At 57.9% G+C, this 113298-nt stretch carries 111 protein-coding genes (2 of these 111 running past the window's edge); 69 read left to right on the top strand and 42 right to left on the bottom strand.

Annotation, left to right across the window (positions count from 1 at the left end; all coding sequences use genetic code 11):
* The 7 genes in view from lepA to pdxJ are tightly spaced (at most 26 nt apart) and all read left to right on the top strand, a layout consistent with a single transcriptional unit that may run on beyond the window.
* Positions 1-1310, top strand: the 3' portion of a protein-coding gene (lepA, locus tag WA411_RS14435) for a translation elongation factor 4 (RefSeq protein WP_069184275.1). The gene continues 493 nt to the left of window position 1, outside the view; 1310 of the gene's 1803 nt are visible here — the last part of the coding sequence; the start codon falls outside the window, past its left edge; its stop codon occupies positions 1308-1310.
* Positions 1311-1322: 12 nt separating this feature from the next.
* Positions 1323-2129: a signal peptidase I gene (lepB, locus tag WA411_RS14430; RefSeq protein WP_291910002.1), complete on the top strand. Its 807-nt coding sequence runs from the start codon at positions 1323-1325 to the stop codon at positions 2127-2129.
* Positions 2130-2155: 26 nt separating this feature from the next.
* Positions 2156-2545 (top strand): DUF4845 domain-containing protein, encoded by a 390-nt coding sequence (locus WA411_RS14425; protein WP_069184119.1) that lies wholly within the window; start codon positions 2156-2158, stop codon positions 2543-2545.
* Positions 2542-3231, top strand: a complete 690-nt coding sequence (rnc, locus tag WA411_RS14420; protein WP_153634528.1) for a ribonuclease III — start codon at positions 2542-2544, stop codon at positions 3229-3231. The genes WA411_RS14425 and rnc overlap by 4 nt, the downstream gene beginning before the upstream one ends.
* Complete coding sequence (gene era, locus WA411_RS14415) at positions 3231-4148, top strand: GTPase Era (RefSeq protein WP_069184121.1); 918 nt, start codon at positions 3231-3233, stop codon at positions 4146-4148. The genes rnc and era overlap by 1 nt, the downstream gene beginning before the upstream one ends.
* 7 nt (positions 4149-4155) lie before the next feature.
* Positions 4156-4884, top strand: a complete 729-nt coding sequence (recO, locus tag WA411_RS14410) for a DNA repair protein RecO (protein WP_136629321.1) — start codon at positions 4156-4158, stop codon at positions 4882-4884.
* Complete coding sequence (gene pdxJ, locus WA411_RS14405; RefSeq protein WP_153634525.1) at positions 4874-5614, top strand: pyridoxine 5'-phosphate synthase; 741 nt, start codon at positions 4874-4876, stop codon at positions 5612-5614. Before recO ends, pdxJ begins: the two co-directional genes overlap by 11 nt.
* Before the next feature lie 12 nt (positions 5615-5626).
* Here the strand turns inward: pdxJ and WA411_RS14400 are convergent, their stop codons facing one another.
* A complete protein-coding gene (locus WA411_RS14400) occupies positions 5627-8500 on the bottom strand; it encodes an ATP-binding protein (RefSeq protein WP_291911173.1) in 2874 nt (957 codons plus the stop codon).
* Positions 8501-8725: 225 nt separating this feature from the next.
* Between WA411_RS14400 and cysM the strand changes: the two genes are divergently transcribed.
* The 5 genes from cysM to WA411_RS14375 all read left to right on the top strand — a co-directional run bounded on the left by cysM (position 8726) and on the right by WA411_RS14375 (position 14625).
* Entirely contained in the window at positions 8726-9619 is an 894-nt protein-coding gene (gene cysM / locus WA411_RS14395) for a cysteine synthase CysM (RefSeq protein ID WP_069184125.1), read from the top strand.
* 26 nt (positions 9620-9645) lie between these two features.
* Complete coding sequence (rlmD, locus tag WA411_RS14390) at positions 9646-10995, top strand: 23S rRNA (uracil(1939)-C(5))-methyltransferase RlmD (RefSeq protein WP_291909791.1); 1350 nt, start codon at positions 9646-9648, stop codon at positions 10993-10995.
* Positions 10996-11052: 57 nt separating this feature from the next.
* Positions 11053-13290 carry a GTP diphosphokinase gene (gene relA, locus WA411_RS14385; protein ID WP_136631306.1) on the top strand — a complete coding sequence of 746 codons (2238 nt, stop codon included), beginning with the start codon at positions 11053-11055 and terminating at the stop codon, positions 13288-13290.
* A complete protein-coding gene (mazG, locus tag WA411_RS14380) occupies positions 13287-14144 on the top strand; it encodes a nucleoside triphosphate pyrophosphohydrolase (RefSeq protein WP_291909789.1) in 858 nt (285 codons plus the stop codon). The genes relA and mazG overlap by 4 nt, the downstream gene beginning before the upstream one ends.
* Positions 14145-14280: 136 nt before the next feature.
* Positions 14281-14625, top strand: a complete 345-nt coding sequence (locus tag WA411_RS14375) for a hypothetical protein (RefSeq protein WP_008176163.1) — start codon at positions 14281-14283, stop codon at positions 14623-14625.
* 31 nt (positions 14626-14656) lie between these two features.
* On the opposite strand, the gene WA411_RS14370 is transcribed toward WA411_RS14375, so the two are convergent.
* Complete coding sequence (locus WA411_RS14370; protein WP_091991508.1) at positions 14657-14890, bottom strand: hypothetical protein; 234 nt, start codon at positions 14888-14890, stop codon at positions 14657-14659.
* Positions 14891-14994: 104 nt separating this feature from the next.
* Between WA411_RS14370 and ppc the strand changes: the two genes are divergently transcribed.
* The 6 genes from ppc (at position 14995) to WA411_RS14340 (ending at position 21995) form a co-directional block, all read left to right on the top strand.
* On the top strand, positions 14995-17640 hold the full coding sequence (ppc, locus tag WA411_RS14365) for a phosphoenolpyruvate carboxylase (RefSeq protein WP_291909779.1): 2646 nt from the start codon (positions 14995-14997) through the stop codon (positions 17638-17640).
* Between the two features lie 76 nt (positions 17641-17716).
* Entirely contained in the window at positions 17717-19087 is a 1371-nt protein-coding gene (locus WA411_RS14360) for an HDOD domain-containing protein (RefSeq protein ID WP_291909777.1), read from the top strand.
* Between the two features lie 201 nt (positions 19088-19288).
* Complete coding sequence (adk, locus tag WA411_RS14355) at positions 19289-19942, top strand: adenylate kinase (protein WP_069184132.1); 654 nt, start codon at positions 19289-19291, stop codon at positions 19940-19942.
* Between the two features lie 34 nt (positions 19943-19976).
* Positions 19977-20672: a tRNA (adenosine(37)-N6)-threonylcarbamoyltransferase complex dimerization subunit type 1 TsaB gene (gene tsaB, locus WA411_RS14350; protein WP_291909775.1), complete on the top strand. Its 696-nt coding sequence runs from the start codon at positions 19977-19979 to the stop codon at positions 20670-20672.
* Positions 20673-20805: 133 nt separating this feature from the next.
* A complete protein-coding gene (locus WA411_RS14345; RefSeq protein WP_069184134.1) occupies positions 20806-21168 on the top strand; it encodes a UDP pyrophosphate phosphatase in 363 nt (120 codons plus the stop codon).
* Complete coding sequence (locus WA411_RS14340) at positions 21168-21995, top strand: class I SAM-dependent methyltransferase (RefSeq protein ID WP_136629313.1); 828 nt, start codon at positions 21168-21170, stop codon at positions 21993-21995. The genes WA411_RS14345 and WA411_RS14340 overlap by 1 nt, the downstream gene beginning before the upstream one ends.
* Before the next feature lie 6 nt (positions 21996-22001).
* Here WA411_RS14340 and plsB read toward each other — a convergent pair whose 3' ends face one another.
* Positions 22002-24470: a glycerol-3-phosphate 1-O-acyltransferase PlsB gene (plsB, locus tag WA411_RS14335; protein ID WP_136631305.1), complete on the bottom strand. Its 2469-nt coding sequence runs from the start codon at positions 24468-24470 to the stop codon at positions 22002-22004.
* A 152-nt stretch (positions 24471-24622) separates the two neighbouring features.
* Between plsB and nudC the strand changes: the two genes are divergently transcribed.
* On the top strand, positions 24623-25438 hold the full coding sequence (nudC, locus tag WA411_RS14330; protein ID WP_209398696.1) for an NAD(+) diphosphatase: 816 nt from the start codon (positions 24623-24625) through the stop codon (positions 25436-25438).
* Positions 25435-26298: a glutamate racemase gene (murI, locus tag WA411_RS14325; RefSeq protein WP_291909771.1), complete on the top strand. Its 864-nt coding sequence runs from the start codon at positions 25435-25437 to the stop codon at positions 26296-26298. Before nudC ends, murI begins: the two co-directional genes overlap by 4 nt.
* Here the strand turns inward: murI and WA411_RS14320 are convergent.
* From WA411_RS14320 to WA411_RS14305, 4 genes are all read right to left on the bottom strand, one after another.
* Positions 26276-27283 (bottom strand): DUF2156 domain-containing protein, encoded by a 1008-nt coding sequence (locus WA411_RS14320; RefSeq protein WP_136629310.1) that lies wholly within the window; start codon positions 27281-27283, stop codon positions 26276-26278. The two genes, murI and WA411_RS14320, sit on opposite strands and share 23 nt — an antisense overlap.
* A gap of 49 nt (positions 27284-27332) precedes the next feature.
* On the bottom strand, positions 27333-27986 hold the full coding sequence (locus WA411_RS14315) for a class I SAM-dependent methyltransferase (protein WP_136629338.1): 654 nt from the start codon (positions 27984-27986) through the stop codon (positions 27333-27335).
* A gap of 233 nt (positions 27987-28219) precedes the next feature.
* Positions 28220-30394 (bottom strand): EAL domain-containing response regulator, encoded by a 2175-nt coding sequence (locus tag WA411_RS14310; protein WP_291909769.1) that lies wholly within the window; start codon positions 30392-30394, stop codon positions 28220-28222.
* 24 nt (positions 30395-30418) lie between these two features.
* Complete coding sequence (locus WA411_RS14305; protein WP_291909798.1) at positions 30419-32404, bottom strand: HDOD domain-containing protein; 1986 nt, start codon at positions 32402-32404, stop codon at positions 30419-30421.
* Positions 32405-32608: 204 nt separating this feature from the next.
* Here WA411_RS14305 and WA411_RS14300 point away from each other — a divergent pair, with 204 nt between their 5' ends.
* The 5 genes from WA411_RS14300 (at position 32609) to WA411_RS14280 (ending at position 40206) form a co-directional block, all read left to right on the top strand.
* The gene (locus tag WA411_RS14300) at positions 32609-33931 is read left to right on the top strand and encodes a MinD/ParA family protein (protein ID WP_136631805.1); all 1323 of its coding nucleotides are present in this window, start codon (positions 32609-32611) and stop codon (positions 33929-33931) included.
* 222 nt (positions 33932-34153) lie between these two features.
* Positions 34154-35689 (top strand): fatty acyl-CoA reductase, encoded by a 1536-nt coding sequence (locus WA411_RS14295; RefSeq protein ID WP_291909768.1) that lies wholly within the window; start codon positions 34154-34156, stop codon positions 35687-35689.
* 303 nt (positions 35690-35992) lie between these two features.
* Positions 35993-37942 (top strand): acetate--CoA ligase, encoded by a 1950-nt coding sequence (gene acs, locus WA411_RS14290; protein ID WP_136631807.1) that lies wholly within the window; start codon positions 35993-35995, stop codon positions 37940-37942.
* Between the two features lie 44 nt (positions 37943-37986).
* A complete protein-coding gene (locus WA411_RS14285) occupies positions 37987-38652 on the top strand; it encodes a LuxR C-terminal-related transcriptional regulator (RefSeq protein WP_069184146.1) in 666 nt (221 codons plus the stop codon).
* 465 nt (positions 38653-39117) lie between these two features.
* The gene (locus tag WA411_RS14280) at positions 39118-40206 is read left to right on the top strand and encodes a fatty acid desaturase family protein (protein WP_291909767.1); all 1089 of its coding nucleotides are present in this window, start codon (positions 39118-39120) and stop codon (positions 40204-40206) included.
* Between the two features lie 71 nt (positions 40207-40277).
* Here the strand turns inward: WA411_RS14280 and WA411_RS14275 are convergent, their stop codons facing one another.
* A complete protein-coding gene (locus tag WA411_RS14275; RefSeq protein ID WP_291909765.1) occupies positions 40278-41261 on the bottom strand; it encodes a D-2-hydroxyacid dehydrogenase in 984 nt (327 codons plus the stop codon).
* A 239-nt stretch (positions 41262-41500) separates the two neighbouring features.
* Here WA411_RS14275 and WA411_RS14270 point away from each other — a divergent pair, with 239 nt between their 5' ends.
* The 3 genes from WA411_RS14270 to WA411_RS14260 are packed head-to-tail and all read left to right on the top strand — an operon-like array spanning position 41501 to position 43493.
* A complete protein-coding gene (locus WA411_RS14270; RefSeq protein ID WP_136629632.1) occupies positions 41501-42727 on the top strand; it encodes a pyridoxal phosphate-dependent aminotransferase in 1227 nt (408 codons plus the stop codon).
* A 9-nt stretch (positions 42728-42736) separates the two neighbouring features.
* Entirely contained in the window at positions 42737-42928 is a 192-nt protein-coding gene (locus WA411_RS14265) for a CPXCG motif-containing cysteine-rich protein (RefSeq protein ID WP_069184151.1), read from the top strand.
* Positions 42921-43493, top strand: a complete 573-nt coding sequence (locus WA411_RS14260) for a DUF1439 domain-containing protein (RefSeq protein WP_069184152.1) — start codon at positions 42921-42923, stop codon at positions 43491-43493. The genes WA411_RS14265 and WA411_RS14260 overlap by 8 nt, the downstream gene beginning before the upstream one ends.
* Positions 43494-43500: 7 nt before the next feature.
* Here the strand turns inward: WA411_RS14260 and WA411_RS14255 are convergent, their stop codons facing one another.
* The gene (locus tag WA411_RS14255) at positions 43501-44655 is read right to left on the bottom strand and encodes an isocitrate/isopropylmalate dehydrogenase family protein (protein WP_291909761.1); all 1155 of its coding nucleotides are present in this window, start codon (positions 44653-44655) and stop codon (positions 43501-43503) included.
* A 189-nt stretch (positions 44656-44844) separates the two neighbouring features.
* On the opposite strand from WA411_RS14255, the gene WA411_RS14250 reads away from it, so the two are divergent.
* Positions 44845-45615: an EAL domain-containing protein gene (locus WA411_RS14250; RefSeq protein WP_291909759.1), complete on the top strand. Its 771-nt coding sequence runs from the start codon at positions 44845-44847 to the stop codon at positions 45613-45615.
* A gap of 29 nt (positions 45616-45644) precedes the next feature.
* The gene (locus WA411_RS14245) at positions 45645-46001 is read left to right on the top strand and encodes a hypothetical protein (protein ID WP_291909757.1); all 357 of its coding nucleotides are present in this window, start codon (positions 45645-45647) and stop codon (positions 45999-46001) included.
* Between the two features lie 3 nt (positions 46002-46004).
* Here the strand turns inward: WA411_RS14245 and WA411_RS14240 are convergent, their stop codons facing one another.
* Positions 46005-46898, bottom strand: a complete 894-nt coding sequence (locus WA411_RS14240; RefSeq protein ID WP_222466279.1) for a LysR family transcriptional regulator — start codon at positions 46896-46898, stop codon at positions 46005-46007.
* Between the two features lie 153 nt (positions 46899-47051).
* Here WA411_RS14240 and WA411_RS14235 point away from each other — a divergent pair, with 153 nt between their 5' ends.
* The 5 genes from WA411_RS14235 to WA411_RS14215 all read left to right on the top strand — a co-directional run bounded on the left by WA411_RS14235 (position 47052) and on the right by WA411_RS14215 (position 51933).
* Positions 47052-48263, top strand: a complete 1212-nt coding sequence (locus WA411_RS14235) for an acyl-CoA dehydrogenase family protein (protein ID WP_291909755.1) — start codon at positions 47052-47054, stop codon at positions 48261-48263.
* Positions 48264-48521: 258 nt separating this feature from the next.
* Positions 48522-49340 (top strand): SDR family oxidoreductase, encoded by an 819-nt coding sequence (locus WA411_RS14230; protein WP_291909753.1) that lies wholly within the window; start codon positions 48522-48524, stop codon positions 49338-49340.
* Positions 49341-49391: 51 nt separating this feature from the next.
* A complete protein-coding gene (locus WA411_RS14225) occupies positions 49392-50456 on the top strand; it encodes a phosphotransferase family protein (RefSeq protein WP_291909751.1) in 1065 nt (354 codons plus the stop codon).
* Positions 50456-51145 carry a histidine phosphatase family protein gene (locus WA411_RS14220; RefSeq protein ID WP_291909749.1) on the top strand — a complete coding sequence of 230 codons (690 nt, stop codon included), beginning with the start codon at positions 50456-50458 and terminating at the stop codon, positions 51143-51145. Before WA411_RS14225 ends, WA411_RS14220 begins: the two co-directional genes overlap by 1 nt.
* Before the next feature lie 17 nt (positions 51146-51162).
* Positions 51163-51933, top strand: coding sequence for an SDR family oxidoreductase (locus WA411_RS14215; protein WP_069184160.1), 771 nt, complete (start codon positions 51163-51165; stop codon positions 51931-51933).
* A gap of 70 nt (positions 51934-52003) precedes the next feature.
* Here WA411_RS14215 and WA411_RS14210 read toward each other — a convergent pair whose 3' ends face one another.
* Positions 52004-52882: a DUF6279 family lipoprotein gene (locus WA411_RS14210; protein ID WP_291909745.1), complete on the bottom strand. Its 879-nt coding sequence runs from the start codon at positions 52880-52882 to the stop codon at positions 52004-52006.
* Between the two features lie 144 nt (positions 52883-53026).
* Between WA411_RS14210 and WA411_RS14205 the strand changes: the two genes are divergently transcribed.
* A complete protein-coding gene (locus WA411_RS14205) occupies positions 53027-53266 on the top strand; it encodes a DUF2798 domain-containing protein (RefSeq protein ID WP_041645013.1) in 240 nt (79 codons plus the stop codon).
* A gap of 154 nt (positions 53267-53420) precedes the next feature.
* The gene (locus WA411_RS14200; RefSeq protein ID WP_291909739.1) at positions 53421-54800 is read left to right on the top strand and encodes a DUF4397 domain-containing protein; all 1380 of its coding nucleotides are present in this window, start codon (positions 53421-53423) and stop codon (positions 54798-54800) included.
* Positions 54801-54846: 46 nt separating this feature from the next.
* Here WA411_RS14200 and dacB read toward each other — a convergent pair whose 3' ends face one another.
* On the bottom strand, positions 54847-56352 hold the full coding sequence (gene dacB, locus WA411_RS14195) for a D-alanyl-D-alanine carboxypeptidase/D-alanyl-D-alanine endopeptidase (protein WP_291909736.1): 1506 nt from the start codon (positions 56350-56352) through the stop codon (positions 54847-54849).
* Between the two features lie 386 nt (positions 56353-56738).
* On the opposite strand from dacB, the gene WA411_RS14190 reads away from it, so the two are divergent.
* From WA411_RS14190 to WA411_RS14175, 4 genes are all read left to right on the top strand, one after another.
* Positions 56739-57212: a hypothetical protein gene (locus WA411_RS14190; RefSeq protein WP_291909734.1), complete on the top strand. Its 474-nt coding sequence runs from the start codon at positions 56739-56741 to the stop codon at positions 57210-57212.
* A gap of 32 nt (positions 57213-57244) precedes the next feature.
* Positions 57245-58015, top strand: coding sequence for a glutathione S-transferase N-terminal domain-containing protein (locus WA411_RS14185; protein WP_291909732.1), 771 nt, complete (start codon positions 57245-57247; stop codon positions 58013-58015).
* Between the two features lie 195 nt (positions 58016-58210).
* Complete coding sequence (locus tag WA411_RS14180; protein WP_291909730.1) at positions 58211-59146, top strand: aldo/keto reductase; 936 nt, start codon at positions 58211-58213, stop codon at positions 59144-59146.
* On the top strand, positions 59143-59820 hold the full coding sequence (locus WA411_RS14175) for a DUF6064 family protein (protein ID WP_291909728.1): 678 nt from the start codon (positions 59143-59145) through the stop codon (positions 59818-59820). The genes WA411_RS14180 and WA411_RS14175 overlap by 4 nt, the downstream gene beginning before the upstream one ends.
* Here WA411_RS14175 and dkgB read toward each other — a convergent pair.
* The gene (gene dkgB, locus WA411_RS14170; RefSeq protein ID WP_153634517.1) at positions 59789-60598 is read right to left on the bottom strand and encodes a 2,5-didehydrogluconate reductase DkgB; all 810 of its coding nucleotides are present in this window, start codon (positions 60596-60598) and stop codon (positions 59789-59791) included. The genes WA411_RS14175 and dkgB overlap by 32 nt on opposite strands.
* A gap of 121 nt (positions 60599-60719) precedes the next feature.
* Here dkgB and WA411_RS14165 point away from each other — a divergent pair, with 121 nt between their 5' ends.
* Positions 60720-61133, top strand: a complete 414-nt coding sequence (locus WA411_RS14165) for a GFA family protein (RefSeq protein WP_069184169.1) — start codon at positions 60720-60722, stop codon at positions 61131-61133.
* On the opposite strand, the gene WA411_RS14160 is transcribed toward WA411_RS14165, so the two are convergent.
* From WA411_RS14160 to WA411_RS14130, 7 genes are all read right to left on the bottom strand, one after another.
* Positions 61127-62248: a PQQ-dependent sugar dehydrogenase gene (locus WA411_RS14160; RefSeq protein ID WP_291909724.1), complete on the bottom strand. Its 1122-nt coding sequence runs from the start codon at positions 62246-62248 to the stop codon at positions 61127-61129. The two genes, WA411_RS14165 and WA411_RS14160, sit on opposite strands and share 7 nt — an antisense overlap.
* A 253-nt stretch (positions 62249-62501) precedes the next feature.
* Positions 62502-63323, bottom strand: a complete 822-nt coding sequence (locus WA411_RS14155; protein ID WP_291909722.1) for a (2Fe-2S)-binding protein — start codon at positions 63321-63323, stop codon at positions 62502-62504.
* The gene (fhuB, locus tag WA411_RS14150; protein ID WP_291909720.1) at positions 63310-65340 is read right to left on the bottom strand and encodes a Fe(3+)-hydroxamate ABC transporter permease FhuB; all 2031 of its coding nucleotides are present in this window, start codon (positions 65338-65340) and stop codon (positions 63310-63312) included. Before fhuB ends, WA411_RS14155 begins: the two co-directional genes overlap by 14 nt.
* Positions 65330-66265 (bottom strand): ABC transporter substrate-binding protein, encoded by a 936-nt coding sequence (locus WA411_RS14145; RefSeq protein WP_291909718.1) that lies wholly within the window; start codon positions 66263-66265, stop codon positions 65330-65332. Before WA411_RS14145 ends, fhuB begins: the two co-directional genes overlap by 11 nt.
* Positions 66255-67028, bottom strand: coding sequence for an ABC transporter ATP-binding protein (locus WA411_RS14140; RefSeq protein ID WP_209398639.1), 774 nt, complete (start codon positions 67026-67028; stop codon positions 66255-66257). The genes WA411_RS14145 and WA411_RS14140 overlap by 11 nt, the downstream gene beginning before the upstream one ends.
* A 68-nt stretch (positions 67029-67096) precedes the next feature.
* On the bottom strand, positions 67097-68899 hold the full coding sequence (locus WA411_RS14135) for an ABC transporter ATP-binding protein (RefSeq protein ID WP_291909715.1): 1803 nt from the start codon (positions 68897-68899) through the stop codon (positions 67097-67099).
* A gap of 102 nt (positions 68900-69001) precedes the next feature.
* Positions 69002-69454, bottom strand: coding sequence for a YaiI/YqxD family protein (locus WA411_RS14130; RefSeq protein WP_069184176.1), 453 nt, complete (start codon positions 69452-69454; stop codon positions 69002-69004).
* A 283-nt stretch (positions 69455-69737) separates the two neighbouring features.
* On the opposite strand from WA411_RS14130, the gene WA411_RS14125 reads away from it, so the two are divergent.
* The 3 genes from WA411_RS14125 (at position 69738) to WA411_RS14115 (ending at position 71345) form a co-directional block, all read left to right on the top strand.
* Entirely contained in the window at positions 69738-70310 is a 573-nt protein-coding gene (locus WA411_RS14125) for a histidine phosphatase family protein (RefSeq protein ID WP_291909712.1), read from the top strand.
* A 40-nt stretch (positions 70311-70350) separates the two neighbouring features.
* Positions 70351-70689: a zinc ribbon domain-containing protein YjdM gene (locus tag WA411_RS14120; protein WP_291909710.1), complete on the top strand. Its 339-nt coding sequence runs from the start codon at positions 70351-70353 to the stop codon at positions 70687-70689.
* A gap of 146 nt (positions 70690-70835) precedes the next feature.
* On the top strand, positions 70836-71345 hold the full coding sequence (locus tag WA411_RS14115; protein WP_291909708.1) for a copper chaperone PCu(A)C: 510 nt from the start codon (positions 70836-70838) through the stop codon (positions 71343-71345).
* Between the two features lie 36 nt (positions 71346-71381).
* Here the strand turns inward: WA411_RS14115 and WA411_RS14110 are convergent, their stop codons facing one another.
* Positions 71382-71558, bottom strand: a complete 177-nt coding sequence (locus tag WA411_RS14110; protein WP_136629612.1) for a DUF2897 family protein — start codon at positions 71556-71558, stop codon at positions 71382-71384.
* A 64-nt stretch (positions 71559-71622) separates the two neighbouring features.
* Entirely contained in the window at positions 71623-72453 is an 831-nt protein-coding gene (locus WA411_RS14105; RefSeq protein ID WP_291909706.1) for a zinc-dependent peptidase, read from the bottom strand.
* A 144-nt stretch (positions 72454-72597) separates the two neighbouring features.
* Between WA411_RS14105 and WA411_RS14100 the strand changes: the two genes are divergently transcribed.
* From WA411_RS14100 to WA411_RS14090, 3 genes are read left to right on the top strand one after another with little or no spacing between them, the layout of a single operon-like run.
* Complete coding sequence (locus WA411_RS14100) at positions 72598-73269, top strand: SDR family oxidoreductase (RefSeq protein ID WP_291909703.1); 672 nt, start codon at positions 72598-72600, stop codon at positions 73267-73269.
* Between the two features lie 35 nt (positions 73270-73304).
* Complete coding sequence (locus WA411_RS14095; protein ID WP_209398618.1) at positions 73305-73760, top strand: CopD family protein; 456 nt, start codon at positions 73305-73307, stop codon at positions 73758-73760.
* A 27-nt stretch (positions 73761-73787) separates the two neighbouring features.
* Entirely contained in the window at positions 73788-74258 is a 471-nt protein-coding gene (locus WA411_RS14090) for a MaoC family dehydratase (RefSeq protein WP_136629607.1), read from the top strand.
* Positions 74259-74276: 18 nt separating this feature from the next.
* Here WA411_RS14090 and WA411_RS14085 read toward each other — a convergent pair whose 3' ends face one another.
* Positions 74277-75131: a PA4780 family RIO1-like protein kinase gene (locus tag WA411_RS14085; protein WP_291909699.1), complete on the bottom strand. Its 855-nt coding sequence runs from the start codon at positions 75129-75131 to the stop codon at positions 74277-74279.
* A gap of 106 nt (positions 75132-75237) precedes the next feature.
* On the opposite strand from WA411_RS14085, the gene WA411_RS14080 reads away from it, so the two are divergent.
* The gene (locus WA411_RS14080) at positions 75238-76098 is read left to right on the top strand and encodes a DUF6544 family protein (RefSeq protein ID WP_291909697.1); all 861 of its coding nucleotides are present in this window, start codon (positions 75238-75240) and stop codon (positions 76096-76098) included.
* A 22-nt stretch (positions 76099-76120) separates the two neighbouring features.
* On the opposite strand, the gene WA411_RS14075 is transcribed toward WA411_RS14080, so the two are convergent.
* The 4 genes from WA411_RS14075 to WA411_RS14060 all read right to left on the bottom strand — a co-directional run bounded on the left by WA411_RS14075 (position 76121) and on the right by WA411_RS14060 (position 82816).
* On the bottom strand, positions 76121-76540 hold the full coding sequence (locus WA411_RS14075) for a universal stress protein (RefSeq protein WP_069184187.1): 420 nt from the start codon (positions 76538-76540) through the stop codon (positions 76121-76123).
* A gap of 139 nt (positions 76541-76679) precedes the next feature.
* Positions 76680-78062 carry a sodium-dependent transporter gene (locus WA411_RS14070; RefSeq protein WP_291909693.1) on the bottom strand — a complete coding sequence of 461 codons (1383 nt, stop codon included), beginning with the start codon at positions 78060-78062 and terminating at the stop codon, positions 76680-76682.
* 55 nt (positions 78063-78117) lie between these two features.
* Positions 78118-79305 carry an amino acid aminotransferase gene (locus WA411_RS14065; protein ID WP_291909691.1) on the bottom strand — a complete coding sequence of 396 codons (1188 nt, stop codon included), beginning with the start codon at positions 79303-79305 and terminating at the stop codon, positions 78118-78120.
* Entirely contained in the window at positions 79298-82816 is a 3519-nt protein-coding gene (locus tag WA411_RS14060) for an indolepyruvate ferredoxin oxidoreductase family protein (protein WP_291909690.1), read from the bottom strand. Before WA411_RS14060 ends, WA411_RS14065 begins: the two co-directional genes overlap by 8 nt.
* 157 nt (positions 82817-82973) lie before the next feature.
* On the opposite strand from WA411_RS14060, the gene WA411_RS14055 reads away from it, so the two are divergent.
* The gene (locus WA411_RS14055) at positions 82974-83453 is read left to right on the top strand and encodes an Lrp/AsnC family transcriptional regulator (protein WP_064227189.1); all 480 of its coding nucleotides are present in this window, start codon (positions 82974-82976) and stop codon (positions 83451-83453) included.
* Positions 83454-83548: 95 nt separating this feature from the next.
* Here WA411_RS14055 and WA411_RS14050 read toward each other — a convergent pair whose 3' ends face one another.
* From WA411_RS14050 to WA411_RS14040, 3 genes are all read right to left on the bottom strand, one after another.
* Entirely contained in the window at positions 83549-83755 is a 207-nt protein-coding gene (locus WA411_RS14050; protein ID WP_069184192.1) for a cold-shock protein, read from the bottom strand.
* Positions 83756-83960: 205 nt separating this feature from the next.
* Positions 83961-87716 (bottom strand): DUF1631 family protein, encoded by a 3756-nt coding sequence (locus tag WA411_RS14045; RefSeq protein ID WP_291909684.1) that lies wholly within the window; start codon positions 87714-87716, stop codon positions 83961-83963.
* Positions 87717-87858: 142 nt separating this feature from the next.
* The gene (locus WA411_RS14040) at positions 87859-88830 is read right to left on the bottom strand and encodes a ribonuclease Z (protein ID WP_291909681.1); all 972 of its coding nucleotides are present in this window, start codon (positions 88828-88830) and stop codon (positions 87859-87861) included.
* 139 nt (positions 88831-88969) lie between these two features.
* Here WA411_RS14040 and WA411_RS14035 point away from each other — a divergent pair, with 139 nt between their 5' ends.
* Entirely contained in the window at positions 88970-89815 is an 846-nt protein-coding gene (locus WA411_RS14035; protein WP_291909796.1) for a crotonase/enoyl-CoA hydratase family protein, read from the top strand.
* A complete protein-coding gene (locus tag WA411_RS14030; RefSeq protein ID WP_291909678.1) occupies positions 89816-90436 on the top strand; it encodes a CPBP family intramembrane glutamic endopeptidase in 621 nt (206 codons plus the stop codon).
* On the opposite strand, the gene WA411_RS14025 is transcribed toward WA411_RS14030, so the two are convergent.
* Genes WA411_RS14025 through WA411_RS14015 form a run of 3 tightly spaced genes read right to left on the bottom strand, consistent with a single transcriptional unit; the run spans position 90427 to position 92141 of the window.
* The gene (locus WA411_RS14025) at positions 90427-90846 is read right to left on the bottom strand and encodes a DUF2721 domain-containing protein (RefSeq protein ID WP_069184196.1); all 420 of its coding nucleotides are present in this window, start codon (positions 90844-90846) and stop codon (positions 90427-90429) included. The genes WA411_RS14030 and WA411_RS14025 overlap by 10 nt on opposite strands.
* Before the next feature lie 36 nt (positions 90847-90882).
* The gene (locus WA411_RS14020; RefSeq protein ID WP_153634506.1) at positions 90883-91263 is read right to left on the bottom strand and encodes a gamma-glutamylcyclotransferase family protein; all 381 of its coding nucleotides are present in this window, start codon (positions 91261-91263) and stop codon (positions 90883-90885) included.
* Positions 91260-92141 carry a LysR family transcriptional regulator ArgP gene (locus WA411_RS14015; protein ID WP_291909671.1) on the bottom strand — a complete coding sequence of 294 codons (882 nt, stop codon included), beginning with the start codon at positions 92139-92141 and terminating at the stop codon, positions 91260-91262. The genes WA411_RS14020 and WA411_RS14015 overlap by 4 nt, the downstream gene beginning before the upstream one ends.
* 88 nt (positions 92142-92229) lie before the next feature.
* Here WA411_RS14015 and WA411_RS14010 point away from each other — a divergent pair, with 88 nt between their 5' ends.
* Together WA411_RS14010 and WA411_RS14005 are read left to right on the top strand one after the other, a co-directional pair.
* The gene (locus WA411_RS14010; protein ID WP_069184198.1) at positions 92230-92835 is read left to right on the top strand and encodes a LysE/ArgO family amino acid transporter; all 606 of its coding nucleotides are present in this window, start codon (positions 92230-92232) and stop codon (positions 92833-92835) included.
* A gap of 115 nt (positions 92836-92950) precedes the next feature.
* The gene (locus WA411_RS14005) at positions 92951-93424 is read left to right on the top strand and encodes a DUF4442 domain-containing protein (protein WP_222466314.1); all 474 of its coding nucleotides are present in this window, start codon (positions 92951-92953) and stop codon (positions 93422-93424) included.
* A 20-nt stretch (positions 93425-93444) separates the two neighbouring features.
* On the opposite strand, the gene WA411_RS14000 is transcribed toward WA411_RS14005, so the two are convergent.
* Positions 93445-93945 (bottom strand): C40 family peptidase, encoded by a 501-nt coding sequence (locus tag WA411_RS14000; RefSeq protein WP_153634503.1) that lies wholly within the window; start codon positions 93943-93945, stop codon positions 93445-93447.
* 149 nt (positions 93946-94094) lie between these two features.
* Positions 94095-94763 (bottom strand): SOS response-associated peptidase, encoded by a 669-nt coding sequence (locus WA411_RS13995; RefSeq protein WP_153634502.1) that lies wholly within the window; start codon positions 94761-94763, stop codon positions 94095-94097.
* An 84-nt stretch (positions 94764-94847) separates the two neighbouring features.
* Here WA411_RS13995 and arfB point away from each other — a divergent pair, with 84 nt between their 5' ends.
* The gene (arfB, locus tag WA411_RS13990) at positions 94848-95261 is read left to right on the top strand and encodes an alternative ribosome rescue aminoacyl-tRNA hydrolase ArfB (RefSeq protein ID WP_153634501.1); all 414 of its coding nucleotides are present in this window, start codon (positions 94848-94850) and stop codon (positions 95259-95261) included.
* A 25-nt stretch (positions 95262-95286) separates the two neighbouring features.
* Here arfB and WA411_RS13985 read toward each other — a convergent pair whose 3' ends face one another.
* Positions 95287-96357 carry an alpha/beta hydrolase gene (locus WA411_RS13985; RefSeq protein WP_291909660.1) on the bottom strand — a complete coding sequence of 357 codons (1071 nt, stop codon included), beginning with the start codon at positions 96355-96357 and terminating at the stop codon, positions 95287-95289.
* A 106-nt stretch (positions 96358-96463) separates the two neighbouring features.
* Between WA411_RS13985 and WA411_RS13980 the strand changes: the two genes are divergently transcribed.
* From WA411_RS13980 to WA411_RS13945, 8 genes are all read left to right on the top strand, one after another.
* Complete coding sequence (locus WA411_RS13980) at positions 96464-96790, top strand: putative signal transducing protein (protein ID WP_228289982.1); 327 nt, start codon at positions 96464-96466, stop codon at positions 96788-96790.
* Positions 96791-96856: 66 nt separating this feature from the next.
* Positions 96857-97549 carry an SDR family oxidoreductase gene (locus tag WA411_RS13975; protein WP_291909655.1) on the top strand — a complete coding sequence of 231 codons (693 nt, stop codon included), beginning with the start codon at positions 96857-96859 and terminating at the stop codon, positions 97547-97549.
* A gap of 30 nt (positions 97550-97579) precedes the next feature.
* A complete protein-coding gene (locus WA411_RS13970; RefSeq protein ID WP_291909652.1) occupies positions 97580-98338 on the top strand; it encodes an SDR family oxidoreductase in 759 nt (252 codons plus the stop codon).
* 4 nt (positions 98339-98342) lie between these two features.
* Complete coding sequence (gene thpR, locus WA411_RS13965; protein WP_291909649.1) at positions 98343-98894, top strand: RNA 2',3'-cyclic phosphodiesterase; 552 nt, start codon at positions 98343-98345, stop codon at positions 98892-98894.
* Positions 98895-98957: 63 nt separating this feature from the next.
* On the top strand, positions 98958-100526 hold the full coding sequence (locus WA411_RS13960) for a bifunctional GNAT family N-acetyltransferase/carbon-nitrogen hydrolase family protein (protein ID WP_153634496.1): 1569 nt from the start codon (positions 98958-98960) through the stop codon (positions 100524-100526).
* A gap of 23 nt (positions 100527-100549) precedes the next feature.
* Positions 100550-102070 (top strand): YdbH domain-containing protein, encoded by a 1521-nt coding sequence (locus WA411_RS13955; RefSeq protein ID WP_291909646.1) that lies wholly within the window; start codon positions 100550-100552, stop codon positions 102068-102070.
* A gap of 41 nt (positions 102071-102111) precedes the next feature.
* Complete coding sequence (locus tag WA411_RS13950) at positions 102112-102282, top strand: YnbE family lipoprotein (protein ID WP_227514567.1); 171 nt, start codon at positions 102112-102114, stop codon at positions 102280-102282.
* Between the two features lie 29 nt (positions 102283-102311).
* Entirely contained in the window at positions 102312-102656 is a 345-nt protein-coding gene (locus tag WA411_RS13945) for a YdbL family protein (protein WP_136631634.1), read from the top strand.
* 27 nt (positions 102657-102683) lie between these two features.
* On the opposite strand, the gene rluF is transcribed toward WA411_RS13945, so the two are convergent.
* On the bottom strand, positions 102684-103622 hold the full coding sequence (rluF, locus tag WA411_RS13940; protein ID WP_291909643.1) for a 23S rRNA pseudouridine(2604) synthase RluF: 939 nt from the start codon (positions 103620-103622) through the stop codon (positions 102684-102686).
* A 134-nt stretch (positions 103623-103756) separates the two neighbouring features.
* Between rluF and WA411_RS13935 the strand changes: the two genes are divergently transcribed.
* The 3 genes from WA411_RS13935 to WA411_RS13925 all read left to right on the top strand — a co-directional run bounded on the left by WA411_RS13935 (position 103757) and on the right by WA411_RS13925 (position 105830).
* Positions 103757-104152, top strand: coding sequence for a hypothetical protein (locus WA411_RS13935; protein WP_069184212.1), 396 nt, complete (start codon positions 103757-103759; stop codon positions 104150-104152).
* A gap of 48 nt (positions 104153-104200) precedes the next feature.
* Positions 104201-105187, top strand: coding sequence for a CobW family GTP-binding protein (locus WA411_RS13930; RefSeq protein WP_291909640.1), 987 nt, complete (start codon positions 104201-104203; stop codon positions 105185-105187).
* 103 nt (positions 105188-105290) lie between these two features.
* Positions 105291-105830, top strand: a complete 540-nt coding sequence (locus WA411_RS13925; protein WP_370686086.1) for a class I SAM-dependent methyltransferase — start codon at positions 105291-105293, stop codon at positions 105828-105830.
* Here the strand turns inward: WA411_RS13925 and WA411_RS13920 are convergent.
* The 4 genes from WA411_RS13920 to WA411_RS13905 all read right to left on the bottom strand — a co-directional run bounded on the left by WA411_RS13920 (position 105827) and on the right by WA411_RS13905 (position 109878).
* Complete coding sequence (locus tag WA411_RS13920) at positions 105827-106828, bottom strand: PA2778 family cysteine peptidase (protein ID WP_291909633.1); 1002 nt, start codon at positions 106826-106828, stop codon at positions 105827-105829. The two genes, WA411_RS13925 and WA411_RS13920, sit on opposite strands and share 4 nt — an antisense overlap.
* Positions 106829-106837: 9 nt before the next feature.
* Positions 106838-107239: a PA2779 family protein gene (locus WA411_RS13915; protein ID WP_291909629.1), complete on the bottom strand. Its 402-nt coding sequence runs from the start codon at positions 107237-107239 to the stop codon at positions 106838-106840.
* Between the two features lie 107 nt (positions 107240-107346).
* Positions 107347-108411, bottom strand: coding sequence for a carboxysome shell carbonic anhydrase domain-containg protein (locus tag WA411_RS13910; protein ID WP_069184216.1), 1065 nt, complete (start codon positions 108409-108411; stop codon positions 107347-107349).
* Positions 108412-108429: 18 nt separating this feature from the next.
* Complete coding sequence (locus WA411_RS13905; RefSeq protein ID WP_291909626.1) at positions 108430-109878, bottom strand: phospholipase D family protein; 1449 nt, start codon at positions 109876-109878, stop codon at positions 108430-108432.
* Positions 109879-110037: 159 nt separating this feature from the next.
* Between WA411_RS13905 and WA411_RS13900 the strand changes: the two genes are divergently transcribed.
* The 3 genes from WA411_RS13900 to WA411_RS13890 are packed head-to-tail and all read left to right on the top strand — an operon-like array spanning position 110038 to position 112803.
* Entirely contained in the window at positions 110038-111687 is a 1650-nt protein-coding gene (locus tag WA411_RS13900; RefSeq protein ID WP_291909622.1) for a serine/threonine-protein kinase, read from the top strand.
* Complete coding sequence (locus tag WA411_RS13895) at positions 111687-112442, top strand: protein phosphatase 2C domain-containing protein (RefSeq protein WP_291909620.1); 756 nt, start codon at positions 111687-111689, stop codon at positions 112440-112442. The genes WA411_RS13900 and WA411_RS13895 overlap by 1 nt, the downstream gene beginning before the upstream one ends.
* Positions 112443-112452: 10 nt before the next feature.
* Positions 112453-112803 carry an FHA domain-containing protein gene (locus WA411_RS13890; RefSeq protein WP_069184220.1) on the top strand — a complete coding sequence of 117 codons (351 nt, stop codon included), beginning with the start codon at positions 112453-112455 and terminating at the stop codon, positions 112801-112803.
* A 21-nt stretch (positions 112804-112824) separates the two neighbouring features.
* Here the strand turns inward: WA411_RS13890 and WA411_RS13885 are convergent, their stop codons facing one another.
* Positions 112825-113298: the 3' portion of a glutamine amidotransferase gene (locus tag WA411_RS13885; protein ID WP_291909616.1), read on the bottom strand. Its footprint extends 273 nt past the window's final position; 474 of the gene's 747 nt are visible here — the last part of the coding sequence; its start codon lies beyond the right edge, outside the window; its stop codon occupies positions 112825-112827.

Here is a 113298-nt window from a genome sequence, read left to right as displayed (position 1 = left end):
GCGCCAAAAGCGGCATGGGTGTTGAAGACGTGCTTGAGGATTTGATCAAGAAGATCCCGCCGCCCAAGGGTGACCGGGATGCGCCGCTGCAGGCTCTGATCATCGATTCCTGGTTCGACAACTATCTCGGCGTGGTATCTCTGGTGCGGGTGACCGAGGGTACCCTGAAAAAGGGTGACAAGATCGTTATCAAGTCTACCGGCAAGGCCTGGAACGCCGACAAGGTCGGTATATTCAATCCCAAGCCGAAAGACACTGACGTACTCGAATCCGGTGACGTTGGCTTTGTTGTGGCCGGTATCAAGGATATCCACGGTGCGCCGGTGGGTGACACCATCGTGCATCAGAAGTTTGCCGAACAGACCCCCATGCTTCCCGGGTTCAAGAAGGTCAAACCCCAGGTTTATGCCGGGCTGTTCCCGGTCAGTGCCGATGACTACAACGATTTCCGGGATGCCCTGGAAAAGCTCACCCTGAACGATGCCTCCCTGTTTTTCGAGCCGGAAAACTCCGATGCCCTCGGTTTCGGTTTCCGCTGTGGTTTCCTGGGCATGCTGCACATGGAGATTATCCAGGAGCGGCTGGAGCGGGAATACGACATCGACCTGATTACCACCGCACCAACGGTGATCTATGAGGTGGTTACCAAGCAGGGTGAGACTCTGTCGGTAGACAACCCGTCGCGGCTTCCGGATATTGGTTCCATTGAGGAAATGCGTGAGCCGATTGTGGAAGCGAATATCCTGGTGCCCCAGGAACATATCGGCAACGTCATCGCCCTGTGCGAGGAAAAGCGTGGCGTTCAGAAGAACATGCACTTCATGACCACCCAGGTTCAGCTTACCTATGAGCTGCCCATGGCGGAGGTGGTGATGGACTTCTTCGACCGGATCAAGTCTGCCAGCCGCGGCTTTGCCTCACTGGACTATCACTTTACCCGATTCCAGACCGCCAACCTGGTGCGGCTGGATGTACTGATCAATGGCGAACGAGTTGATGCCCTGGCCTTGATCGTGCACAAAGAACAGGCTCATCACAAAGGTCGGCAGCTGATCGAAAAGATGAAGGAACTGATTCCTCGGCAGATGTTCGATATTGCCATTCAGGCCGCCATCGGCAACCAGGTGGTGTCGCGGGTCACGGTCAAGGCGCTGCGCAAGAACGTAACCGCCAAGTGTTACGGTGGTGACGTCAGCCGGAAGAAGAAACTGCTGCAGAAGCAGAAAGAAGGTAAAAAGCGTATGAAGCAGCTGGGTAATGTCGAGGTGCCTCAGGAAGCGTTTCTTGCCGTATTGAAAGTAGATAAATAAAAGGCTTCCCGGATGGATATTGATTTTCCCCTGGTACTGGTGGTGCTGACCTTTGCGACAGGTCTGATCTGGCTGGCGGACAAGCTGTTTCTTCGTGAGCGCCGGCTTTCTGCCTACCGTGCCAGTGGTGCTTCCGGAGAGGTCGGTGAGGGCTCATCGGAGGAATCGGAGGAGCCGAAAGAGCCCTACCTGGTCGACCTGAGCCGATCGTTTTTTCCGGTACTGGCGATTGTCTTGGTGCTGCGCTCCTTCCTGGTGGAGCCCTTTCAGATTCCATCGGGATCCATGCTGCCGACCCTTGAGGTGGGCGACTTCATTCTGGTGAACAAATACGCCTACGGCCTAAGGCTGCCTGTTGCCGGAACCAAAGTGGTTCCCGTCGGCGATCCCCAGCGCGGCGATGTCATGGTGTTCCGCTATCCGGAAGATGGCCAGACCAACTACATCAAACGAGTGATTGGCCTGCCCGGCGATCATGTTCGCTATCGTGACAAGCAGCTGTACATCAACGGGGAGAAGGTCGAAACCCGATTTATCGCCAGACTCCCGCCGATGGAGCTGCGTCGTGAGGACCTGGGTGAAGTCGAACACGACATTTTCCTGACCATGGGCCGGCCCGGTGGCAGTGGTGAGGGCGAGTGGGTGGTGCCCGAAGGCCATTATTTTGTCATGGGTGACAATCGCGATAACAGTAATGACAGCCGCTACTGGGGCACGGTCCCGGACGAGCTGGTAGTGGGCAAGGCCTTCGCTATCTGGATGCACTGGAAATCCCTAACCAGTCTGCCATCCTTTGATCGTGTAGGCGGAATCGAGTAATTCGGACTATCTGGAGCGCAGTCATAATGCAGAAAAACAATCTTTCCGGCATGGGCCGTCAGCGGGGTGCCTCGGCATTGACCATGATGGTTATGGTGCTGTTTTTTGGTGGCTTGCTGACGCTGGTGATCAAGCTGGGTCCCGCCTACCTTGATGACATCACCATTCAGGAAGCGCTGGAAAGCCTGGATGGTACAGAAGGCCTCTCTCAGATGGGGCCAGCCCAGGTTCGCACACTGATTAACAAGCGGCTCAGTGTGAACAATGTCCGGGGCTTTGATGCCAAGAACATTTCAGTCGATAAGGATGGCGACCTGGTCGTCATCAACGTTGATTACGAAGTGCGTAACAACCTGTTCAGCAATGTGGATACGGTGGTTCACTTCAAACACACCTATGAGATGAAGGGCAAGTGAGTTCACAACCGGACCTGGATCAGTTACAGCGACGCATCGGCTATCAGTTCAAATCGCCGGAGCGACTTCTGCTGGCACTTACTCACCGGAGCTACGGAAACCAGAATAACGAGCGTCTGGAATTTCTCGGCGACTCCATCGTGAACATGGTGATTGCCGAGTATCTGTTTCTGCACTTCGAAAAAGCCCGAGAAGGCCAGCTGAGCCGCCTGCGGGCCAGGATGGTCAAGGGCGTGACCCTGGCTGAGATTGGCCGGGAATTCCAGCTTGGAGGTTACCTCCGGCTGGGCTCCGGAGAGTTGAAAAGCGGAGGCTACCGTCGGGAATCCATCCTGGCCGATGCCGTGGAATCGATCATCGGCGCCATCTACCTGGACAGCGATTTTCACACCTGCCGGGAGCAGGTCCTGCGTTGGTTTGAACACCGGTTGGAGAAGCTTGATCTCCAGGATACCCAGAAAGATCCCAAGACCCGTTTGCAGGAATACCTCCAGTCCCGCCAGTTTCCATTGCCACGCTATGACGTCATTTCCGTAGACGGCGAGGCTCACAACCAGACATTTCACGTATCCTGTGCGCTGCCTTCGCTGGACCGAAAGACCACCGGGACTGGTAGCAGCCGCCGGGTGGCCGAGCAGCAGGCAGCCCGTAACGCCCTGAAAGAACTGGGCGTGGAGAATCAGTAATGAACGATATCACCCGTCCGGAAAACCCGGACAGTCGTTGCGGTTTCGTGGCCATCGTCGGTCGTCCGAACGTCGGGAAGTCCACGCTGCTCAATCACATCCTCGGGCAGAAACTGAGCATTACCTCCCGCAAGCCTCAGACCACCCGTCATCAGGTGCTTGGTATCAAGACCGTCGGTCCGGTCCAGGCGATCTATGTGGACACACCGGGCATGCACGAGGAAGAGCCACGGGCCATCAACCGTTATATGAACAAGGCCGCCACCTCTGCGCTCATTGATGTCGATGTGGTGGTTTTCGTGGTGGACCAGCTGGCCTGGACCACCGCGGATGAGATGGTGCTGGAGAAGCTCAGCCGGCTGAAATGCCCGGTGATTCTGGCGGTAAACAAGGTCGATAAGATCGAAAAGCGGGAAAGCCTGCTACCGCATCTGGATATGCTCTCGAAAAAGCGTGAATTTGCCGAGATCATTCCGCTTTCGGCACTGAAAGAGACCAATCTCGAGCCTTTGGAAGAGGCGGTCGGGCGCTACCTGCCTGAGAGTATCCACTTCTACCCGGACGATCAGATCACCGATCGCAGTGAACGTTTCCTGGCATCGGAGATTGTCCGGGAAAAGATTACCCGCCAGTTGGGGGCCGAATTGCCATACTCCGTGGCCGTGGAGATCGAGGAGTTCAAGCGGGAGGGCAAGACCCTGCACATTTCCGCCCTGATCCTGGTCGAGCGCGAAGGTCAGAAGAAGATCATCATCGGCGAGAAGGGCGAGCGGATGCGTCGGATTGGTCAGGAGGCTCGCACGGACATGGAGCGACTGTTCGACAGCAAAATCATGCTCAGACTTTGGGTCAAGGTGAAGCGCGGCTGGGCAGACAGCGACCGGGCCCTGAAGAGCCTGGGCATGAACGACCTCTGAGGCGGTTATGAAGGGGCCTGAGCTGCAGGAGCCGGCTTATGTCCTTCATCGCCGCCCCTGGCGGGAAACCAGCCTTATGGTGGATCTGTTTTCCCTGAACCATGGCCGGATGACCGTCATCGCCCGGGGCGCGAACAGCGCGAAAAGCCCCCTGAAAGCCCAGCTACAACCTTTTCAGCCCCTGATCGTGGACTGGGCCGGCCGGGGCGACCTGAAAACCCTTACCCAGGTAGATGTCCGAACCGGCCCGACCCTGAGTCGGACAGTTTCACTATACAGCGGCCTTTACCTGAATGAACTCTTGCAACGGGTTCTGCCCGCAGCTGACCCCCATCCGACCCTCTTTGCAGCCTATATAGATGCCATCCGGCAGCTGTCCGACACCACGGATGTTGAGCCGGTGCTGCGGAGGTTCGAACGGGCCTTTGCCGCCGCCCTGGGCTTCGACTTCGCCTGGGACCTCGCCACTGATAGCGGGCAATCCGTCGAGCCCGGCCGGGAGTATTGTTATGATCCGGAGCAGGGCATTGTTTTCGGGCTGTCACCGGGTGTGCGCCTGCGGAATCTCCCGGGTGATGTTTTACTGGATTTGGCCCGCGATGATCTGCAATCGGACAGCGCCCGGCGGTTGGCGAAACGGGTCATGCGGGTACTGATTGACTATCTTCTGCAGGGTCGCCCCCTGAACAGTCGCAGCCTTTTCACTCACCTTCGGGGAGAATCCCATGAATCCTAGAGTACTGCTTGGCGTCAACATTGATCACGTAGCCACCCTCCGCCAGGCGAGGGGAACCCGGTATCCCGACCCGGTGCAGGCAGCACTGATGGCCGAGGAAGCCGGGGCGGACGGCATCACGATCCATCCCAGGGAAGACCGGCGTCATATCCAGGATCGGGATGTGCTGTTACTCAAGGAAGTGCTCCAGACCAAGATGAACCTGGAAATGGCCGTTACCGATGCCATGCTGGCGTTCGCCGAGCAGGTGCGGCCGGAATGTGTCTGCCTGGTGCCGGAAAAGCGTGAGGAATTGACCACCGAAGGCGGTCTGGATGTCGAGGGTCAGGAATCCCGCGTGGCCAAAGCCTGTGAGCGTCTCGCCCGCATTGGCTCCGAAGTGTCATTGTTTATTGACCCGGACCCGGCCCAGATAGATGCCGCAGTGCGTTGCGGAGCGCCGGTGGTGGAGCTGCACACCGGTGAGTATGCCGAAGCGGAGACGCCAGAGGCTGAGAACGCTGCGTTCAAGACGATTGCCGATGCGGTGGCCTATGCCCGCAAGAAAGGGCTGATCGTCAATGCCGGCCACGGTCTGCATTATCACAACACCGAGCGGGTGGCGGCGATTCACGGTATCAACGAATTGAATATTGGCCATGCCATTATCGCCCGCGCGGTGTTTACCGGTCTGAAAGAGGCGGTTCGGGATATGAAGGCCATTATCGATCAGGCCCGGAGCCGGGCCTGATTCGGCGTTTTGTCAGGTGGTTTCCGCGGCCTCGCGGCGTTCGCGGAACAGCTGTTGCCAGTCGGTCTGGTCACTCCAGATCTCAAGCCGCTCCATCGCGGACAGCAACTGGTCTTTCTGGTGTTCCAGATCCGGTGCGGCGCATTTGATCGCCGTTTCCAGGTGATTGGCCGCGGCCCGCAGTTCCGGTACGCCGCAGTATCGGGTCGCGCCGTGGAGTTTGTGGACGCACTCGAGCAACTCATCCATATGCCCGCCGGTCCAGAGCTCCGGTATTCGCGCCCGATCCACATGGACCTGTTCCAGCAGCATACTGAACAGTTCTTCGGCGAGGTCGGCCTTTCCGGCGGCGAGCTGAATACTCTCCTCGACACTGACGCAGTCCTGTTGCATTTTTCGGGTTGACGGCCGCAGGGCCCGGCGCGTGTCGCGGACTTCCGGCACCGGGAGCCGACCGTTGCCACTGTTCTTGGGGCAGATATAGCCAGTGTACTCATGGATGATTTCGGTCAGCTGTCCGCTGCTGATCGGTTTTGGCATGTAGCCATCGAAACCTTGCTTGGTCAGCCGTTCCTGCTCGTCGGCCAGGGCATGGGCAGTTAGGGCTATGATCGGCGTCCGGTGATTGCCGATATCCATCTCCCTCAGCCTGGCCGTGGTTTCCACTCCGTCCATGCCGGGCATCTGCAGATCCATGAACACCAGGTCGAAGGGCTTCTGTCTGGCCTTGCTCAGGGCCTCAAAACCACTGGAGGCGCTTTCGGCCTCCAGTTGGCAGTCTTCCAACAGGGTCATCACCAGTTTCAGGTTGGCGTCGTTGTCATCCACCGCCAGCACCCTGGGAACATTGGCAGTGGTCACACGGTTGGCGGAAGTCTCGTACTCAGGGGCCCGACCGCCGGAATGGATGCCGTGCACCAGTAGCAGAAGCTCATCGTAAAGCGAGTCCCTGCACACCGGTTTGGTGAGATGGCCGCTGGCAAGCCCCGATAGGGGTGTGTCGTGCGTTTCCAGCGTGGGCGTCAGCAACAGGGTCCGGCAATCCCGTTCAATCTCCAGGGTACGGACAAGGCCACAGTACTGGCTGGAATTGAGCAGGTGGCGGGTGATGCCGACAATGGCCACGGCATAACCGGCCTGGCTTTTCTGGGCCTCTTCGATCTGTTCCTGCAGTGCTCCGGGTGAGGCCACCCGATCCACCACCATGCCCCAATCCCGCAGCAGGTGTTCCACCGCCAGCCCGGTGGTTTTCTGTTGTTCCAGGTAGATCACCCGTTCCCCACGCAGGCCATCCCGCGGGGCAATGGCCTCTCCGCTGGTGGTAAGCTCCGAGGTCAGGGTGAACCAGAAGGTCGAGCCTTTGCCTAGCTCGCTCTCAAGTCCTATCTTGCCTCCCATTTCTTCGACCAGGCGTTTGGAAATGGCCAGTCCCAGGCCGGTGCCACCGTATTGCCGGGCGGTGGAAGCATCGGCCTGACTGAAGGCGTTGAACAGGGATTGCTGCTGGGCGCGGGAGAGGCCCACGCCGGAATCCGTGATGCTCAGGCGCAGGGTTACACGGTTGGTATCGGCTTCTTCCTCTTCCAGGCTTGCCCGCAGGACCACCTCGCCGGTCTGGGTAAACTTGATGGCGTTGTTGACCAGGTTGGTGATCACCTGTTTGACGCGCAAAGGGTCACCCATGATGTTGTCCGGCACATCGTTGTAGACCAGTGGCACCAGATCCAGATTCTTGGCATGGGCGGCCGGCGCCAGCATGACCATGACTTCCTCGACAATATCCCGCAACTGGAAGGGCACCCGGTCCAGGATCAGCTTGCCGGCTTCAATCTTCGAGAAATCCAGAATGTCGTTAATGATGGTCAGAAGAATCTCTGAGGACTTCCTGATGGTGCTCAGATGGTCCCGTTGCTGCCTTGGCAGGGGGCTCTTCAGGAGCAGTTCGGTGAAACCGATGATGCCATTCAGCGGGGTTCGGATCTCGTGGGACATGTTGGCCAGGAACTCTGATTTTATCCGGCTGGCCTCGAGCGCCTCTTTCCTGGCGAAATCCAGCTCAATGTTCTGGATCTCGATGGTTTCCAGGGTTTCCCGCAGGTCTTCGGTGGCCTGGTCGATGTTCTGCTGCATTTCTGCCTGGGCCTTGCTCAGCTCTTCAGCCATGGCATTGAGGCCGGACTCCAGTTGTTCAAACTCGGGGCCGGCGCCGGTGTATACGCGGGTATCCAGCTTGCCTTCCTTGAGTTTGGCCACCGCCTCGTTCAGTTCAAATACCGGGTTGGTGAACGCGCGGCTCAGGCGCAGTGCAATGGCCATGCTGAGAATAACGCCGCCGATAATGAGCAGCAGGGAGATCAGCAGGGCCTTGTAGGTCTCTTTTTCGGTGCGGATGTGTGACATTTCCACAACCACCCAGCCCAGAGGCTCCCGCAGATTCGACATGGACTGGCGGGCATCCGGGTCGAGCATGCTCTCGATCATCAGATCCTGAAGAAAGACGGGGGTGATAAACCGGGTGCTGTTTTCCCGGGAAATCCGGGTTGCGTGCTCGGCGGTAAGTTCCTCCGACCTGACAGTCTCCGAGCTTCCCGGCCCGGTGTGAAGCAGGCGCGAGCCGTCGCTACCGAAGAAGGTAATGGAGCGCACGTCCTGCTCTTCCAGGAGCGCATTGGAGAGGCTGCTCAGGAGGCTACGGTTTGCGGTAAACAGGCCATATTCGGAACCAGCGGCGAGCTGGCGGGAGAGAGATTCGCCCCGGTCCTTCAGAAGGCTCTCGATATTGTTGACCCAGCTGTAGGTGAAGAAAAGCCCCAGCATCAGGGTGGTCAGCAGGGTGGGAACCAGCGTGACCACCAAAACTTTCTTGCGAATGCCCCAACGTCGCATACCGTGTTCCTGAATTATTGCTTTTGTCCGCACCGCAGGGCGGAAAACGTCCGTGTTAAGAATAGCTGATCCGGAACGGGATAACTGTGGTATCAGTCCCGGCGGTACCGGAAAATCCCGCATCGGATATAGCCGCCGGTCATGGATATAGCGAGAAGCTGTATTGGGAGACCGGGGCGATAACGCGTATCATGCGAAGCCAAAAGTGTACCACAGGGTTATCATATGCATTTTCCCACCATTGAAGATTATGTCGGGCACACCCCTCTGGTTCGCCTGCAGCGTCTCCCCGGTGAGACCAGTAACGTGATTCTGGCCAAGCTGGAGGGTAACAATCCGGCCGGCTCGGTGAAGGATCGTCCGGCCATCAGCATGATCCAGGAGGCTGAGCGCCGGGGCGACATAAAACCGGGTGACACCCTGATCGAGGCAACCAGCGGTAACACCGGCATTGCCCTTGCCATGGCGGCTGCGATCAAGGGTTACCGCATGGTACTGATTATGCCCGCGAACATGAGTGAGGAGCGCCGGGCGTCCATGCGCGCCTATGGTGCGGAGATTGTCACGGTCACCAAGGAAGAGGGGATGGAAACGGCCCGTGACCTGGCGCTCAAGATGCAGGCAGAGGGCAAGGGCAGGGTGCTGGATCAGTTCAGCAACCAGGACAACCCGCTGGCGCACTACCGCACCACCGGTCCCGAGATTTGGGAACAGACCGGTGGCCGTGTCACCCATTTTGTCAGCTCCATGGGAACCACCGGCACCATCATGGGCGTGTCCCGTTACCTGAAGGAGCGCAACCCGGATATCCAGATTATCGGGCTTCAGCCCAAAGAAGGCGCGGCCATACCCGGGATCCGGCGCTGGCCAGAGGCCTACCTGCCCAAAATCTATGATGCCGCACGGGTGGACGAGGTTCTTGATATTGGCCAGGAAGAAGCCGAGAACACCATGCGAGCCCTGGCTTCCGAGGAAGGCATCTTCTGTGGTGTCTCTTCCGGTGGTTCGATCGCGGCGGCTCTCAAACTCTCTGAGCAGGTTGAAAACGCCATCATCGTGGCCATTATCTGTGACCGCGGCGACCGCTATCTCTCCACCGGTGTGTTCCCCGGCGCCTGAACACGACTTTACCAAGAGACCCGAGTATGAGCAGACGACGCAGGAAGGTTCTTCCGAAAGAGCCCGTGCGCTGTGAGATTGAAACCCTGAGCCACGACGGCCGGGGTATTGCCCGTCAGGACGGCAAAACGCAGTTTGTGGATGGAGCCCTGCCGGGCGAAACGGTCATGGCGAAAGTGGTGTCCAGCCGAAGCAAGTTCGACGAGTTGCGCACTGAAGAGGTTCTGGAAGCCGCGCCGGACCGCCAGACGCCACCCTGCGAGTTTGCCGACCTGTGCGGTGGCTGCAGCCTCCAGCATATGAGTGGCGATGCCCAGATCGCGTTCAAGGAAAACACCCTTCGGGAGCATTTTGCCCATTTTGGGGGCATTGAGCCCGAGGAATGGATTGAGCCCCTGCGTTCCGAGGAGAGTCTTGGCTATCGTCGCAAGGCTCGTTTGGGCGTTCGTTACGTCAAGGCCAGGGAGTCGGTTCTGGTCGGCTTCCGGGAAAAGCGCAACAGTTTCCTGACCGACATTGATCGTTGCGCGGTGCTGGACCCCAGAATTGGTGAGCGCATATTGCCCCTGCGCAACATGCTGCATGATCTGGACGCGTACAGCCGGATTGCCCAGGTAGAAGTTGCCTGTGGTGACGATGTGGCCGTGATGGTGTTCCGGAACATGGATGATCTGTCGAACGGTGACCGGGAAAAGCTGATCGCCTTTGGTCAGGCCCACGACTTGCATATCTACCTGCAGCCCAAGGGGCCTGACACCGTGCATCGGATCTGGCCCGAATCCTCGGGTCCGGATGACGAACGGTTGAGTTACCGGCTGGATGAATTCGACCTGACCATGAAATTTCATCCCATGGACTTTACCCAGGTCAATGCAGGCGTTAACCGCGCGATGGTACACAGGGCCGTGGAGTGGCTGGATGTCCAGCCGGGAGAGCGTGTGCTGGATCTCTTCTGTGGTCTGGGCAACTTCACGTTGCCTCTGGCCCGAAGAGGAGGGCAGGTCGTTGGCGTGGAAGGCGACGAGACCATGGTCGTGCGCGGCCAGGAGAATGCGGAACTGAATGGTCTGGACAATGTCGATTTCCACGGTGCGGATCTGCACGGGGATTTCACCGGCCAGAGTTGGGCGAAGGAAGGGTTCGACAAGATTCTGATTGACCCGCCCCGCTCCGGTGCCGAGGAAATCTGCAAGTACCTCACCGCCTTCGGGGCGCGACGGATCGTCTACGTCTCCTGTAACCCGGCGACCCTCGCGCGGGATGCAGGCGTTATGGTGCGCAACGGCTACCGTCTGGTGCGCGCGGGTGTGATGGACATGTTTCCCCACACCACCCACGTGGAATCCATCGCGTTGTTTGAGCGGGATTCCGGCTGACAATGTTGTGGGCAGCCAGGGATGGCTGCGTAAACCATCAGGAACAACAAGACTGATATGGTAAAAGTTCGCGAAGACTACGCAATGACGGGCGATGGCCAGGTGGATATCGAGGGCTGGGTTCAGCAGATCGCCTCGCAGACACACCTGGAAGACCCCGATCAGTTCCGGCAGGCATGCGAAAAAGCGGCCGAAATTGACCTTCAGGCCTTCCGGCAGGACCGTCAGTGGGCCCCCGGTTCCAGTAGCTTCCGGATCGGCATTGAAATGGCTCAGGTGCTGGCAGAGCTGCACCTGGACCAGGCCAGCCTGGTAGCAGCGATTCTTTACCGGGCGGTACGCGAAGAGCGTGTTCCACTGGAAACCATCCGCAAGGAATTTGGCGACGAGGTGGCGGGCCTGATCAACGGCGTGCAGCAGATGGCGGCGATTTCATCCATCCATCACCCGCTGAAAGGGAACGTCCTCGGGCAGAGTGAGGGGCAGTTGGACAACGTCCGCAAGATGCTCGTCACCATGATTGACGACGTCCGGGTTGCCCTGATCAAACTGGCCGAGCGGACCTGCGCCATTCGGGCCGTCAAGGACGCTCCGGAAGAAAAGCGCATGCGTGTGGCCCGGGAAGTGTTCGATATCTATGCGCCGCTGGCCCATCGTCTTGGTATCGGTCATATAAAATGGGAGTTGGAGGACCTGTCCTTCCGCTACCTGCATGAGTCCGCCTACAAAAAGATCGCCAAGCTGCTCGACGAGAAGCGCCTGGACCGTGATAGCTACATCAAGCGCGTCATTGCGACTCTGCAGACCGAACTCAAAGCCTATGGCATTGAGGGTGAGCTGTCCGGCCGCGCCAAGCACATCTACAGCATCTGGCGGAAAATGCGGCGCAAGGGCATCGATTTCTCCCAGGTCTACGATGTTCGCGCCGTGCGTATTCTTGTTCCGGAAGTGCGCGACTGTTACGCCGCCCTGGGTATTGTCCACACTCTGTGGCGCCATATTCCGAACGAATTCGATGATTACATAGCCAACCCCAAGGAAAACGGTTACCAATCCCTGCACACAGCGGTGATCGGGCCGGAGGGCAAGGTTATGGAAGTGCAGATCCGCACCCACAAGATGCATGAGGAGGCGGAACTGGGCGTCTGTGCCCACTGGTTGTACAAGGGGATGGACAAGAGCAACAAGTCCACCGGTTACGATGCCAAGATCAACTGGCTGCGCCAGGTGCTGGAGTGGCAGGAAGAGCTGGGCGACCTGTCCGGGCTGGCCGACCACCTGAAATCCGATGTGGCCTCAGACAGGGTGTATGTTTTCACGCCCGAGGGCCATGTGGTGGATCTGCCCCAGGGGGCAACGCCGGTGGACTTTGCTTATCGGGTGCATACCGAGATCGGCCATGCCTGCCGTGGCGCCAGGGTGAACAGCCGGATCGTGCCGCTGACCTATCCACTGAAAACCGGCGACCAGGTGTTCATTCTGACCTCCAACAATCCGGCCCCCAGCCGCGACTGGCTGAATCCGAGCCTGGGCTACATCCAGACCTCCCGGGCAAGAGCCAAGGTTACCCACTGGTTCAAGCAGCAGGATCGGGGCCGGAATATCGTTGATGGCCGTGCCATTCTCGAGGACGAATTCAAGCGCCTGTCCCTGTACGACGTGGATCTTGGCGAGCTCGCGAAGAAGGTCAATTATCACAGTGCCGAGGACATGTTTGCTGCGACAGGTGCTGGCGATCTTCGTCCGACTCATGTTGCCAATGTGGCTCAGCAGATGCTGGAGCCCAAATCCGAACAGCTGGATCTGAAGCTCAGCACCCAGCGCCGCAAACCGTACGATACGGAATCGGATATCCAGATCCTGGGCGTTGGCAAGCTCAAGACTCAGGTGGCGAAATGCTGCAAACCCCTGCCGGGAGATGCGATCGGTGGCTACATCACGGTCGGTCGGGGCGTGACGGTGCATCGTCAGGACTGCCTCACATTTCTGAATCTGCGAGAGTTTGAGCCCAACCGGATCATTGAGGTGAGTTGGGGTGGCCGGCAGGCAGCGGTTTATCCGGTTGATATCGAAATCGAGGCCTATGACCGGTCCGGGTTGCTTCGGGATATCACCCAGGTGCTGTCGGCTTCGAAGAGTGATGTACTGTCGCTCAATACCCTGAGCAACAAGGACGAAAACACGGCCACCATGACGGTGACCGTGGAGATCTCCAGTCTGGAGCAGCTGGCCCGATTGCTGGCACAGATTCGCAACCTGCCCAATATCATTGATGTAAGGCGTAAACGCGGATGAGCTATACCATCGAGGATCTGAAATATCTGATGGCCCGGCTACGGGATCCGGATACCGGCTGTCCATGGGATACGAAGCAATCTTACAAGTCCATCGTGCCTCACACGCTGGAGGAAGCCTACGAAGTTGCCGATGCCATCGAACGTGAGGATTACCCGCATCTGAAAGACGAGCTGGGAGATCTGCTGTTCCAGGTGATTTTCTATGCTCAGATCGGACGGGAAGACGGGCATTTCGACTTCGACGGCGTTGTCGATCATCTGGTGCGCAAACTGGTGCGCCGGCATCCACATGTTTTTCCGGAAGGAACCCTGGAGAGTCGAATCGATCCGGATAACCGGCCGGATGAGGCGTGGATCAAGGAAAGTTGGGAACGTATCAAGGCCGAGGAGCGGGCACTGAAGCCGGCACCGGATGCCGGCGCACCGGAAAGTCGGCTTGACGGCATTGCCCGCACCCTGCCGGCCATGGCACGGGCCGAAAAGCTCCAGAAACGGGCGGCGCGCCACGGCTTTGACTGGCCGGATATCGCCCCCGTGTTCGACAAGCTCCATGAGGAAATTGACGAGCTCAAGGAGGCCTGGGAAGCGGCGCAAACCGGCGCTGGTGATCCGGACGCCGTTGAGGATGAGCTGGGCGATCTCCTGTTTGTCTGTGTGAACCTGGCACGGTTCATGAAGGTTAATCCCGAGCAGGCTCTCAATCGGACCAATCACAAGTTCGATGCCCGGTTCCGGGCCATTGAAAAAGTGCTTGAGCGTGAGGGCCGCGACATGGACGAAGAATCACTGGAGGCGCTGGATGCCGTCTGGCAGGCGGTCAAAGGCGTGGAGCGGGGAGGAAGAGAGGGCTGAACAGGGCGGATCGGTAAGTACAATCCGTTACCAATTTTCTCGCCCCCGGACCGACGGCTTCGTCTACACTTCCGGAAACGGACGCACAGTTTTCGTGCGCCGTGCGCCATCAATAAGATGCAGGAGTGAAGGCACCATGAAAATCAAAGATCTGGTCAATTACTGGGACAAGCATGCACGTGGTCGGCTTACCCGAGACGCCTATTTCATGGCGTTGTCTGACCAGCATCACAAGCGCCTCGAAAAGCTCGCAGCGCTTTATCCGATGAAGTCACCTCAGGATCTGATGCGGGATCTGATTTCTGCAGCACTGGATGAAATGGAGACCAGCTTTCCTTATGTCCAGGGCACCAAGGTGGTGGCGTATGACGAGGACGGCTTCGAGATCTATGAGGACCAGGGTCTCACCCCAAAATTCGTCAGTCTGAGCCAGAAGCACATCCAGCGCCTCAAGGCTCGCCAGCTCGAGTCAGTGGCCTGACGAAAGGGCAGCTAACGCTGCCCCTCGTTTCTTACTTGTCTTTCCCTTCCAGCTTGTCCTTCAGCGGGCTCTGGCGAACGAGATCGTCCAGCGCTGCGCCAATCATATCGTTCAGAATGTCGCTCTCGCTGCGATCCGGGTAAAGCTCCGCCAGTGCGGCCACGCGTGCGGCATCTTCCAGCGGCAGGCGCAGATTGTAATCGTGCGTGCGCTCCACGGGCTCTTTTTGCTTCTCCCAGTGTTTGGGCAAATCAGTGACCTTCATGATGACTCCTTGCAGCTACAGGCTTGAATCGCCAATAGACTTTCTCGACTGTTCCTTAGTATCGTAAGTTTACTTCGCCTCCGTCAATTCAAAAGGACGTCAATGTGACTGAGCTTCATCCCGAACTCCGAGAAAACGTACGAATGCTGGGCGAACTGCTTGGCCAGAGCATACGGCGGTATCCAGGACAGGATTGCTATGAACTGATCGAGGAAATCCGTGCGGCGGCCAAGGCAGATCGCCGCCAGGAAAGCGGATCCGGGCAGCGGCTTGTAAACCTGCTGGGCAAGTTGAGCGATGATGAACTGCTTCCGGTTACCCGGGCGTTCAACCAGTTTCTGAACCTGGCCAACCTGGCCGAGCAATACCATGGCATCCGTCGCAAGCGCGGCCATCAGTCAGACCTGATGGTGGAATCTCTCGGTGAAGTGTTTGAGCGGTTGAAGCAGGGCGATGTGACGCCGGAAGAACTTCATCAGAGGGTCGCGGACCTGCGCATCGAGTTCGTCCTTACGGCCCACCCTACTGAAGTGGCCCGGCGCACCCTGATCATGAAATACGACGAAATGTCGGACTGCCTGGCACGGCTGGACCATGACGATCTGATGCCGGCCGAGCGGGAGGAGATCGTTACGCGCCTGTCCCAGTTGGTTACGGAAGCCTGGCACACCGACGAAATTCGCCATGAGCGACCAACCGCAGTGGATGAGGCCAAGTGGGGCTTTGCGGTTATCGAAAACAGTCTGTGGCAGGCACTGCCCCAATTTCTGAGAAGCCTGGATACTTCCTTGCAGGACGCCACCGGGAAGGGCCTGCCCCTACAGGCATCCCCCATCCGGATTGCATCCTGGATGGGCGGTGATCGCGATGGTAATCCGAATGTTACCCATAAGGTCACCCGCCGGGTCTTCCTGCTTGGCCGCTGGATGGCAGCGGATCTTTACCTTCGTGATATTCAGGCGCTGCGGGCGGAACTGTCCATGTGGCAGGCAAGCGACGAACTCAAGGCAGTTGTCGGTGATTCCCGGGAACCCTATCGCCATGTGCTCGCCGAACTTCGTGAACGGCTGATCAAAACCCGGGACTGGGCCGAGTCGAGCGTCAATGGCGAAACCGCGGATGCGAGCGGGATCCTATTTGAGAATGAGGATTTCACCGGCCCCCTGGAACTCTGCTACCGATCCCTGGTTGAGTGTGGGCTGGAAGATATTGCCAACGGCCCTCTGCTGGATACCATCCGGCGGGCACATACCTTCGGCCTGCCGTTGATCCGTCTGGACATCCGCCAGGAAGCGAGCCGTCACGCCGAGGCCGTCGCCGAGATGGTCGACTACCTCGGCCTGGGGGATTACCTGTCCTGGTCCGAACAGGAGCGTCAGGCGTTCCTCGTGCAGGAGCTACAGGGCCGACGTCCGCTGGTCCCCCGCAATTGGGAGCCCTCTGAATCCGTTGCCGAGGTGCTGGCGACCTGCGAGGTAGTGGCGCAACAAACCCCGGAAGCTCTCGGCTCCTACGTGATTAGCATGGCCAGCAAGCCCTCCGACGTGTTGAGCGTGATTCTGCTGCTGCGGGAATCGGGGATGAAGTTTCCGATGCGGGTCGTCCCTCTGTTTGAAACCCTGGACGACCTGCGTGGCGCGCCGGACAGCATGTCGGCTCTGTACGAGGTTGAATGGTACCGGGAGTATTGCCAGGGCCGTCAGGAAGTGATGATCGGCTACTCGGATTCCTCCAAGGATGCGGGACAGCTGATGGCGGCGTGGGCCCAGTATCAGGCCCAGGAGAAACTTACCCACGTTGCCCGCCAGTATGGTGTCCATCTGACCCTGTTCCACGGTCGGGGCGGCACCGTTGGCCGAGGCGGTGGGCCTGCCAACCGGGCAATTCTGTCCCAGCCGCCGGGCTCGGTTAACGGCAGTTTCCGGATCACCGAGCAGGGGGAGATGATTCGTTTCAAGTTCGGTTTGCCCCGGCTGGCTGTTCAAAGTCTGACGCTCTACACCACCGCCGTCATTGAAGCCACACTGGCTCCGCCACCCAAACCGGAGGACAGCTGGCGTGAGACCATGGACTGGCTCACCGAACGCTCCCTGAAAGCCTACCGCGATGTGGTTCGGGAGAATCCGGATTTCGTGCCTTATTTCCGTCAGGTCACACCCGAGCAGGCCCTGGGCAAGCTTGCGCTCGGCAGCCGACCGGCGCGGCGCAAGGCCACCGGCGGCGTGGAAAGCCTGCGGGCAATACCCTGGATCTTCGCCTGGACCCAGATGCGGCTGATGCTGCCCAGCTGGCTTGGCAGCGACGTGGCGCTTGAGGAAGCGGCCCGCGATAACCGGTTGCCGGTACTGAGGGAGATGATGCAGGGCTGGCCGTTTTTCCGCACCTACGTCGACATGCTGGAAATGGTACTGGCCAAGGCGGATCTGCGGATCGCGAGTTATTATGAACAGACCCTGCTTGATGATGACCAACTGAAAGCCCTGGGTGAAAGCCTTCGAACCCGGCTCCAGGGGTGCATCGAGCGGCTTCTGGAACTCAAGGAGCAAACGGATCTGCTTGAGGCGGAGCCCGTGTTCGCGCACTCTATGCGAGTCCGCAACCCCTACACCGATCCATTGCACTACCTGCAGGCCGAGCTGCTGCGACGAGATCGGGAAAGTGAGGGCAAGGGCGAGGTTCCCGAACTGGTGGAGCGCGCCCTCAAAGTCACCATGGCGGGTATCGCTGCAGGTATGCGCAACACCGGCTGATCAATACAGGTGTCGAAAACAGTGCTGGCAAAGGCCGGGTAGCCTGGCCGCTGACAACGAACGAAGGGAGTAAGCTGTGGCTCTGGCTGCACGATTGGAACGTTTTCTTGCCCGCAAGGGCATCAGCTATCGGGAGTTGCCGATTGATCAGGTGACCAGCCTCGATGCGGCAGTTATGGCCTCGGGACTGTCGCAGGATGCCTTCATTCAAGCCACTCTCCTGATCGACATTACCGGTGTCGTGATGGCAGTGCACAAGTTCGATAGTTCCCTTGATCCGGATGCCGTTCACCAGTTGACCGGCCGGCGCCTCCAGCCACTTACCGCACGGCAGACCATGCGGCTGTTCGGGGATAGCGACCCCGGCTTCACGCCGCCCATCGGGCAGGCCTATGAACTGCCCGTGATCGTGGATGAGGATGTGATACTCGCGGATCAGGTCGTGTTCTCTAGTGGTACCGATCATTCGCTGATACAGATGGATGGTCGCTCACTCCGGTTGGCGCTGGCAGGCGCCAGGGAAGGCCACCTGGTTATCCGGGGGCCGGGCAATGGTAACCGCGAGGCCCTGACGCTCGAGGAAGTGGCCGACAAGCTTCAGAAACTCTACCGGTTGCCACCAATGCCGGCTCTCGCCCTGCGCATTCTGCGGTTGACCGCCAATACCGATGCCACCGCCCGGGAGCTTGCCGAGCTGATCGAGTTTGACCCGAGCCTGACCGCCCAGATCATGCGCTATGCCCGGTCTGCACTGTTCAATTATCCCGGCCAGATCAACTCGGTCCAGGAAGCGGTTACCCGTGTTCTGGGCTTTGATCGCGTGGCACATATCGCCTTGGGCATTGCCTCCGTTCGCGCCTTTGAAGTGCCCCGCCAGGGAATGCTGGGTATGGACAATTTCTGGCGCCACTCGCTGTATTGCGCGTTCCTGTGCCAGATCATTGCTCCGCGATGCGGCGCCGAGAAAGGACTGGGTTATCTGTGCGGTCTGCTGCACAACTTCGGCCTGTTGCTGGTGGGGCATCTTTTCCCGGCAGAATTTGATGAACTCAATGAGCTTCGCGAGGCCAATCCCGAAGCCAGCATGCACTCTCTCGAACAACAGGTCTTCGGACAGGGCAATGGGCAGGAAATCCTGTCGGTTGGCCATGGTGCCATTGGCGGAATACTCCACCGTTTGTGGCAACTGCCGGATCCGGTGGTCAAGGCGGCCGGTGTTCATCAGCAGTCGGGTTACCATGGTGAGCATGAGAACTACGTCCTCATGGTTCAGTTGGCGAATGCCCTTCTGAAGGATCGCGGTATTGGCGATGAGTTTAACCCCGATGATGTGCCCTCTCTGCTGGAAGGCCTGGGGCTGCAGCCGGACGTTGTGGAAGAACTGAACTCCGAACTGGAGCGTGTTGCTCCCGATCTGGACGCACTGGCCAACTCCCTGTCATCCTGACACCCTGTCTGTATTCGCTGGGAAATGCGCACTTCCGGTGCATGATACGGAGGTCGACTTTCTCTGACGTGGCTGACTTCGTATAATGCGCCTTCGCCGTTTCCGGCTGACACCTGTTCCGTGCAGGAGAGGCTGTCGCAAAGGCAGAGGTTTTTGCCACAGCTTTTCAAATGATAATGACTAAAACGGGAGCACAGCGTTATGCGAATCATCATGTTAGGCGCACCGGGCGCAGGCAAGGGGACTCAGGCCCAGTTCATTACGGAACGGTTTGATATTCCCCAGATCTCTACCGGTGACATGCTGCGCGCGGCGGTAAAGGCGGAGTCCGAGCTGGGCAAGCAGGTCAAGGAAGTCATGGCAACGGGCGGGCTGGTGTCGGACGACATCATCATTGCGCTGATCGAGGAGCGCATCCAGCAGCCAGACTGCAAGAACGGTTTCCTGCTGGATGGTTTTCCCCGCACAATTCCCCAGGCCGAGGCTTTGAAAGAGCAGGGGATTGCCATTGATTATGTGGTTGAAATTGCCGTCGATGACGAGGAAATCGTCAGTCGTCTGTCCGGTCGCCGGGTACATGAAGGCAGCGGTCGCATCTACCACGTGAAATACGATCCGCCCAAAGTTGAGGGCAAGGATGATGAAACCGGTGAACCTCTGGTTCAGCGCGAGGACGACAAGGAAGAGACGGTTCGCAAGCGTCTGAAGATCTATCACGACCAGACCGCACCGCTGGTCGGCTACTACCAGGACTGGGCTTCGAAAGACCCTGCAGCCGCGCCGAAATATGTTCGCGTGGAAGGCGTTGGCAGCCTTGACAGCATTCGCGACCAGATCCTTTCAGAACTCAAGTAAATTATTGGCATCCTGACCTGAGGTTTTCACACCGGTGAAACTGTTGGCATTGGATACGTCATCAGAGGGCTGCTCGGCAGCCCTTCTTGTTGATGGCGAGATCTCCGAACGCTTCGAGCTTGCCCCCAGAGGCCACACCCGGCTGCTGATGCCAATGGTGCGGGAACTGCTGGCAGAGAAAAATCTGGCCCCGGCCGAGCTGGATGCCCTGGCGTTCGCCCGCGGCCCCGGATCTTTCACTGGCGTGAGAATCGCAACCGGTGTCGTGCAGGGGCTTGCCTGGGGGCTGGATATCCCGGTGGTGCCCGTGTCGTCACTGGAGGCGGTTGCATTGGGCGCCATTGATAGCATGGATATTCCCGAGAACGGCGGCATTGCGGTGGCATTCGACGCGCGTATGGGAGAGCTTTATTGGGGGTGTTTTGCCGCCCGTTCAGGACTGCCGGTGGCTCTGGCTCCGGAACAGGTCTGTCCGCCGGAGGCAGTTAGCCTGCCCGCCGCCACCGAAGGCTGGTGCGGAGCCGGTCCGGGCTGGCAGTATCGCTCCGCAATGCCGGTGGAGGTATCTGAGAGTGTTGATAACGTAGATGAGACTCTGGTACTTCGTGCTGCCTGGGTAGCGCGTCTTGCGGCGAATGCATACGAGCAGGGGAAGACGGTGTCAGCGGAGCAGGCTCAACCGGTGTATATCAGGGATGAAGTGGCCTGGAAAAAACTGCCAGGCCGATAGTCTCACCGGCTGTCTTCGCGAATCCCGGAACGCCAGGCTGGGTAAAAAGTGATCATCCACCTTTTCTTCCTCAAGATAATCTTCCATACTTTCGGTTCACGTTTTCCTGTCATCCGGCCAGCGGTATCTGAACATGATTGGCGGTATTAATCCGGGTAACAATTTCAATTTCCAGACCGGCAACAACAGCCCTGTCCGGGAGCGCAGTGATACGGCCCGGGCGCCTGCATCAACGCCGGAGAAAACACCCGATGCGGCTCGCCGTGACCTCGCCGATGGTCGCCAGGGCATTGTCAGCGAACGCAATGCGACCGAAAGCCTCGAGCGCCGTGTTGAGGCCCGTCGTGCCGCCGAAGACGCCCGTCTGGAGCGTTTCCGTGCGGACGAGGTCTCGTTGCCAGCCGCTAGGGCTCTCTCCACATTTGCCTCTGTAGCCGCTGCCGGTCAGGAAGCAGGCGGCGATGGTAGTCTGGCCGGGATTGATATTCTGGTCTGATGTCTGAGTCCTCCTCGCCCGAACCCTCTGCCCTTTGCAGCACCATCGCTGTTGCCCACAGTGCACTTGGCGACCGAGTCCAGGCCGAAACTCTGGCACAATCGCTTGGGCTGACTAACCTGGGTGTTGTTCGCCCAAGAGATGTCACGGACTTCCCGGTTTTACTATTTCTTGATGAGCTGGGCCTTGGCCTACAGGTCACCGGCAAAGGTGCGCCAGGGCCGGTTCGTGCAGAGTTCGTTACCGGAAAAATGGGGTACCGGCGTGAGCATGGTGGTGGCGCGGGCCAACTGGTGGCCAAGGCGGTTGGCCTGCAGAAAACCCGAGCCACCCTGGATGTGGTTGATGCAACGGCGGGACTGGGCCAGGATGCCTTTGTTCTCGCCAGCCTTGGCTGCAGGGTCACATTGTTCGAACGCAATCCGGTTATTCATGCGCTGTTGGCTGACGGTTTGGCGCGGGCAGCTATGAACGTGGATTGCGCCGCCATTGTCGAGCGCATGCGGCTGCTGGAAGGCAGCAGTATTGAGTGGCTGGCACAAAGTGAAATCGAAGCCGCGGACGTTGTCTATCTGGATCCGATGTTTCCCCATCGAGACAAGTCGGCCCTGGTAAAAAAAGAAATGCAGGTGTTTCGCACCATCGTGGGTGACGACGAAGATTCCGGACAATTGCTGGCGAGCGCGCTCGAGCATGCTCGTTACCGGGTGGTGGTGAAGCGGCCCCGTAAGGCGTCGGCGATTGAAGGACCGGAGCCGACCACCCGCGTGGAAGGCAAAAGTAGCCGCTACGATGTGTATTCGATTCGGGCGCTGCCGGCCCGGTGAGCGCCGTCAGGCGCCCATCATGGTAACCTGCTGGATAGCCTGTCGCTTCTCGACGCTCAGCACCAGACGGGCATCATCAGCCACCTCATCCAGCCCTTCCCCGTAGCACAGCAAGCCATTATCGTCGGTGGTGATCACGCCATTGTTCTGCATATTGGCAATGAAGTTCCGGAACAGGCTCTTGTCAAAGAATTCCGGTGCATTGAGACCGAACAGGATGGACATGCGTTCGGCGAGCAGGGCGCTCTGCTCTTCCAGTTCGGCGGCGCTGATCTTGCCCGAACCGTACTTGCGCAGAATGCCCAGGGCAATGTGGTAGCGCTCGACCGTCTGGATGATAAAGCGGGACAGCACCCTGAGCCTGAGCATGGCTTCGGTGCCTTCCTCCGGCCGTCCGATCCGGTCATCGTCCAGGGGCTTTAGCAGGCCCTGTTCAATAAGAACATCAATCCACTGATTGATCACGTTTCTGGCTTCATCCGGCTGGTACTTCAGGAAAAGCTCGGATTGAAGGTAGGGGTAGGCCACGCTGGCAAGGAAGACGATCTTGTCGCGCCCCAGTGAATCCTTGTTTTCAAACAGGCTGGCAATCAGTGAGGGCAGTGCGAACAGGTGCTGGATGTTGTTCCTGTAGTAGGTCATCAGGATCGCGTTGCTGCCCTCCAGGGCAATGATATCGCCGAGCTTTTGCGGCTGCCGGCTGATCAGACCCATACCCTCGCAGTATGCGACCCAGTCTTTGCCCGAGCCCTCGGGCAGGGTCACCGTTTCCGCGTAGGGGAAGGCCTTGAGCAGGGCTGCGTATTGATCCATCAGGCGGATCAACTGGCCCTCATCCATCGCCAGTCGTTCGGTACCCAGCAGCACCGTTGCGGTCATGCCGATCGGGTTGACGGCAACAGAGGCGTTAATGCTGGACGCCACCCGGAACGACAGTTCTGAAACCGCGCTGTTGAGCCACTTGGGACGATACTCGGCGTCGTAGGCCTCGTCTCGCCAGCTGCTGTTTACGTCGTCGAGAACCTCGGACAGATGGATGGCCTCGCCGAAGTTTACCGCAACGCGACCAAAGGAGTTGCTGAGTTTGCGGACGGTCTTGGCCAGGCCGAAGACGCTCTCTTTCTCTTTTTTCTTGCCGCGAAGTTCGCCTAGGTAGGAGCGCCCTTCCATAACCTTTTCATAGCCAATGTAAACGGGCACGAACACAATGGGTTTGCGATGGTCGCGCAGGAAGCTGCGAACGGTCATTGCCAGCATGCCTGGCCGGGGTTGAAGCATCCGGCCCGTGCGGCTGCGACCACCCTCGACAAAATACTCCACGGAATAGCCCCGGGAGAACATCACATGCATGTATTCATTGAAAACGGTAGCGTACAGGGGATTGTCCTTGAAGCTGCGGCGCATGAAGAAGGCCCCGCCGCGGCGCAGGATCGGTCCGACAATGGGCATGTTGAGATTGATACCTGCCGCGATGTGCGGCGGCATCAGGCCATTCTTGTAGAGCACGTAGGACAGCAGCAGGTAGTCGATGTGTGACCGGTGGCAAGGCACGTATACCACCGCGTTGTCCTGGGCGACTTCTTTCACCACCCGGATATTGTTGATGGCAATACCGTTGTAGATCCGGTTCCACAGCCATGACAGCACCACCTCAAGGAAGCGGATGGTGACGATGGACATGCTGGCGGCGATTTCGTCCGCGTATTTGTAAGCCTTGGCACGTACTTTTTCCGGCGGGATGTCGTCTTTGGCTGCGGTCTCCCTGATGGCCTCCTTGACTGCCTGAGTGCGCACCAGCCCTGCCACCAGAGTACGACGATGGGAGAGATCTGGGCCCAGAACGGCCTGGCGAACGCGGCGGAAGTGGGTTCTCAGAATCCGTGCCAGCTTGCGGTTGGCGCGCTCCTCGCTGTGCCGGTATTCATCGATAACCTGCTTCAGCGAAAGCGGCTGGTTGAACTGCACGTAGGTATTGCGGCCGTGAACCATGATGATCAGGAACTTCTGAAGCCGGCCGGCAATGGACCAGGTATCAGACAGCAGCAGTTTGACCAGGGATTTCTCCTTGTCAGGGGAGCGGCCCCAGAACAGGGAGACAGGCACAATCTGGACATCCTGGTCCGGGTGTTCCAGACCATAGCGCACCAGTGCCTGGAATTCGTTCGTAGGTGCCGGAGCCTGGCGACCTCGGAAAAAACCACCAATCCGGCGATAGAGAAAAAAGAAGGAGTGGGATGGGCCATTTTTCACTGGGAGTGCTTCGGAGGCGCCCGGCAGTCCCGCCCGGATGACTTCCTGCTCGAGAACCAGACGGCTGGAAAGGGAGCTGTATTGCAGCACATAGCAGACCGGTTTGTCGGGATCCAGGGCGAGGGCGTCAACGCTGTTGCCGCTGACATCGGTCCGGACCCAGATGAACAGTATCTTGCGGAAAAGGGTCAGGATCAGGCTGCGAATGCCCTGGTAAAGACGCATAAAGTGCAACTCCGTTGAATAAACAGGTGCCAAGTTTACTTGGTTGAGTTCAGGGCGGAAAGTCGAGCTTTCATTCTTGGCCGGTGTAGCAATGTGGTACATTTCGGACTCATCTTTTTATCACCCAGTTGATTCATCGAATGGTGGTCGCAATGACTCAGTGGATACCCGGCTGGACGACCCGGCGGCCAGAAAAAACCGATCTGATCCTCGCCTTGTCGGGGTCTGGAGTGGTCAAGGCTGAAAACGGCTGGCTGCATTCCGGCGACAGCGATCTTTTCGAGGGCGGGTTGCCCGAGTCAGTGTCACTGGGCAGCTACGACGGCCGGGACCTGTTTGTTACCGAATTACCGGAGTCTGGTCTTGGTGACCAGGAGGTGATTCCGCTTCGGGATGCTTTGCTGATGCTGAGCGACGCGCCTGCGGATATGCTCAGTACCGGCTTCCAGGTCTGGCAGTGGTGGCGAGACCACCGGTATTGCGGCCGCTGTGGACAGGAAACCGGTTTTCATCCCCGGGAACGGGCCAAATGGTGCGACCCTTGCGGCCTTCCCTGGTATCCGAGGTTGGCGCCCTGCGTGATCGTGGTCATACGCAGGGAGGATCGGTTTCTGCTCGCCAAGTCCTCAAGGGTCAAGCGGCACTTTTACAGCCTCATTGCCGGATTTGTCGAGCCGGGGGAAAGTCTTGAGGGCGCCGTGCACCGTGAGGTGAAAGAGGAGACCGGACTGGATGTCACCAACATCCGCTATCACGCCTCGCAACCCTGGCCATTCCCCCATCAGCTGATGGTCGGCTTCTTTGCCGACTACGCGGGAGGGGAACTGGTACTCCAGGAAGACGAACTTGCCGATGCTGACTGGTTCCTGCCCGGTGATACGCCACCGGTGCCGCCGGAAACCACGATTTCTGGCCGCCTTATCCGGGCCATGGAAAATGAGATTTCCCGGGGAGGCATTCCGGTTTGAACGAGCAGGGGCCTCCAAGGGTATTGGTGTTCGACTCCGGCGTGGGTGGGCTGAGCGTCGCAGCCTGTATTCACCGGCATTTGCCCGGGCTGGAGCTCGTCTACCTGGCGGATAACGCAGGTTTCCCCTACGGCGACAAATCCGAAACAGTCGTGATTGATCGCTGTTGCGCACTGATTAATTCAGCCCTGGCGCTTTACCCGTCGGACGTTATCGTGGTGGCCTGTAACACGGCCAGCACGGTGGTTTTACCCCATTTAAGGGCCATGACAAAGGTGCCGGTTGTGGGTGTAGTGCCCGCCATCAAGCCGGCGGCGGCAAAGACGATTAACCGGCGGCTGGGGTTGTTGGCAACACCGGCAACAGTTCGCAGACCGTACCTCGACAGGCTGGTCGAGGAATTTGCCGGCGATTGCCGGGTAGAACGTATTGGCCATCCGGGGTTGGTGCGCTGGGCGGAAGACCTGGTTTCTGGTATCGAGGTTCCTTTTGAGGAGCTGAACGAGGCAATGAAGCCTTTCCGGGAAGCGGATGTGGACACGGTGGTTCTCGGCTGCACTCATTATCCACTGTTGCTGGAGAGCCTGAAGCAGAGCTTGCCGTCGGTTCGTTTCTGGGTGGACTCGGGAGAGGCTATTGCACGGCGAGTGGCCTGGCTGCTGGATCAGGCGGGGCAACGTGCGTTGGCTGAAGGCCAGATCTGCAGGGAAGGGGAGTGTCCCGTGATCGCGGCTTTGTTTTCAGGGTCGGCGCCTGACGGAATCACAGCCTTCATGACGGGGCTTGGACTGGCGCCCAAAGAGCTCAACGAAGGCTGGCCCGGCGGAGCGCCGGGGGCTATAGCAACCGGGTCAGCTTGAACATGGCGAAGAATTCCAGCGCCGGGATCGATCGCTTGTGACAACAGTAGGTCTTGATATTCTCACCCCGGAAACGCGACTTGGTGAATTCCAGGCCCTTGAAGTTGTAAAGGAAATTACCCTTCTCATAGACTCCGTGCAAAAGGCGCTTCAGCAGCCGGCTCTCCTGATGTTCCGTCGCCGAATCCAGTGACAGGGGAATCAGGCCCAGATCGAGATAGGGTACGCCCTCGGCCCTGAACACTTCCATCGCATGGGCCATAAGGGTATAGAAAATGCCCTGGCGGAAATCGGCATTGGCCCGGGAAATGTTGGGCACATAGCTGATGATCTCGTTATTCCGATAGATCGGGTCGAAATAGATGAACCCGACGGCTTTGCCGTCCTGGTAGGCGTAGAAATGCCGTTCATTTTCCCGATAGTCCATTTCCATGGGACGGATCAGAAAACGGATTTCATTGCTTTTGCATTTCCGGGTTCGAATCCAGGCTTCGGAGATCTCCCGGGTGTGGTCGTCGCTGAACCGTTCCTTGACGGTGATGCCGTTTTTCTCAGCCTGGTTCAGTGCGGTCCTGAGAATCTGTTTCTTCTTTCCGCTCAGGGACCACTTGCTCAAATCAATGCGGGACTCGCTGCCGAACTGTGTGCCGTAAAGGCCGAAGCGCAGATGGAGAAAATCGACCACAGGCTTGGATACCTGTATGTAGCTGGCATTGGGAAATTTCTGGTGAAAGCTCTCCAGCAGGCTGCCAAAGTCTTCCGGGGCACAGACCGGATCAGAGAGCACGAAGGTCGCACCCCATTTGCGCATGTAGGCGATGTAGCCCATGCCCGGTACATCGAAATACTGCATGCCCGGCTGCAGGGTCGAGAACGACTGGGAGTGGGTTCCGTACTTCTTCAGGAATCCGACCCGCTCGGTAAACGTGAATGAGCCGCTTTCCAGTGTGCCAACCCTGTCCAGTGCGAGGATCTGATCCGACATGCTGCTGCTCCCTGTTTGTTTTTGTTGGGTGACTCTCTAGCGAAGGTAATCAGGCCTGTTTGCGTCCGAGAATGGACCAGTAGCAGTTCATGTTCAGAAGCTTGAAGTGCTTCTTGTCGGTGACCTGAAGGCCCAGGCGCTGCATGTGCTCGGGATAGTTATAGATTTTGTGGAAGGCGTTGTTGGCGAACAGCCAGAAGATGAAGACTGCCATGTACCAGTAGAGCTTTTTGAACATTCGGGAAAGCAGGTTGCCCGTGGGGTAGGAAAAGTCGCCAACAACCACGCGGGCGTCTGCTTTGCCCAGGCGTATCAGGTGCTCGAGGACCCGGACCATCATGTCTTCGTCGAATACGTTGAGGAAAAAGTTGGCCACCACCATGTCGTACTGTTCAAACTCATCCACCTTCATGATGTCGCTGTGGATGCGACGGATAGTAAGGTGCGGGGCTTCCTTTTCCTGAGCCTCGGCAAACTTTCTCAGCATGGTTTCGGAAAGGTCCACCACGGTTACATCGGCGCCCAGCTCGGCGGCCCGAATGGCATCCCGACCGTGGCCGACCCCGGCAAACAGTATTTTGTCCCCTGGCTGCACGGTTTCAACGTCCAGCATCGCTGTCTTGCAGCGGTGAATGTTTTTTCCGCTGTAAAGGTTGCTCAGGAAATCGTAGACGGGACCAATGTACTTGTACTTGTCGCGCATGATGACTGCTGCCTGTTCTTGTTCCTTGGATGCCGTCACCGTTTTTGTCGTTATTGGTCCGAGAATGTCGGACATTCCGGTGATCAGCGCCTATGGAATCGAGCTTAGAGAACAGGGTGGGAGAAATATGTGCAGTAATGCGCATTTCCGGATACACAAAGTAACGTACTGCAATACTTTGCAAACCAGATCGCGGTTTTATATCGGAGTGTCAGACAATAAATAATCGTCTATCAGAATGATGCGGCTTTGGCTCTCGTGGTGCCCAGGGTTCTGGAAATTTCGGCGGCAGGCCTGGCAGGGCCATAGAAAAAGCCCTGGACCTGATGGCAGCCCAGGCCTCGAAGGTATTCCAGTTGCTCGTCGGTTTCCACGCCTTCGGCAACAATCTCCAGCTTCAGCCCGTGAGCCATGGCGACGATGGCATTCACGATACACGCGCCGTCTTCGCCGCTGCGGATGGCTTTCACGAAAGACTGGTCAACCTTGAGGGTATGGATGGGCAGTCGGTGCAGGTAATTCAGGGAGGAATAACCGGTGCCAAAATCGTCTATCGCTATCCGGACACCCAGAGCTGCCAGTTCACGGAGTTTCTGGGAGATCTGCTCAAGATCGTTCATGATCACGTTTTCAGTGATTTCGATTTCCAGGTTGCCGGCCGGGAAGTTGTGGGCCTTTACCTGCTGCATGAGGGTTTCCACGAACCGCGGGTGCTCGACCTGGATGGGTGACAGGTTGACTGCCAGCCGGAGGTCGGCATGGCCGGCCCGGATCCATTGGCCAACATCCTCGCAGGCCTGATTGAGAACCCGTTCGCTGAGCTGGCCGATCAGCTTGGTTTCTTCTGCCAGAGGCAGAAAGTCCCTGGGATAGAGCAGTCCGCGCTCGGGGTGCTGCCACCTTACCAGGGCCTCAAGGCCGACCACCCGGTTGGTTGTGGAGCACACCTGGGGTTGGTAGAAAACCCTCAACTCGTCCCGTTCCAGAGCGAGGCGCAGGTCCCGCTCCAGGTTGAGCCGGTTGGCGGTATCGATGCTCATGCTGTCGGAGTAGAAGCGGTAACCGTCCTTGCCCTTGCCTTTGACGTGGTACATGGCGATGTCCGCATTCTGGATGAGCTGGTCCATGGTTTCGCCGGCTTCCGGGAAGATGGCTATGCCGATGCTCACACCAACGAACACCTCGTGATCACCCAGCTGAAAAGGCGCCCTGAGGGCATCAATCAGTTTCTTGGCGATCTGTCTGGCATCGTCGTGATTGTGTATGGAGGGCAGCAACAGGGTAAATTCGTCGCCACCGAACCGCGACAGTGTGTCGCCCTTACGCAGACATTTTTCAAGGCGGTGGGTGACTGCCTGCAGCAGACGATCTCCCATGGCGTGGCCGAGGGTGTCGTTGATGACCTTGAAGCGGTCCAGATCCAGGAACATCACGGCGAGTTTCTGGCCGCCGCGTTTCGCGTGGGTTATCGCAAGCTCAAGGCGGTCCTTGAAAAGTGCCCGGTTTGGCAGGCGGGTCAGCAGGTCGTGATAGGCCTGGAAATTGATGAACGCCTCGGCTTCCTTTCGCTCGGTGACATCCCGGGCAGTGCCGTAGTAGCGAGCGCCATTGCCATTTCCGCCTCCCTGGGTGCTTCCGGAATGGGGCCAGGTTTGCGGGTCGATTGGAAAGGCAGTGATCTCGAAGTGTCGGGTTGCCCGGCGGCTGCCCCGGGTTTTCAGGCGAACTTCCAGGGTCCTGGGGTTGTCCGCGGTGATGTTGGGGCCCTTCAGGGCCAGGGTTCCCCGGGTCACGTCACGGTCATCCAGGATGTGTCGGAAGTGCTGGCCACAGAGTTCCGCAGGCTGGTATCCGAGCAGGCTCTCGACCTTGCTGTTTACAAAGCAGAAGTGGCCATCGTGATCGAGCATAAACACGATATCCGGGGAACTGTTAACGATGTAGCGATGCAGGGCCTCGGATTTCTCTAGCCGCATCTGAATATGCTCGTGGGCCTCGAGCAGAGACTTCTTTCCAATAACACTCTCAACGGTGGCCAGAAGCTCTTCAGGGTCAAAGGGTTTGCGAATGTAGTCCAAGGCACCCCGCCGCAAGGCTCGGCTCACGGCACTGAAGGAGCTCTCGCCGCTGACGACAATCACTCCGCAATCCGGTTGGCTATTGGTAAGATGGGCCATGACGTCGAAGCCGCTGACTTCCGGCATCCTGAGATCCAGCAGCGCCAGATCGAACGTCTCCTCGTCAATCAGGTCACAGGCTTTTTGACCACCGTGGGCTTCCGCCACTTGGTAACCCCGGCTGCGTAACAGCGAAGCGAGCGTGTTCAGCAAACGGAGTTCGTCGTCCGCTACCAGTATCCGTGCCGTTAACCCGTGACTGAAAGGCTGATCAGTTTGTTCAGGTGCCATCGGTCTGTGTCCGTTGTTTCTGCGTCAGTCGGTCTCGTTCTTTTTATGGCTGGCCGCCGGGAGCAAAATCCTGAAGGTGGTGCCCTCCTGCCCCGTCCGACAAGCTATGATGCCCTCCATGTCATCGACTAGCTGCTTCACAATACTCAGGCCCAAACCGCTGTGGCCTTCTCCCTTTGTGGTTTTTACCGGTGAGAACAGGGTGTCCCGTATTTCACCGGGTATTCCTCTGCCTGTATCTTTGATTTCCAGCTCAACCCAGGTGCGATGATTCTGCCACACTGGAGAAGCGGTATGAATTTCAACAGTGCCACTATCCTCGGGTAGGCTTTCCGCAGCGTTACGAACCAGGTTGATCACTACCTGGCGAATTCGGGTGGTGCCGGCCGCAACCCGTGTTGGTTCGCTGCACAGTGACAACTTCAGGTTTCGGTTCCCGGAGCTGAACAAGCTATCTTCAAGGATACGTGCGAGACTTTCCAGCTCAGTATTGAGTTCAACTCCTTCGTCACCGGGACCCACGGCGTCAGTATGGCTCATTTGCAGCAAAAGGTTGCCGGCCCGGTCCAGCTCATCTCGAATGACGTCCAGTTCCTGCTGGACATCGGCATCCTCAAGCCTGCCGCGAAGCTGATAAATGTACTGTCTGATGATGGTAAGCGGGTTGCTGACCTCGTGCACCTGTTTGCGCAGCCGTTCGCGGGCTATTTCCTGATCCAGTCTTTCTGTTCCACTCTCTGCGCTGGCTGTCGCAAGGGTTCGGTTTGCCAGCACGGAGGACAACTGGCGGGTAAAGATATCAGCCAGTTCCAGAGTCGTCGGTAGATGGTCATTGTCGGTACCAAGGGCGAAGACGCCCGGGCAATCGTCGCTGCCCTTCACCGGCACGGCCAGCAGTGACGGTGTGTGTAATAGCGAGAGTAACTGACGGTCCAGTACCGTGGGTGAGCGTCCCCCAAGGCTGACTGGCAGCCCGGAAATAAAAGCTTCCGTGAGAACACTCCCGCCTGGCTTGGCAGTTACCGCAAGTTCGGGGATGTCGCCAATGGTGCCGGACAGGAGCACGAGATTGTCTCCCATGTGCCCAAAGCACAGTGCCGGAAGGCCTGTGATCAGGGTAAGGCTGTTGACGGTTTCGGCGAGAATATCTTCGGTTTCACCGGTCAGGTCGGCCAGGTTGATGGCCTGGTTCGCCATGGCCTGACGAAGAATGGTCTGTTTCAGCTGCCTAGAGGCACTTTCGCCACAGTAATCCTCGTCCAGCGGGATTCCCATGGAGGCCGCCATGCCGGAGACTTCATGACCGATGCGGCGGTTGATTTCACGGGTCAGTTCTTCGTTGAGCCCGAATACCGTGCCTGCCGCTGCAATGCCGGCGGCATCGGACAGAGCCAGGCGGGTTGCGAGACTGATCAGCTTCACCAGGTGGCCGGCATCCCTGAGTTCCGAGGGCAGCGCCTGCTGATAACGCATGGCATCGGCTGCCATGGGGCCCAGGCCCCAGGAGGCCACGAGTTCGGCGGCAATGTCTGACTGGTGATCAAGATAGTGTTGCTTCGCCTCGGTGGCTGGCGTTTTAATAGCGATCAGTTCGCCGATGTTGTGCAGCATGCCCAGCATGAAGGCTTCGTCTGGCTCCGGATACCGGGTAAGCGTTGCCAACGCCCGTGCGGTTAGTGCGGTAGTCAGCGAGTGGCGCCAGAAGTCTCTGAGTTGCTGCCATTCCTCGCCGCCCAGCTCGAACAGCAGCTGTCTCAGGGCTGCGGTCAGAACCAGGGTGTGAAAACGGCGGGTGCCGAGTCTGAGGAGTGCCTGGTCAACCGATCGAATGGGGGTAGAGGGGCCGTAAAGGGCGGAATTGGCCAGTGCCAGTATGCGAGCCACCAGCGCCGTATCGGCAGAGACAATTTCGCTGATTTTTCTGTAGCTCTCGTCCTGATGGCATGCATCGAGCGCCCGCAGGGTCACCTCCGGTAGACTCGGTAGCTGTAGATCAGGCGCGATGTGCATAGGCTTACCTGCCGCGACGAAAAAGTCAGTATCTGACGGAGCGTTCATTCTTATTGTCCGAAAAGAGCTTAGACAATAATCCGTCGTTATTAAATACTTATTGCTCTTTTTTTAAGCAATATATTATCTGATTCGTGATATGTGTAGAATTTTTACAGGTTAAAATACTGAAAACCGAAAAATCAGGGACCTAGATTACCGGTGATGAACGCCAGAGAACCTGTCAAGCACAATTCGAACCAACCCCGCACCATCGCAATTGCTGGCGGTAAAGGTGGGGTGGGTAAGACCTCGGTCGCCCTGAATCTTGCGCTCACCCTGGCAAGGCAGGATAACCGGGTTTTGTTGCTGGATGGCGACACCGACCTTGCCAATGTCAGCATCATGGTTGGCCTGTACCCGAGAAAAACCCTTGCCAATGTGATGGCCGGAGAGTGTCGTCTGGAGGACGTCATCCTTGAGACCGATTACGGGCTGCACATTGTACCAGGGGCCTCCGGTGTCCAGGAGTGCATGGACATGGGGCCGACCGAGAGCCTTCGAATCCTGCGGGCACTCTATAACCTGGAAAATCGTTACGATTACGTCATTACCGATACCGCTGCCGGCCTGCAGGCTGCCGGGCTCCATATGATTGCCGCAACAGAACTGGCTTGTATGGTGGTGACCCCGGATCCCGCGTCCCTGACGGACGCCTTCTCGCTGATCAAGGTGCTCAGGCGCAGGGGCTACAATCGGATACCTAGCATTCTTGTGAATATGGCCCAGGGGGCCAGCCAGGCCAGGTCCGTCTTCCAGCGTCTGGATGCCGCTGCCCAGCGCCACCTGGGGATCTCGCTCCACTACATGGGTGGCATCTGGCGCGACGAGACCCTTCGCCAGTCGGTTCTCAACCAGAAGCCTGTCGCGCTTCTGCCTGTGTCGGACCCCTCATGCCGACAGTTCCACACCCTTGCCGACATGCTGGACGTGAGGCTTTCCCAGCTGCCCAGGCGAAAGGCAGGCATTGCGGCTTACTGGCATAAGGTGTCAAAAAGGGAATCTGCAAATCCGAAAGCGTTGGGCAAGCCCGAACCTCAAACCGGGAACGAGACGCCATCGCTGAAGCATCGGTGCCTGAAGGCCGTGGATGAGATTGAGGCGGTGTTCAGTGAAGCACCGATCGACCCACTGCTGCGTTATGAAGCATTCACTCGGCTTTTTGCACTGCTTGGGAGCACGCTGGATAGTGATGTCATCGAGATTATCCAGACCGGACTGGGAGCGTTCCAGTGGGAGAATCTCAGCCCCGAGCGCAAGAGTCATCTGGCGATCCACCTCCGTGACCTGGCGGACCAGATTTCGCCCCCCGCACAGGAACCGCAAAGCCGTGAGTTGATCCACCCGGTACTGCGCGAGCCTTTCTACGACCGAATCAGCTTTGGCGAGCAGGATCGCCTGGTGCGGGTGCTGAAGGAGCAGCCGGCGGATATCTCCCTGGATCAGCTCCTGCGGTCTCTTTCAGGTAATGATCAGGGACGCTCCTGACCGGTAAAAATACCTGCCTCCTTTTCCGTCATTTTATTAGCACTTTTTGTAGCGTAACTTTGCTGTGTGTCACCGCTCTGTAAATAAAGTTGTGCAAGGATTGAGCATAAATCTGAATCGTGGCCCGCAATATGCACTGAGTCTTCCGTACCTGATTCACAAACTTTTCTTTGGTTGGCAGGTGTGCGCCGACAACGAATCGAAATGAGAAGGAGTTCTCCCATGGCAACACAGCAGTTGAATCCCGAAGCGTCGTCCAAAGTACTTGAGCGGCTAAGGGGCAAGCATGTTCTGATTACCGGCACCACCGGTTTTCTCGGCAAGGTGGTACTGGAAAAGCTGATTCGCGCCGTCCCTGACATCGGCGGCATTCACCTGCTGATCCGTGGTAACAAGCGCCATCCCAATGCCCGGGAGCGTTTTTTTGACGAGATCGCGACCTCGTCAGTCTTTGATCGGCTGCGCCAGGATGACAACGAAGCGTTCGAAACCTTTATCGATGAGCGCGTGCACTGCGTGACCGGGGAAGTGACCGAGCCATTGTTTGGCCTGTCCGCAGACCGTTTCCGCAAACTGGCCGGAGGTATTGATGTGGTCATCAATTCCGCCGCCAGTGTGAATTTCCGTGAAGAGCTCGACAAGGCGCTTGCGATCAATACGCAGTGCCTTGAAAACGTCGCCGAACTTGCCCGACAGAACAAGTCCCTGGCGGTTCTTCAGGTTTCCACCTGTTATGTGAACGGCATGAATTCGGGGCAGATCACTGAGACGGTAATCAAGCCGGCCGGTGAGCCTATCCCCCGGAGTACGGAAGGCTATTACGAGATCGAGGAACTGGTTCGGCTGCTGGAAGACAAGATTGCGGACGTTCGTTCTCGCTATTCGGGAAAAATGCTTGAAAAGAAGCTGGTGGACCTTGGCATCCGTGAAGCCAACCATTACGGCTGGAGCGATACCTACACCTTTACCAAGTGGTTGGGTGAGCAGCTTTTGCTCAAGGCCCTGGCAGGGCGTGCCCTGACCATTGTCCGTCCATCGATTATCGAGAGCGCACTCGAGGAGCCCGCGCCGGGCTGGATTGAGGGCGTGAAGGTGGCCGACGCGATCATCCTTGCCTACGCTCGAGAGAAGGTTGCGCTATTCCCGGGCAAGCGGTCCGGCATTATCGATGTGATCCCCGTGGATCTGGTGGCCAATGCAATCATCCTGGCCGCTGCCGAAGCCATTGCTGATACTCCCCGTCACCGGATATACCAATGTTGCAGTGGCAGCTCTAACCCGGTTTCCCTGGGGCAATTCATTGATCACCTGATGGCGGAATCCAAAACCAACTTCGCAGAATACGATCAGCTGTTCTATCGCCAGCCGACCAAGCCCTTTATTGCGGTGAACCGCCGGTTGTTCGACGCCGTTGTCGGCGGGGTGCGCATTCCCCTGAGCATTACCGGGAAAGTCTTGCGTATGCTGGGCCAGAACCGCGAGCTGAAAGTGCTTCGCAACCTGGATACCACCCGCTCCCTGGCAACCATCTTTGGTTTCTATACCGCGCCGGACTATATCTTCCGCAATGACGACCTGCTGGCCCTGGCCGCTAGGATGGGGGAGCTGGACAAGGTGCTGTTTCCGGTAGACGCACGACAGATTGACTGGGCGGTATACCTGCGCAAGATTCACCTTGCAGGGCTCAACCGCTATGCCCTCAAGGAGCGCAAGGTATACAGCCTGCGCTCAGCCAAGGCCCGTAAAAAGGCAGCATGAGTCCGAAGCCCGGTCCCGCAGACCGGGCTTTTCTACCCGGCCTCCTCCCTTCCCGGTTTGCCATCGGCTCCAACCGAACTATCCTTTAGAAAGCTTCTCGTTCGGCGCAATTTACCGTTGTTTTCTTGCGGGATATCGACTTTTTTGGGCTAAAAGTTCAGGCGGATTAGGACGTTAGTCTAATTCATTGTGTAGTGGCTAGCATGGTGAACTACCACTATCCGTCTAAAGGGCCGGAGAGGCCGCAACGTCTGAATTCCAAAACCGACAATGACAACAGACTCTGACTAAAGGGGGAGCACAATGACTGATAAACAGGTATATCCGGTAAGTCCGGAAGTTGCCAAGCAGGCGCTTCTGAACCGGGAACAGTACGAAAAAATGTATCGCCAGTCAGTCGATGACCCGGATACCTTCTGGGGTGAGCACGGCAAGCGCCTTGAGTGGATCAAGCCCTACACCAAGGTGAAAAACACGACCTACGACTACAACAACCTGTCCATCAAATGGTTCGAAGATGGCCAGCTGAATGCCTCTGCCAACTGCCTGGACCGTCACCTCGAGAAGCGTGGCGACCAGACCGCCATCATCTTTGAAGGTGATGATCCTGCCGATTCGCGTCACGTGACCTATCGCGAACTGCACGAAGAGACCAGCAAATTCGCCAACGTCCTGAAAGGGCTGGGCGTGAAAAAGGGTGATGTAGTTACCATCTACATGCCAATGATTGTCGAGACAGCCGTCGCCATGCTCGCCTGCGCCCGGATCGGCGCAATCCACTCTGTGGTTTTTGGTGGTTTCTCTCCGGAAGCTCTGGGTGCGCGCATTGTAAACGGCAAATCCCGTTTCGTGGTGACTGCCGATGAGGGTGTTCGCGGCGGCCGCAAGATTCCGTTGAAGAAGAACGTGGATGCGGCCCTCAAGAACGAAGACACCGCCAATGTAGAAAAAGTCGTGGTTGTCACCCGCACCGGTAATTCCGAAGTGCCCTGGAATAACGCCCGCGACGAGCGTTACGAAGATCTGATGAAGTCTGCCTCTGCAGACTGCCCGCCAGAGCCCATGAACGCCGAAGATCCGTTGTTCATGCTTTACACTTCCGGCTCCACTGGCGCACCGAAGGGTGTGCTCCACACCACCGGCGGGTACATGGTCTATGCCTCCATGACCCACGAGTATGTGTTCGATTATCACCCGGGTGACGTGTACTGGTGTACGGCCGATTTTGGCTGGGTGACCGGCCACAGCTACATCCTGTATGGCCCGTTGGCCAACGGTGCCATCACCGTTCTGTTCGAAGGTGTGCCTAACTACCCGGACAGCTCGCGCATGGGGCAGGTGGTCGACAAACACAAAGTGAATATTCTCTACACCGCACCGACCGCGATCCGTGCCCTGATGGCTGAAGGCGAGTCCTGCATGAACGGCACGACCCGTGAAAGCCTGAAATTGCTGGGCTCCGTGGGTGAACCCATCAACCCTGAAGCCTGGGAGTGGTACCACCGGGTTATCGGCAACAGCAAGTGTCCGATCGTGGATACCTGGTGGCAGACCGAGACCGGCGGCATCCTGATTTCGCCGCTGCCCGGCGCCATTGATCTGAAGCCCGGCTCCGCAACGGTTCCGTTCTTCGGTGTCCAGCCGGCACTGGTGGATAACGACGGCAATATTCTTGAGGGCAAGACCGAGGGTAACCTGGTTATCCTGGACAGCTGGCCTGGCCAGATGCGCACAATCTATGGCGATCATGAACGTTTCGCCCAGACCTATTTCAGCACCTACAAGGGCATGTACTTTACCGGTGATGGCGCCCGTCGCGATGAGGACGGCTACTACTGGATCACCGGCCGAGTGGACGACGTTCTGAACGTGTCCGGTCACCGCTTGGGTACAGCGGAAGTAGAGAGCGCGCTGGTTGCCCATGATAAAGTCGCCGAAGCGGCCGTCGTTGGCTATCCCCATGAAATCAAGGGGCAGGGCATCTACGTCTACGTAACCCTGGTTCATGGCGAAGAGCCTTCTGATGAGCTGAAGAAAGAGCTGGTGCAGTGGGTCCGCAAGGAGATCGGCCCGATTGCCTCGCCGGATGTGATCCAGTGGGCGCCTGGACTGCCGAAAACCCGTTCTGGCAAGATTATGCGCCGGATTTTGCGTAAGATTGCCTCTAACGAGCACGACCAGTTGGGTGATACGTCGACGCTGGCAGATCCGGGTGTAGTCGATGACCTGATCAGCGGTCGTGCGAACCAGTAACGCCTGTGTGTTACCAGGCCACGTACCTGTAAGGAATTTGTTGAATGGCACAAACAATTATCGTCGCTGATGATCACCCGCTGTTTCGCGCAGCATTGAAGCAGGCGGTCAGTCAGGCGGTGCCCGATGCCGAGACGGTGGAAGTCGACAGCATCAAGGCACTGCAGGCGGCGGTAGAGTCGCATCCGGATGCGGATCTGGTTCTGCTGGATCTCAATATGCCGGGTGCCCACGGCTTCTCCGGGCTCGTGTTCATGCGCGGGCAATACCCGGGGCTGCCGGTGGTGGTTGTGTCAGGATCGGAGGAGTTGCAGGTGATGCGCCGCTCGATTGACTACGGCGCTTCTGGCTTCATTCCGAAGTCGGCGCCGTTGCCCACCATCACGGAGGCGATTCAGGCGGTCCTGGAAGGGGATGTCTGGTTGCCGGCGGGAGTGGCTGAGAAGATCGAGCGGATGCATTCGGACGCCACGGACTTTTCCGAGAAGTTGGCGTCGCTTACGCCACAGCAGTTCCGGGTGCTGGGTATGCTGGCCGAGGGGCTTCTGAACAAGCAGATTGCCTATGATCTGGATGTTTCCGAAGCAACCATCAAGGCGCATATCACGGCGGTGTTCCGGAAGCTTGGGGTTCGGAATCGGACCCAGGCGGTGATTGCGATTCAGCAGATGGAGATCGATCCTTCGGATCAGTCGTTGTCTGGTAGCTGATTTGGTTTTACTGGTTTGGATTTGAAACGGGAGCCTTCGGGCTCCCGTTTTTGTTTCTTTTATTGTGGTCCTCGTCCTTGGGGGTGGTGCCGAATGAAAAGGGCCTCCTCAGGACCGCTACGAGCACCCGCAAGCGGGTCCAGCCAGCAATCACAGATTGCTGTCGTTCGGCTGTCGCATGAAGCTTCGCTTCATAAACGCTCGGCCTCACCCATGTGCGCTTGGCTTTGGCCATCCATGGCCAAAGACATCCTGTGGAGGTCCTCTCCACCCGGCACTCTCAAGTCTCAGAACGATTTTCCGGTGTTATAAATTCGGTACAGATGTTCTATTTTATATCTCCTTTTTCTCGGTATCTAATCATTGGTGTTGCCATAACAGTTGTTGTTCGCTAAATTCAGCGCACAGTTGTACTCTCAAATAAAATTCTATGGCTGAATTTAATCGATTAGTAAAAGGTGAAAAATGAACGCTGCCGTACAACCCGACTCACTGCGCCCGACCGGTTTTGGCAAGCCAGACGAGCGGGAACTCAGGGATAGAATGAAGAAGGAACTGCCGGCGGATACGTTCAAGCCGCAAACCTGGCGGGTCATCTGGTTCCTGCCGTTGCAACTGATGATCTGGGGAGGCATTGCCACTATTTTGCTGGCGGGACTGCCGTGGTATGGGAATCTGGGGCTTGGTCTGCTGGTGGGCCATACCATTGGTTGTCAGGCGTTGCTGGCTCATGAGGTGCTGCATGGGGCGCTGGGGATGAGCCGGCGCTGGCAGAACTTTTTCGGCTGGTTGGGGTTCGGGCCGTTGATTGTGCCGCCTGAGTTCTGGCGCCGTTGGCATAATGTGGTGCATCACGGAAATACCAATGCGGGTGATGTGGACCCGGACAGCTTTGGCACCCTGCGTCGCTATAAGGCGGACCCCAAGCAGAAGAAGTTCACCAAACTGGCTCCCGGTTCAGGTACCTGGTACAGCTATCTGTTTCTGGCTTACTCCTTTACCTTCCACGCCCAGCTGGTGCTGTGGTTTCAGGCCAGACGGCGGAAGCAGTTCAAAGGGTTTGATCGCCGCAGGGCCATTCGGCAATCATTCGCTTGTGTGGCGGCGTGGGCGGTGTTGGCAATCGCCTCCGGACCGCTGGCGGTGTTTACGGTTTTGATTCCAATTATGGCCGCCAACGCTTTGGGGCAGGGTTATATCCTCACCAATCATTTCCTGCGCCCGCAAACGGCAACCAATAACCCGCTGGATAACTCCATGAGTCTGCGTAGCCACCCGCTGCTGGACCGACTGCATTTCCGGTTCAGTCACCACGTTGAGCATCACTTCTTTCCGAAAATGGGCCACAACATGGCGCCGCGGGTTCGTCGGTGGTTGGAGGACAATTATGGCGACCGGTATGTAGCCATGCCGCATGGTACGGCGCTAAAGCTGCTTTACCGCACGCCTCGGGTTTACAAGTCACCGACGGAGCTGGTGGATCCGAATAATCCGGAACGTGTGTTTGATTTGTTGCCTTTGCAGCAGAGGTTTTCCGCAAGTAATCGTGTGTAGGCGAGTATAGTCGGATTACGCCTAAGGCTAATCCGACCTACGGTCGCCCACACCCCTGGATCCGGACTCAACTACTTGCTACCGGCGTACCCCAGTTCCTTGTCCACCAGGTTGAACAGCTCCTCGCCTTTGTGCCAGCGGTCGAAGTTCTCCAGGAACTGGTCGGTCAGGGCCCGCTTCCAGCCGATGAAGTCGCCGGCCATATGGGCTGTCATGGTGACGTTCTCCATGTCCCAGAGCGGGTGATCTTCAGGTAGCGGCTCTTCCTCGAAGACGTCCAGGCCGGCGCCGGCGATTTCGCCACTTTTCAGGGCTGTTATCAGATCATCGGTTTTGACGATCGGGCCGCGGCCGATGTTGATCAGTCGGGCGGACTTTTTCATGGCCTTGAAGGCCTTCTCGTCAAACAGGCCCTCGGTCTGGGGTGTCAGGGGTGCTGCAATTACCACGAAGTCCGCGTGCCCCAGCTGCTCGTAAAGGTCGTCGTTGCCGTGTACCGCGACAAAATCCGGATCCTCTTTTCTCGGTTTGCGGGCAATGCCGTGGGCCTTCAATCCGGCAGCGCCAACCAGCCGGCCGATCTGGCGGCCGATAGAGCCTGCTCCAACAACCAGAACCTGCTTGCCTTCTGCGCGCTCGGTGTCCCGGTGCTTCCACTGGTGCTTCATCTGCAGCCGGATGGAGTTCGGGAAATCCTTGGCGAACATCAGGATGGTGCAGAGCACGTACTCGGCAATGGTGCGGTCGAAAATGCCGCGGGCGTTGGTCACGGTGACATCGCCTTTGATCAGGTCCGGGAACATCAGTGCATCAACGCCAGCACTGGTGGCGTGGATCCATTTCAGCTTGTCTGCCGTGTGCCAGGCGGCCGCCAGGGCCTCTGTGCGAAAGTCCGTCACCATCATGATGTCGGTGCCGGGCAAGGTGTCGCGAAGGGTCGGCTCGTCACAGGCAAATCGAACCTCGGCGCGGGCCCTGACGGCGTCCATTCCTGGCGGTTCCTGTTCCTCGGGTGCGGTGAGAACGGTAACAACAGGTTTGCTGTGCTGAGTCATTGAGCCTCCGCCTATGATGATGAGTGACTGTCTGTGCCTGGTGTTCGTCCATGGCCAATTTACAGTCTGGTCGGCAGGTACTGTCGGGTCAACTTGCGGGGCAACAGATTTTGCTCTGACCGCGGTGATGGCGGTACTTTCACGTACATCATCTATATGATTTTTTGTCTTGTAGAGGCTTGCCATACTGACTAACCTGCAGGAGTGGATTCTATTTGCCCCGTTTGCAGGAGGTGTTTATGGCAGAAGCCGCCAACAAAGAAACCGGCCAGACCAAACCGCGTCGAGTGAAGTACCGGAAGAACAAGGCCAGTTGGAACCCTGCCATGCAGGCGATTCCGGTGCCCGGCATCAGGCGCATGGTGAATATGGCGGCCACCATGAAGGATGTCATTCATCTTTCCATCGGTCAGCCGGACCTGCCGACCCCCAAGCACGTCATTGATGCCTATGTCGACGCGCTCAATGCGGGGCAGACCGGCTACACCATGGATGCCGGACTGCCGGAACTGCTGGTGGCCCTGCGCGACTATTATGGCAAGCGTTACAACCGCAAACTGACCCGGGATAACATCCTGATTACCAGCGGCGCCACAGAGGCCATGTACCTGGCCATTTCCGCCACCTCTGCGCCAGGGCGGCAGTTTATCGTAACGGACCCGTCCTTCCTGCTGTATGCGCCCCTGATCCGGATGAATGGTGGCGAGGTGAAATTCGTCCAGACCCGGGCGGAGAACAACCACCAGCTGGATCCGGATGAGGTAATCCGGGCGATGGGGCCCCGCACCTTCGCGCTGATCCTGAACAACCCCAACAACCCGACCGGGGCGGTTTATCCGCGCAGCACTGTTGAAACCATCCTTGAGGAGTGTGCCTACCGGGGTATCCAGGTTTATGCGGACGAAGTCTACGACCATCTGATCTTTGATGATGACGACTTCGCCAGTGTGCTGAACTGCTCGATGGATCTGGACAACATCATGTGCATCAGCAGCTTCTCCAAAACCTACAGTATGGCGGGGCTGCGTGTTGGCTGGGTGATTTCCAGCCAGGCCGCCATAAAATCGCTGCGGCGCTACCATATGTTCACCACGTCGGTGGCCAATACCCCCTCCCAGTTTGCCGGTGTGGCAGCGCTCACGGGGGACCAGCAGTGCGTTCGCGATATGGTCGACATTTACCGGGAACGTCGGGACAAGGTGGTTGAACTGGTTGATCAGACCCCCTACATGACCGGGTACAAGCCGGGCGGTGCGTTTTTTGCGTTTCCTGACCTTCCACCCCATGTGGATGGTTCGGATCTGGCCCTGCGGATGCTGAAGGAAACCGGTGTCTGCATGGTGCCCGGTGATGCCTTCGGTGAAGGGTGTACCAACGCCGTCAGGATCAGTTTCTCCACAACCTGCGAGAAACTGGAAGAGGCGTTTGATCGCGTCATTCCGTGGATGGCCAAACAACAGTTCTGAGGTGATGCCATGTCAGCCCTGGACTCGGTATTGATTCAGTGCCCGTACTGCTGGGAGACGCTGGATATCAGCGTCGACCCGTCAGTGCCGGAACAGGAGTATGTCGAGGATTGCCAGGTCTGCTGCAGGCCCATACTGTTGCGCGTGGTTTTTGACGACAATCTGACACCTCATGTAGAGGCCCGGGCTGAGAATGAATAGAACGTCGCTGTATGTTTGCCGCACGCTTCTGGTCCTGGTGGTGGTGCTTGCCAGCGGCTGCGCCAGTCTGTCGCCTTATTCGATTTCTGAAGGCGAGCTGGAGAGGCATCTCCAGGATGTTGTGAGCGAATTTGATCGAAACCAGTTGAACAGCGGCTCCCCGCTGAGCCTGAGTCTCGATGACGCCAACATCACCCTGGGGCCCGATGGCCGGGACGTGGCAGTAATCGATGTGAGGGGGCAGGTTGCCCTGAATGCGTTGATGGCGAAGCTACCGGTGGATATTGCCCTGAAGGTTGAGGGGGCGCCGGTTTACGACAGCTCGGAGAAAGCCATCTTCATACGGCGATTGCAACTTCTTGAAAGCAGTATCGACTCTCCGTTCTTCAAGGGGGATCTGAAGCCGGTAACCGATACGGTCATGCGGCTGGTGGCCCAGATGCTGGAGACCATGCCGGTATACCGGCTGGACGAAACCGATTTCGCCCAGCGTATGTTCGGTATGATGCCAGTAGATGTGCGCGTGGCGCCTGGCCGCCTGGAATTCGTGATGGCCGACCAGTAGCCCTGGTTTACTGAGACAGTCTCTCGCAGATTGCAGAACCGATTTCGTGGGTGCCACGCCGACGACCTGAGTTTTCGGCCAGGTCTGCAGCTACGGCATCGAACAGTTCCTTCCCTGCGGCGGCAATGGCAGGATCCTTGCGCCCCAGCCATTCGAGCATGCGGGCGGCAGTGAAAAGCATGGCGGTGGGGTCCGCCAGGCCCTGCCCGGCGATATCCGGAGCACTTCCGTGGGTGGGCTCGAACATCGAGGGCATATCCGGATCGGTGGGATTCAGGTTGCAGGAAGGTGCAACGCCCATGCCCCCTGAAAGCACTGCGGCAAGATCCGTCAGAATGTCACCCTGGAGGTTGCTGGCCACCACGACATCGAAAGCCCAGGGGCTTTGCACAAACTTCATGCAGGCCGCGTCCACCAGTTCATGGTGCGTGGCCACATCCGGGTACTCTTTGCTGATTTCGTCAAAGGCCTCGGTGTACATATCACCCCAGTAGCGTAGGGCATTTCGCTTGGTGATCAGGCAAACCTGGCTTTCGCAGGTGCGGCCATCCAGTGTCCGGAAGGTCCGCGTCCGGCCTTCCTTGACCCGATCAGCAGCACGGTTTCGCGCTTGTTCGAACCCATAACGGATGATCCGGTCGGTTGCTTTGCGTGTAAAAACCTCCATCTGCGTTGCCACTTCGTCCGGCGTGCCTTTGCGCAACCGCCCGCCCTGGCTGACATATTCACCCTCGGAGTTTTCCCGAATCACAAGCATGTCGATGTCTTTGGCGCGTTCGTCCGCCAGATACTGCCGGGCGCCCGGCAAAAGCCGGGCCGGACGCTCGCAGACCCACTGGTCGAACCCCTTGCGCATGTCCAGCAGCGGGGCCAGGGATATGCTGTCTGGCAACAGGTAGCGGTCCGGATCGTCCATAGGGCCCGGATCGCCAAGGGCGCCCAATAGAATGGCGTCGTATTTCTGAAGCTGGGCGAGGGCATCCGCCGGCATGGATTCACCATGTTCTTCGTGCCAGGCGTGGGAGGGCCAAGGGAATCGCGTCCACTCAAGGTCCAGGCCGTGTTTTGCACGCAGGGCTTCCAGGCAGCGCACAGCCTCGGCCACCACTTCGGGGCCTATGCCGTCGCCCGGGGTTACAGCGATACGGGTAGATTGGGCCATTCGGGAAACTCCTTTTGGGGACAGATACGTATAAACAAACCCCAGTTTAGTCATGTAATCCGGGGATTCCACCGTTTGACATGCTTTAACCACAAAGTGGTTTTACCAGGGAGGGGTTCGCAGCTATATTGGTCAAAAACATGTCTAATAAACACAGTAAAACCGCCAGAACTGCAGTCAGGAGTTGAAGTGAACCAGCCCGCCGTACTTTTTGATGAGTCTCATTGTGAGCAATGTGCCTGTGGAGCAGGACTGGATTTTTCCTTCAGCTTCGCATTTCAGCCAATAGTCGATGTTATCAACAAATCTGTTTACGCCTACGAAGCCCTGGTAAGGGGCACGGAAGGCGAGGGCGCCATGAGCGTACTCTCCCAGGTAAATGAGCACAATCGCTATGCGTTTGATCAGGTATGCCGCGTGAAAGCGGTTAAGCTGGCCGCCAGGCTGGGCATGGACACGATGCTCAGCATCAATTTCATGCCGAATGCGGTCTACCGGGCCGAATACTGTATTCGTACAACCCTGGCAGCGGCCAAGACCTACGATTTCGATACCCGAAAAATCATTTTCGAGCTGACCGAGGATGAGGCGCTTAACTCAACGTCTGTCGATCATCTCGTGTCTATTATCGAGGCTTACCAGGAAATGGGGTTTAGTACCGCCATTGATGACTTTGGCGCCGGCTTTTCGCGCTACAACATCATGATGGCGAGCCCGCCCAATCTCCTTAAACTGGATATGGCGCTGGTTCGTAATATTCACAACGAACCCAACAAGCAGGCGGTGGTGGCCGGGATCATCACAATGATGAAACAGCTGGGCGGTGAGATTATTGCCGAGGGCGTCGAGACGAAGGAAGAGTATTTCTGGCTTCGATCCCAGGGCATCAATCTCTACCAGGGATACCTGTTTGCCAAACCTGGTTTCGAGTGCCTTCCGGAGCCCGCGTTCCCGGCATAAACCGCCTTTGAACTGACAGGAACAAAATCTTGCTATACAGAATGATTACCTTTGTGGGCGGGTTGGTTTTCGTAATCATCCTGTTCGCCCTGATCTGGTTTTTCTGCAAGAAATTTCTTGAGCATCATGGTGTTACTGACCAGGTAAAAGACCGTGCCATGGTTCTGTCTACCTGGACTTTCGCCGGTATCAGCGTGGGGCTGGTCTTCGCGGTAGTTGGCGCGTTCGTCCTTGGCCCTTGGGCTTTCTACCGAACCCTCAGGGGGCACGGTGTGGATATATCCGATGGTGCTGCCGTCTGGTGGGGGCTTGGGATCGTAGTGGCCTCCCTGGGCATCACGGCTATCGGATTTTTCGGTTTCCTGATGCTTGTGGGGGCCTACTGATTCTTAACTGATAGCCTTCAATTGCTCCCGGAACCAGATCAGCGCTGGCTCCCTCTCATAAGCCTTGTGCCAATAAAGGTGAACATCGATGGATGGCAGGTCCGCTGGCGGGTCCATTATCCTGATGTTGGCCCGTTCGGCGATGATTCGGGCGTACGCCTCTGGCATGGTCAGCAGCAGATCGGTTTCCTCCACCACTCTGCAAGCAGCGTAGTAATGCTGGCAACGAAGCCGTATGCTCCGTTGAACTCCCAGCCTTGATAGCTCGAAGTCTTCAATGCCGGGTCCTTCAGTCCGTGACGACACCAGTACGTGTTTTGCGGACAGGTACCCTTCCATATCCAGAGTGCCGTCTGCCAGTGGATGCCCCTCCCGGGCCAGCACTACCAGGCGGTCGCGCCGCAACAGTTCGTGAGATGTCTGATTGCTTACCGGCAGCAGCACATCCACGGCAAAGTCCAGTTTGCCTGCAGCCAGTTGCGTCTCCATGTCGCGCCGCGCGATCCGCTGGCTGACAATCTCCAGTTCCGGGTAAGCGTCAAGGCGAGCCATAAGGCGCGGGAGGAAGGTGGATTCCAGAATGTCCCGCAATCCGAGCGAATAGGTTTTGCGCTGGGTGGCCGGATCAAAGGCATGAAACTGGTTTACCGCGCCCTGTATCTGAGTAAGCCCTGGCCGCATGGATTCGAGGAACCGGCGTGCCAGGGGGGTTGGCACCATCTGATTGCCCTGGCGGGTAAACAATGGATCATCAAAATGGTCCCGAAGCCGGGAGAGTGAATGGCTGACGGCCGGCTGGGTCAGATGCAGCGCTCTGGCCGCGCGGGTCAGGCTGCCTTCCCGGTAAATGGTATCGAACACGTGCAACAGGTTCAGATCAAGGCGATTGAGGGCCATGGGTGGAGTCCGTTTACGATTCGTTTTGAATAAGCGTGGTTAATAATAAACGATAAGGAAAATTCAGTCGCGTAATAGTTTGGTTATCCCTAGACTGGCCCTAATGTGATTTTCCGTGCATACCACGGCGCAACAGTCAGCGAGGATACGGCGATGGATTTCAATATTTCCGAGAGAGGCCAGGATTATCTCAACCGCGTGAAGCAGTTCATGAAGGATGAGATTTTTCCCATTGAAGAGCAGTACCACAAGGACCTTGCCTCCCTGGATAACCGGTGGGTGGTGCTTCCGATCATCCGGGAGCTGAAGGAAAAGGCCAAAGCCCAGGGCCTCTGGAACATGTTCTTTCCGGACGACAAATACGGCTGTGGCCTGCTGAACTCCGACTATGCCCTGATTGCCGAGGAAACCGGGCGCAGCTTTATTGCGCCGGAGATCTTCAACTGCAACGCGCCGGATACGGGCAATATGGAAGTACTGATCCACTACGGCTCTGAAGAGCAGAAAGCCGAGTGGTTGCCGCGTTTGCTAAGTGGTGAGATTCGCTCCGCCTTCTGCATGACCGAGCCGGCGGTAGCCTCCTCCGATGCCACCAATATGGAAGCCACCGCCGTTATTGAAGGCGACGAAGTTGTTTTGAACGGTCGCAAATGGTGGAGTACCGGCATCGGACACCCTGATTGCAAGGTTGCCATCTTCATGGGGCTGACGGATCCCGATGCCCACAAGCACCGTCGCCACTCCATGGTGCTGGTGCCGCTGGACACCCCGGGCGTCAAGATCGAGCGCATGCTGCCGGTATTCGGTGAATACGATGAGCCCTATGGCCATGGCGAGGTGCTGTTCGACAACGTCCGGTTGCCCAAGAGCGCTTTCATTGCCGGTCCGGGCCGCGGGTTCGAGATCGCCCAGGGTCGCCTTGGGCCGGGACGAGTTCACCATTGCATGCGGGCCATCGGGGCAGCGGAGCGCACGCTGGAGATTCTGATCAAGCGTGCAACCACCCGTGAGGCTTTCGGCAAGCCCATCGCCAAGCTGGGCGGCAATCCGGACATTATTGCCAACGCGCGGATGGCCATTGAGCAGGCCCGCCTGCTGACACTGAAATGTGCCTGGGCACTGGATACCAAGGGCATCATGGGGGCGCTTCAGGAAGTCTCCATGATCAAGGCGGTGATTCCGTCCATGCTGCAGACCATTGTGGATCAGGCCATTCAGATTCACGGTGGGGCCGGGGTGAGTGATGACGACTTCCCGCTGACGCAATTGTTCGCCTATGCTCGAGTTCTGCGGCTGGCCGATGGGCCCGACGAGGTGCATCGGGCTATGGTGGCTCGTCTGGAGCTTCGAAAGTACAAATCCTGAGTAGTATTCGACCGTTGGTGCCGGGACCGGGTGGGGACAGGCTTCTGAAACACGCTCCTTGCGGCACATCCCTGTGACGCTTGGGCTCCGCCATCCATGGCTCCGCACAGTTTCAGAAACCTGTCCCCACCCGATCCTGCAAACATTAGGATTGGATTCTGAACAGCTTGCACATGAGTCTGGGAGCTCTACCCGGTAGCGGCTCTTGCACCTAACATGACAAATAGCTAGCGCGAACGATAACGGAGAAAACCAAGCATGACACAACGAGTATTCATAACCGGCGGAGCCAGCGGCCTCGGCCGGGCGATTGCATTACGGTATGCCAAAGAAGGCGCGAAAGTCTGTATTGGCGACATCAATCCGGAGCAGGGCGTTGGTGTTGAGAAAGAGATCAACGCCGCCGGGGGCGAGGGCTACTTCGTTGAGTGTGATGTTCGACGGCTGACGGACTTTGAGAAGGTTCGGGATGATCTGGTGAAGAAATGGGGTGGCGTCGATGTGGTGGTGAACAACGCCGGCGTGGCCTCGGCCGGTTCCATCGAGGACACCACTATGGCGGACTGGGAGTGGATTCTCGATATCAACGTGCTCGGCGTCGTTCGCGGCTGTAAGGCGTTTACACCGCAGTTCAAGCAGCAGGGCTCCGGGGCCTTTGTAAATGTGGCTTCGATGGCAGGGTTGATGCTCGCGCCATTGATGGATAGCTACAATGTGACCAAGGCTGGCGTGATCGCCCTGTCCGAGACACTCAGCCAGGAGCTTCGGGATGCCGGTATTCATGTGAGCTGCGTGTGCCCGGCGTTTTTCCAGACCAATCTGACCAGCAGCATGCGTTCAGATATTCCCGGCATTCAGCAGAACGTGAACAAGCTGATGAAGCGCTCCACGGTAACCGCCGAGGATGTGGCCGAGGATATTTTCCGTTCGGTGAACAACAAGAGCTTCTGGGTGCTGCCCCACGCCAAGGAGCGTCGCATGTGGATGCTCAAGCGCCATGCCCCCAAGGCGTTTGACTGGCTGATGCACCAGGAAAGCAAGCGCTGGATGAGCAAGATGGATGGCAGCAAGGCCTGATGGCGCCGTTTTTAACTGTTTCAAAGTGAAGATTCAAAAGGAGAGTCCTGAATGACCCAGATCGACCAGGCCGTGGACATCCGGGAAGGTGAGGAACTGGACGCCGTCGCGGTAGACCGGTTCATGAAAGCGGCGATTCCGGACCTGCAAGGCGAGCCGGAGATTCGTCAATACCCGGGTGGCGCCTCCAATCTGACCTACCAGGTGGATTACGGTGATCGCTCTTATGTTCTGCGCCGGCCGCCGTTCGGCAAGATCGCCAAGTCCGCCCACGACATGCTGCGTGAGGCGAAGGTTATGCGGGCGCTCAAGCCGGTCTATCCCTACGTGCCCAACATCATTGCCATCTGCGATGATCACGACGTGCTGGGTTGCGATTTCTACGTGATGGAGCGGTTGAAGGGCATTATCCTGCGCCAGGACTTTCCGAAGGATTTCGAGCTCAGTGAATCCGATACCCGCAAGCTTTGCCTGAATGTGATCGACAAGCTGGTGGATCTTCACCGGGTTGATGCCAAAGCCGCAGGCCTGGACAAACTGGGCAAAGGCGAGGGCTATGTTCAACGCCAGATTGGCGGCTGGAGTGACCGCTTCCGCAAGGCCCGCACCGACGATGTGGGCGACTTTGAGCAGGTCATGGGCTGGCTCAACGACAAGATGCCCGAAGACATTGCCCAGGTGGTGATCCACAACGATTTCCGCTTCGACAACGTGGTGCTGAATCCGGACAACCCGTTCGAGGTGATCGGCGTGCTGGACTGGGAGATGGCCACCATCGGCGATCCGCTGATGGATCTGGGTAACAGTCTCGCCTACTGGATCGAAGCCGATGATGAAGGCCCGTTCCAGATGCTGCGCCGGCAGCCGACCCATCGCCCGGGCATGCTCACCCGCAAGGAGGTGGTGGAGTATTACATGGAGCAGTCGGGCTTCAAGGTCGATAACTTCGACTTCTATGAGATCTACGGCTTGTTCCGGCTGGCAGTCATCATCCAGCAGATTTATTACCGTTTCTACCATGGCCAGACCAAAGACAAGCGTTTCGCAGCCTTTGGCCACGCCGCCAATTACCTGGAAAAGCGCTGCCAGCGACTGATTGCGGAGAGCACCCTGTAATGGCGACGATTTATCTGGTTCGCCACGGTCAGGCCAGTTTTGGCAAGGAGAACTACGACCAGTTGTCTCCGCATGGCTGGGAGCAGGGCAGGGTGCTTGGCCGCTGGCTGGCCGGTAAGGTTGAACCGGCCGCGATTTTCGGGGGGGATCTGGAGCGTCACCGGGAAACGGTGGAAGCCATCACCACCGGCTACGGCAGTGCACTGCCGGATATGCAGGTAGCTCCGGGTTTCAACGAGTTCGACCATACCACAGTGGTGGCCCGATACCGCCCGGAGTGGAGTGACCGTGCGGTCATGGCGCGCGATCTCAAGGCATTCCCCAAGCCGGCCAAGGCGTTTCAGGAGGCCTTCGTACATGCAGTGCGTCGATGGGCCTCGGGTGAATTTGATCACGAATACGAGGAAAGCTGGCCCGACTTCAAGGCCCGGGTTCTCGCAGCATTCGAGGACATGATCGAGTATGCCGATGGCGGTGACGTACTGGTGGCCACCTCCGGCGGACCGATTTCCGTGATTGCCCAGTATCTGCTTGGGCTGGACGATGCCCGGGCACTTGCCCTGAATGAGGTGATAGCGAATACCAGCGTTTCGCGGGTCTTGTATTCAGGCCCCCGGCGCAGCCTGGCCGTTTTTAACAACTACAGCCACCTGGAAGCGGATGACCCCGCCCTGGTGACATTCCGATAGTGAATCGAGGTGAACGAATGAGCAGCAAGAACCTGTTTGATCTGACCGGCAAGGTTGCCCTGATTACCGGCGCCAGCCGCGGCATCGGCGAAAGCATTGCCCGGACCCTGGCCGAGTATGGCGCGCACGTCATCGTCAGCAGCCGCAAGATCGATGGCTGCGAGGCCGTGGCCAGCAGCATCCGGGATGCCGGCGGCAGCGCCGAAGCTTACGCCTGCCACATTGGTGAGATGGATCAGATCGACAGCATCTGGGCCCACATTGAGCAGACCCACGGCAAACTGGACATTCTGGTAAACAACGCTGCCGCCAATCCCTATTTCGGTCCGGTTGAAGATACCGATCTGGGTGCCTTCAACAAAACCGTGGATGTGAATATCCGGGGCTATTTCTTCATGTGTGCCCGGGGCGCCCAGATGATGAAGAAAGCCGGTGGCGGTTCCATCGTGAATGTTGCTTCCGTGAACGGGGTTAATCCGGGGCACTACCAGGGAATTTACTCGGTCACCAAGGCCGCTGTGATCTCCATGACCAAATCGTTTGCCATGGAGCTGGGGCAGCAGAAGATTCGCGTGAATGCACTATTGCCAGGGCTGACCGATACCAAGTTCGCCAGCGCCCTCACTACCAATGAGGCGATCAAGAAGCAGGCCATGGCGCATATCCCGATGAAGCGTGTGGCTGACCCAAGCGAGATGGCCGGTACCGTGCTTTATCTGGTGTCTGATGCTTCGAGCTATACCACGGGCGCCTGCATTAATGCGGATGGTGGTTATCTGACAGTCTGAAGCTTATCTGAGGTTGAGGCGGGGTCGGATGATTGCTTTCATCTGACCTCGGTTCGATCAACCTGAATGCTCAGGCTGGTGAGCAGGTAAGCGCTGCAAAGTCACTGTTGAGCTCTACCGCCCGGTTCTGAAGGTGGGCAAGCGTTGCAGCGTCACCTGCCGTTATCATGTCATGCATCAGCGAGGCCATGGCCGCCCGACTCTCTGCCATCATGGCTTTGTAATCCTCGCCCCGCACTTCCTCGGAATTGAGAATCAGGTATTCCAGTTCTGCCCCAAACGTCGGCTCGTTTCTTCTTTCAAGTGCCTCAAGTAAGGCCAATTGCCAGTTCCTTCGGCCCTGCAGCCAGATTTTAGTCTGGGCGCCCCGGTTGGCAGACCATTGCCGCACGATGTCGCGCTGCTTGTTGTTCAGATTCCCCAACCAACGCTCAACCCGCTCTGCTGTCCTTTCGGCCCGGGCCTCGGCAGTCGCTTCCGGGGAATCGGCCAGAAACTCCTCTTCCATTTCCCGCTGACTCTGAGCCATGTTTTCCGCCAACTCGTTGACCTGCTCGTCGCTCAGACTTGAAAGCAGATTTGCCGCCACCGGTGTTGCCCGCTCCAAAAGACTGGGGAAGAAACCGAAAAGCTGTTGCTGGTGGTATTCGACAGTGGGCTGATCTGGCGGGCTACTGGCTACGTCAGATTCAAGCTCATCCAGCCAGGCCTGATAGCGGGGCAACTCGGCACTGCAATGCCACTGCCGGAGTTGCTCAATATCGTTGTTTAGCTGCTGTTTCTGGTCGGCCGTCAGTGTCACGTAGTCTTCTACCCACCACACGATGCCCCAGTCCGCGTATCGATAAGCGAGCTTGGTTGAACTGCAGCCAACCAGAGCAAACGCCAGTACCAGAATTAGGACAAACGGTTTGGAAAAGCCGGGTGCCCCGTGTTTGGCAGTATCCATGGCCCACCTGTCTTGGTAAAAAGGCTTATCGAAAAAAGATTGCAAGCTCACTATCATTTTAGGTTTGACTGACAACAGTGTACGTCATATCACCCCTTTCAGATGCTGTTCCGGGGATCCCTGGAGCATTGTTCAGGAGAAGTCATGAGCAAAATGAGACTTTCACGTCTACGCCAGCTGATTTTTGGTTTTTACATGTCCGGAATTATGTCGCTGCTGATGTCCGGGGTGATCACCTTCATCAACACGGGCATCGACGGTGAATTCCACTACCGGTGGGGGCCCGCTTTTCTCGTTGCCTGGGCCGTTGCTTTTCCGCTCGTGACTTTCATCGCGCCGCTTGCCGGGAAGATGACTGAGTTCACCATGCGCAGGTTCGATTAATTGCGTACATCTGTAAGCTTAAATGTTAAAAGTTGCAAATCCGTTCTTTCTGACTCCCCGTAAATGCAGTGACGCAAGATTCATGGATGGAAATTGTGCAGGTTCGAACCACTCAAATCCTGGTAAACAACCTCAAAAGTGGGGAGTGTGAAAAATGAAGACAAAATACGCTTTACCGATGGTTTTGGCGGGCAGTGTCGCGCTGTCCGGGTGTTGGCTGGATGACGACGATGATCCGGCAACCACCAGTGTCCGAATCCTGCATGCGTCTTCGGATGCACCTGCGGTTAATGTTCTTGTGAATGGTGATGTCGTCGTTCCGGGAGCGGATTACAAGCAGGCCGCGGTTCTGGCGCCGAGTGCCGGTCTCGCTGATATCGCTGTCGATGGATTGCTGCCGGGCGGTGAAACGGTGACAGTGATTTCTGCCGATGGGGTTTCGCTGCGTTCCGATACCAGCTATGACGTAATTGCAGTCGGAAAAGTAGGTGACGAGACCATTGATCCGCTGATTCTGACCGATGATGGCGCCCGTGAAGATGCTGATAGTGCGCGTTTGCGAGTTGTCCATCTGTCGCCTGAGGCCCAGACCGCCGCCGCTGGTCCTGTCGATGTTTATGTCACGGCTTCAGGCGACCCGCTTCCCGCCGAAGCTACCTTCAGCTTCTCCTTCAAGGAGAGTGTAGGCCCGTTGGAGCTTCCTGCCTCAAACGACTATCAGATTCGGGTTACCCCTGCAGGCTCCGATACTGTTGTCTTTGATAGTGGCCAAATCGGCTTGCCAGCAGGTTCTGACCTTCTGGTCGGCGCCGTTGACAATACTGGCGCCAATGGCGATGCAAGCCCTATCAGCTTGGTCGTGTTGAACGGCAGTAATGTTGCCGAAATTTTTGACGCGGGCCAGCAGTCTGGAGTTCGTGTTGTTCACAACTCCTATGATGCTCCTGACGTAGATGTGCTTTTGAATGACGTTGTGTCGGTGAACGACTTGGCTTACCCAGAGGCTGCTCCCGGCGCTATGCTGGATAACTACGCACAGGTTCCGGTTGGGACCCAGAACGTTAAGGTTACGCCATTCAACGACAATGCCACCGTTGTGATTGAGGCCGATTTGGCATTCTCTGCTGGTACTGGGTATACGGTGATCGCAAACGGTTTGTTGGCGAACATCGAGGCGCTGGTGTTAACTGATACTGTTCGCGACATCGCAACTCAGGCGTCGGTTCGTGTAGTACATGGGTCGACACTGGCCGGTCCGGTTAATGTTTATCTTCTGCCCGATGGGCAAACCGAAGTGGGTAATGCTTCGCCTGCTTTGAGCGGCGTACAGTTCGGCGAAGAATCGGGCTATTTGGCTGTTGCGCCCGGGACCTACAATCTTGTCGTAACAGATCCTGATGGGAACGTCGCGATAGGGCCTGCGGAAATAAATCTCGAAGCAAGTGGCATTTACACTGCTATCGCCAGAGATAATGACGCCTTTGACGGTGCAGATCTTATTCTACTGGACGATTTCGTGATGCCGCCGACTTGATCGGTATGTTTAAGCGTATCAAAGCCCCGGCCACGGCCGGGGCTTTTTATTGAATACTGGTTTCAGATGTGCCGGAAGGGGCATGGGAAATGGCAGTCCCTGTTGGCGGCCGGAAATGCAGCGAATACAGAATCCGGTCCAGCACCGCCTGACCATTCCAGGCCGGATCGTTATTCACCATTCCCACCACGGCCCAGGTGGTGTCATTGGCATCCCGCGTGAAGCCTGCGATTGATCTCACGTTTTCCAGGTAGCCGGTCTTGATACGGCCCTCCCCATCCATGCCGGTATTGCGCAGGCGGCGTGCCATGGTTCCATCCATCGCGATGATGGGCATGGAGGCCATCAGGTCTGCCGAGTAAGCGCTATTCCAGGCGTGCTGGAGAATCTGTGCGCCCTGGCGGGCGGTAATGCGACCGTGCCGGGTGAGGCCGGCACCGTTGTCGATGACCATACCTGCGGTGTTGATGCCTTTGTCTTCGAGCCATTCATAGATCACCCGAATGCCGGCAACCCGGTCGTCGTTCTCATCTTCCAGGCGGTTCTCGGCGCCAATGGTAAGCAGCAGCTGGCGCGCCATCACGTTGCTGCTCCACTTGTTTATATCCCTCACCATAGTGACCAGATCCGGCGAGGTGGTTTTCATGACCAGCCGTGCGTCTTCTGGAGTGACGCCATTGAGGTCTTCGCCTGAAATAACTACTCCCAGGTCGGCCAGCAAAGAACGGATCAACGAGGCGCTGTACTGCTCATGGGGCAGCAGCGACAGGTAGGTGGTGCTCCGGCAGCCCTGGGGCAGCTCACCGGTAACCCGAACAGTCACCCGATGGTCTTCATGAATAATGGGTTCCCATTCGAAGTTTCTTCGGGACGGGCAGGGGCCCTCGGCAGTGGCCACTACTCGGTTATCGATGACGACTTCGCCCAGAGACGGCGTGCTCCATGCCTGGGTGCCGCGCTCATCGGCGCGCACCTGGAAGTGCATCAGGTTCAGGTTTGTCAGGTAAGCAGAAGGTTCTACCAGAAATGGCGCGTGGGGGTTGTCGCCGTTGTCTTCAAACGCGGGAAAACCACCATCGACTTCAAAGTAACTGCCATCAAGAACCAGGTCGCCCTCGATTCTGTTAATCCCCATGCTGCGCAGCTCGCTCAGCGTTGTCCAGAGCCGTTCGATGGTGAGCTTGGGGTCGCCGCCAAAGCGGACGTAGAGATTACCTTCAAGGGTGTCGCCCGCCATCACTCCATCGGTCAGGAAATCGGTATCCCAGTGGTGATTGGGGCCGAGTACCTCCAGTGCAGCAAAGGTGGTTACCAGCTTCATGATGGAGCCGGGGCTCATCAGGGCATCAGCATTGATGTACTGGTTGATGCCGGGACCATTCAGCGGAATGGCCGCCATGCTCATGGCATCTTCATTCTGCAGGGACTGAGCCGCGTAATCTTTCAGCTCATTGGTCCAGAGGCGATTCCCGGAGAAACCGGCGGCGTCGCTCTCGGCAAAGGCAAGAGGGGCAGCCGCGATCACAGAGAGAGCCACAAGGGGTGCCAGCATGGGGCGTCTGAATCGAGGACACAGTTTTTCGGCTCTCGAAGAGCCAGAGCGTCGCATACCCGGGGTTACCATGGTCACCATCCAATGAGTTCTTATACTTCCACAATAGCCCATCCTGGCGGTTTGTACTATGCAGAAAAGCTCTACATGACGTTAAAAAATGGCAGTAGTGTCGTTGTTTGTATTGAAGTTTTGTGACGCGATGTAAGTGCCCTTGCGAATCATGGGCTTAGGTGGACAAAAATTAACCCCCGGGTTGTCAATGACCTTGCGTTCAGATTTATGGGTGCTTTTTCCGGCGGTTCAGTCATGGAATCCGCATCCAAAAGGGCGTTTCCTAGGGAGTGTGTAACCAAGTGTTCCGAAAACAACAAAAGGAGGGCACCATGATTGGTATTCCATTGGGTCTTTTGACCGCCAATGCCGTGGAATGGGTATTCCACAAACACGTTCTTCATGAACTGGGCCGAAACCGGGAGAGTTTCTGGTCGTTTCATTGGCACAATCATCATCGCAATGTGCGCCGGAACGGCTTTCTTGATCACGATTACCGTCATCCGCCCTTGACCTGGAACGCCCAGACCAAGGAAGTGGCTGCCCTGGTTGCCGGGGCAGCAGCAGTCACTCCGCTACTGCCTTTAGCTCCATTCTTTGTCGGCACGCTCTACTACAGCGCCTGGAATTACTACCGGGTACATAAGCGCTCACATCTGGATCCGGATTGGGCGCGGGAGAATCTGCCCTGGCACTATGATCACCATATGGGGCCGAACCCCAATGCCAACTGGTGTGTGACCAAACCCTGGTTTGATCACATCATGGGTACCCGGGAGCCAATGGAAAATCGTCAGATTGCGTGATAATGGCGCGGTCTCCAACAGAAGGTTTGTTTATGTCGAATATGCTGTCTCATAACGTCCACATACTGGGTTCGGTCGCCACGTCGTCCCTCACTGCCTGGCGCGGTTGCCTGGTGGTTAAAAACGTCCCGCAGCCGGAAAAGCCCATTGTGCTCTACGACATGGAGGGCTGTCCCTACTGCCGGCGGGTTCGTGAGGCCCTGACGGCCCTGAATCTCGATGTGGAAATCCGGCCCTGTCCGCAGGGTGGTTCGGTTTTCCGGGCCCAGGCGGAGGCACTGGGAGGCAAGCAACAGTTCCCATTACTGGCGGACCAGAACACCGGCACGGTCATGTACGAATCCGAGGAAATCATCGAGTACCTGTTCCGGCAATACGCGGACCGGCCGGTGCCATCCTACTATCGCGGCCGGGTGTGGCAGCCGGTTCTGGGTTCGGTGGCTTCGGTGACCAGTGCCATGCGGGGGCTGCGGTTCAGCCCGGGTAAGCGTCCGGAGCAGCCATTGCACCTGTGGAGTTTCGAGGGCAGTCCGTTCTCGCGTTTGGTGCGGGAACGGGTTTGTGAGCTGGAAATTCCCTATACCTTGCACAACCTGGGGAAGGAGCACTGGACGGAAATCGGGCCGGCGAAACAGCGTATCAAGCCAGGGCCCTATACGCCGATTCCCGGTGGCAAGCGGGATGCGTTTTTCCAGGTGCACAAGCGGGTTCAGGTGCCCTATCTTGAAGACCCCAATACTGGCGAAGGCTTATTCGAATCTGCCCGGATTCTTAAGTATCTGGATCGTGAGTACGGGAACTGACTTGTTTGTAAGACTGTCAGCCATGTAGCTGCCGCCCGGGTGGGTCATCCCTTCTCCAGACACGCCGTAAATACTTCCATGTAGGCTCGGTCGGGCCATCCATGGCCCTCCACGGTCTGGAGAAGGGATGACCCACCCGCGCTGCTTGCGCTTTGTGCTATTCGCACTGAAATTTATGTCAGTGGGGGAGCTGATATGGCGAATTGGATTACTCGAAGGAAGTTTCTTATCAGTTCCGGCCTGGCCGGAATTGCTCTCAAATCCCCGATGCTTTTTGCAAGCACGCAGGGAGCATCCTCGTCATCTCCCATCATGCGCCGGATTCCCGGCACGGACGAATCCATCCCTGCAATCGGCATGGGCACCTGGATTACTTTCAACGTGGGTGGCGACGCGCAACTGGTTCAGCAGCGCACCAGGGTTTTGAAGACCTTCTTCGATCTGGGCGGAACCGTTGTTGATGGTTCTCCAATGTATGGCAGTGCCGCGGATGTTATGGGTGAGGCGCTGGATTCTCTGGACGCCCACGACCGGATTTTTGCGGCCACCAAAATCTGGACCGGCGACGAATCAGAAGCCCGGTCGGAGGCGGCGCGTTCGAGCAGGCGCTGGGGTGTTGAGCGGTTTGATCTGTTGCAGGTCCACAATCTGTTGGGCTGGCAGGGGCATCTTGAAACCCTCAAGGAAATGAAAGCCAACGGTGAGGTCCGGTATATCGGTATCACTACGTCCCATGGTCGCCGGCATCGGGAATTCGCGCAGATCATGGAGCGGGAGCCGCTGGATTTTGTGCAACTGACCTACAACGTTCTGGATCGAGAGGTTGAGGACCGGTTGCTGCCACTGGCCCGGGAACGGGGTATCGGGGTGATCGTTAACCGGCCTTTCCAGGGTGGTTCGCTGTTCCGCAGGTTCCAGTCAAAGCCGCTGCCGGATTGGGCCGGGGAGGCCGGCGTCAGTAACTGGGCGGAGTTTTTCCTCAAGTACATTATTTCCCATCCGGCCGTGACCTGTGCCATTCCGGCCACGAGCAAAGTTGAGCATATGAAAGAGAACATGGGTGCGCTGTACGGCAAATTGCCGGATGACGATCTGCGCCAGCGGATGGCGGATTATGTGAGGTCTCTGTGAGTGGCGTGGACTGGCTGAGCTACTCGCTGCAGGATTTCGTGATGTTCGGACCGCAGGTGTTTCTGCGGTTGTTTGTCCGGATCAACCAAGATCTCTGGCCCTGGCAATTGCTGGCGGTGGTTGCTGCTATCGGTATTCCTGCGCTGCTTCTGCGGCAGGGGGACGCGGCAAGGCGTTTGGCCGTTGGGCTGATGGCAATTGCCTGGGTAACCAGTGGTTACGGGTTTCTGGTGGGCTATTTCGGCCCCATTAACTGGCCGGCGACGTGGTTTGGTTGGGCTTTTGTCGCTCAGGGCGCATTGCTCGGGGCCGCCCTGTTTTGCGGTGGTGTCCATAAGGGCCGGCTTCCGGTCAGGCAATTTGTCGTACTCTGGCTGGTTGCCGTTTGTGGATTGCCCTTCCTCGCGGTGGCGGATTCCGGTCAGTGGCAGTCGGTCGCGCTGTTCGGCATCGCTCCCGGCACCACCGCTGCGGCAGGAGCCCTGGTCGTTGCACTGGTAACAGGTCCCTGGCGTTGGCTTTACCCGCCGCTGCTGGTGCTGTGGAGTCTGTTCAGCGCAGCCATGTTATGGGTGCTGCAAACCTGGTGGTTGCTGATCGCCCCGCTGGCTACGCTGCTGCTGGTTGGAGCCGGCTTCTGGCTCAGTCCCAGGCCGGCGCGAAGTCAGGATTAGCAATTCGCTCGTTGCGATCGAGCGCATCAATGGCTCGGATCTCTTCCTCGCTTAACTGAACGTCCAGAGCTTCCAGGTTGGCCTTTTGGTGAGCCGGACGTGTGGAGGAGGGGATGGGTACAACGCCCCTGGAGGCCACCCAGGCGATTGCCACTTGGGCGGGGGTAAGATTTCTTTCACGGGCGATTCGCTGCAGGGTTTCATCTTCCATCACTTTACCAACGGCCAGAGGCATGTAGCCTGTCACAGTGATACCTAGCTTCTGCGCATGCTCCACAACTGTGCGGTTGGCCAGGAAGGGGTGCACTTCAACCTGGTTGGTGAAAATGGGCGTGTCGCCCAGAATCTTTTTCGCCTCATCCATCTGGGCACAGGTAAAGTTGGAAATGCCGATGTGCTCTGCAAGACCCTCGCGTTGGGCGTCTCTCAGGGCACCGAGATATTCTTCCATCGGTACTTCGTCGCCGGGTGATGGCCAGTGAATCAACGCCAGATCTACATGGTCGGTTTTCAGCCTTGCGAGACTGTCGTGGAGGCTGTTGATCAGGTCGCTGGCGTGCAGCTGGTCATGCCAGATCTTGGTGGTCAGGAAAATTTCCCGGCGCGGAATGCCGCTGGAGGTGATGCCATCGCCAACTTCCGCTTCGTTCTCGTACATCTGGGCGGTATCGATATGACGGTAGCCCAGAGACAGGGCACTCTTGACGGCCTCTCGGGCATCATTGCCTTTTAGACGGAACGTTCCCATGCCGATTTTCGGAAGTGCGCTGAATGACATAGTGTCCTCCTTAGCGAATCGTGTGTTTCTAAAGTGGTGCCGGCACACTGGTTCTTCAAGTGGCTCGCGGGTATCATCGCCCGTGAATTAACCCGTGAACCGAAGCATTGAGGCCCGGACGATGTACACCGGTCGTTGCCTGTGTGGCGATATTAGTTTTCAGTATGATGGCCCGCTCGGCCCGGTTGCCCTGTGCCATTGCAGCCAGTGCCGGCGTGCCCATGGCAGCGCGTTTTCAGCCAGCGCACCGGTACAAAAGGTGCGGTTCCGATTCGTGTCCGGGGAAGACAGAATTACCGAGTTCGAATCACGCCCGGGCAAGTACCGGGGATTCTGCAGTCGCTGTGGCAGCCAGCTCTATAGCCGTGTTGATGCGATTCCCGGGATCCTCAGGCTGAGAGTCGGTTGCATCAACGAGCCTTTGGAAAAAGGGCCTTCCCAGCATGTTTTTGTTGGCTCAAAGTCGGACTGGTTCGAGATAACCGACCAACTCCCGCAGTTCGAAAAGACTGAAAGAACCAACGACCCTCACTGAACTGGAACCATCCGGTAAACCTTTCCTCTTGGTGAATCCGTGAGTAGCCAGAGGGCGCCGTCCGGGCCCATGCGCACATCGCGGATCCGTTCGCCGAGATCGGTCAAAAGATCTTCCTCTTCGGTCACTTTGCCGTCCTGAATGCGCAGGCGAACCAGCTTGCGCATTTTTAGCGCCCCGACGAACAGATCCCCCTGCCATTCCGGGAACAGATTCCCGGTATAGAACGCCATGCCTGAGGGCGCGATGGATGGGTCCCAGTAATGCAGTGGCTGGGCCATGCCTTCCTGGCTGGTTTTACTGGTGATGGGCAGGCCAGAGTAGTCGATGCCGTAGGTGATTGTTGGCCAGCCATAGTCCGTTCCGGCACGGATAATATTGATCTCGTCACCACCCCGTGGGCCATGCTCGTGGCTCCAGATCTCGCCCGTTGCCGGATGGATGGTCATGCCCTGTATATTTCGGTTGCCGGTTGTATAAAAGGTGTCGTTGACGCCGGCGGTGCCGAGGAACGGATTGCCGGGAGCAGGAGAGCCTTCGGTCGTAATCCGGTGAACGCCTCCGGCATCGTCTGCGTTGTTCTGGGCGCGATCCATGTCGCCACGGTCGCCAACCGCCACGTACAGGTTACCCTCCCGGTCGAACTCCATCCGGCCGGCGAAGTGGCGGCCGCCGTTGGAGCGAGGCAGGGCTTCAAAAATCACTTCGACGTCGCTGAGGCGATCACCACTTAAACGCGCGCGAGCTACCCGGGTAGTCATACCCTCCCGGTTTCTGTGGGCGTAGCTCAGGAACAGCACCTGATTCTGCTTGAAGTCCGGATGCAGAATAATGTCCAGCAATCCTCCCTGCCCGGATACAACGAGCTCCGGTACGCCACTGATGGGCGCCTCCACCAACGAACCGTTCCGGATCATCCGCAGCCGACCTTCCCGTTCTGTGACCAGCATGGCGCCATCCGGTAAAAATGCCAGGCTCCAGGGGTGTTCCAGGTTCTGTGCCACGGTTTCGAGGCGAAAATCCGCTCTATCTGAGGAGAAGGTCTGATTTGCCTGGCTCGAGACAGCGACCAGTAACAGGGTGCCGGTCAGGAGAAGGTGCTTGAGAATACCCATTGGAGCCTCCGTTTTTAACGGTGTCATCAGAACATTCAGAGTAGCAGTTGAAGCCGGCGTCGCCGAGGCACACCCCAGACAGAGAATGTATAGGGCGCCGGGTCAATTACGGATCATTGATCCAGTATTGCAAATAACAATTATTCGCATTAAAGTTGCATAGAGTTGGTTCAGTTCAGAGCGGGAGAAAAGGGAATGGCACCCGAACAGGAAATGATTGAGGGTTTGAAGTTGGCGGCAGGCGCAGGTGTGCTTATTGGCCTTGCGGCCATTGGGCTGGCTTTGTCGACCGCTCTTGGGGCATGAGTGTGGCCAGTCGTTCCTTACGATGCACGCCGCAGGTGCCGCAATAACCGCCTTCCGGCAAGAGATATTTCAGGCAACACCCTCTGCGCTGGGGGATTGCCGTGGCCTGCTCACCGAACACGGCCGGAATCCAGTCGATAAACCGGTTCGCATCGTTCTGAAACTGCTCCAGCCAGCCCTGCGCCAATTGGCAGAGCGCATGGGGCTCTGCCAGGTTCCACACGGCTGAAAAAGGTGCTCCCAATCCCAATCCGATGCTGCTCCAGTAAGCGCCAGGGCTGACGCCCAGCTGGCGTCTGAAAACCGGGTACCATTGTGCGGTTATTTCTCCTACCGACCGGACGAAAGTCCTCTCACCAGCCATTTCCCCGCCAGGCACCTGAAACCACCGGGACGTTGTTTGCGACTGTTGGTCCATGGGGGCCAGGAAGATTCGTTTGGCGTCCGGCAAAGGCGCCTGGCCATCGCGGAACAGTCTGAGCGTCAGAGGCGCAATAACGCTGAGCGCCAGATCCTGATGCAGCACAGAAACCAACGCACGTACGGCCCGGGTGCCGGTGTTGTCCGGATAGTCGGTGCCAACCTGGTCAAGTAGTAGCGACGGTTGCTCCAGGCACTGGGCCAAAGACAATACGCTGCTGCGCTCGTCTTCGGCAGGTCTCAGCGCCTCATTCAGAACCAATTCCCTGTTCAGTTCTGACTGGCTCAGAAGGTGGTTGTAATGCCGGGCCCATGGGCCGATCCCGGAGTTGTGGTCAGGCTCTGCCATGGCGACTCAACCCCCAGAGGAAGTACAGGCCGCCGACCAGGGCTGCCAGAAGCCCCGCCGGAAGCTGGTTTGGGTAAACCACAATTCGTGACAGGTAGTCGGCTACTCCCAGCAACAGGCCACCGGCAAGGGCTGCGACAACGAGCTGCCGTCCAACGGTCTGCTGGCCCAGTACCCGGGCGAGGTGAGGAGCTATGAGGCCCACGAAACTCAGCGGGCCGATCACGACCGTTGCCGACGCAGTCAGTAATGCGGCCAACAGAAGTAAAAGCAGACGCACTTTTGTCACCGGCAAACCCAGTGAGCTGGCCGATGTCTCTCCCAGGGGAAGAATGCTCAGGGGCCGGATAATCACCAGCAGGCTGGCCGAGATCAACACGATGAGCGCCAACAGGCCGAGAGCCTCGGCTTCCGAGACCAGCCAGGTGGAACCGTACATCCAGTTGAGAAGCTGCGAGGCCACGGTGCCACCGGAAGCCATCACCAGGCGAAGGCCAGCGTCCATAAAGACATACAGAGCGAGCCCGCCAAGTAAAAGCTGGTTACCGGCAAATCGGTGCTTGCGAGCCAGCAAGATCAGTAAACCCAGAGCCGCTCCAGCGCCGAGGGTGGCTGCACCCAGCTGTCCGCCCCGGCCGACTTCGGCGCCGAACAGGACAATCATGACCATGACCACCGCCGCGCCGCCGCTGATGCCCAGCAGTTCCGGGCTGGCCATGGGGTTGCCTGTCATGCGCTGGATCAATGTTCCAGCAAGGCCGAGGGCCATGCCAGCAAGAATTGCAGCCATGAGCCTGGGGCCGCGCCAGACCCAGGCCTCGTGCCACTGGGTGATCGGAGTCCAGCTCCACTCGGTCAGCCCGGGGGACCAGGCCATGGAGATGCAGATGGTGATCAGAAGGAGCATGGCTAAGGCCCCACCGATCACAAGGCTGGAACGTCGCTTCGGCAGGAAGCCGGCGGGGCTGTCGTCCTGCCCGGGCATATGATGGGTATTCTTCAAGCCTTGCAGAGCCAGCAGAATGATCGGCCCGCCGATCAGGGCGGTGGTGGTGCCGGTTGGCACCAGAGACCCGTCACCCCAGGTGGATGCCCAGTGGGCGAGGGTATCGGCCAGCAACAGTAGACCCGCGCCCAGAACACTGCTCCAGATAAGCCGTTCAGACAGGGTGCGGGCCCCCAGCAGTCTCGCCAGTACCGGTGCCGCAAGACCGATAAACGCCACGACGCCGACCCGGCTCACCACAGTGGCACTCATCATTACAACCAGAAACAGGGCCAGGACGCGGATCAGGCCAACCTTGGCGCCAAGGGAGCGGGCGGAGGTTTGCCCCAGTTGCATAACCTGAAGCGGGCGCATCAACAGAATCATGAATACACCCAGCACCAGCACCCGGGGCCAGAGATCCGTGAACGGTTGCCAGTTGTTCTGGACCAGGGAACCGGCGCCCCAGATAAACAGGTTTCCTAGCCACTCTCCCTTGAGCAGCAGGAACGCCATGTTTACTGCGCCCAGGAAAAAGGTGACAACAAGACCGGCCAGGATCACGGTGACTGGTGAAAAGCCCAGGCGCCAGGTGAGTGCGATAACCAGCCCGATGGCCAGAAAGCCACCGGAGACTGCCGCCAGATCCGGGCTAAGAGCCAGCAAGCCGGGGAAGAACAGGGTCGCGACCGTTATGCCGAACTGACCACCGGCTTCAACACCCAGCGTTGTGGGTGAGGCCAGGGGGTTGCCCAGGATCTGCTGGGTAACCGCGCCCGCAAGGCCAAGGCCACAACCAATCAGGACGGCCATGGCGACCCGCGGTGCCCAGCTGAAGTGGGCGAGTACCGACGCGTAATCATTGGCTTCGAACGTCCAGAAGGCGGCGATCAGATCGGCGGCATTGAGCTGGTCAAACCAGGGTGCAGCGCTTGCGAGAAAGGCGCAAAACCAGATCAGCGCCGCAGCCACCGGCAACCTTGCTGGCAGGGAGGGGCGACCGACAGGGCTGTTTGCGGATTCAGCGTACATTGTCTGAACCTCCTGCTATCAGGCTATCAGCCAGTAACGTCGCCAGCCGCTTGACGGGGAAGACGCCTCCGAACGGCCAGACCGGATCGATCTGGTACACCTGATCGCGTTGAACAGGCGGCAGATAGGTCCAGAAAGGGCTGTCTGCCAGGGTGTCGGACAACCCGGGCAGGGTCGGAGCAATGACAACAATCCGGGTGTCCTGATAGGGCGCGAGCGCCTCAAGCCCAGCGACCGAGAAACCCCAATAATTACCGGGCTGGGACCAGGCGTTTTCAAGACCAAGGGCGTCGAGGGCACTCTGATAAAGACCGTTTGGCGCATAAACGCGAACGTGGCGGTCGTCCAGGAAATTCACCAGCGCCACCGGCCGCTCGGTGAGGTTGGCATTCTCAAGACGACGGCGCTGAGTCTGCAGAGTCCGGTTTATGTCGTTGAGAACAGCTGCGGCGCGTTCCTCTCGGTCCAGCATGTCACCCAGAGTGGTTAGCATATCGCTGGCTTTTTCGTGGGGGTTGGAGCCTTTTTTGTAAACACTGACAACGTAGGTTGGCGCAATGCGTTCAAGGAGGTTAGCGGCGGGCGCCATTTCGGAGCTGGTGACGATCAGGTCTGGCTTGAGTTCGGCGATGGCTTCCAGGCTCGGCGCCACCCGGGTACCGATGTTGGCCACGCCCTCGGGAAGTTCCGGTTCCTTGACCCAGACACTGTAGCCGTCGCGATCGGCAACGCCAACTGGAGTCACCCCGAGTAACAAAAGCGCCTCTGTCGCTGCCCAGTTCAGGGCAATAACACGTTGCGGGGTTTTATCCAGGCTGAGCGTGCCTTGCTCATGCTGCCATGTCTCCGCGCCGGCAAACACTGGCAGCAAACCCACAAGAAGTATGAAGCAGAATCGAAACCCCGGGACACGACTAGTGAACATAGGACACCCACTGGCCGGGCGCCCGCTCCATCACCCCCATGGGTACGCCATAAATGGATTCCAGGATGCCGGAATCCATGATTTCACGGGGGCTGCCATCGGCCACAAGCTGCCCGGATTTCAGGGCCACCAGGCGGTCGCAGAATCGTGCCGCAAGATCCACATCGTGCAACACAACGACAACCGTGAGGTCTCTTTGTTCGGCAAGACGATGTACGAGGCGCAGGGTTTCAACCTGATGTTTTACATCCAGGGCCGATATGGGTTCATCAAGAAGCAGGCATCGGGTTTGCTGGGCCAGCAGCATGGCAATCCAGGCGCGCTGGCGTTCACCACCAGAGAGTGTGTCCACGGAGCGATGCTGGAAGGCTCCGAGCCCGGTGTCGTCGATAGCCCCGGTAATCAGTTGGTGGTCTTCGTCGTTATAGCGGCCCAGGGGCCCGCGCCAGGGGTAACGGCCCAGGGCAACCAGCTCGCGAACTGTCAAACCATCAGTGCCCGGGGGATGCTGGGGCAGGTAGCCTACATTGCGGGCAAACTCCCGGGCCCCTGTGTTCCGGAAAGATTTTCCCAGCAGCTGTACTTCACCTGAGGCCGGCGCAAGCTGGCGGGCAAGCACCTTGAGCAGTGTAGACTTGCCGGAGCCGTTGTGCCCGAGCAGGGCTGTCACCTCACCCTCAACGAAACCGAGGTTGAGGTTTTGCAGTATGGTGGTGTCGCCAATACGAACACCGAGATTGGAAACGTCAAAAAAAACAGGCATGCAGGCTCCCGGAATTCTGAGGGCCTGCAGGATAATTTAAATGCGAATCACTATCAATATTTATATCGTTAAACGGCAGCCTGGATCTGACCGGTCTGCACTCGCCATTGGTTGGCGTAGGCGCCATCCTGTTCCAGCAGCTCCCGGTGAGTTCCCTGTTCAAGCACTTTGCCGCCTTCAATGACCGCAATGGAGTCGGCGTCAACGATCGTGGAGAGCCGATGTGCGATCATGATCACGGTCCGGTTATGGCCAATGCGCTTCAGGGATCGCTGGATGGCGGCCTCTGTTTCGTTGTCCACGGCGCTGGTGGCTTCATCGAGTACCAGAATGGGCGGGTCCTTCAGCAATGCCCGCGCCAGCGAGAGGCGTTGCCGCTGTCCTCCCGACAGACGAACACCGCGTTCACCTACCGGTGTATCCAGACCCTCCGGCAGGGCTTCGATGAAGGACCAGGCTTCCGCGGTTTTTGCGGCATCGATGATGTCGGCATCGGTGGCAGCCGGATTCCCGTAAGCCAGGTTTTCCCGGATCGTGCCCTCGAATAGATAGACATCCTGGCTCACCAGCCCGATCGAGCCGCGCAGGGAATTCAGGCTGAGGTCCCGAATGGGTTGGCCATCGATGCGGATTTCGCCGTTGCTCGGGTCGTAGAACCGGAGCAGCAACTTGATCAGGGTGGATTTGCCGGAGCCGGTAGCGCCCACCAGCGCAAGGGTGTTGCCCGCTGGCACGGTCAGGCTGATATCCCGGATACCGGCGCCGCTGGAGGGATAGTGAAAGCTTACTTTGTCCAGCTCAACGTTGCCTTTTACCGGTGCCTCGAGGGCCTTCCCGCCCTCATCACGAACGTGCACGGGTTCGGCCAGAAGATCCAGAATCCGGCGTGTGCTTGCCATGGCACGCTCGAACAGGTCAATCACCTCGGCAAGGCCTGTCAGCGGCCAGAGCAGGCGCTGGGTCAGGAATACCAGCACGCCATAGGCACCCACGTTCAGGCTGCCCTCGAGGGCCATCATGCCGCCCACCGTAAAGGTGGCCAGGAAGCCGGCGAGGATAGCCATCCGGATGACAGGAATAAACGCGGAACTGATACGGATGGCTCGGCGATTGGCCTCTACGTAGGCTTCGCTGCTCTCCTTGAGTCGTTTGGCTTCCCGCTGTTCGGCGGTAAAGCTCTTGATGGTGGCAATGCCGCCCAGGTTGTTCGCCAGACGGCTGGACAGGTCGCCCACTTTTTCCCGAACGTCGGCATAAAGCGGCCCGGCTTTGCGCTGGAAATAGAAGGCGCCCCAGATAATCAGGGGAATGGGTGTGAAGGCCAGCAGTGCAATAAGCGGTGAGAGTACGAAGAAGACGGCGCCCACGGCAACGACGGTCACCAGAACCTGAATCATCGCGTTGGTGCCACCATCAAGGAAGCGCTCTAGCTGGTTGACGTCGTCGTTCATGGTGGCCACCAGCTGACCAGAGCTGCGGGCCTCGAAGAAGCTCATGTCGAGGCGCTGGGCATGCTCGTAGGCGTCCTGACGCAGATCCGATTGCAGTCGTTGGGCCAGATTGCGCCAGAGGATCTGGAACAGGTATTCGAACAGGGATTCACCGGCCCAGATAAAGAAGGTGAGTACCGCCAGAATGGTGATCTGTTCCTGAGCGGTTTCAAAGCCCAGGCCTGCCACAAAGCTTTCTTCCTGGTTGACGACCACATCAATGGCGACGCCGATCAGGATTTCAGGGGCAATATCGAACAGTTTGTTGATGATCGAGCAGGTTGTAGCGGCGATGATCTGCCGGCGATATCCCCGGGCGTATCTGAGTAGGCGGGCCAGGGCAGCAAAACTGCTGGTGGTTTTGTGGCTGTGTGAGGACATACTCCGCTTCTCTCCCGTGTATCAGGCAGGCCAGAGGTAAGCCTGCAAATAGTAAGGCGGGAAGGGTAGCGGATCTGTCTTGGTTTTAAAATAGAATCATTATCACCTGCGGGCGTTTCTTTGGAGCCAGCGGTCGAGTTTGTCGGCGAATTCCTTGCGGTCGGTCTGACTGAACGGGGCTGGCCCGCCGGTGACCTGACCGGCGTTGCGCATTTCTTCCATGAAGTTTCGCATGGCCAGGCGCTGGCGGATGTTCTCTTTGGTGAAGGCCTGGCCCCTGGGGTTGAAGACGTCGGCACCTTTTTCAATGGCCTCTGCGGCCAGTGGTATGTCCTGGGTGATCACCAGGTCGCCCTCCTGCATCTGGTCCATGATTTCGTTATCGGCGACATCGAAGCCATGGGGGACCTGGCGTCGCTTGATGTAGGGGCTCGGGGGCAGGTTGATGGCGTGGTTGGCGATGAAGGTGGTGTCGATTTGCCAGCGAGTGGCGGCGCGGCAGAGGATTTCCCTGATTGGAACGGGGCAGGCGTCGGCGTCGACCCAGATTGGCATGGTGGTTCCTTCTGTTTGCGTGGTTCTGTGCAGAGTTTACCTGTTGTTGATATGAGCCTGATAGATATTGCCCGCGTATCTCTCATAGGGCTGCGGACATTGGTGCTGGAGGCATTGGGAGCCCCCTTCCAAAAACCGCTACGAGCACGTCCATGTGCGCTTGTTTCAGGCCATCCTTGGCCTTCAACATTTTTGGAAGGGGGCTCCCAATGCCTCTATCGGGCATCTTCAGTTCATCCGCGACTCCTACAGCACGTTTGGATCTTTTGGGGAGGTAGCAACTATGTGTGTTCGATTTCTAATAACTGTCTTTCTGGCTGGGGCCCTGTGTTTCAGCGTTTCCGCTGCCGATAACAACGAAGAAGCCTGGGATGCCCTGCGAGAGGGACGAGCGGTTCTGATGCTCCGCCATGCCTTGGCGCCTGGAACCGGTGATCCGGGCAACTTTGATATCAACGATTGCAGCACCCAGCGGAATCTGAACGATACCGGTCGGGAACAGGCCCGGGCGTGGAAGCCGTTTCTGGCGGACCATGGGATTACCGAAGCGCGGGTGTTCAGCAGTCAGTGGTGTCGCTGTATGGATACCGCTACAGGAATGAACATGGGTGAGGTGACGGAATGGCCGTCGTTGAATTCGTTTTTCCGGAATCGTGGTGACGGGCCGACTCAGACGCGGCAGACGATTACTCTGGTGAACCAGCTCGAAGAAGGCGCGCCGGTTATTCTTGTGTCCCATCAGGTGAACATCACGGGGCTGACCGGGATTTTCCCCTCGTCGAACGAGGGGGCCATTATCGCCTTGCCTTTGTCGGAAGATCCCACGGTGCTGGCGCGCGTCTCGCCCGGGCGTTGATGGTATAATCCTGCGCTCATTCAATTAACAGGAAATGATAATGTCGCAGTTTCCGCCATGCCCGCAGTGCAGTTCCGAGTACACCTATGAGGACGGCGTTCAACTGGTTTGTCCCGAGTGTGGGCACGAGTGGTCTGAGACGGAGGCTGCGGCGGCGGACGCCGAGAAGGTGATTCGTGACGCCAACGGAAATGAACTTCAGGACGGCGATACGATTACGGTTATCAAGGATCTGAAGGTCAAGGGCTCCAGTTCCGTGGTTAAAGTTGGCACCAAGGTGAAGAATATCCGCCTGGTGGACGGTGATCACGACATCGACTGCAAGATCGATGGGATTGGTGCCATGAAACTGAAGTCGGAATTTGTCAAGAAGGCCTGATTCCCAGCGTTGCGTCCGGGTTCTGTCTTTGTCTCCGTTGGTGATTCTCCGGATTATCTGCGGCTTTTTGTCGCACTGAAAAACTTGGATGCATGGGACTGACTTTCTATTCTGTACCCCGACATCATCGACAAGGAATACCGGAAATGAAGTACTGCCTGAGTGTGTTTGTGCTGGCATTGGCTCTGGTGGCGCCTGCAGCCATGGCCCATGATTACAGCCAGGGTCCTGTGACGGTCGATCATCCCTGGAGCCGGCCCACACCGCCCGGTACCCCGATGGGAGTGGGGTATATGAGTATCTCCAATAATGGCAGTAGTGATATCACCCTGGTGGGTGCCGCTACCCCGCGGGCAGACAACGTCTCGATTCATGAAACCAGCATGCACGATGGTGTGATGCGTATGGCGCCGGTAAAAGAAGGGCTACCCATACCTGCGGGCACTACGGTTGAGTTGAAGCCCCACAGTTTTCACCTGATGCTGGAAAAACTGGAAAGCCCGTTGCGCGAGGGAGAGAGCATTCCGCTGACCCTGCGTTTTGAGGGTGCGCAAGAAATGCAGGTTGAGCTCAATGTTGAACCGCTGGATGGCGAGGTGATGAAGAAACAGAGCATGGACCACTCCGGCAAGGAAATGGACCACAGCGGGCACTGACGTATCTGCCCGGCTTGGTTCTGAAGACTGACCGGGCTACCACTCCTTGTCTTCGGCGCTTTCCTCAGCTTCGATCTCGGCCTTCCTGGCTTGAATCTTCTTCATTTTTTCATCGGAGATTTTCATGCTGTGTGCACTGTCACGCAGTATCAGCAGGCTGCCGACGATCAAGGCCAGGGCGAGAATTATGAAGACCCATCCTATGGCTGGCATGTCTACCTCCCTCAATTGATCCCGTTTCCTACATAGTGGACCACGCGTTCATCTGTCACAACCGTCAGGCATCTTGCCAGAGGGTTGTCGGGTCCAGCCGGTAGTACCCTTGCAGTGCCGCATAAACCTCGGGCTGCTCGTGTTTGAGATGACTCGGTTGCTGGAAAAACGCCTCAGTCAGTACTGCAAAAAATTCGGCCGGTTCAGTGGCACCGTAGGGGTCAAGCCATGGCTTCTGGTGGTGATGCAGGGTGTGCCTGAGATGTTCGTAGGCGTGGGTCATCGACGTTTGCCAGTGTCTGGCCTGTTCACCGCTGAGGGGTGGCGCACCGTCCGCGGTGCCGTCGAGATAGTCCAGCTGGTGGGCGAATTCATGGAGTATCACATTGTGGCTGCTGTGCCGATTCCTGGCGGCTTCCTCACACTCTTTCCAGGCCAGAACCACCTGACCCCGGCTTGAAGCCTCGCCGGCCCGTATTTCGTTGCTCTCGCTGACAACCAGTCCGTCGCTTTCAATGTCTCTGACCTGATAGGCGTCGGGATAGACCAGAATGCTGCTTACCTCATCATAATCCGAGTACGGCCGGGCAAGAATGAGCAAGCAGGCGTGGCCGGCAATGGTCACTCTCACCCTGTCGTCCACTTCAAAGCCGTCACAGCCATAGAATTCTTTTTCCGCGAGGAAAAGCTGTACCCGCTGCTCCAATGTCTGCTTCAGGGTTTCAGGAAGCTGCCGGTAAAGCGGCACGCTCTCCTCAAGATGATGGCGCCACGGGGCTGGAAAGGGAGCTCTCAGTTCCCGCTCTCTCCGCCAGGTGCGGTAGAAGAAAAGGTAAAAAATGGTGGCCGCGATCAGGGTCACTGCAAAGACTGCGAAAACAAGTGCTGCTGACATGGCGCTCCCGGCGACCGTTAATGGGTTAGCCCTATCTTACAGAAAAATCCCATCTGCAAGCGGCGAGGTTGCGTATTGCTGGTTGTTCTCGAACGCAGGGGATGTAAAGCTGATTGGGCTGCACTCATCGTCAAGGAGGTTGATATGTCGGAGAATTCCATTGTTGTGATCACCGGAGCAAACCGGGGCATTGGTCTGGAGCTTGCCCGGCTGTACGCAAGCCGCGGCTGTTCGGTGATCGGCGTGTGTCGGGAAGCTTCGCCGGAGCTGAAAAAGGTCGCGGCGCGGATCATTGACAGAGTTGATGTGACGACTGATGAGGGTATGGCAAGACTCGTGGCCGGACTGGAAGGCGAGCACATCGACCTGCTGATCAATAATGCCGGTCTGCTTCAGGATGAGAAGCTGGGCAGCATCGACTTTGATTCCATTCGAACGCAGATGGAAATAAACGCCTATGCCCCGCTTAGGGTGGCTGAAGCGCTGGTTGACCAGATTCCCTCGGGAGGCAAAATCGCCAACGTTACCAGTCGCATGGGCTCTATCGCAGACAATGACTCAGGCGGCCGCTACGGGTACCGCGCCTCCAAGGCAGCGCTCAATGCTTTCGGCAAGTCCCTGGCGATGGATCTGAAGCCCCGGGGTATCGCCGTGGCACAATTGCATCCGGGCTACGTTAAAACCCGCATGGTGAATTTTGGCGGGTTGATCACTCCCGAGGAATCGGCGAAGGGCCTGGCACAACGCATTGATGGCCTGACCCTCGATAACACGGGGTCATTCTGGCATAGCAATGGCGAAGAACTGCCGTGGTAGATTAGCGGCTTACTTTAATTGGAAGGATTATTCAGATGAGTCTGGCAATTGCACTGCACGTTCTTTCCGCAGTGATCTGGGTTGGCGGCATGTTCTACGCCTACATGGCGATGCGCCCGGCCGTTGTTGAGGTTGTAGAAGCCTCCCAGCGTGGTCTTTTGTGGTCGAAAACTCTTGAGCGATTCTTTCGCTGGGTGTGGCTCTCGGTTGTTTTGCTCCTGGTCACCGGTTACTGGATGATTTTCAGTGTGTTTGGCGGTATGGCTGGTGCTGGCTGGCACATCCACGCCATGCAGACGCTCGGCCTCGTGATGATGCTGATCTACTTCCACGTGTATTTTGCGCCTTTCCGGCGGCTCAAGCAGGCGGTGGCAAACAAGGATCCCCAGGCTGGTGGTGTTCAGGTGGGAAAAATCCGTCGGCTGGTCGGTATCAATCTGATCCTCGGCCTGATTGTGGTCGCGATAGGGTCTGGCGGTCGGTACCTGTGACCGGCTGGGCGACGAGGGGCCGATATCATGTCTGATATTCGAAAGAGAGCCATTGCCGGCCTGAAAACCGGGGATTCGTTCACTCTGGTGCGCACCTTCACGGAAGAAGAGACTCTTTACTTCGGCGAGATCAGTCGCGATCAGAATCCGGTCCATTACAGCGATGAATTCGCGCAAGCGAAGAATCTGCAGGGCAAGATCTGCCATGGCCTGCTGGTTGGAGGAATGATCACGGAAGTGGGCGGGCAGATCGGCTGGCTGGCGTCCGGCATGAATTTTCGCTTCCGCCGGCCGGTGTACTTTGGCGATACCATCACCTGTGTGTTCACCATCACCGAGGTGGATGAGCGTAATCGGGCCCGGGCCGAAGCGATTCTCTCGAATCAACACGGAGAGCCGGTCATCGAAGCCTGGTTGACGGGTGTTCTTCCGGGGCCTAGGGAACAGCAGGTGATGTCAGCAATGATCAGCGAAGAGAAAACCACCTCTGCTGGCTGACCAGCACCGGCCGAGGCCTCAGTCCTCCTCGGCGTCCCTCATGCGTTCCTGTCGCTCCCATTCTTCCTCTTTTGCCGCATCGATGATTTCCATCAGTTCGTCAACGTTGGCAGCGGTATCATCGTGCTGGAAGCAGCCGGTGAGCTTGCTGTCCGGGTGCAGGTCGCCTGACTCGTAGAGCGCCCAGATCTCCTTGCCGTAATCGGTATTCAAAAGTTCCGGCGCGAATCGGCCAAAATACCGGCGCATATTGTCCACGTCGCGCTCCAGCATGCGCTCCGCGTTATTATTCCCGGCTGCATTGACTGCCTGGGGGAGATCAATGATGACCGGTCCGTTCGCATCGATCAGAACGTTGAATTCCGAGAGATCCCCATGGATCAGACCGGCACTCAACATGCGGACGACCTCGCGGATAATCTGGCCGTGGAAGTCGCGGGCCTGTTCCGGGGAGAGCGTAACATCATCCAGCCTGGGCGCGGCCCGGCCATCTTCATCCGTCACCAGCTCCATCAGCAGTACACCGTCCACGAAGCCCAGGGGTTCGGGAACCCGGACACCGGCCGCGGCAAGCCGGTAGAGGGCGTCTACCTCGGCGTTGAGCCAGGCATCTTCCTGCTCCTTCTGGCCGTACCTGGTTTTCTTGTTCATCGCCCGGCCCCGGCGGCTGTTCCGGACCTTTCGACCTTCCTGGTACTCCACAGCCTGCTTGAAGCTTCGCTTGGCGGCTTCCTTGAAAACCTTGGTGCAGCGGGTCTGATCGCCACAGCGCACCACATAAACCTGCGCTTCCTTACCGCTCATCAGCTGGTAGAGCACCTCATCCACCATGCCGTCATCGACAAGCGGTTGTAATCTCTTCGGTACTTTCATAAAACCTTTTAGGCGGAAAGTGAGTCGGCCAGCCGCGTTGATTGATCTGGAACAAGGCTGGATCTGGGCAGGGCAGGGACAATGACTGCTACGGAGCATAGCTTACATGAAAATCTTTTTCCTGATCCTGTTGATTGTGCTGGTCGCGACTGCCTTGGCCCTCTGGTTCTGGCGCCAGACCGACCACGCTTCGGATCATGCCGCCATGGCCAGGTTGGCGGCTCTGCAACCAACTGCACCAGAGCGCTTTGATGTTTCTCTTCTGGAGGGACTGCCGGAGCCTGCCCAGCGCTATTTCCGGTACACCATTCAGCCTGGTACACCTCTGTATACCGTGGCGCGGATATCGATGAATGGGAAGTTTGGCATGGGCAATCGGGAGTCGCCCGACTACATGGATATGCAGGCCTCACAGGTTCTGGCCATGCCCGAAGGCTTTGTGTGGAAGATGGGTGCCAGCCGTGGCGCCCTGAGGGTTTCTGGCTCAGACACCGAAAAGTGGACGCGGTTCTGGCTGATGGGTTTGCTGCCAGTGGCCAGGATGGGCGGAGATGCGGATCACACCCGTTCGGCTTTCGGTCGCTATGTGGCAGAGTCGGTGTTCTGGACACCCGCAGCCCTGCTGCCGGGCCAGGGGGTCAAGTGGGAGCTTGTTGATGTCAATACGGCGCGTGTGATTGTCCGCCATAACGGTATGGAGCAGGCAGTGGATGTTGTGGTGGCCGAGGACGGCCGGCCGCTCCAGGTGAATTTTGACAGGTGGACCAACGCGAATTCGGAAAAAGTTCATCGCTTGCAGCCCTTTGGCGGCTACCTGTCAGAGTTTCGGGAGTTTGACGGGTTTCATTTACCGACCCGGGTGGAAGCCGGGAACTTCTTCGCCACGGAAAATTATTTTCCTTTCTTCATTGCAAGCGTAACGGACATCGAATTTCCGAGGCATGACGCAATCGGGCACCCGGAATAGGGCCCCGGATGCCCCGCTATCTTTAACGAACAACAAATACCGAAATATCACTGTGTTTGACGATATTGGCGCCGTTCGAGTGGAGAATGTGTAGCCGGTCGCCAATTCCCGGAGGATGTGAGGCCATCACCACCAGGTCAGTGCCGGTTGTTTTGATCGCTTCAAGCAACTTGTCATCAAGCTCTACGGCCGTATCAGCAGATTCAATCACCATGCTGTCGGTGTCGATCCCATGGGATTTCCCCTGCTCTTCCGCAAACACACTCAGCTTCTCGGCAAGCTCTTTCGGGTTATGGGCAGCCGCTCCCGGGGTGCTGTTTGTCACGCTTACGTAGCACAGGGTGGCGTTGTAGTGTTTGGCAATATCAATGGAGGTATTGAGCGCCTTGACCATTTTATCGGTATGGGCGAGGTCGACCGGAACGAGTATCTTGCTGTACATACGAGTTCTCCTTTTCCGCCTGAGATGCAGAACATTGGTCTTCTGTCCTGAACCCAGATTGGCAGTACCCTTTCAGGTATGTCAAAAAAAGCCCGGTGAAGTTCACCGGGCTGTTGCGGTCAAAGGCGCCTGTTTACCGTTACACCAGGTTGTACAGGAAAACCACGGCGATACCCGCAGGCGTCAGGTATCGAAGAACAAACATGAACGCCCTGTAGCTGCTTCCCTGCAGACCAATATCGGCCGGCAGGCTTTCCTTTTTCATTGCCCATCCGGCAAACAGGGCAATGGCCAGCCCGCCGAGTGGCATCATCAGGTTGGAGACCAGGAAATCGAGCAGGTCGAACACCGTCTTGCCCTCGAAGAACGGGATGAAGCCGAGCGGATGCACGCTATCCCAGACGTTGAACGACAGCACGGTACCGATACCGATAAACCAGATAGCGAGGCCACCACCAAGCGCGCTTTTCGCCCGGCTGACGCCTTTGTGTTCCTCCAGCCACTCCACCACCGGCTCCAACATGGAAATGGCCGACGTGATGGCTGCTACCAGTAGCAGTGCGAAGAAAATGGTGCCGAACAGGGCACCGCCACTCATCTGGCCAAACGCCAATGGCAGGGTTACAAAAATCAGGCCGGGGCCGGCGCCAGGTTCCAGGCCATTGGCAAACACCAGCGGGAAGATGGCGAGTCCCGCAAGAAGGGCGACGCTGGTGTCCAGAACGGCAATGGTCATGGCGGTTCTGGCAATATTCACCGTCTTTGGCAGGTAAGAGCCGTAGGCCATCAGAACACCAATGCCGATGCTCAGGGTGAATGCTGCGTGACCCAGGGCGGTCAGAACACCAGCGGTGGTGAGCTTGCTGAAGTCCGGCGAGAACATGAAACTCACGGCCCGGCCAAAGCTGCCGCTGTTCATGGCGTAGATCACCATCGCAATCAGCAGCACGAACAGCAATGGCATAAGCATGTTCACGGCTTTCTCAAGCCCGGAGCGAATGCCCCGACCGACGATAAACACGACGATGGCCATGAACACGGAATGCCACATCAGCAGTTCCCAGGGATTGGCCAGCAACCCGCCGAACTGGCCGCCAATGGCCTCGGCATCGGCACCGGTAAACAGTCCGGTCGCAGCCTTGCCGATATAGACCAGCGCCCAGCCGCCAATTACGGCGTAAAAAGACAGCACCAGGAACGAGGCAATAACGCCATTCCAGCCGATCGCCCTCCAGCCTCTGGCGGTGCCTTCGGTTTTGGTCAGGGTGCGCATGGTCGCTACAGGGCTCTGTCCGCCCCGGCGACCAATCATGGTCTCGGCAATCAGAACCGGCACACCAATCAGGAAGATGCAGGCCAGGTAGATCAGAACGAAGGCGCCGCCGCCGTTCTCTCCGGTAATGTATGGAAACTTCCAGATGTTCCCGAGGCCTACCGCCGAGCCGGCAGCGGCCAGGATAAACGCCATCCGTGAAGACCAGAGGTTGTTGGCCTGCTGGTGTGGTTGGGTACTCTCACTCATTCTTTTCTCCGGCTAATTGTTTTTGTCGGATTGATGGTAATTGTCTCAACAGTAATTACTTGCCGAGCACCTCGCGCAGGGCTGAAGTGACTTGTGGCAAAACGCGGTCATTCAGGCCGGCGACATTCACCCGGCTGCTGTCGAGCATGTAGATGCCATGCTCCTTGCGTAATTCGCTAACCTGCTCGGGGCTGATACCGAGGAACGAGAACATGCCCCGCTGACGGGCGATGAAGCTGAAATTGCCCACCGGCGCGAGGGCGTCAGCAAAGGCGTGGCGCAGGTGCAGGATGCGCTCGCACATGCCGTCAAGCTCCTGCTGCCACCGGGATCGCAGGCCATCATCGCCGAGGATGGTCTCCACAATCGCGGCACCATGGGCGGGCGGCATCGAATAGTGGGACCGGATAACGCTGAGCAGTTGACTGGTGGCAGCTGCGTTCACCGATGCTGTTCCCGAAATCAATGCGAGAGCGCCGGTGCGCTCCCGATAAAGTCCAAAGTTTTTGGAGCACGACGCTGCGACCAGCATTTCCGGTACCGCACTGGCCAGATGCCGCAGGCCCTCCGCATCCGCATCCAGGCCCTCGCCAAGGCCCTGATAGGCCATATCCACAAAGGGCAACAGGCCCTTACGCTGGATCAGGCTGGTCACCTCCTGCCACTGGGCCAGGCTCAGGTCGGCGCCAGACGGGTTGTGGCAGCAACCGTGTAGCAGCACCACATCGCCCGCGTCGGCCTGCTCCAGGGTTTCCAGCATGGCGCCGAAGTCTACCTGCAGCGTCTGTGGATTGAGGTAGGGATATTCGCGAATGGTCAGGCCAGCGCCACCCAGCAGGGGGAGGTGGTTGGCCCAGGTGGGCGTGCTGACCCAGACTTTTGTATCCGCCTTGCACAGGCGAAGAAACTCGGCGGCCATACGCAGGGCGCCACAGCCACCCGGTGTCTGGATCACCGATACGCAGCCGTCCCGGAGCAGAGGGCTGTCGCTGCCCAGAATCAACTCCGCCATGGCGCTGTTGAAGCCGGCAGAACCGGCAGGCCCCACGTAGCTCTTGGTGGTTTCTCCCTCAAGCAGGCGACGTTCCGCTTCGTGCACGGCGGCCATGATGGGCGTATTGCCGGCATCATCCTTGTAGACGCCGATGCCCAGATCTACCTTGTCGGGCCGGGTGTCCTCGCGGAAGGTCTGCATCAGCTTCAGGATCGGGTCCTGAGGCAGGGGCTGGAGCGCTTCAAACATGGTTTGCCTCCTTGTCGGCCTGTTGCGTGCGGATCAGCGTCGGGCGACCGGTGTCGAGCGCCTTGATCAGCTGTGTCTGTTTTTCACGGATGCTCTCTGCAGCTTGTTCCCTGACAGGACCGTAGCCCCGGACATCAGCGGGCAGTTCTGCCAGTTGCAGGAAGGTTTCGTAGTTGCTGGCATTGAGTTCACGGCAAATTCGCGCAACCAGGTTCTGGTAGTCCTTCAGCATGGCGCGATCAAGCTTGCGGTCTGCGGAGTAGCTGAACGGGTCCACTGCGGTTCCACGCAGGCCGCGAAGTTTGGCCAGAAGTCGGAAAGCCCGGAGCATCCAGGGGCCGAAACGGCGCTTTTTCGGGCGACCCTGGGCATCGGTTTCACCGCTGAGCAGGGGCGGGGCGAGGTGGAAGTGGACTTTGAAGTCACCCTCGAAGGTTTCGTTGACCTCTTTCATGAAGTCGGTCTCGGCAAACAGTCGGGCGACCTCGTACTCGTCCTTGTAGGCCATGAACCGATACAGCTGCTGGGCCACTGCGCGGGTCAGCAGAAGATTGGTTTCGCCGAGGGCTTCCTCGGCCTTGCGGACTCCGGCAACGGCGTCCCGGTATTGGTCGGCCCAGCGCTGGTTCTGGTAGTTCACCAGATGCTTGTGACGGGTGTTGATCAGCTCGTCCAGGGCTGGTTCGGGCTTAACCTCGACCACCTTGGCGTTGTTGTCGTCCAGCAGATCGGTGACAGCGCTCGGATCCACGGCTGCCAGACGGCCCCAGCCGAAGGCTTCCTTGTTCCTGTCGATGGCGACGCCATTGAGTTCGATGGCTTTCATCAGAGCCGCCTCTGACAGGGGCAGCAGGCCTTTCTGCCAGGCAAAACCGAGCATCATCACGTTGGAGAACACGGTATCGCCCATCAGCTTTTCAGCGATACCGTTGGCGTCCAGCTGGTCGAAGTGATCGTCACCCACGGCGTTCTTCAGTAGCCCAAGGCGCTTGTCGGCCTTCATATCGGCGTCTCGGAAGAGCACGTAGTCGGCAGTCGGCAGTTCCGCCTCGTTCGCGACAATCCGTGTGTGGTTTGGCCGGAGCACGCTCAGGGCCTTCTGGGAAGACGCCACCACCAGGTCGCAGGCGATGACCGCATCGGCCTGGCCATTGCTGATCCGCACCTGATGGAGCTTGTCCGGAGACGGTGCCATGCGCACGTAGCTCAGTACCGTCCCGCCTTTCTGGGCGAAGCCCATGAAATCCAGTACCGAGGCACCGCGGGATTCCAAATGGGCGGCCATGGTGATCAGCTGTCCCACGGTTACCACGCCCGTGCCGCCAACGCCGCCCACGAGCAGATCGTAGGAGCCGCTCATCTCCGGTAATTTTGGAGCTGGAATGTCAGCCAACTTGCGGGTGAGCACGGAGCCGGTATCCACACCCCGGGATTTGCGTAGCTGTCCACCTTCAATGGTCACGAAGCTGGGGCAGAAACCGTTTACGCAAGAGAAGTCCTTGTTGCAGGAGGACTGGTCGATCTTGCGCTTGCGGCCCAGTTCCGTCTTGCGGGGTACAACCGAGAGGCAGTTGGACTGTACCGAGCAGTCGCCACAGCCTTCGCACACATGGTGGTTGATAAAGGCCCGCTTGGCCGGATCCGGGAACTGTTTGCGCTTGCGTCGGCGGCGCTTCTCAGCAGCACAGGTCTGATCGTAGATCAGCACGGTGCAACCAGGGATGTCGCGCAATTCACGCTGCACCTGGTCGAGCTCGGATCGATCGTGGAAGGTGACATCCTTGGGGAACAGATCATGATGGCCATCGTATTTCTCCGGCTCATCGCTGAGCACGACAACCCGCTTTACCCCTTCTGCGGCCATTTGCTGGGCAATCCGGTCGACGGTGATCTGCCCGTCCACGGGCTGACCGCCAGTCATGGCCACGGCGTCGTTGAACAGGATCTTGTAGGTAATGTTGATGCCGGCGGCCACCGCCTGGCGAATCGCCATGGAACCGGAGTGGAAGTAGGTGCCTTCACCCAGGTTCTGGAACACGTGGGGGTTGCCGGTATAGCGGCTCTTGCCAATCCAGTTGACGCCTTCGCCACCCATCTGGATGAGGGATTCCGTGTTACGACCCATCCAGGAGGCCATGAAGTGGCAGCCGATGCCGGCCAGGGCCTTGCTCCCCTCCGGAACCTTTGTGGAGGTATTGTGGGGGCAGCCGGAGCAGAAGTAGGGCATACGCTTGACGCCACCGGGGTCCTGGGCGTTGGTCATGGCGCTGATCTCTGCCATCCGCTCGCTGAAGTCCACCGAGAAAAAGCGCCCTAGACGGGCGGCCAGAAAGCCAGCAACCAGTTTGGGACTCAGTTCACCAACGTAGGGGATCAGCGGTCTGCCCAGTTCGTCCTGCTTGCCGGTGATCAGAACCTCGCCGGGGCGGTCCGGCTCGGACATGTATTCCTTGATCTGGCTCTCAATAATGCCGCGCTTTTCCTCGATCACCAGGACTTCTTCCTTGCCGTGCACGAAGTCCAGGATGCCGCGACGCTCCAGGGGCCAGACCATGCCAACCTTGTAGATATCCAGCCCCATGTCCCGGGCCTTGTCTTCATCAATGCCCAGCAGGTCCAGGGCTTCAAGCAGGTCCAGATGGCTCTTGCCGGTAGTGACAATGCCGAAGCGGGCTTGTTTGTTATCGAACAGGCAACGGTCGATGCGGTTAGCCCGGGCAAAGGCCTGAACGGCCGCAAGCTTGTGTTCGATGCGGGTTTCCAGCTGGGGGCCGGGCAGATCCGGCCAACGGTAATGCAAACCGCTTTCCGGGGCGGTGAAGTCATCCGGCGTGATGAAATCCGGTTCCGGCGGGATTTCGACAGACGCCGCGCTTTCCACGGTTTCCGAGATCGCTTTGAAACCGACCCAGCAGCCGCTGTATCGGGACAGGGCATAACCCCAGAGGCCGAACTCCAGGTACTCGGCGATGTTGGCCGGGTTGATGGTCGGCATGAAAAAGCTCATGAACGCCACATCGGACTGATGGGGCATGGACGACGACACGCACCCGTGGTCGTCACCCGCCACTACCAGCACACCGCCATGAGGCGAAGAACCATAGGTGGTGCCGTGTTTCAGGGCATCGCCGGCCCGATCGACGCCCGGGCCCTTGCCATACCAGAGGCCGAAAACCCCATCCACCTGCCGGTCTTCATCGGTCTCCACCTGCTGGGTCCCCAGCATGATCGTCGCGGCGAGATCCTCGTTGATGGCGGGAACAAAATCGATCCGGTTCTCGTCCAGCAGGCCCTTGGCCTGCCAGAGCGCCTGGTCGACGGCACCGAGGGGGGATCCCCGGTAGCCACTGACCATGCCTGCGGTGTTCAATCCCTGTTTTCGATCCAGGGCGGCCTGCATCAGGGGAATTCGAACCAGGGCCTGCGTGCCGGTCAGGAAAACCCGGCCGGATTCCCGCAAGTAACGGTCTTCGAGTTTGTAATTGTCGAGCTGGGGGGTATCGGCGGACATGGCGCCCTCCTTTTTGTGCGTTTTATGACCAAAATTCTAGAGGGAAGTCCGCAAAAGGTGCTTGCTTATTGGGTCAGGGTTTTGAGAGTTTGCGAAAGGTTCTTTGATAAATGACAATAAAGAGAAAGAACCTTTGATTAAAATCAGGTGTTACCAAATGAAACAGGTGGAATTGGACAAGTTGGACCGGAAAATCCTCTCGGCACTGCAGCAGGATGGGCGCATCAGTAACCAGTTGCTGGCAGAGCAGGTGGGGTTGTCACCGGCCGCTTGCTGGCGCCGCGTGCGGACACTTGAAGAAAGCGGCGTGATTCAGGGGTACAGCGCCAGAGTGGATCCGGAGCGTATTGGTCAGGGCCTGTGCGTACTGGTCAATTTGTCACTGCAGCGGCATAACATCGATAGCACCGCGGAGATCGAGCAGCAGGTGAGCAGTTACCCGGAGGTGCTTCAGTGTTTCGCGGTGACCGGGAATGCCGACTTTGTACTCAGGGTCATCGTGCCGGACATGGCCAGTTATGATCGGTTCCTGAACGAAAAGATCTTCACCCTGCAGGGCATTGCCCAGGTGAATTCAAACTTTGCGTTGCGGGAGATAAAGAATACCGAGACGATCCCGGTGGAAGGTATTCAGTAGGTTGGTTCATTGAGGGGTACCAAACGAAAAAAGGCAGCCGAAGCTGCCTTTTTCTAAACGTGTCGTCTGCTATTTGCAGAGCATCTCTCTATAGCTTAGAGAGCGACTACGTTTTCCGCCTGAGGACCTTTCTGGCCCTGGGTAACGGTGAACTCGACCTGCTGGCCTTCAGCCAGAGTCTTGAAACCGCCGCCCTGAATGGCGCTGTAGTGAACGAAAACGTCCGGGCCGCCTTCGCGAGTAATAAAACCAAAACCTTTTGCTTCGTTGAAAAACTTAACGTTGCCGGTAACTGTAGACATAGTATTCTTTCCTGATTTCAATCATTTAGTGTGCCGTCAGATCATCATTTTTGATGATTGATCGGCGGTATGCGGGAAACAAAAAACTGGCGTGATCAAAAACAGGACGTGCTACTTGTTACAGCTGAGCGGTCTTATTGATGAAATGCTTTGCTAAATCTTTCCAACGAGGCCCACTGTACTCCTGCCGCCGGGAAAAGCAAAGCTATTTCTTGTAGGCATAAACCGGGGTAGTAGAAGTCCCGCCACCAAGGCTGTCCAGCCTGCGCGGCTTGGCAATCGCAAAGCCCTGAGCGTAATCCACCTGAATTTCCTTCAGTGTGTCCATGATTTCCATATCTTCCACATATTCTGCAATGGTCTGGAGATCCAGGAAATGGCACAGCTCATTGATCGACCTCACCATGGCGTAGTTTGTCAGGTTGGTCGCCATGTCCTTCACAAATATGCCGTCGATTTTCACAAAGTCCACGGGCAGTTTCTGCAGGTACGCGTAGGACGACAAGCCGGTGCCGAAATCATCCAGGGCGAACCTGCAGTTAAGGCGCTTCATCTCGCGCATGAAATCAGAGGCAAAATGGAGGTTGGCGACTGCAGAGGTCTCGGTGACCTCGAAACACAGCTTGTGCGCCAGTTCCTGATGCGCCCGGAGGTTTGACTCCAACCCGAGCATAAAGCTGTCATCGCTCAGTGAGGAGCCTGACAGGTTGACGTTCAGGGTGGCAATCTTGTCGATCGACTCGGGGTTGTTACGCATCCACGCCAACACTTCGGAAATGACCCACAGATCAACCCGGGTACTGCGTTTGAATTGTTCGGCCGCCTCAATGTAACCCTGGGGCGAAATCTCATTGCCCGAGCTGTCTTTCAGGCCCAGCAGGAGTTCATACATCTTGCCTTCGCCGCTTTCAGGGGCGAGTGCAACAATTGGCTGTGCCCGGAGGTAGAGGCTGCCGTCGCGGATGGTCCGGTCGATTTCCGTAACCCACTGAGGCGTGCCAAGCTTTGACGGGTCCCTCTGTCCTTTCGCCAGCTCAATCCGGTTTCCTCCCAGTTTCTTGGCCGCCTTGAGGGATAGGCTCGCCTGGTTGAGAAGATCGCCGGGGGAGTGAGCGGCACCAGTAACCGGTCGAATACTGATACTTACCGTTGCCTTGTATTCCGCTGGCCCATGCTGGAAAACCTGCTGCTCGAAGTTTCGCCGCAGGGATTCTGCGAAATCCAGGCAGTCCTCGGTGCTGATGTTATTGATGAGCACGGCAAACTCATTACCGCTGATTCGGCCAACGTAGGATTCCGAGAATTTGGTGCCGCACTCTCTTCGCAGCAGTTCGGCGACATCTCGCAACAGGGCATCGCCGGCTTCCGCGCCATAGGAGGCGTTGATGACACTGAATTCGTCTATATCCAGGACCATAAGGGCGGAATCACTCTCCTCCGGCGACGAGGGTGCTGCACTGATCAGCCTTGATACCTGTTTTTCGAAGTCGTGGCGGTGCATGCAGCCGGTCAGGGCATCGTGGGTGGCCTGAAAATTCAGCTTCCGGTACACGTCCTCAACAATGCTGAACAGGCTTTGATCAAGGAACGGGATGTCGCCATTTTCAACCAGCCAGGCTTCGCCCTCGGCGAGTTTCTGGACAAACTCCGGGAATCCATAACTGACTTCACTCATACCTTTGGGCGAGAGAAAAACAAACCGGAGTGAATCCTCGCCACCCCAGACCAGGCGCATGCGACGGGTCTCCCCGTTTTCAAACCAGGCTTCAACCCAATCGCCGACGGCAATGTCCTTTGCCCTGGAAACCCAACGGCTGTCTTCGAGCTCCGGGGGCAGCGTCAATGGTGCCTCATCGGCGTCGCCGTATTCCTCCACCCAGGTGGTCTCTGCTTCCATAGTGCCCTGCAGGATTCCGGATAGCTCGTCTATGGCGGGTCGGGTTCGGGAGATGTCACCGGTGGTTTTGAGTTCCCGCTCAATGAATTGCAGCATGACACTGCTTTCAAGTTCCCGTTCAAATGCCAGCTCACCAGAGGTGCCGGCTGGAGACAGCCAGGCCTGGAGCTGGGCTACGACATCAACAAGTTCCTCACAGTGTCGGCTCTCCGGGCCTTCCCGCAACATTGTCAGGACGATCAGTTGCTCCCAGCCCGCCTGAAGCAGTCGAATCAGCGTTTTTGGAACCTGCCTGCCGCCGAGGAGTTCATTCAGTCGTTGCCGGGCTTCCTTGCGAGTTTTGCGCAGGCGCTCTTTGCCCTCCAGGGTTTTGGCCAGCCGTTCCGAGTTTCGGATAAATGACTGGTCCTGTCGCTCAACCAGCTGTTTCAGGCGTTGGCCCAGACTTTCCAGCAGGTCTGGATCCGATACCTCGATTTCCGTCAGTTCCTCGACAATGTCGGCAACCGTCGCTTCCAGTTTCTTGCTCGATGCCCTCTCCGCAAGGCAGATGTGCATCAGGTTATTGATTATGTCCCGGGCGGGGTGATCGTCGGTATTCAGAAAGTCCGGTGTTTCGACCAGCGTTTCAAACACCGGCAGCCGAAGTTTCTGCAGTTGGTGGCGAAGCGAACCCGAGAGTCCTTCGTTTGTTTCCAGCGGTGCAAACAACCGGTCCACCAGGTTGGCCTTTTCCACGGCTGTCCGGTCGAGAGCGCTGGCCAGTTCGGCGTCCGAGTCGGCCAGTTCCCGCAGCAAACCTGCCATATTCGGTTCATCCTCGTGCAACCTGTTCAGGAGTTCGCGGCGCCTGGAACGGAGGTTTTCCGAGAGCTTCGGATTGGGTTCCTCCCAGTCTGCGGGTTCAGACGAGGGGCTTGCCTCAAGCGCCATCAACTGGAACAGGGAACGGCCAGCCGATGGCATCCCTGACATTGAGTGCCCGGTGGCGTCGGCTTCCGCCGGCTTGTCCGATGTGCCCTTGTCCGTTTCACCTGGAGAACCTGTGTCCTCCTGGGCGTATTCCCTGAGCGACCAGTTCGCCGGCAGCTCGGTGATGTCCAGGGCTTCCAGTCCTGCCCGGCGGCAATCATTGATCAGGGAGCGGATGGCTGCGGGCCACACCCTGCCCAGAGCGCTCTCCCAGGCCCGGTAGATGGTCAGGCGGTGCTCCCGCGCAATACCCAGGTGGTCGACCATGTATTGCAGGCACACGCACAGTGCGCGAGGCGTTAGCGGGTTGTTGTCGTCGTTGACGTCCTGACGGAAGATCTGGTTAAGGAACTGGTTGAGCAAAAAGGTCGCGCCGGAGTTTGCCTTACTTATGCCCGTGGCGATGGCCTGCAAATCCAGCCAGTCTTCAAACTCGTGCTGTTGCAGAAGATGCAATTCTTTGGCGTTGTTCCCGGATTCGGGAGCTGGTTCAAGGGTTGTCTGGTTGGCCTGAAACTGCGCCTGAAAATCCTGGAGCATCCGCTGCTGTCGGCTCTGGAAGATGAAGCGCATATCCTTGAGTCGGGTGATTTCACGAAGCTCGGCCGCTTGTTCCAGATCGGCTTCAATGCCTTCGAACGTGCCCTCCATGAATTCTGGAAGCAACTGTTCCAGAAGTCGCCGGCAATGCTGGTGATAAAGCTGTTTCAGCGCGGGCGCCGGCGCGGGGTCCGCCAGTTTGCTCTTGCCCGTGTGCTGCACCAGAAGATCAACTTCGCGTTCGAGGTCCGGGGTGATGCCCTGGAGTTCGAGCGAAATACTGTCGCCCCGGCCGCTGCGAACCGCTCCCCGAAAATGGAGATGTTGCTTGTCATGATCATGATCGAGGAAAACGTGCAGATCCGCCTGGGCGGAGGCAGACGATGACAGTAGATCAAGCACAGCGGGTGAGGAGAAATGCTTCAGGCCGAGGCGGAGTTCTTTGCTGTCCAGAGTCACGCTGTCGATGATACAGCCACAAGGAATGAGGCCGGGAGTGACGACGACCGCATCCTTGCTGAGACTGGACTGTTTTGCGTTAAACCGGGCCATTGACCGCCTTCCTGAGCAGTGAAAAGTGAATTGTTGTTCAGATTATCCCCGATTGCAGTGTAATTTGAACTTCGCCGAACGCAAAGGTGAATCTGCAAAAGCGACACATCAATTTGCTGACGGCCCAGGAGCCACGCCCTCATTATAGACGCTCGGAAGGTCTCAGTATCAGATCCCTGCCAAGCTCATAGCAGGCAAAGTCGTTTGCCAGATACAGGTTCCCTCTATAGATGCCCCTGGCTTCGGATTCGATCTCACCAATGTGTGGATAGGCGTTCGGGTTGAGCTGGTAGCGGGAGCTGAAATGGGTCAACACAAGATGCGGAACACCGGCGGCCTCAGCGAAACGGGCTACCTGGGCCGCGGAGCTGTGTTGTGGCCAGGGGCCGACCCGGTCCGAGACCTCCTGCGTGTAAGTTGCCTCGTGAATCACAACCTGGACATTCGTGCTTGCTTCGAGAAGCAAGTCAGGTTGGTCATTGTCACCGGCAACAATCACTTTGCGTGGTTTTCTGGCAATTTGGGTGTAGTCATCGCAACGAGCCAGGTGGCCATCTTCCAGAACCACATCGTGGCCCTGTTGCAGTCGGCCCCAGGCCGGGCCGGCCTCAATACCGTCAGCTTCAAGCTTGTCACGCAGCAGCTGGCGTTCGAGGTTCTTTTCAGTGAACACAAACGCCCGGCAGGATACGCGATGGGAGAGGGGAACTGCCGTAACCGACAGCGCTTCGTCCTCCCAGTGAAAGCTTTCTGCCTCGGAATCAACAAATCGTATTTCAAAACTGAGGCTGGAGTCACTGTTGCCCAGCGCTGCCTCAACGAAGGTTTTTACCGGACGGGGCGCGATCAGGTAGAGCGGGGCGGTTCGGCCCAGCATGGAGGCGCTTGTGAGCAGCCCCGGCAGCCCGAATGTGTGGTCGCCGTGAATGTGGGTGATAAATATGGCCTGGAGTTGCATCACCGAATGATGCGTTCGCAACAACTGGTGCTGGGTGCCTTCCCCGCAGTCAATCAGGTACCAGTGTTTGGGGCCTCCATGACTCAATGCCAGGCCGGTTACGTTGCGAGCTTTCGTGGGTGTTCCGGCTGACGTGCCGAGGAAGGTGAATTCCATACCAGGCCTTTTCGGGTTAACGTGTCGTCTCTCTGTCCGCCATAATACGAAGGTAGCAGAATAGAGAAACCATTATTCGCGGTGATCGCTTAAGAGCCGGTTTTCGGAATACATAATAAGGAGTGCTGTCTTGTCTGAGTTGTCCAGTTACGAGAGTTTTTCGATCCAGGTCAAAGACCATATCGCCCATGTCCAGTTCAATCGCCCTGAGGCGCTGAACACCATGAACAAGGCGTTCTGGCTTGAGTTGCCCCGTTGCATGCAGGATATTGAAGCCAACACCGACGCTCGCGTGATTGTCATCTCTTCCACCGGCAAACACTTTTCGGCCGGCATGGACCTGGGTGTGTTCAGCGATCCCAAGGCGGTGCCCATGAATGGGGACCCTGGCCGTATGGCGGAAAACCTGCGCAGGGTCGTACTGCAGTTGCAGGATACGCTGACCTCCCTGGAAAAAATCCGCCTGCCGGTACTTGCGGCCATCCATGGTGGTTGCATTGGCGGAGCTCTTGATCTGGTGTGTGCGGCGGACAGCCGTTATTGCACGGAAGATGCCTACTTCACCATCAAGGAAACCGAGCTGGGCATGACCGCCGACGTTGGCACGCTTCAGCGCCTGCCCAAACTGATGCCCGAGGGTGTAGTCCGGGAACTGGCGTACACTGGGCGCAAATTCTCCGCTGCTGAAGCCCGGAATCTCGGCTTTGTAAACGCTGTATACCCTGATCAGGAAACCATGCTGGAAGCGGTCATGGGCATTGCCGGTCAGATTGCCGCGAACTCACCACTGGCGGTGACTGGTTGCAAGGAAATGCTCAATTACAGCCGCGATCACAGCGTGGAAGACAGCCTGAAGTACATGGCCACCTGGCAGGCGGGCATGTTCCGTCCGACGGACATGATGAAATCCTTCCAGGCGAAAGCCCAGAAGCAGGCGCCCCAGTACGATGCGCTGTTTCCGGTGAAACCGCTGTTCGATCAGTAAATGGCGCTTGGTAAAGGGCGAAAATCCGGTATTTCCCCCAATGCTGCGCTGCTGTTCCAGGGCGGCATTGGGGTCGTAGGGTTGGTGGCCATTCTGGTATTCGGGATTCCGGTACTGCTTATCGGCCCGGGGCTCTGGCCAAGCCTGATTTACGGCACATTGGGTGCCATTGCGACTTACGGCCTGCTGCTTCTGCTGACGCGCGTGCCACGCCTGTTTCCGGAGAATCTTGAACGCCAGATGCAGGGGCTGTATGACTTTGCCTCCAGTTATTCTCCGTTGGTGTTGGTCCTGCTGTCCCTGTTGGCCGGCGTAGGTGAAGAGCTGTTGTTTCGCGGCGCAATCCAGGGCTGGCTGATGGCGCATACGGATCCGGTGACCGCCGTGTTGGCGGCATCCGTGCTGTTCGGGCTGGTGCACTACGTATCGTTCACCTACTTTCTGGTAGCAACCGGGCTCGGTTTGATACTGGGTGCGGCCTATGCGCTATCGGAGAGCCTGGCGCTGGTCATGAACTGGCATGCCGTTTACGACATGATCGCGCTCTATTGTCTGCTTCGGTTTCCGCGCTGGTTTGGTGTAAAGATTGTCGAGCCCATCGCAAACCGGCCTCATGAATAGTCGACATCTTCCCGACCGGCACTCTTGCGCGCCTCAAAGTTGGACAGCTCAACGTTGATCGCATTGGTTGAGATCTGGATTTCATACAGTGAGTACAACAGCGAGAGAGACAGCAGTACGAGGCTGGCGCCAAACGCCACTACGCCCGGCAGTTCCGCGCCCAGGAACAGCAGGAACATGGAGACGGTACACAGGAAGAAACTGAGGACCCCGAATGCCTGCATGCGTTTGGTCAGCACAATCCGTTTGCGCAGCATGCTGATCTGCCGGGCGATGAGCGCGTGGTCTTCCTCGGTGTCCATCTGCTTGAGCTGGCGTATGAGCTGCGCGAGCACCAGAAAACGGTTGGTGTAAGCGAGCAAAAGCAACGAAATGGCGGGGAAGAGCAGGGCAGGTGTTGTCAGATCCAATCTCGTGTCCTTTTCTGTGGCGGGGTGTGAGCTGGCCTACCAGCTTCCGGAGTTCAGCCGTTGGATTGTTTTGACCGGCCGGTTGTAAAGATACACCCAGGCCGGCCCGTGGCGGGTGTCCATGGTCCGACGGATATACAGACTGCTCTGCGGGCGTTCAGGAAAGAAGTCTTCCAACTCGTCCAAAATCTTCAGCGTGGAATCGTTCACTTCATAGATTTCCACGCGAACGCCCGTGGAAGGTTCCTCTACAGCGCCTGGGTAGGGGCCCAGATGATACAGGCTCAGCTTCGGCATCCAGTCGGTTCCAACAAACCGCTCGCCTCGCAGAATATGGCTGTTGTTTCGGCCTCGCTTCAATGTGCCGTAAACCGCTACACGGTGCTTGAATCTGATTGGTGCTCCTCCTTTGTTCATGCGCTTGAATTGAGCATGGCAGCAGAGCGCAGAGCAGAAGTCAGTCGGTCCATCACGCCGCCACCGTGGCGCCAGAAGTGCCAGTATAGCTGTACTTCCAGGGTTTGTTCAGGCGCAATGCTTACCAGCCGTCCCGCAGCAATTTCCGGGCGTGCCTGCATTTCCGGAATCATGCCGTAGCCCATGCCGGCCAGCGCAAGGTTCACAAAACCTTCCGAGGAAGGACAGAGGTGGTGGGGGAAGGTGCCGTGATAGCCGCACTGGGCCAGAAACCTGTGTTGCAGCTGGTCATTTGGCCCAAAAACGATGGCCGGGGCATTCTGCAGGCTGGCCTCACTGAGTCCGTTCCCGAAATATCGGTCAACATACTCCGGCGTTGCCAGGGGCATGTAGATCATGGTGCCAATTGGCACGCATCGCGCACCGGCAACTGGCTGGGGGCTGCTGCACAGGCAGGCCGCCACATCCCCCTCGCGCATTCGGCGAAGGCCGATGTCCTGGTCCTCTACCACGAGATCCAGTAGCAGGGTTTCGTCCGCGCAGAAACTGCCTACGGCGGCCGCCCACCAGGTGGCCAGGCTGTCGGCATTCAGTGCAATGCGGAGTCTGGCGGTGGGTTCCGAGAGCGCCGGAATGGATTTGGTCAGGTCTCTTTCCAGCAGTTGCACCTGCTGAACGTGATTGAGCAGGCGCTGCCCGGCCGGTGTCGCTTTGAGTACCGGACTACGGACCAGAACCGGTTGCCCCAGCCGGATTTCAAGTGTCCGAATGCGTTGGGAAACGGCCGACTGGCTCAGCCCAAGCGCCAGACCGGCGCGCTCGAACCCCCCGCACTCAACGACCGTCGCCAGCGCTTCCAGCAGTTTGTAGTCAATCATAAGGAAAACTGATGCAGCATAATGAGTATGAATTTCCAGTATAGATGTAAACCGGTAACCTTGCGCCATTGAGTGAGGAGAAACCAACGTGCTTGAGAGTTACCTGACCGGATTGATCGTGTGTGGCGGTATTATCGTGGCGATTGGCGCGCAGAACGCCTATTTGCTGAGCCAGGCAATTCGCCGGGAACACCACTGGTGGTCAGCCGGCTTGTGCATGGTGGCGGATGTCACGCTTTTCACGCTGGGTATGTTCGGCATCAGTGCTGCCCTGATGGCCATGCCGGAGGCCCTTGAGATTCTCCGCTGGCTGGGGGTGGCGTTCCTTGGCTGGCTTGCAATCCAGTCATTTGTTCGCGCCAGCCGCGGCAGGGCAGCCCTGGAAGCGGGTGAGGTGACCAAGCGAAGCCTGAAGGCCGTCGTGTTCACGACCCTGGCGGTCACACTGCTCAACCCTCAGGTTTACCTGGATACGCTGCTTCTGATTCCGGCTGTCGGCGCCCAGCAGGAAGACGCGACTACCTTCGTGGCTGGTGCGAGTAGCGCCTCGATTCTCTGGTTCGGCCTGCTGGCCTGGGGTGGCTCGGCGCTGGCCCCGATTCTCGCGCGGCCGCTGGCCTGGCGCATTATTGATGGCGTCATCGGCGTTATGATGGCTGCTATCGCCCTGCACCTCACGTTCAGTGGTCTTTAATATCGGTGGTCTTTAATATTCAAACGGTCGTATGAATTTCTTGCATCAGCGCACGACACAGAGGAAGATAGCGTGCTACTGAATTTGCAGTCATTTTTACCACCGAGGATATGTGATGAACTCCACCGTACGTCGCTGGCTTGCCAGCGCAGGGGCCATGCGCCGCATGCTGTCCACGTTTGCTCCCTATCTCGGAGCAGGCATTCGCGTTACCGATATTGCCGATAACTTCAGCTCGGCAACGGTGGAGATGGGCCAGCACTGGTACAACACCAACTACGTCGGCACCCACTTCGGCGGCTCTCTCTACAGCATGGTTGATCCCATGTACATGCTGCTACTGATGCGTAGGCTGGGGAACGACTACATCGTGTGGGACAAATCCGCGAGCATCGATTTTATTCGCCCCGGCAAAGGCAAGGTGATGGCCCGGTTTGAGCTGACCGATGAGCGTGTTGACGAGATCCGCGCCGCAACGGCAAACGGAGACAAAATGCTGCCAGAGTGGGACGTGGATATTGTTGATGAATCCGGTGATCTGGTCGCGCGCGTGCACAAAGTACTCTACGTGCGTCGCAAAAATCGTTGAAGCGGGCTGGTCAGCCCGGCTCAGTCGAAGCGCCGCGCTTCGGTCAGGCGCCCTTTCCAGTAATAACCGCTGATTGAAGACTGGATAACGCCGGCAGACGTGGAGGCGTGGATAAACCGGTCTCCGCCCATGTAGATGCCCGCGTGCTGCTCCTTGCCGCCAATTTGGAAGAACACCACGTCGCCCGGCTGAATCTCGCCAGGATGTACTACATCACCACTGGCCAGCATTTGGCCGGTTGTCCTGGGCAACTGTTTGCCGAGGCCTTCCTGATAGGCGGTAAGAATAAATCCGGAGCAATCGAAGCCGTCAGAAGAGGTGCCGCCGTATTCGTAGGGGGTTCCCCGGTAGCGCTCGAACACCTGCCAGAGCTTTTGTGCCTTGTCGGAACCGGATGCCTCAACAGGCAACGGCTGCACCGGCGCGGATGAGGACGGCTTGATATTTCCGCTGCTGGCGCAGCCGCCAAGTAAGAGCGCCATGACTGCCAGAGCGAGAAGATTTTGCAGGGAATTGCGCATGCTCAATCCTGTATCGGTGTCCTCAGCCTACACTCTAAGCCCCGGGCCGCCTGATGTCAGGTTACGATTCGTGAGATTTTGTTGATCTCGTTATTGGTTTACCGGCTGATTCCGGAGGCCTCGAACCGGGATCACGAACCTCCGGACAATCAGGTTTCCCGGATCAGGTCCGGCCTGTCATGTCTCGGGTTATTGACCTCCTGGGACACGGGAACGGCTTTCAGATGTTCCGGGTCCAGGCGGTGGGTTACTGCCCGTATCCGGGTGCGATCACTGATTTCCGGGTTCAGCCAGTCCCTCAGACAGCCGGGGTGGAGTACCACTGGTTGGCGATCATGAATGTGTTTCAGGCTCTCGCTGGCGGGCTCGGTAATAATGGCGCAGGCGGTGGTTTCGTCGCCCTCCCTCGGTGTCCAGAGACCGGCAAAGAAAATGGCCGGATTCTCCCCGGTGTCCGATGGCGTGATGTAGTAAGGCGTCTTGCCCTGTTCACTCTGCTGCCATTCGTACCAGCCATTGGCAGGGATCAGGCAGCGGTGGTGGGCAAAGGCGTCCCGGAAGTACTTCGAGGTAGCCGCTGTTTCTGCCCGGGCATTGATCGGGGCGGGGGCCTTTTCATCTGCCCAGGACGGGCGAAAGCCCCAATGGGAGTGCGCCATGATCAGGCTACCGTTCATGCTCATGCGGATCATGGGAATGCCAGTACCGGGCGGAATGTTGTAGCTGGGATTAAAGCGCCCGTCCACTTCCATACCTTCGGGAAAAAACTCGAGGATCAGCGTATCCGGAGGTGTATAAAACGTGAATCGTCCGCACATGGTGTCGGCTGCTTCCTGTCCCGGGTTTAATGGGGAGCGGTCCTCATGGGAGCCCGCTGGTTCGTATTTTGTTAACCTTAGCAGATGCTGAAAATATCCAACGCTGTTGAAATTGGCGACTGGGAGATCGAAATCACCCAGATCCGCGCCCAGGGTGCCGGTGGCCAGAACGTGAACAAAGTGGCCTCCGCCGTGCACTTGCGCTTTGATATCCCACACTCTTCCTTGCCGCCTTTCTATAAGGAGCGGCTGATGTCGCTCAATGATCAGCGAATCAGCAAAGAGGGTGTGCTGATCATCAAGGCGCAATCCTTCCGGACCCTGGAACTGAACAAGGAAGATGCACTGGAGCGGCTCAAAGAGCTGATTCTTGAGGCGGTAAAGCCCCGCAAGGCTCGCCGACCCACCAAACCGACCCGCGCTGCCCAGCGCAAGAGGGTGGATCGTAAAACCCAGCGAGGCAAAACCAAGGCCCTGCGGGGCAAGGTGTCGGTCTAGCCAGTTCCCGACCGACTGTTCAAAGTCAGGCCGAAGCCTGGCTCTGGTCGCCAGACTCAACCTCTGCCAGAAAGGCCCGGATATCCTCGAAGGCCTCTTCGGCCTCCGGAAGCAGTGGCACGAAGATCTGCCACACATGCACCATGCCCGGCCAGGTGTGGAGCGCGACCGGAGAGCCGGCAGCCTTTGCCCTGGCGGCATAGCGACGGGCATTGTCCAGCAACATCTCGGTGTCGCTGGCCTGTATCAGTGTTGGTGGCAGGTCCCTCAGGTCCCCGCGCAGTGGCGAGGCAACAGGGCTTGTCGGTGAGACCCGGAATGCCGCCAAGGTGGCCCACCAGATCACTGGCAGGGGGATTTTCGACAAGCCGCCGAACACAGGCCCGAGCAGGGGATCGGTACCAATGTTGTTGCGGTTGCTCGGCGCCGTCAGGGTCAGATCGGTGGAAGGCGAAAAAGCGATTGCGGCGTCGGCCTGTCGCAGGCCATTGTCACGAATCCACGCAATGAGCCCCAGGGTATGACTGCCGCCGGCCGAATCCCCGGCGATCAACATAAAGTCTGAAGGCTCGTCACCGTCCGGCCCGTGCTTCAGCAGCCAGGAGTAGGCATCCCGGCAATCCCGGACACCGTCCATGAAACGGTTCTCAGGCATCAGCCGATAATCCACGGCAAAAACAGCGGCACCAGTGATCGCCGACAGCCTGTCCGTAATCGCCCGATGGCTTCTGGGGCTGCCGGCAGCCCAGGCACCCCCGTGGATGTACAGAACTCGCCGCCGCGTATCGCAACCCGGGGCCAGGACCCACTCTCCCCTGGGCGATGCGTTGAAACGAAACTCGGAAGCCAGTTCCAGCCCTTCACTCAGGCCATCCATGTGCTTGCGGAGCGCCATCAGTCTTGCCTTGCCCCGAAGTCCCCGGGAGGACTCGCCCATCTCCCGGATGCGCCCCAGTATCTCGCGATTTGCCGGGCTTGGTTTGCCCTCCCGAACCGGAGGATTGTCTCCGTCCAGATGCGACAGATCTTCAAGCCGGAACAGCAGAAACGTTGCGGCAACAATGAATACGATGACGGCAAGAATAATCCAGAGCATGGTCGATCCGTACGTTATTGGCCCCTCATTGCGGGGCGAACTATCCTTTAGATAATACTCGCAGATTTGTCCCGGTTCTGCCCGGAACGGTCACAGAAGGAGTCGCGTGTTGCAAATTGCCTATCGGGCCAAAGACATAACCGAAGCCCACATCGTGGCAGGTCTGTTGGAAGCCAACGGTATTGAGGCTTATGTGGGCGGCCACTATCTCCAGGGGGCAATGGGCGAGATCGGTGCCGCAGGTTTCAGTAATGTCCATGTCGATGACGAGGATCTCTACCGGGCAAGACAACTGGTGTCAGAGTATGAGCAGACTTCCGGTGGCAGTGTCAGCCGCGCGGTCAGCGACGATGAGGATCGCCCCGACCACTACGCCCGCTGGTTCCTGTTCGCCCTCGCCATCCTCACCCTGATCCTGCTGCAGATCTACTGACTGATCGATCTGGTGTCAGCGGGCGTAGCCTTAACCACCTATTACAAGCAACAGGAGACGAATCTTATGGCAGACCAACCTGTAATGCTGATCACCGGCGCGTCGTCGGGTATTGGTGCAGAGACAGCGCGAGCAGCGGCGAAAGAAGGTTATCGTCTGGTGTTGGCGGCCCGTACCGAAGACAAGCTCAAAGGCCTGCAACAGGAACTGGGTGGCGAGGACACGGTGTTGACGGTGCAGTGTGACGTCCAGAGCGGTGATGATCAGAAGAACATGGTCGACCAGGCTCTGAAAGCCTTTGGCCGTATTGATGCGGTGTTCGCCAATGCCGGCCGGGGCGGTGAGCCGGGCGGATTCAGTGGCGCTGATCCTGAGGTCTGGAAGGACATGATCCTCACCAATATCTACGGTGTCGGGCTCACGCTTCAGCACTGCATGCCAGCACTCAGGGAGAGCAAGGGCCACTTGCTGCTTACCGGCTCTGCGGCAGGCCGTGCCACTATCCCCGGTTCCATGTACAGTGCGACCAAGTGGGCGGTTTCCGCCATTGGCTATGGTGTTCGTGAGGAGCTTCGTGGCTCCGGTATCCGCGTTACCCTGATTGAGCCAGGCATGGTAGACACGCCTTTCTTCGATGAACGTCCTGGCCACGCACTGAAGCCGGAAGACATTGCCAATGCGGTCATGTATGCCGTGGCGCAACCGGCACATGTGGATGTCAACGAGATTCTTGTCCGGCCCACGCCCAAGGTTGAGTAAATCAGCAGATCAGCCACAAGGGAGGTTGTTTTGAGCCAAACAGATCGCGTCGCATTGGTAACCGGGGGCGCTCGGGGCATCGGCCGGGGCATTGTACTTCACCTGGCCAATGCCGGTTGGAAAGTGGCGTTCTGTGATACCGACAAGGCCGTGGGTGAGCGATTGGCCGCCAGTGCCGAGCACCAACTGCGCTTTCTGCCAGGCGATGTGGCCTCGGAAACCGATGTGGAGCGTATCGTTGCCGAGACTCTCCGCTGGGGCGGCCGCCTGGACGCCGTTATCAACAACGCCGGAATCGCCAATCCGGAGACCGGACCGGTGGAGGAGCTGAGCCTTGAACAGTGGCAGCGTCGGCTGGATGTGAACCTGACCGGGCCGTTCCTGGTCACCAAACACTCGGTACCGCACCTTCGAAAAACGAAAGGCGCTATCGTAAACATGGCCTCGACAAGGGCGCTTCAATCCGAGCCAGACACGGAGGCGTATGCCGCCACCAAGGGAGGCATTTTGGCTCTGACCCATGCCCTGGCCGTGAGCCTTGGTCCGGATGTCCGGGTTAACTGTATCAGTCCCGGCTGGATCGATACCCGGGCCTGGCAGGGGGACTCAGAAGAGGTTGAACCGCTCTCCGAAACCGATCACTTGCAACATCCGGCGGGCAGAGTAGGGCAGCCCGGTGATATCTCCTCATTGGCGGCTTACCTGATATCGCCTGAAGCTTCGTTTATCACCGGTCAGAACTTCGTGGCAGATGGCGGCATGGTACGCAAGATGATCTACGAGGAATAAGGAATTGCCACGGATCTTCTTCGGCCTGGAGCCCCCCTCCGAAATCAAGGAGCGGTTGCTGAACGTCAGGGGCTCGGTGCCGGGCGCCAAATGGCAGAGTGCCGAACAATTGCATATCACACTGCTGTTCCTGGGTGGGGTGGAAGAGAGCCGTCTGGAAGCCGTGGTTGATTCTGCCCGTGCAATTCGACCAACCCCTTTCGAGCTGGAAGTCTCAGGCCTGGGCTGTTTCGGCCAGTCGCGGAGGCCGCGGAACCTGTGGGCCGGCGTGAAGCCGGAAGCGCCGGTGGCCGACATCCACGAGGCGCTTGGGCAGCGAATGGAGAAGCTCGGGTTTGAGGCGGAGCGCCGGTCCTTTCTTCCGCATATTACCCTGGCCCGATTCAAGCGACAGCCGGGCTCTGTTGAGCGCCTGCTGGCCGAACAGGGTGCATCTGTGTTCGGGCAATTTGCGGTAACCGAGTTCGCCCTGTTCGATAGCAAACCGGGCCCGGCAGGGTCTGAGTATCGTGTCATCGAACGCTTCCCGCTGAGTGGGCCCGGGGAACGGATTTAGCTTGACGAAAAGCCGTCGCTCCACCAAAGATGAGGGCAAATCAACGCCTTTGCTGAGGTGTCTATGTGTCCCCCGTTTTCCGATCCTGATCAGCGCCTGTATGTCCGCAATGCCACGCTGGCGGATATTCCCGGCATCATCCAGCTCAGCCGTCGGGTTTATGAAGGCACCGGCATGTACGGCTACACCAAGGGGCCGTTGACCGGTCAGATCAATACCTTTCCTGACGGACAGTTTGTTGCCATGCTTGGGGATACTGTGGTCGGCTACTGTGCCACATTCCGGATCGCCGAAGAGATCGCCCTGGCCGCTCACGACTGGACTTCCATAACCGGCAATGGCTATGCCTCAAGGCATGACCCGGAAGGCGACTGGCTCTACGGAATGGAAGTCTGTGTTGATCCGGAATGCCGTGGCTACCGCATCGGTGAGCGGCTTTACAACGAGCGCAAGCAGTTATGCCAGACGCTGGGGTTGCAGGGTGTGGTCTTCGCCGGGAGATTGCCGAGTCTGCGCCAGCGCCTTAAGAAGTTCACCAGTGTCGAAGAGTACGTCGAAGCGATCCGAAGCAAGGAACAGAAGGATCCGGTGCTGTCCTTCCAGCTTCATCAGGGGTTCGAGGTGCACGGCATCATTCCGCATTACCTGGACGCCGATCACGACTCCATGGGCTATGGCATTCACCTGGTCTGGCGCAATCCAAAAGTACCCCAATCCGAGAAAAACGGGCGCAGGAAACGGTACGGTCAGCGCATGCGCGATACCGTGCGAATCGGCACGGTTCAGTATCAGCAACGCCCGGTAGCGTCGTTCGATGAATTCAGTGAGATTGTCCGGTATTTCGTGGACGTTGTTTCCACCTACAAAGGCGACTTTGTCGTGTTTCCGGAGCTGTTCACCCTGCAGCTTCTGTCCATTGAGGCCCGCAAGGGCAGCCCCGCCGAGACCTTTGCCGCCGTTACTCATTACGCCGAGCGCTACCGCGAACTGATGCGCGATCTGGCGTTGCGCTACAACATCAATATTGTGGCCGGCTCCACCCCGGTCCGTGAGGAAGACGGCACCATCCGGAACATGGCGTACGTGTTTCTCAGGGATGGCCAGGTGTTCAGCCAGCCCAAGATCCATCCGACGCCCAACGAGGCCTTTTGGTGGAACGTGCAGGGCGGTAACCGGGTCAGCGCCATCGAGACCGACTGTGGCACCATTGGCGTGCTGATTTGCTATGACGCGGAGTTTCCGGAGTTGACCCGGCATCTGGTGGATCAGGGCGTGCATATTATCTTTGTGCCCTTCTGTACCGACGAACGGCAAAGCTATTTGCGGGTGCGCTACTGCTGCCAGGCCAGGGCCGTTGAAAACCAGGTCTACTTGGTGTTGTCCGGCAACGTGGGCAACCTGCCGAACGTTCCGAACATGGAAATCCAGTACGGACAGAGTTGCATCCTGACACCCTGCGACTTTCCGTTTGCCCGGGATGGCATTGCTGCTGACACGGAACCCAACGTGGAAACCGTCGCTTTTGCCGATCTGCGCCCGGAAGTGCTGATCACCGCCCGCAACAGTGGTACCGTGAAAAACCTTCAGGACCGCCGGCACGATCTTTACAGCGTGACCTGGCGCGGTGAGTGAACCGGATCGACAGGAGTGTCGTTTTGCCCGATAAAGGGTCCGTACAGCCCAGACGCATCGTACGTCGGCTTTTCTGGATCGGTGGCCCGGCACTGCTCGCCTGGCCACTGGCAGTCGCAGGCTGGTCTTTTGCCATTGATCAGGGCTCGATAGGCATGGCGTTGCCGGATGTCCGGTCTGCTGGTTGGGAAGTCAACGGAAGCCAGGCGGATATCAGACCCTCTGTAACGGCCGATAGTGATTCTGCGATTATCGAATTTGCTCCTTCCTCCCTGATTATCACGGAATATCTCGCCTATACCGGGGCGGAGCAGCCGTTGAAGTTCAACACCCTGCGCACAGACCTGAGCAATTCCACCGTTACATTGGACTATGGCGCGTCAGGCTCCTGGGCAGACCGCATTGCGATTGACGGCGATATCGCCGTTTCTGCCACCCGTGTTGAGCATCCGATCCTGTTGCCGCAGGCATGGAACTTCGAGGGAAGGGCAGAAGGTCGCCTTTCCGAACTCCGCGTCCAGGGAACCTTGGTTTCTGACTCTGGTTTCTCCGCCGATCTCGACGTTCAGCTTGACCCCGATGGCGGCGTTTCGGTTGCCATCGAGTCTGTTATCGACGGTAAACAGGGCGTTCGGGCCGTGGCAGACACTCTGTCTGGCTGGCCAGATTTTCTGACCGTCGATTCCGGCAATGCCCGCCTTTCGATGGCAGTTTCCACCGGCAGGGGCGGTGAGCTTGAAGCCAGTGGGATCGCGGATTTGCAGGATGTCGGGGGTGTGTATAACCGCACGGCCGTGACCGGTCTCTCCGGCCGGGTGCGGGTATCTCTGGAGAATTCGCAGGTGGCGGCCAGTTTCAGGGACCTGGCCGTTGGTGAGATCAATGCCGGCATCCCCGTCAGCTCGGTTCGGTTCTCGGCGGACTACAACGCCCCGATGACGGAACTGCAGGCCGGAACTCTGGAGGTTCAGCAGGCCAGAGCCCGGTTCCTTGAAGGTACGCTCAGAGTTCCTCCTGCGGTGTACGAGTTGGCAGGTGGCTCTGGCCGTATCCCCGTTGAGGTTGAGGATATCTCCCTGAGCCGTCTGATGGCGGTGTATCCAGCGGAGGGGTTGTCCGGAAGCGGGCGGCTTCGGGGGCGGATCCCGCTGGGTATCAGTGGCGACGGGGTGCAGGTGAGTGCAGGAACCGTGTCAGCAATCGACCCGGGTGGCCGTTTGCAGCTGCCGGCGGACAAGCTCCAGGCAATGCTGGGTGGCAACCAGGCCATGGATGTTGTGGTTCAGGCGTTGCAAAACTTTCACTATTCAGTGCTTAACAGCACGATAGACTACGATGAACAGGGTAAGTTGACGCTGGGCCTTCGACTTGAAGGCAAAAACCCGGAGCTCAGGGGCGGGCAGCCAGTCGTGCTCAATGTCAATCTTGAGGAAGACATTCCGGCGCTGCTGACCAGTCTTCAGTTGAGTGGCCGGGTGAATGAAGCCGTTACCAGACGTGTCCGGGAGTTGCTGCAGGAATCCGGTGAGGAGACAGCACCATGAGAAAGCCCTTGCGGCCCGAAAGGCCGCCATTTGCGAGAATAATGATGATAGCGATGCTGCCAATGGCCATGGCGGCCTGCACACCCACAGTGCAGATGGCGGCACCCAAAGAGCCGATTACGGTCAACCTGAACGTGAAAATCCAGCACGAAATCTACGTGAAAGTGGATAAGGAAGTGGATGACCTGTTCAGCGAACAGGGTCTGTTCTGACTGTACGCGGAAAGTTTGAGGGGTTAACGATGAAACGATTGATGCAGATGTTTGCGCTGGTTCTTGCGTTCGGTATCAGCGCCTCCGTTCTTGCCATGGGGCTGGACGAAGCCAAGCAGAAACTGGAATCGGTCAAGCAACAGGGGCTGGTTGGAGAAACGCCAACGGGTTATCTGGAGGTGGTGCGCGCCGAAGGGCAGGCCAGCGAAGTGGTGGAAGCCATCAATAGCGCCCGCCGGGATGAGTACAAGCGGATCGCTGAGAAACACAACATTCCCGTCACCCAGGTGGAGACCGTTGCGGGCAAGAAGGCCATCGAGAAAACACCGGCCGGACAGTACGTGCAAATGGGCGGCAAGTGGGTGAAAAAGTAGCCCGACATGGCCAGGTACAAGCCCTGGTTACCGTTTAACGCTCTTCTGCCTTGGTTTGCCGCCTTTGGGCCGTTTACCGGAGGTGGGTCTTTTGCCAGGCGTGGGTTTTCCTTTCGGGCCTGGTCGCCGAGCGCCGCCGGGCTTGCCCGGTGCTGATGAAGATCCAGGCTTTCGATTGGTCTGTGGTTTGGTCTTCGCCCCGGGCTTCTTTTTTGCAGGCTTGCCAGAGTTGGGCGGCGCCTCTGACGACGAATCCCGGATGGCTTCGAACAGCCCTGCCAGCTCCCTCTCGGTCAGATCCCGCCATTGGCCCACCGCGAGCCCTTTCAGACTGACGTTCATGATCCGGATACGTTCGAGTTTGGTAACCTCGTAACCAAAATACTCACACATCCGGCGAATCTGGCGGTTCAGGCCCTGAACCAGGGTGATCCGGAAGACAAATCGTGACTCCCGCGACACCTTGCACTTTTTCGTCATGGTTCCGAGGATCGGCACACCATTGGCCATACCCTCCACGAATTCCCGGGTGACGGGCTTGTCGACGGTAACCAGGTATTCCTTTTCGTGGTTGTTGCCCGCCCGCAGGATCTTGTTGACCAGGTCGCCGTTGCTGGTCATGAAGATCAGGCCCTGGGAGTCCTTGTCCAGGCGTCCGATCGGGAAGATGCGTTCGCTGTGACCCACAAAGCGCTGGATATTGTGTTTCTCCGCGCTGTCCGTGGTACTGACAATCCCTACCGGTTTGTTCAGTGCAATGAACACGAGATCTTCTTCAGCCCGTGGCTCGATCACCTGGCCGTTCACCTTGACCGTGTCACCCGGAAGCACGTGGTCGCCGACGGTCGCCCGATTGCCGTTGATGTAAACATTGCCTTGCTCGATGTATCGGTCAGCCTCCCGGCGGGAGCACATACCGCTTTCGCTGATGTATTTGTTGAGCCGGGTGGAATTGCCAGAGGTCATCGGGAGTCCGGTTGCCAGTGAGAATGTCGGGCATCATATCAGTCTGGAACACCGGTCGCAGCAGGGCTGGTTCTTTCTAACCGTCTCTGCCATTCTTGGCGGCGCCCTCAACCAATCAAACAAAAAAGACCATCATGGAAAAGACACGCATCACTATTGTTGCCGTTACCTGTATTGCCCTGTTCTTCCTGACCAACTACCTGTTCCGGTATCTGATCGGATTTACCGGGTTGTTGGCTTCATTGGTCATTGCGGCCCTGATTGCCGTCTACATGAGCTTCTCGGTGGCCCGGACCCTCGAGCGTTTGCCAATGCCGGAGGAGCGCTCACGGGCGCTATGGATTTATGGCGGTTTTCTCGGAGCCCTGTTCGTCGCTTTCGGCGCCTGGATGTTCCTGGATGCCGGGATGGATGCGGTCACCCTTGCCACCCTGTTTGTTCACTATTTGCCCTATCCGGCTCTCGCGCATGCGCTGCTATCGGATAAGGCCGTCGGGATGTTCCTGAAGAAGGATCGTCCTGGGGGATAAGGTGTTACAATATAACGTTTCGATTCTTCAAGGAGTGCCTCCGACGCCATGGCTCAACCTATTCCCACCAGTCTGATACTTGGTTTTCTCGGTGTCGGTAAAACCACCGCCATTCTGGATTTGCTGAAAAACAAACCGGAAAACGAGGTCTGGGCCGTTCTGGTTAACGAATTCGGCGAGGTGGGCATTGATGGCGCCATGCTGCAAACCGAGGGCGCCTTCATCAAGGAAATACCCGGTGGCTGCATGTGCTGCGTGGCCGGACTGCCGATGCAGATCGGGCTCAACCAGCTGATCCACAAGGCCAAGCCGGATCGGCTGCTGATCGAGCCCACCGGATTAGGGCACCCCTCCCAGATTCTGGATACCCTGACCAGCGAACACTACCAGGATGTGCTGTCGATGGGGCCGGTGATCTGCCTTGTGGACCCTCGCAGGCTCGAGGAGCCGAAAGTGCTGGGCAATGTCCAGTTCCGGGATCAGGTGGCTGCGGCAGATATTCTTGTCGCCAACAAGACTGATCTTTGCACTCCCGAACAACTGGCCCATTTCGATAACTGGGCGGCTCAGCTGGAGCCGGCTAAGCGGGCGATTCACCACACACGGTTCGGACAGCTTGCGCCGGGATGGCTGGACGGCCAGTCCGATGCCCTGCCAGTGACCAATCCGGACGCTCACCATCACCACCATCACAAGAACTCAGCGCCGGCCCCCGCTATTGATGACGAACCCTGGCAGCAGATCACCAATCAGGGGCAGGGGCACTTCAGTGTTGGCTGGCGGATTCATCCGAAACTGATCCTGGACGAGAACGCATTGCTGGTGATGGCCATGGACTCGGCGTTTGTGCGCTTCAAGGCGGTCGTTCACACAGTCGATGGCTGGCGGGCTATCAATGTTGTGGATGGTGCTCTGACCGTTATTCAGGGTGAACCGCAGGCCTATAGCCGGGCGGAAATAATCGCGTCTGATCAGATTGATGCCCGGGAACTTGATGCCCGCATGCGGGCGGCCGCAGGTCTGGATCCGAGGTGAACGAGTGAGCCTTTGTCCGGTATGTGAGCGGGGCAGTCTCTTGAAGTTCCGGGTGGTAAATACCCAGCGTTACCTTCGATGCAATGTCTGCCAGGCCACGGTGATGGATGCGTCCTGCCGGCTATCGCCCGAGCAGGAACGGGACATCTATCAGCTCCATGACAATGACCCGTCTGATGCGGGTTACCGGAAATTTCTCTCAAAACTGACGGAACCTCTTCTTGAGCGACTGCCACCGGGCGCCAGCGGCCTGGATTTCGGCTGTGGTCCAGGCCCGGCTCTGGCGCAGATGCTTGAGGCGGAAGGTATGGACGTCAGTCTCTACGATCCCTACTTTTATTCATCGACGTCCGTCCTTGATCAAACCTACGATTTCATCACCTGCACCGAGGTGGTCGAACATCTCTATGCGCCGGCTGCCGTCTTCAGGGATCTGGACCGGATGCTCAGGCCCGGTGGCTGGCTGGGGGTGATGACCTGCTTCCAGACCGACGATGACCGGTTCGACAACTGGCACTATCGCCGCGACCCGACCCATGTGGTTTTCTACCGGGAATTCACCTTCAAGCTGCTGGCCAACCGGTTTGGTTGGCATCTGGAGATACCGAGAAAGGATGTGGCGCTGTTCCGGAAGCCAGCCTAGGGCCTTTTTTGCGAGCACTCCGGTAGTGCAGGACAGTGTTCTGCGGATTTGGCATCGTCATGGCTCAGCAATTCCGACTGACCAAAACGATCCGGTGCCAGAGACGCAGCACACCGCGCAGCCTGCTTTGCTGTCCCCGAACAGCCGCTTTCCTGCAATGCGAAAGCAAGGTTGTTCCAGCCCTCGGCGAACTCCGGAAAACGTGTTGCCGCGCGCAGGAAATGGCCCCTTGCCTCATCCCGGCGGCCCAGTTTCCAGGCCAGGTTGCCTCTGGCCACGGTGGCCGTCGGTTGGTCTGGCCAGGTGATTTCGGCCGTCTCATAGGCGATGCCAGCGGCGGTGGTTCGCCCGGTTGTTTCAAGGTCATGGGCGGATTGCAGAAAACGAAGTGGTTTTGCGGTCGCAGGCACCCGGTCCGGCGGCAGAATGGTCACGGCCCAGTTGTCCGCCCGCCCCCAGGTGTTCCTGAAAACCTCCAGATCTATGGCCTCCCGCTTGCGGGTATCGGTATGGAGGATCAGGTCTCGCTCCTCCGAGTCGTAGCCCATGACAACTGCAAAGTGCCATTGGGGCCACCAGTCGAATCTCAGATTCTGCATCACCAGCACCGGGTTGCCCGAGTCGATTTCGACCAGCAGGCTCTCGAGCTCTCCATCCAGCGGGTAAACCAGCATGCCGTGCGCCCGCGCGGCGGCCACCATCTCGACCTGAAGGGACCCTTCGCGACCGGGGATGTAGACGAGTTCTTTAAGGATGTCGGGGTCGGTGTGAAGTCCCTGGCTATTGAGCATCATTGCCAGGGACGCCGGCCCGCACTGATACTTCTCCTGCGGGTAGAAAGGCACATCGTCCAGAGTAACCCGATCGGGCCTTGAGAGCTGGTCGTCTTTAGGTGACGGCCATTCTGGCGTGCTCGCACAGCCAGCCAGCAGGCTGACCGTCAAAAACACGGTCAGCCCGCCGGAAATGGCTTTCAGTCTGGAGAACAGGACTGTCACTGCCCGCTGCTAGCGGATGCAGTTCACGAACGGGAAGATGTTCGTGGCGCAGAGCATATCGGTGATGATGAACACCAGCAGGAACAGCACAATAATGCCGACAACACCCTGCCCTGCAGGTGCTTCGGCAAGCTGACGCTCGAAATCCGCCAGTTCCGCCGGCGTGAGGTTCTGGATGCGTTCCTTGACCTGGTCCTGGCTGACCCCGAGGTCTGCCAGCTTGGCCTGAACGTCCTGTCTGTCGAGCATGCTGATAAGCTCTTGCCGATCCAGTTGAACCTGTTGTTGGCCGATCATCTCGCCGGTTCCAACCATGCCGGCAGTAGCGGTAGCCGACCAGACAGAGCCCAGCGCCATCATCATCGCCATGAAAAAGGAAACGTACCTCAGGTGTTTGCGAATGCCTGACATGATTCACTCCTGTTATTGGCTACTTCCGCTGTAGCTGATGTGTTGGGTCATGTTGCACTACTTTCACGATAGATCAGTCTGTTGCGTTCCCTCAACCTACAAAATGTTCATGATCCCCGGACTTCAAGCTTGCGCTCCGGCCAATGGAGGATCGCTGAGCGAGTAACCATCCTGGTGGCCAGCTCAGGAAAAGCCTGGCGGATAACCTCGGCCCCGAAGTCTGCCAGGAATGCCGATTTCAGTTCCGCCCGGGCTTTCTGCGTGCCCGGCTCCTGATAGGGCGCAGAGCAAAGCAGCAGGAAACCATCGTCGGGAATCCGGCCGCTGTCCATATTGCTTTTGATAATCCCTGCCGCCTGGCGGATGGGGTGAGATAGATCCGGACTGTAGGGACCAATGATCAGGGCCACGTTCGGCGCGTGCAGGAAATCGAATCCCCGGCCGAGGCAGATTACCCATTCCCGGTGCTCGATGTTCAGCTCCCGGTCAAACTGGCGGATCTCGTTGACGTGTCGGATATTGCCCTCAACCAGGGGCAGCAGATCGCGTTGCACCGGTTCCGGCATATCCGGACAAAGGGATGCGATTTCGGAGGCCATGTCGTCAAGTCTCGACACAGGAATGGTGGACAGATCCAGCGTTCGCTCCTGGCTACCGTGCAGAACCAGCGCATCCTCGTCACTCTCGAAACCACATACCAGGGGATAGACCGTGCGGTGGCCGTTCCCGAACAGTTTTTCCACCTGGCTGCGGATCTGGAACGCATGGCGCATGGCGGCCTCACGGTCGCAGTCAAAGCCGGCGCAGCCCCGTTCCCGTAAACCTTTTGAGTAGTGATAGGTAATGATGATCAGCACCCGGCGCCCCTGACTGACTGCCTGCTGTACCGTGTCCGCAAGCATGTCGCCCAGATAGGGCCAGCCCAGCTCAAAGATGCCGCCGAGATTCCTGAAGGGGTGTATGACCCCAAGGGGCGTCTGGGTCACGTAGGGCAGGTGAATGCGACCGTCCATGCACTTCATGGCAATGATCTGGGTGTTGTGCTCCGCCAGGTAACGCTGCCTGGCCAGATGGTTTTCCGGACTGCAGAAGCTGGCCGAGTGGGCCCGGCTCAGTTCCATCAGCCAGTCGATCCGTTCTGAAATGGGGCGTGCATGTACCGGTGTTGTCATGGCTGTGTCCTGTGATGTTCAGAAGGTCGACAGGCCGGTGGCCTCCATTATCCGGTAGCGCCAGTAGCGAAGCCTGGATTCATCGGCCCAGTCCTCGTAGGGCAGGCTCATTACCGGATCGTCCCCGGACCCTTGTTGCCATTGTTGGTCGAAAAAGTCTCTGGCCCGGGTGGCAACCTGCGACTGGTCGGCCACCGACACCCAGACATCGGCTTCGAGATTCAGGTCGTCAAGATTGCGCCGGGTAAAATTCGCCGATCCCAGCAACAGCTCTGTTGCGCCGTTTTGTTTGCCCAGCAACAGAAGCTTACTGTGACATTGCTCGCCCAGGGTATTACACCAACGGACGGGAACGCCTGCCCGAACCAGTTCCATGGCTACCTGTCGATTGGGAATGCCACTCTTCTGGTGGCCGAAGGCCTCGTTGTTGGCATCAAGCAAGACCCGCAGCGCCACGTTCCGTTTTGCCGCATCTATCAGGGCTTCGACGATATCGCGGTGGGAAAGATAGAACATGGCCATATCCAGTTGGTCGCCTGCTGAGGCCTTTCGAATCATCGCCAGGGCCTCATCCAGGATGGCTGATTCTGTCAGCACTGCCACCCGGGGCATTGCAGTGTCATCGGGTGGCGCAGTCGCTTCTGAAACCTGACTGATTTGCTCATCGATCGGTTGGGTGTTGGCGCCGGACATGGCGAGCACGGCACGCTCGCTTTTCAGCAGATCAATCACCGCCGGGCCCTTGAAACTCAGCCCCAGGTTGCTGTGCCGGCTGCTGCCGTCGTGGGGGTTGGCCGAGGTAACAATGGCTCTCAAGGAACCGGCCTCATCCGCAACTACAACCTTGCGATGATTGGCCTTGAAGTTCAGCAGCGCGAGGTAGCTTCGAAGGGTAACGGGCCTGGTGCCCAGGGCGTTGTCCAGCCAGCCGTCCCGTGGGTTGTTTCCGAACCACTGGCAACACAGGCGCCAGATCGCAGACCAGGTCGGGTTGCTGTCTCTGAGTGGACGAAGCGCGGTCTCCACAACTGGAATGCCACCATTACGCAGGGCCTCGAACCAGGGTGAGATAGTGCCGCCGTACATGGTGTTCAGAGGATCGGAGATCACTGTGATGGAGAGCTCCGGTTTTTCTGCCTTCCTGGCCAGCAGTGCCTCCGTCAGTTGTTGTGCCAGAGGGCGGTGGGCGACATTCTCCGGTGCGGTGCTGTTAAATAGAAACATGTCGACGAGAATGAACTCGTTGGCCTGTCCCACAAGCCGGAACACCTCGTCGAAAATTTCATGGTCGCGCTCTTCCCGGCCGTCCTGATAGTGACGGGTGACGTCTGTCAGCAGGACGGGTTCCTCCAAAGGCACAGCGGTTCCACGATAGCTGATGCCCGGTGGCAGTGGCTTTTGTGTGTGGTACAGGCCGATGCCGGCCAGGGTGAGCAACAGCAGGAGAATCAGTAACTTCAGTGTCATGTGTGTATTTCCATCATCCCTGAGGTAAACGACGGCATAACTATACGTGACCTCTCTCTCAGGTAAACAAACACTTACAAAAAACACCCCGGCCGTTGTATCGAAGTTCCGCCACGCTTCCTAAACTAGTCAGATCAACCATTTATAACAAAGTTGCCTGTGAACGCCATACTCTCTTTCATTCCGCGCCTGTTCAGTTTGCGGGCCGTTATTCTCGTTCTGGCTGTTGTGTTTGCCCTGATGGGTGACCAGCTTGCTCTCGTTGGCTGGGCCGACCGCGCACTGTTCAGCATTTTCGGCGTGCCAGACGGCTCTGACCCGTCCACGATTGTCCCGCAGGAGGCATTCGGGCCGGCTATGGCTGATCGGGGCCTTTCGGAACCACTCTGGTCCGACATGGCAGTGACCGCAGGGCTGGCGATTGCGGCCCTGTATCTGGTGCTTGCTATCCCGGCGATGGGCGCAGCCGTTTCCCTGCCTGTCACGCTTTTGCTTGGCGGCTCGCTCGTGGTGATCCAGGCCGCGTTGATGTTCTACCACAACGTCTGGGTTCCGTTTGGCGTTGTGCTCACTTTGCTGGTGGTTGGTTATGTGGTGATGCTGTTCTGGCTGCAGCCACGGAAACACATCCGTGTACTGACAGACAATGTGCGCGATGCGCGGCTGAAGCTGGCCAAGGTGTTTCTGCAGCAAGGCCATACAGACGAGGCCCTTGAAGCGCTGGATCGCTGCCCCGACTGTGAGAGCGAGATCGAGCTGCGCTACGATGTCGCCATCCAGCAAGAGCGCAAACGCCAGTACGACAAGGCGGTCAGCACCTACCGCAGTATTCAGGAACGAAAAAAAGGTTTTCGGGACACCGCCGCGAGGCTGTCGGCACTGGAGAAGCTCGCACCGGATAACTCGTTGGTGCAGGGAGGGAGTTTCGACAACACCCGCACCCTGTTGATGCCGGAACCGTCAGTGAGTCGCCCGACCCTGGGGCGCTATGAAATCGAGCGGGAGATTGGTCGTGGTGCCATGGGTGTGGTCTATCTGGGCAAGGATCCGAAGATTGCCCGAACCGTTGCTATCAAGACCCTCAGCTACCAGGCCTTTGATGATGGCCAGCTGCAGGATCTCAAGGAGCGATTCTTCCGGGAGGCAGAAGCCGCTGGCCGCCTGAGCCACCCGGCTATCGTTACCGTGTACGACGTGGGCGAGGAGGCCGACCTCGCCTACATCGCCATGGACCATGCGAAAGGGCGGCCCCTCAGTGAATTCGGCAGATCCGGCCGGTTACTGCCCCTGCCCAGGGTGCTGGATATCGTTGCCCGAGTGGCAGACGCATTGGCCTACGCCCACAGCCAGAAAGTCGTCCATCGCGACATCAAACCCGGAAATATTATCTTCAATCCCGACTCTGGCGACATCAAGATCACCGATTTCGGCATTGCCAAGATTTCCGATGACTCCCGAACGCGCACTGGGGCGGTCATGGGCAGCCCGCTGTATATGTCGCCGGAACAGTTGAAGGGCCAGAAGGTCACCGGAGCTTCTGATATCTATAGCCTGGGCGTGACCCTTTACAAGCTGGTGAGCGGCGAAACGCCCTATCAGGGCGACACCCTGGCCAACCTGACCTACCAGATTCTTAACAAGCGCCCGCGCAGCGTCCGCGAGTTCAACCCGGATCTGCCAAACGGGGTGGTCCGTCTGATCAACAAGGCCATCCAGCGAGAGCCGGACAAGCGCTTTGCCAGTGCAGCAACCATGGCAGAGGCTGTGCGTCGTCTGGCCGTTCGCGAAGCTGGCCAGGAGGTGTCCTGATGCGCTATCACGTTGCTGGTCAGAGTCACCGGGGAGCCGTGCGGGAGTCGAACCAGGACGTTGTCGACTGGCGGATCAATGATGCCGGTGATCAGGCGTTACTGGTGGTTGCCGACGGCATGGGTGGGCATCAGGGGGGGGAGGTCGCCAGCCGTCTGGCAGTTGATGCCGTTATCGAATCCCTGGAACCGGCCATTGCTGGTGCCGCGTTCGACGGCACCGATGGTGCCATCCGGGAACATCTGGAGAGGGCCTTCTCGCTGGCCAATGAGCGGATAGTGAACCGCCGTTCCGGGGACCCGAAACTTGAAAAGATGGGCACCACACTGGTGGTGGCATGGGTGATTGATGATCAAGCGCACATTGCCCATGTCGGCGATTCCCGGTGTTACAGCCTGCGTAGCAGTCAGGCGGTATGTCTGACGCGGGACGATACCGTGGTCCAGAATATGCTGGAAGACGGCAGCATTACCGCGGCGGATGTGCCCAATGTGCCGTTCCGGAATGTTCTGACCAGGGCAGTGGGAGCAGTGGAGCAGGCGGATCCAAGTTATCGGCGTGAGACCCTTGAAGAGGGGGACGTGCTCCTGCTGTGTTCCGATGGGTTAACCGATTCGGTCCCGGAATACCGGTGGCTTGAGATCCAAAAGGAAAGTGGCGGCATGGAGCGCACGGTTCAGGCACTGATTGATGCCGGCCTGGCAAACGAGGCTGGCGACAATGTGTCTGTGGTATTACTGACGTTGGAGTATTGAGGAAACTGACATGGCTTCGCTTTCGCAACTGGTGGATAACGTGGTTGTTACCACCTTTGAACTCGGGCAACCGGAAACCCGCATCGGTCGGCGCCCGGATAACGATATCCAGATCGATGAGATTTCCGTGAGCGGTCAGCACGCCCTGATAGAAGCGGTGCCCAACGCCTATCTTGAAGGAACGGTGGATTACTACATCACCGACAGCAACAGCACCAATGGCACCTTCGTGAACGAGCTACGGGTTGCTGACCGGCAGCGCCTCAACAGCAACGACATGGTGCGCATTGGCTGGAACGAGTTTCGCTTTATCGACGAAGAAGAGCAGGCGCTGGAAAAAACCGCTTACATCCTCGACTGACAGGAGCGGTTGCTGCCCGTTTTACCGGATCCGATCCTGGACAAATCGGCTGAAACGGGACAAAAGTGAGGACGCGTCTGGCGCTGGTTTTACCCCGGCGATCAGGGCCTCGGCATCCAGCCCCTCCCGGGCCAGGTCCGGCGCCTGTACTTTCAGGTAGGCACTCATAATGGCGTCCGTGAACTCCGGATGGAACTGCACGCCCCAGGCGCAGGGGCCAATTCTGAAGGCCTGGTGCGGCTCGAACCGGTTACGCCCCAGCAGCACCGCGCCTTCGGGCAGGCGCAGTACGGATTGCCGATGCGTCAGCTGTGCCGGGAATGTCTTTGGGAGGTCGCGGAACAGGACATCGGAGGCGGCTTCTGGGAGAAGTTCAATCTCGTGGGTGCCGGTTTCCCGGCCATTCGGATGGTAACCCGCTTCCCCGCCCAGCGCGTGGGCCAGTAACTGGTGGCCGTAGCAGACACCCAGTACCGGCACTTCACTTTTCACAGC

The organism is Marinobacter sp. CH_CUG1437-1, assembly GCF_037029655.1.
Lineage (GTDB): Bacteria > Pseudomonadota > Gammaproteobacteria > Pseudomonadales > Oleiphilaceae > Marinobacter > Marinobacter salsuginis.
The sequence above is the reverse complement of the archived record's forward strand: the minus strand, read 5'-3'. Positions and strand labels throughout refer to the sequence as shown.

What these genes read in the sequence shown, in the direction of transcription:
- WA411_RS14100 (WP_291909703.1), top strand. Translation starts at nt 72,598, where the DNA reads ATGTCGGAGAATTCCATTGTTGTGATCACCGGAGCAAACCGGGGCATT.
- WA411_RS14065 (WP_291909691.1), bottom strand. Translation starts at nt 79,305, where the DNA reads ATGTTTGAAGCGCTCCAGCCCCTGCCTCAGGACCCGATCCTGAAGCTG.
- WA411_RS14060 (WP_291909690.1), bottom strand. Translation starts at nt 82,816, where the DNA reads ATGTCCGCCGATACCCCCCAGCTCGACAATTACAAACTCGAAGACCGT.
- WA411_RS14080 (WP_291909697.1), top strand. Translation starts at nt 75,238, where the DNA reads ATGAAAATCTTTTTCCTGATCCTGTTGATTGTGCTGGTCGCGACTGCC.
- WA411_RS13930 (WP_291909640.1), top strand. Translation starts at nt 104,201, where the DNA reads ATGGCTCAACCTATTCCCACCAGTCTGATACTTGGTTTTCTCGGTGTC.
- WA411_RS14045 (WP_291909684.1), bottom strand. Translation starts at nt 87,716, where the DNA reads ATGGCCCGGTTTAACGCAAAACAGTCCAGTCTCAGCAAGGATGCGGTC.
- WA411_RS13985 (WP_291909660.1), bottom strand. Translation starts at nt 96,357, where the DNA reads ATGCTCTGGATTATTCTTGCCGTCATCGTATTCATTGTTGCCGCAACG.
- arfB (WP_153634501.1), top strand. Translation starts at nt 94,848, where the DNA reads ATGCTGAAAATATCCAACGCTGTTGAAATTGGCGACTGGGAGATCGAA.
- WA411_RS14165 (WP_069184169.1), top strand. Translation starts at nt 60,720, where the DNA reads ATGTACACCGGTCGTTGCCTGTGTGGCGATATTAGTTTTCAGTATGAT.
- WA411_RS13995 (WP_153634502.1), bottom strand. Translation starts at nt 94,763, where the DNA reads ATGTGCGGACGATTCACGTTTTATACACCTCCGGATACGCTGATCCTC.
- WA411_RS14160 (WP_291909724.1), bottom strand. Translation starts at nt 62,248, where the DNA reads ATGGGTATTCTCAAGCACCTTCTCCTGACCGGCACCCTGTTACTGGTC.
- rluF (WP_291909643.1), bottom strand. Translation starts at nt 103,622, where the DNA reads ATGACCTCTGGCAATTCCACCCGGCTCAACAAATACATCAGCGAAAGC.
- WA411_RS13960 (WP_153634496.1), top strand. Translation starts at nt 98,958, where the DNA reads ATGTGTCCCCCGTTTTCCGATCCTGATCAGCGCCTGTATGTCCGCAAT.
- WA411_RS14220 (WP_291909749.1), top strand. Translation starts at nt 50,456, where the DNA reads ATGGCGACGATTTATCTGGTTCGCCACGGTCAGGCCAGTTTTGGCAAG.
- WA411_RS14320 (WP_136629310.1), bottom strand. Translation starts at nt 27,283, where the DNA reads ATGTCGGATCAGATCCTCGCACTGGACAGGGTTGGCACACTGGAAAGC.
- WA411_RS14210 (WP_291909745.1), bottom strand. Translation starts at nt 52,882, where the DNA reads ATGGATACTGCCAAACACGGGGCACCCGGCTTTTCCAAACCGTTTGTC.
- WA411_RS14190 (WP_291909734.1), top strand. Translation starts at nt 56,739, where the DNA reads ATGATTGGTATTCCATTGGGTCTTTTGACCGCCAATGCCGTGGAATGG.
- WA411_RS14055 (WP_064227189.1), top strand. Translation starts at nt 82,974, where the DNA reads ATGAAACAGGTGGAATTGGACAAGTTGGACCGGAAAATCCTCTCGGCA.
- lepB (WP_291910002.1), top strand. Translation starts at nt 1,323, where the DNA reads ATGGATATTGATTTTCCCCTGGTACTGGTGGTGCTGACCTTTGCGACA.
- adk (WP_069184132.1), top strand. Translation starts at nt 19,289, where the DNA reads ATGCGAATCATCATGTTAGGCGCACCGGGCGCAGGCAAGGGGACTCAG.
- fhuB (WP_291909720.1), bottom strand. Translation starts at nt 65,340, where the DNA reads ATGTACGCTGAATCCGCAAACAGCCCTGTCGGTCGCCCCTCCCTGCCA.
- WA411_RS14275 (WP_291909765.1), bottom strand. Translation starts at nt 41,261, where the DNA reads ATGACTCAGCACAGCAAACCTGTTGTTACCGTTCTCACCGCACCCGAG.
- WA411_RS14310 (WP_291909769.1), bottom strand. Translation starts at nt 30,394, where the DNA reads ATGGCACCTGAACAAACTGATCAGCCTTTCAGTCACGGGTTAACGGCA.
- WA411_RS14235 (WP_291909755.1), top strand. Translation starts at nt 47,052, where the DNA reads ATGGATTTCAATATTTCCGAGAGAGGCCAGGATTATCTCAACCGCGTG.
- WA411_RS14300 (WP_136631805.1), top strand. Translation starts at nt 32,609, where the DNA reads ATGAACGCCAGAGAACCTGTCAAGCACAATTCGAACCAACCCCGCACC.
- WA411_RS14240 (WP_222466279.1), bottom strand. Translation starts at nt 46,898, where the DNA reads ATGGCCCTCAATCGCCTTGATCTGAACCTGTTGCACGTGTTCGATACC.
- WA411_RS14145 (WP_291909718.1), bottom strand. Translation starts at nt 66,265, where the DNA reads ATGTTCACTAGTCGTGTCCCGGGGTTTCGATTCTGCTTCATACTTCTT.
- WA411_RS14205 (WP_041645013.1), top strand. Translation starts at nt 53,027, where the DNA reads ATGAGCAAAATGAGACTTTCACGTCTACGCCAGCTGATTTTTGGTTTT.
- WA411_RS14155 (WP_291909722.1), bottom strand. Translation starts at nt 63,323, where the DNA reads ATGGCAGAGCCTGACCACAACTCCGGGATCGGCCCATGGGCCCGGCAT.
- WA411_RS14070 (WP_291909693.1), bottom strand. Translation starts at nt 78,062, where the DNA reads ATGAGTGAGAGTACCCAACCACACCAGCAGGCCAACAACCTCTGGTCT.
- WA411_RS14270 (WP_136629632.1), top strand. Translation starts at nt 41,501, where the DNA reads ATGGCAGAAGCCGCCAACAAAGAAACCGGCCAGACCAAACCGCGTCGA.
- WA411_RS14255 (WP_291909761.1), bottom strand. Translation starts at nt 44,655, where the DNA reads ATGGCCCAATCTACCCGTATCGCTGTAACCCCGGGCGACGGCATAGGC.
- WA411_RS14180 (WP_291909730.1), top strand. Translation starts at nt 58,211, where the DNA reads ATGGCGAATTGGATTACTCGAAGGAAGTTTCTTATCAGTTCCGGCCTG.
- WA411_RS14095 (WP_209398618.1), top strand. Translation starts at nt 73,305, where the DNA reads ATGAGTCTGGCAATTGCACTGCACGTTCTTTCCGCAGTGATCTGGGTT.
- nudC (WP_209398696.1), top strand. Translation starts at nt 24,623, where the DNA reads ATGACTCAGTGGATACCCGGCTGGACGACCCGGCGGCCAGAAAAAACC.
- WA411_RS13910 (WP_069184216.1), bottom strand. Translation starts at nt 108,411, where the DNA reads ATGACAACACCGGTACATGCACGCCCCATTTCAGAACGGATCGACTGG.
- WA411_RS14030 (WP_291909678.1), top strand. Translation starts at nt 89,816, where the DNA reads ATGGCGCTTGGTAAAGGGCGAAAATCCGGTATTTCCCCCAATGCTGCG.
- WA411_RS14075 (WP_069184187.1), bottom strand. Translation starts at nt 76,540, where the DNA reads ATGTACAGCAAGATACTCGTTCCGGTCGACCTCGCCCATACCGATAAA.
- WA411_RS13975 (WP_291909655.1), top strand. Translation starts at nt 96,857, where the DNA reads ATGGCAGACCAACCTGTAATGCTGATCACCGGCGCGTCGTCGGGTATT.
- WA411_RS14285 (WP_069184146.1), top strand. Translation starts at nt 37,987, where the DNA reads ATGGCACAAACAATTATCGTCGCTGATGATCACCCGCTGTTTCGCGCA.
- WA411_RS13925 (WP_370686086.1), top strand. Translation starts at nt 105,291, where the DNA reads ATGGATGCGTCCTGCCGGCTATCGCCCGAGCAGGAACGGGACATCTAT.
- WA411_RS14230 (WP_291909753.1), top strand. Translation starts at nt 48,522, where the DNA reads ATGACACAACGAGTATTCATAACCGGCGGAGCCAGCGGCCTCGGCCGG.
- WA411_RS14050 (WP_069184192.1), bottom strand. Translation starts at nt 83,755, where the DNA reads ATGTCTACAGTTACCGGCAACGTTAAGTTTTTCAACGAAGCAAAAGGT.
- WA411_RS14305 (WP_291909798.1), bottom strand. Translation starts at nt 32,404, where the DNA reads ATGCACATCGCGCCTGATCTACAGCTACCGAGTCTACCGGAGGTGACC.
- relA (WP_136631306.1), top strand. Translation starts at nt 11,053, where the DNA reads ATGGTAAAAGTTCGCGAAGACTACGCAATGACGGGCGATGGCCAGGTG.
- WA411_RS14295 (WP_291909768.1), top strand. Translation starts at nt 34,154, where the DNA reads ATGGCAACACAGCAGTTGAATCCCGAAGCGTCGTCCAAAGTACTTGAG.
- WA411_RS14040 (WP_291909681.1), bottom strand. Translation starts at nt 88,830, where the DNA reads ATGGAATTCACCTTCCTCGGCACGTCAGCCGGAACACCCACGAAAGCT.
- WA411_RS14200 (WP_291909739.1), top strand. Translation starts at nt 53,421, where the DNA reads ATGAAGACAAAATACGCTTTACCGATGGTTTTGGCGGGCAGTGTCGCG.
- WA411_RS13935 (WP_069184212.1), top strand. Translation starts at nt 103,757, where the DNA reads ATGGAAAAGACACGCATCACTATTGTTGCCGTTACCTGTATTGCCCTG.
- WA411_RS14260 (WP_069184152.1), top strand. Translation starts at nt 42,921, where the DNA reads ATGAATAGAACGTCGCTGTATGTTTGCCGCACGCTTCTGGTCCTGGTG.
- WA411_RS13915 (WP_291909629.1), bottom strand. Translation starts at nt 107,239, where the DNA reads ATGTCAGGCATTCGCAAACACCTGAGGTACGTTTCCTTTTTCATGGCG.
- WA411_RS14225 (WP_291909751.1), top strand. Translation starts at nt 49,392, where the DNA reads ATGACCCAGATCGACCAGGCCGTGGACATCCGGGAAGGTGAGGAACTG.
- era (WP_069184121.1), top strand. Translation starts at nt 3,231, where the DNA reads ATGAACGATATCACCCGTCCGGAAAACCCGGACAGTCGTTGCGGTTTC.
- rlmD (WP_291909791.1), top strand. Translation starts at nt 9,646, where the DNA reads ATGAGCAGACGACGCAGGAAGGTTCTTCCGAAAGAGCCCGTGCGCTGT.
- WA411_RS14135 (WP_291909715.1), bottom strand. Translation starts at nt 68,899, where the DNA reads ATGTCCTCACACAGCCACAAAACCACCAGCAGTTTTGCTGCCCTGGCC.
- WA411_RS14110 (WP_136629612.1), bottom strand. Translation starts at nt 71,558, where the DNA reads ATGCCAGCCATAGGATGGGTCTTCATAATTCTCGCCCTGGCCTTGATC.
- WA411_RS14115 (WP_291909708.1), top strand. Translation starts at nt 70,836, where the DNA reads ATGAAGTACTGCCTGAGTGTGTTTGTGCTGGCATTGGCTCTGGTGGCG.
- WA411_RS13950 (WP_227514567.1), top strand. Translation starts at nt 102,112, where the DNA reads ATGATGATAGCGATGCTGCCAATGGCCATGGCGGCCTGCACACCCACA.
- WA411_RS14090 (WP_136629607.1), top strand. Translation starts at nt 73,788, where the DNA reads ATGTCTGATATTCGAAAGAGAGCCATTGCCGGCCTGAAAACCGGGGAT.
- WA411_RS14020 (WP_153634506.1), bottom strand. Translation starts at nt 91,263, where the DNA reads ATGAACAAAGGAGGAGCACCAATCAGATTCAAGCACCGTGTAGCGGTT.
- WA411_RS14400 (WP_291911173.1), bottom strand. Translation starts at nt 8,500, where the DNA reads ATGCGACGTTGGGGCATTCGCAAGAAAGTTTTGGTGGTCACGCTGGTT.
- recO (WP_136629321.1), top strand. Translation starts at nt 4,156, where the DNA reads ATGAAGGGGCCTGAGCTGCAGGAGCCGGCTTATGTCCTTCATCGCCGC.
- WA411_RS14140 (WP_209398639.1), bottom strand. Translation starts at nt 67,028, where the DNA reads ATGCCTGTTTTTTTTGACGTTTCCAATCTCGGTGTTCGTATTGGCGAC.
- WA411_RS14265 (WP_069184151.1), top strand. Translation starts at nt 42,737, where the DNA reads ATGTCAGCCCTGGACTCGGTATTGATTCAGTGCCCGTACTGCTGGGAG.
- WA411_RS14120 (WP_291909710.1), top strand. Translation starts at nt 70,351, where the DNA reads ATGTCGCAGTTTCCGCCATGCCCGCAGTGCAGTTCCGAGTACACCTAT.
- WA411_RS13890 (WP_069184220.1), top strand. Translation starts at nt 112,453, where the DNA reads ATGGCTTCGCTTTCGCAACTGGTGGATAACGTGGTTGTTACCACCTTT.
- WA411_RS14000 (WP_153634503.1), bottom strand. Translation starts at nt 93,945, where the DNA reads ATGCGCAATTCCCTGCAAAATCTTCTCGCTCTGGCAGTCATGGCGCTC.
- dacB (WP_291909736.1), bottom strand. Translation starts at nt 56,352, where the DNA reads ATGCTGGCACCCCTTGTGGCTCTCTCTGTGATCGCGGCTGCCCCTCTT.
- WA411_RS13905 (WP_291909626.1), bottom strand. Translation starts at nt 109,878, where the DNA reads ATGACACTGAAGTTACTGATTCTCCTGCTGTTGCTCACCCTGGCCGGC.
- cysM (WP_069184125.1), top strand. Translation starts at nt 8,726, where the DNA reads ATGCATTTTCCCACCATTGAAGATTATGTCGGGCACACCCCTCTGGTT.
- WA411_RS14185 (WP_291909732.1), top strand. Translation starts at nt 57,245, where the DNA reads ATGTCGAATATGCTGTCTCATAACGTCCACATACTGGGTTCGGTCGCC.
- WA411_RS14015 (WP_291909671.1), bottom strand. Translation starts at nt 92,141, where the DNA reads ATGATTGACTACAAACTGCTGGAAGCGCTGGCGACGGTCGTTGAGTGC.
- WA411_RS14375 (WP_008176163.1), top strand. Translation starts at nt 14,281, where the DNA reads ATGAAAATCAAAGATCTGGTCAATTACTGGGACAAGCATGCACGTGGT.
- WA411_RS14370 (WP_091991508.1), bottom strand. Translation starts at nt 14,890, where the DNA reads ATGAAGGTCACTGATTTGCCCAAACACTGGGAGAAGCAAAAAGAGCCC.
- WA411_RS14315 (WP_136629338.1), bottom strand. Translation starts at nt 27,986, where the DNA reads ATGCGCGACAAGTACAAGTACATTGGTCCCGTCTACGATTTCCTGAGC.
- WA411_RS14345 (WP_069184134.1), top strand. Translation starts at nt 20,806, where the DNA reads ATGATTGGCGGTATTAATCCGGGTAACAATTTCAATTTCCAGACCGGC.
- WA411_RS14340 (WP_136629313.1), top strand. Translation starts at nt 21,168, where the DNA reads ATGTCTGAGTCCTCCTCGCCCGAACCCTCTGCCCTTTGCAGCACCATC.
- plsB (WP_136631305.1), bottom strand. Translation starts at nt 24,470, where the DNA reads ATGCGTCTTTACCAGGGCATTCGCAGCCTGATCCTGACCCTTTTCCGC.
- acs (WP_136631807.1), top strand. Translation starts at nt 35,993, where the DNA reads ATGACTGATAAACAGGTATATCCGGTAAGTCCGGAAGTTGCCAAGCAG.
- WA411_RS14005 (WP_222466314.1), top strand. Translation starts at nt 92,951, where the DNA reads ATGAACTCCACCGTACGTCGCTGGCTTGCCAGCGCAGGGGCCATGCGC.
- WA411_RS14425 (WP_069184119.1), top strand. Translation starts at nt 2,156, where the DNA reads ATGCAGAAAAACAATCTTTCCGGCATGGGCCGTCAGCGGGGTGCCTCG.
- WA411_RS14085 (WP_291909699.1), bottom strand. Translation starts at nt 75,131, where the DNA reads ATGAAAGTACCGAAGAGATTACAACCGCTTGTCGATGACGGCATGGTG.
- mazG (WP_291909789.1), top strand. Translation starts at nt 13,287, where the DNA reads ATGAGCTATACCATCGAGGATCTGAAATATCTGATGGCCCGGCTACGG.
- dkgB (WP_153634517.1), bottom strand. Translation starts at nt 60,598, where the DNA reads ATGTCATTCAGCGCACTTCCGAAAATCGGCATGGGAACGTTCCGTCTA.
- WA411_RS14125 (WP_291909712.1), top strand. Translation starts at nt 69,738, where the DNA reads ATGTGTGTTCGATTTCTAATAACTGTCTTTCTGGCTGGGGCCCTGTGT.
- WA411_RS13945 (WP_136631634.1), top strand. Translation starts at nt 102,312, where the DNA reads ATGAAACGATTGATGCAGATGTTTGCGCTGGTTCTTGCGTTCGGTATC.
- WA411_RS14105 (WP_291909706.1), bottom strand. Translation starts at nt 72,453, where the DNA reads ATGTCAGCAGCACTTGTTTTCGCAGTCTTTGCAGTGACCCTGATCGCG.
- WA411_RS14280 (WP_291909767.1), top strand. Translation starts at nt 39,118, where the DNA reads ATGAACGCTGCCGTACAACCCGACTCACTGCGCCCGACCGGTTTTGGC.
- pdxJ (WP_153634525.1), top strand. Translation starts at nt 4,874, where the DNA reads ATGAATCCTAGAGTACTGCTTGGCGTCAACATTGATCACGTAGCCACC.
- WA411_RS14130 (WP_069184176.1), bottom strand. Translation starts at nt 69,454, where the DNA reads ATGCCAATCTGGGTCGACGCCGACGCCTGCCCCGTTCCAATCAGGGAA.
- WA411_RS13895 (WP_291909620.1), top strand. Translation starts at nt 111,687, where the DNA reads ATGCGCTATCACGTTGCTGGTCAGAGTCACCGGGGAGCCGTGCGGGAG.
- WA411_RS14215 (WP_069184160.1), top strand. Translation starts at nt 51,163, where the DNA reads ATGAGCAGCAAGAACCTGTTTGATCTGACCGGCAAGGTTGCCCTGATT.